The sequence below is a fragment of the Variovorax sp. CF313 genome (genome assembly GCF_000282635.1).
In the GTDB taxonomy this organism is placed as follows: Bacteria; Pseudomonadota; Gammaproteobacteria; order Burkholderiales; family Burkholderiaceae_C; genus Variovorax.
The window spans coordinates 1-111,463 of the sequence record NZ_AKIW01000068.1; the positions used below are offsets into that span (position 1 = coordinate 1).

General features: G+C 67.6%; 108 protein-coding genes and 2 riboswitches (1 of these 110 cut by a window edge). Of the genes, 55 read left to right on the top strand and 53 right to left on the bottom strand.

What is annotated here, in order from left to right; all coding sequences use genetic code 11:
• Positions 1-117: 117 nt before the first annotated feature.
• From PMI12_RS15975 to PMI12_RS15990, 4 genes are all read left to right on the top strand, one after another.
• Entirely contained in the window at positions 118-714 is a 597-nt protein-coding gene (locus PMI12_RS15975; protein ID WP_007834419.1) for a hypothetical protein, read from the top strand.
• Positions 715-856: 142 nt separating this feature from the next.
• Positions 857-1,678, top strand: coding sequence for a hypothetical protein (locus PMI12_RS15980; protein WP_237726101.1), 822 nt, complete (start codon positions 857-859; stop codon positions 1,676-1,678).
• An 81-nt stretch (positions 1,679-1,759) separates the two neighbouring features.
• The gene (locus tag PMI12_RS15985; RefSeq protein ID WP_007834422.1) at positions 1,760-2,329 is read left to right on the top strand and encodes an ankyrin repeat domain-containing protein; all 570 of its coding nucleotides are present in this window, start codon (positions 1,760-1,762) and stop codon (positions 2,327-2,329) included.
• A 368-nt stretch (positions 2,330-2,697) separates the two neighbouring features.
• Positions 2,698-3,204, top strand: a complete 507-nt coding sequence (locus tag PMI12_RS15990; protein ID WP_042673553.1) for an O-acetyl-ADP-ribose deacetylase — start codon at positions 2,698-2,700, stop codon at positions 3,202-3,204.
• Between the two features lie 65 nt (positions 3,205-3,269).
• Here PMI12_RS15990 and PMI12_RS15995 read toward each other — a convergent pair whose 3' ends face one another.
• From PMI12_RS15995 to PMI12_RS16005, 3 genes are all read right to left on the bottom strand, one after another.
• The gene (locus PMI12_RS15995; RefSeq protein ID WP_007834426.1) at positions 3,270-3,848 is read right to left on the bottom strand and encodes a dihydrofolate reductase family protein; all 579 of its coding nucleotides are present in this window, start codon (positions 3,846-3,848) and stop codon (positions 3,270-3,272) included.
• A gap of 88 nt (positions 3,849-3,936) precedes the next feature.
• Complete coding sequence (locus tag PMI12_RS16000; RefSeq protein WP_007834427.1) at positions 3,937-4,422, bottom strand: GFA family protein; 486 nt, start codon at positions 4,420-4,422, stop codon at positions 3,937-3,939.
• 95 nt (positions 4,423-4,517) lie between these two features.
• Positions 4,518-4,931, bottom strand: coding sequence for a GFA family protein (locus tag PMI12_RS16005; protein WP_007834428.1), 414 nt, complete (start codon positions 4,929-4,931; stop codon positions 4,518-4,520).
• Positions 4,932-5,189: 258 nt separating this feature from the next.
• Here PMI12_RS16005 and PMI12_RS16010 point away from each other — a divergent pair, with 258 nt between their 5' ends.
• From PMI12_RS16010 to PMI12_RS16030, 5 genes are all read left to right on the top strand, one after another.
• Positions 5,190-6,491 (top strand): UDP-N-acetylglucosamine 1-carboxyvinyltransferase, encoded by a 1,302-nt coding sequence (locus PMI12_RS16010; RefSeq protein WP_007834429.1) that lies wholly within the window; start codon positions 5,190-5,192, stop codon positions 6,489-6,491.
• A gap of 88 nt (positions 6,492-6,579) precedes the next feature.
• On the top strand, positions 6,580-7,632 hold the full coding sequence (locus PMI12_RS16015; RefSeq protein ID WP_007834432.1) for an NAD(P)H-dependent flavin oxidoreductase: 1,053 nt from the start codon (positions 6,580-6,582) through the stop codon (positions 7,630-7,632).
• Positions 7,633-7,642: 10 nt separating this feature from the next.
• Positions 7,643-8,320: an alpha/beta hydrolase gene (locus tag PMI12_RS16020; RefSeq protein WP_007834435.1), complete on the top strand. Its 678-nt coding sequence runs from the start codon at positions 7,643-7,645 to the stop codon at positions 8,318-8,320.
• 129 nt (positions 8,321-8,449) lie between these two features.
• Positions 8,450-9,370, top strand: a complete 921-nt coding sequence (locus PMI12_RS16025; protein WP_007834437.1) for a DUF3014 domain-containing protein — start codon at positions 8,450-8,452, stop codon at positions 9,368-9,370.
• Between the two features lie 95 nt (positions 9,371-9,465).
• Positions 9,466-9,747, top strand: a complete 282-nt coding sequence (locus PMI12_RS16030; protein ID WP_007834440.1) for a hypothetical protein — start codon at positions 9,466-9,468, stop codon at positions 9,745-9,747.
• A gap of 18 nt (positions 9,748-9,765) precedes the next feature.
• Here PMI12_RS16030 and gcvP read toward each other — a convergent pair whose 3' ends face one another.
• The 10 genes from gcvP to PMI12_RS16080 form a co-directional block, all read right to left on the bottom strand.
• Positions 9,766-12,675, bottom strand: a complete 2,910-nt coding sequence (gcvP, locus tag PMI12_RS16035) for an aminomethyl-transferring glycine dehydrogenase (protein WP_007834442.1) — start codon at positions 12,673-12,675, stop codon at positions 9,766-9,768.
• A gap of 54 nt (positions 12,676-12,729) precedes the next feature.
• Positions 12,730-13,101 (bottom strand): glycine cleavage system protein GcvH, encoded by a 372-nt coding sequence (gene gcvH / locus PMI12_RS16040; protein ID WP_007834443.1) that lies wholly within the window; start codon positions 13,099-13,101, stop codon positions 12,730-12,732.
• A gap of 44 nt (positions 13,102-13,145) precedes the next feature.
• The gene (gene gcvT, locus PMI12_RS16045; RefSeq protein WP_042673556.1) at positions 13,146-14,321 is read right to left on the bottom strand and encodes a glycine cleavage system aminomethyltransferase GcvT; all 1,176 of its coding nucleotides are present in this window, start codon (positions 14,319-14,321) and stop codon (positions 13,146-13,148) included.
• Positions 14,322-14,368: 47 nt separating this feature from the next.
• Positions 14,369-14,472, bottom strand: a riboswitch (glycine riboswitch).
• 12 nt (positions 14,473-14,484) lie between these two features.
• Positions 14,485-14,575, bottom strand: a riboswitch (glycine riboswitch).
• A 45-nt stretch (positions 14,576-14,620) separates the two neighbouring features.
• Positions 14,621-15,028, bottom strand: coding sequence for a YkvA family protein (locus PMI12_RS16050; protein WP_007834446.1), 408 nt, complete (start codon positions 15,026-15,028; stop codon positions 14,621-14,623).
• Between the two features lie 45 nt (positions 15,029-15,073).
• A complete protein-coding gene (locus PMI12_RS16055) occupies positions 15,074-15,610 on the bottom strand; it encodes a hypothetical protein (protein ID WP_007834449.1) in 537 nt (178 codons plus the stop codon).
• A gap of 97 nt (positions 15,611-15,707) precedes the next feature.
• Positions 15,708-17,000, bottom strand: coding sequence for a TRAP transporter large permease (locus PMI12_RS16060; RefSeq protein ID WP_007834451.1), 1,293 nt, complete (start codon positions 16,998-17,000; stop codon positions 15,708-15,710).
• Positions 17,001-17,012: 12 nt separating this feature from the next.
• Complete coding sequence (locus PMI12_RS16065; protein WP_007834453.1) at positions 17,013-17,525, bottom strand: TRAP transporter small permease; 513 nt, start codon at positions 17,523-17,525, stop codon at positions 17,013-17,015.
• Positions 17,526-17,622: 97 nt separating this feature from the next.
• Positions 17,623-18,600, bottom strand: coding sequence for a TRAP transporter substrate-binding protein (locus PMI12_RS16070; protein WP_007834455.1), 978 nt, complete (start codon positions 18,598-18,600; stop codon positions 17,623-17,625).
• Between the two features lie 44 nt (positions 18,601-18,644).
• Positions 18,645-19,664 carry a D-erythronate dehydrogenase gene (denD, locus tag PMI12_RS16075; RefSeq protein ID WP_007834457.1) on the bottom strand — a complete coding sequence of 340 codons (1,020 nt, stop codon included), beginning with the start codon at positions 19,662-19,664 and terminating at the stop codon, positions 18,645-18,647.
• A gap of 116 nt (positions 19,665-19,780) precedes the next feature.
• Positions 19,781-21,478, bottom strand: a complete 1,698-nt coding sequence (locus tag PMI12_RS16080; RefSeq protein ID WP_007834459.1) for an electron transfer flavoprotein-ubiquinone oxidoreductase — start codon at positions 21,476-21,478, stop codon at positions 19,781-19,783.
• A 122-nt stretch (positions 21,479-21,600) separates the two neighbouring features.
• Here PMI12_RS16080 and PMI12_RS16085 point away from each other — a divergent pair, with 122 nt between their 5' ends.
• From PMI12_RS16085 to PMI12_RS16095, 3 genes are all read left to right on the top strand, one after another.
• Positions 21,601-22,383, top strand: a complete 783-nt coding sequence (locus PMI12_RS16085) for an SDR family oxidoreductase (RefSeq protein WP_007834461.1) — start codon at positions 21,601-21,603, stop codon at positions 22,381-22,383.
• A 77-nt stretch (positions 22,384-22,460) separates the two neighbouring features.
• Positions 22,461-23,234: a DMT family transporter gene (locus PMI12_RS16090; protein WP_007834463.1), complete on the top strand. Its 774-nt coding sequence runs from the start codon at positions 22,461-22,463 to the stop codon at positions 23,232-23,234.
• Entirely contained in the window at positions 23,231-23,653 is a 423-nt protein-coding gene (locus PMI12_RS16095; RefSeq protein WP_007834465.1) for an acyl-CoA thioesterase, read from the top strand. The genes PMI12_RS16090 and PMI12_RS16095 overlap by 4 nt, the downstream gene beginning before the upstream one ends.
• 20 nt (positions 23,654-23,673) lie before the next feature.
• On the opposite strand, the gene PMI12_RS16100 is transcribed toward PMI12_RS16095, so the two are convergent.
• Together PMI12_RS16100 and PMI12_RS16105 are read right to left on the bottom strand one after the other, a co-directional pair.
• Positions 23,674-25,026, bottom strand: coding sequence for a sensor histidine kinase (locus tag PMI12_RS16100; protein WP_007834467.1), 1,353 nt, complete (start codon positions 25,024-25,026; stop codon positions 23,674-23,676).
• Entirely contained in the window at positions 25,023-25,697 is a 675-nt protein-coding gene (locus PMI12_RS16105) for a response regulator (RefSeq protein WP_007834469.1), read from the bottom strand. Before PMI12_RS16105 ends, PMI12_RS16100 begins: the two co-directional genes overlap by 4 nt.
• A gap of 142 nt (positions 25,698-25,839) precedes the next feature.
• Here PMI12_RS16105 and PMI12_RS16110 point away from each other — a divergent pair, with 142 nt between their 5' ends.
• From PMI12_RS16110 to PMI12_RS16120, 3 genes are read left to right on the top strand one after another with little or no spacing between them, the layout of a single operon-like run.
• A complete protein-coding gene (locus tag PMI12_RS16110) occupies positions 25,840-26,544 on the top strand; it encodes a phosphatase PAP2 family protein (RefSeq protein WP_007834471.1) in 705 nt (234 codons plus the stop codon).
• Positions 26,531-27,121: a phosphatase PAP2 family protein gene (locus tag PMI12_RS16115; protein WP_007834473.1), complete on the top strand. Its 591-nt coding sequence runs from the start codon at positions 26,531-26,533 to the stop codon at positions 27,119-27,121. The genes PMI12_RS16110 and PMI12_RS16115 overlap by 14 nt, the downstream gene beginning before the upstream one ends.
• Before the next feature lie 46 nt (positions 27,122-27,167).
• Positions 27,168-28,919 (top strand): phosphoethanolamine transferase, encoded by a 1,752-nt coding sequence (locus PMI12_RS16120; protein WP_007834475.1) that lies wholly within the window; start codon positions 27,168-27,170, stop codon positions 28,917-28,919.
• Between the two features lie 106 nt (positions 28,920-29,025).
• Here PMI12_RS16120 and PMI12_RS16125 read toward each other — a convergent pair whose 3' ends face one another.
• The 5 genes from PMI12_RS16125 to eat all read right to left on the bottom strand — a co-directional run bounded on the left by PMI12_RS16125 (position 29,026) and on the right by eat (position 34,750).
• Positions 29,026-29,607, bottom strand: coding sequence for a peroxidase-related enzyme (locus tag PMI12_RS16125; protein WP_007834477.1), 582 nt, complete (start codon positions 29,605-29,607; stop codon positions 29,026-29,028).
• A gap of 76 nt (positions 29,608-29,683) precedes the next feature.
• Positions 29,684-30,946, bottom strand: a complete 1,263-nt coding sequence (locus PMI12_RS16130; RefSeq protein WP_007834479.1) for an HAD family hydrolase — start codon at positions 30,944-30,946, stop codon at positions 29,684-29,686.
• 193 nt (positions 30,947-31,139) lie between these two features.
• Complete coding sequence (gene eutC / locus PMI12_RS16135; RefSeq protein WP_007834489.1) at positions 31,140-31,928, bottom strand: ethanolamine ammonia-lyase subunit EutC; 789 nt, start codon at positions 31,926-31,928, stop codon at positions 31,140-31,142.
• Positions 31,925-33,319 (bottom strand): ethanolamine ammonia-lyase subunit EutB, encoded by a 1,395-nt coding sequence (locus PMI12_RS16140; RefSeq protein WP_007834491.1) that lies wholly within the window; start codon positions 33,317-33,319, stop codon positions 31,925-31,927. The genes eutC and PMI12_RS16140 overlap by 4 nt, the downstream gene beginning before the upstream one ends.
• Before the next feature lie 3 nt (positions 33,320-33,322).
• Complete coding sequence (eat, locus tag PMI12_RS16145) at positions 33,323-34,750, bottom strand: ethanolamine permease (RefSeq protein ID WP_007834492.1); 1,428 nt, start codon at positions 34,748-34,750, stop codon at positions 33,323-33,325.
• Between the two features lie 145 nt (positions 34,751-34,895).
• Here eat and PMI12_RS16150 point away from each other — a divergent pair, with 145 nt between their 5' ends.
• Positions 34,896-35,306 carry an FKBP-type peptidyl-prolyl cis-trans isomerase gene (locus PMI12_RS16150; protein WP_007834494.1) on the top strand — a complete coding sequence of 137 codons (411 nt, stop codon included), beginning with the start codon at positions 34,896-34,898 and terminating at the stop codon, positions 35,304-35,306.
• Positions 35,307-35,331: 25 nt separating this feature from the next.
• On the opposite strand, the gene PMI12_RS16155 is transcribed toward PMI12_RS16150, so the two are convergent.
• The 3 genes from PMI12_RS16155 to PMI12_RS16165 form a co-directional block, all read right to left on the bottom strand.
• Positions 35,332-36,933: a glucan biosynthesis protein gene (locus tag PMI12_RS16155; RefSeq protein ID WP_007834496.1), complete on the bottom strand. Its 1,602-nt coding sequence runs from the start codon at positions 36,931-36,933 to the stop codon at positions 35,332-35,334.
• 174 nt (positions 36,934-37,107) lie between these two features.
• Positions 37,108-37,950, bottom strand: a complete 843-nt coding sequence (locus PMI12_RS16160) for a class I SAM-dependent methyltransferase (protein ID WP_086012109.1) — start codon at positions 37,948-37,950, stop codon at positions 37,108-37,110.
• Positions 37,951-38,047: 97 nt separating this feature from the next.
• Positions 38,048-39,919, bottom strand: coding sequence for a sigma-54-dependent Fis family transcriptional regulator (locus PMI12_RS16165; protein WP_007834503.1), 1,872 nt, complete (start codon positions 39,917-39,919; stop codon positions 38,048-38,050).
• Between the two features lie 215 nt (positions 39,920-40,134).
• On the opposite strand from PMI12_RS16165, the gene adh reads away from it, so the two are divergent.
• The 3 genes from adh to PMI12_RS16180 are packed head-to-tail and all read left to right on the top strand — an operon-like array spanning position 40,135 to position 42,277.
• Entirely contained in the window at positions 40,135-41,655 is a 1,521-nt protein-coding gene (gene adh, locus PMI12_RS16170) for an aldehyde dehydrogenase (RefSeq protein ID WP_007834504.1), read from the top strand.
• Positions 41,655-42,038 carry a DUF779 domain-containing protein gene (locus PMI12_RS16175; RefSeq protein ID WP_007834507.1) on the top strand — a complete coding sequence of 128 codons (384 nt, stop codon included), beginning with the start codon at positions 41,655-41,657 and terminating at the stop codon, positions 42,036-42,038. Before adh ends, PMI12_RS16175 begins: the two co-directional genes overlap by 1 nt.
• On the top strand, positions 42,005-42,277 hold the full coding sequence (locus PMI12_RS16180) for a tripartite tricarboxylate transporter substrate-binding protein (protein ID WP_007834509.1): 273 nt from the start codon (positions 42,005-42,007) through the stop codon (positions 42,275-42,277). Before PMI12_RS16175 ends, PMI12_RS16180 begins: the two co-directional genes overlap by 34 nt.
• Positions 42,278-42,338: 61 nt before the next feature.
• On the opposite strand, the gene PMI12_RS16185 is transcribed toward PMI12_RS16180, so the two are convergent.
• On the bottom strand, positions 42,339-42,722 hold the full coding sequence (locus PMI12_RS16185) for a hypothetical protein (protein ID WP_007834511.1): 384 nt from the start codon (positions 42,720-42,722) through the stop codon (positions 42,339-42,341).
• A gap of 110 nt (positions 42,723-42,832) precedes the next feature.
• Entirely contained in the window at positions 42,833-43,399 is a 567-nt protein-coding gene (locus PMI12_RS16190) for a LuxR C-terminal-related transcriptional regulator (RefSeq protein ID WP_007834514.1), read from the bottom strand.
• Between the two features lie 93 nt (positions 43,400-43,492).
• On the opposite strand from PMI12_RS16190, the gene PMI12_RS16195 reads away from it, so the two are divergent.
• The 3 genes from PMI12_RS16195 to PMI12_RS16205 all read left to right on the top strand — a co-directional run bounded on the left by PMI12_RS16195 (position 43,493) and on the right by PMI12_RS16205 (position 46,403).
• A complete protein-coding gene (locus PMI12_RS16195; protein ID WP_007834516.1) occupies positions 43,493-44,293 on the top strand; it encodes a CoA transferase subunit A in 801 nt (266 codons plus the stop codon).
• Position 44,294: 1 nt separating this feature from the next.
• Positions 44,295-44,933, top strand: coding sequence for a 3-oxoacid CoA-transferase subunit B (locus tag PMI12_RS16200; protein ID WP_007834518.1), 639 nt, complete (start codon positions 44,295-44,297; stop codon positions 44,931-44,933).
• 75 nt (positions 44,934-45,008) lie between these two features.
• Positions 45,009-46,403 carry a CoA transferase gene (locus PMI12_RS16205; protein WP_007834519.1) on the top strand — a complete coding sequence of 465 codons (1,395 nt, stop codon included), beginning with the start codon at positions 45,009-45,011 and terminating at the stop codon, positions 46,401-46,403.
• A 32-nt stretch (positions 46,404-46,435) separates the two neighbouring features.
• On the opposite strand, the gene PMI12_RS16210 is transcribed toward PMI12_RS16205, so the two are convergent.
• Positions 46,436-46,924, bottom strand: a complete 489-nt coding sequence (locus tag PMI12_RS16210; protein WP_007834520.1) for an Lrp/AsnC family transcriptional regulator — start codon at positions 46,922-46,924, stop codon at positions 46,436-46,438.
• Between the two features lie 194 nt (positions 46,925-47,118).
• Here PMI12_RS16210 and PMI12_RS16215 point away from each other — a divergent pair, with 194 nt between their 5' ends.
• Genes PMI12_RS16215 through PMI12_RS16225 form a run of 3 tightly spaced genes read left to right on the top strand, consistent with a single transcriptional unit; the run spans position 47,119 to position 50,160 of the window.
• Positions 47,119-48,318, top strand: a complete 1,200-nt coding sequence (locus tag PMI12_RS16215; RefSeq protein WP_193386559.1) for an amino acid aminotransferase — start codon at positions 47,119-47,121, stop codon at positions 48,316-48,318.
• Between the two features lie 20 nt (positions 48,319-48,338).
• Positions 48,339-48,731 (top strand): RidA family protein, encoded by a 393-nt coding sequence (locus PMI12_RS16220; RefSeq protein WP_007834522.1) that lies wholly within the window; start codon positions 48,339-48,341, stop codon positions 48,729-48,731.
• Between the two features lie 25 nt (positions 48,732-48,756).
• The gene (locus tag PMI12_RS16225) at positions 48,757-50,160 is read left to right on the top strand and encodes an amino acid permease (protein WP_007834523.1); all 1,404 of its coding nucleotides are present in this window, start codon (positions 48,757-48,759) and stop codon (positions 50,158-50,160) included.
• Here PMI12_RS16225 and PMI12_RS16230 read toward each other — a convergent pair.
• Complete coding sequence (locus tag PMI12_RS16230) at positions 50,157-51,323, bottom strand: pyridoxal phosphate-dependent aminotransferase (protein ID WP_007834525.1); 1,167 nt, start codon at positions 51,321-51,323, stop codon at positions 50,157-50,159. The two genes, PMI12_RS16225 and PMI12_RS16230, sit on opposite strands and share 4 nt — an antisense overlap.
• Positions 51,324-51,353: 30 nt before the next feature.
• Positions 51,354-52,307: a LysR family transcriptional regulator gene (locus tag PMI12_RS16235; RefSeq protein ID WP_007834527.1), complete on the bottom strand. Its 954-nt coding sequence runs from the start codon at positions 52,305-52,307 to the stop codon at positions 51,354-51,356.
• A gap of 178 nt (positions 52,308-52,485) precedes the next feature.
• Here PMI12_RS16235 and PMI12_RS16240 point away from each other — a divergent pair, with 178 nt between their 5' ends.
• The 4 genes from PMI12_RS16240 to mmsB are packed head-to-tail and all read left to right on the top strand — an operon-like array spanning position 52,486 to position 57,262.
• Positions 52,486-54,009, top strand: a complete 1,524-nt coding sequence (locus PMI12_RS16240) for a CoA-acylating methylmalonate-semialdehyde dehydrogenase (RefSeq protein ID WP_007834530.1) — start codon at positions 52,486-52,488, stop codon at positions 54,007-54,009.
• Between the two features lie 12 nt (positions 54,010-54,021).
• A complete protein-coding gene (locus tag PMI12_RS16245; protein ID WP_007834531.1) occupies positions 54,022-55,176 on the top strand; it encodes an acyl-CoA dehydrogenase family protein in 1,155 nt (384 codons plus the stop codon).
• A gap of 29 nt (positions 55,177-55,205) precedes the next feature.
• Positions 55,206-56,321, top strand: a complete 1,116-nt coding sequence (locus PMI12_RS16250) for an enoyl-CoA hydratase/isomerase family protein (RefSeq protein WP_007834532.1) — start codon at positions 55,206-55,208, stop codon at positions 56,319-56,321.
• 44 nt (positions 56,322-56,365) lie between these two features.
• Positions 56,366-57,262, top strand: a complete 897-nt coding sequence (gene mmsB / locus PMI12_RS16255) for a 3-hydroxyisobutyrate dehydrogenase (RefSeq protein ID WP_007834537.1) — start codon at positions 56,366-56,368, stop codon at positions 57,260-57,262.
• Between the two features lie 144 nt (positions 57,263-57,406).
• Here the strand turns inward: mmsB and PMI12_RS16260 are convergent, their stop codons facing one another.
• Positions 57,407-58,690: an MFS transporter gene (locus PMI12_RS16260; protein WP_007834540.1), complete on the bottom strand. Its 1,284-nt coding sequence runs from the start codon at positions 58,688-58,690 to the stop codon at positions 57,407-57,409.
• A 160-nt stretch (positions 58,691-58,850) separates the two neighbouring features.
• Here PMI12_RS16260 and gcvA point away from each other — a divergent pair, with 160 nt between their 5' ends.
• Complete coding sequence (gcvA, locus tag PMI12_RS16265) at positions 58,851-59,834, top strand: transcriptional regulator GcvA (RefSeq protein WP_007834541.1); 984 nt, start codon at positions 58,851-58,853, stop codon at positions 59,832-59,834.
• Here the strand turns inward: gcvA and PMI12_RS16270 are convergent.
• The gene (locus tag PMI12_RS16270; protein WP_007834542.1) at positions 59,735-60,175 is read right to left on the bottom strand and encodes a hypothetical protein; all 441 of its coding nucleotides are present in this window, start codon (positions 60,173-60,175) and stop codon (positions 59,735-59,737) included. The genes gcvA and PMI12_RS16270 overlap by 100 nt on opposite strands.
• Before the next feature lie 55 nt (positions 60,176-60,230).
• Entirely contained in the window at positions 60,231-61,157 is a 927-nt protein-coding gene (locus PMI12_RS16275; RefSeq protein ID WP_007834548.1) for a LysR family transcriptional regulator, read from the bottom strand.
• Between the two features lie 99 nt (positions 61,158-61,256).
• Between PMI12_RS16275 and metE the strand changes: the two genes are divergently transcribed.
• Together metE and PMI12_RS16285 are read left to right on the top strand one after the other, a co-directional pair.
• Positions 61,257-63,599, top strand: a complete 2,343-nt coding sequence (metE, locus tag PMI12_RS16280) for a 5-methyltetrahydropteroyltriglutamate--homocysteine S-methyltransferase (RefSeq protein ID WP_042673587.1) — start codon at positions 61,257-61,259, stop codon at positions 63,597-63,599.
• Between the two features lie 90 nt (positions 63,600-63,689).
• Positions 63,690-64,493 (top strand): hypothetical protein, encoded by an 804-nt coding sequence (locus PMI12_RS16285; protein ID WP_237726102.1) that lies wholly within the window; start codon positions 63,690-63,692, stop codon positions 64,491-64,493.
• Here PMI12_RS16285 and PMI12_RS16290 read toward each other — a convergent pair.
• The gene (locus PMI12_RS16290; protein ID WP_007834554.1) at positions 64,435-65,931 is read right to left on the bottom strand and encodes a short-chain fatty acyl-CoA regulator family protein; all 1,497 of its coding nucleotides are present in this window, start codon (positions 65,929-65,931) and stop codon (positions 64,435-64,437) included. The two genes, PMI12_RS16285 and PMI12_RS16290, sit on opposite strands and share 59 nt — an antisense overlap.
• A 109-nt stretch (positions 65,932-66,040) precedes the next feature.
• On the opposite strand from PMI12_RS16290, the gene PMI12_RS16295 reads away from it, so the two are divergent.
• The 5 genes from PMI12_RS16295 to PMI12_RS16315 all read left to right on the top strand — a co-directional run bounded on the left by PMI12_RS16295 (position 66,041) and on the right by PMI12_RS16315 (position 70,468).
• Positions 66,041-66,445 (top strand): acyl-CoA thioesterase, encoded by a 405-nt coding sequence (locus PMI12_RS16295; RefSeq protein WP_042673565.1) that lies wholly within the window; start codon positions 66,041-66,043, stop codon positions 66,443-66,445.
• On the top strand, positions 66,442-67,599 hold the full coding sequence (gene prpC / locus PMI12_RS16300; RefSeq protein WP_007834557.1) for a bifunctional 2-methylcitrate synthase/citrate synthase: 1,158 nt from the start codon (positions 66,442-66,444) through the stop codon (positions 67,597-67,599). Before PMI12_RS16295 ends, prpC begins: the two co-directional genes overlap by 4 nt.
• Positions 67,600-67,613: 14 nt before the next feature.
• Positions 67,614-69,068, top strand: coding sequence for a bifunctional 2-methylcitrate dehydratase/aconitate hydratase (locus PMI12_RS16305; RefSeq protein WP_007834558.1), 1,455 nt, complete (start codon positions 67,614-67,616; stop codon positions 69,066-69,068).
• 3 nt (positions 69,069-69,071) lie between these two features.
• Positions 69,072-69,950 carry an isocitrate lyase/PEP mutase family protein gene (locus PMI12_RS16310; RefSeq protein WP_007834559.1) on the top strand — a complete coding sequence of 293 codons (879 nt, stop codon included), beginning with the start codon at positions 69,072-69,074 and terminating at the stop codon, positions 69,948-69,950.
• Positions 69,951-70,114: 164 nt separating this feature from the next.
• A complete protein-coding gene (locus tag PMI12_RS16315) occupies positions 70,115-70,468 on the top strand; it encodes a hypothetical protein (RefSeq protein WP_007834560.1) in 354 nt (117 codons plus the stop codon).
• An 81-nt stretch (positions 70,469-70,549) separates the two neighbouring features.
• Here PMI12_RS16315 and PMI12_RS16320 read toward each other — a convergent pair whose 3' ends face one another.
• On the bottom strand, positions 70,550-71,122 hold the full coding sequence (locus PMI12_RS16320; protein ID WP_007834562.1) for a DNA-3-methyladenine glycosylase I: 573 nt from the start codon (positions 71,120-71,122) through the stop codon (positions 70,550-70,552).
• A 60-nt stretch (positions 71,123-71,182) separates the two neighbouring features.
• Between PMI12_RS16320 and PMI12_RS16325 the strand changes: the two genes are divergently transcribed.
• Complete coding sequence (locus PMI12_RS16325) at positions 71,183-72,916, top strand: dipeptidase (RefSeq protein WP_007834565.1); 1,734 nt, start codon at positions 71,183-71,185, stop codon at positions 72,914-72,916.
• A 2-nt stretch (positions 72,917-72,918) separates the two neighbouring features.
• On the opposite strand, the gene PMI12_RS16330 is transcribed toward PMI12_RS16325, so the two are convergent.
• The 7 genes from PMI12_RS16330 to PMI12_RS29440 form a co-directional block, all read right to left on the bottom strand.
• Positions 72,919-73,236 (bottom strand): chaperone modulator CbpM, encoded by a 318-nt coding sequence (locus tag PMI12_RS16330; RefSeq protein WP_007834567.1) that lies wholly within the window; start codon positions 73,234-73,236, stop codon positions 72,919-72,921.
• A gap of 2 nt (positions 73,237-73,238) precedes the next feature.
• Positions 73,239-74,201, bottom strand: a complete 963-nt coding sequence (locus PMI12_RS16335; RefSeq protein WP_007834568.1) for a DnaJ C-terminal domain-containing protein — start codon at positions 74,199-74,201, stop codon at positions 73,239-73,241.
• A 54-nt stretch (positions 74,202-74,255) separates the two neighbouring features.
• The gene (locus PMI12_RS16340; protein WP_007834569.1) at positions 74,256-74,897 is read right to left on the bottom strand and encodes a histidine phosphatase family protein; all 642 of its coding nucleotides are present in this window, start codon (positions 74,895-74,897) and stop codon (positions 74,256-74,258) included.
• Positions 74,898-74,912: 15 nt separating this feature from the next.
• The gene (locus PMI12_RS16345) at positions 74,913-75,494 is read right to left on the bottom strand and encodes a glutathione S-transferase family protein (protein WP_007834570.1); all 582 of its coding nucleotides are present in this window, start codon (positions 75,492-75,494) and stop codon (positions 74,913-74,915) included.
• A 26-nt stretch (positions 75,495-75,520) separates the two neighbouring features.
• Complete coding sequence (locus PMI12_RS16350; RefSeq protein ID WP_042673566.1) at positions 75,521-76,159, bottom strand: CDP-alcohol phosphatidyltransferase family protein; 639 nt, start codon at positions 76,157-76,159, stop codon at positions 75,521-75,523.
• A 107-nt stretch (positions 76,160-76,266) separates the two neighbouring features.
• The gene (locus PMI12_RS16355) at positions 76,267-76,815 is read right to left on the bottom strand and encodes a glutamine amidotransferase (RefSeq protein WP_237726103.1); all 549 of its coding nucleotides are present in this window, start codon (positions 76,813-76,815) and stop codon (positions 76,267-76,269) included.
• The gene (locus PMI12_RS29440) at positions 76,812-77,006 is read right to left on the bottom strand and encodes a hypothetical protein (protein WP_007834576.1); all 195 of its coding nucleotides are present in this window, start codon (positions 77,004-77,006) and stop codon (positions 76,812-76,814) included. The genes PMI12_RS16355 and PMI12_RS29440 overlap by 4 nt, the downstream gene beginning before the upstream one ends.
• 117 nt (positions 77,007-77,123) lie before the next feature.
• Between PMI12_RS29440 and PMI12_RS16360 the strand changes: the two genes are divergently transcribed.
• Genes PMI12_RS16360 through PMI12_RS16370 form a run of 3 tightly spaced genes read left to right on the top strand, consistent with a single transcriptional unit; the run spans position 77,124 to position 78,325 of the window.
• Positions 77,124-77,570 (top strand): DUF4124 domain-containing protein, encoded by a 447-nt coding sequence (locus tag PMI12_RS16360; protein WP_157632212.1) that lies wholly within the window; start codon positions 77,124-77,126, stop codon positions 77,568-77,570.
• Entirely contained in the window at positions 77,571-78,044 is a 474-nt protein-coding gene (locus PMI12_RS16365; RefSeq protein WP_007834580.1) for a ribonuclease HI family protein, read from the top strand. It abuts the gene before it with no gap.
• Between the two features lie 32 nt (positions 78,045-78,076).
• Positions 78,077-78,325, top strand: coding sequence for a DUF3297 family protein (locus PMI12_RS16370; RefSeq protein WP_007834582.1), 249 nt, complete (start codon positions 78,077-78,079; stop codon positions 78,323-78,325).
• A 6-nt stretch (positions 78,326-78,331) separates the two neighbouring features.
• Here the strand turns inward: PMI12_RS16370 and PMI12_RS16375 are convergent, their stop codons facing one another.
• The 3 genes from PMI12_RS16375 to PMI12_RS16385 form a co-directional block, all read right to left on the bottom strand.
• Positions 78,332-79,351, bottom strand: a complete 1,020-nt coding sequence (locus tag PMI12_RS16375; RefSeq protein ID WP_042673569.1) for a DUF2272 domain-containing protein — start codon at positions 79,349-79,351, stop codon at positions 78,332-78,334.
• 56 nt (positions 79,352-79,407) lie between these two features.
• Positions 79,408-82,428: a PAS domain-containing protein gene (locus PMI12_RS16380; protein WP_007834586.1), complete on the bottom strand. Its 3,021-nt coding sequence runs from the start codon at positions 82,426-82,428 to the stop codon at positions 79,408-79,410.
• A 61-nt stretch (positions 82,429-82,489) separates the two neighbouring features.
• The gene (locus tag PMI12_RS16385; RefSeq protein ID WP_007834588.1) at positions 82,490-83,386 is read right to left on the bottom strand and encodes a LysR family transcriptional regulator; all 897 of its coding nucleotides are present in this window, start codon (positions 83,384-83,386) and stop codon (positions 82,490-82,492) included.
• Positions 83,387-83,455: 69 nt separating this feature from the next.
• On the opposite strand from PMI12_RS16385, the gene PMI12_RS16390 reads away from it, so the two are divergent.
• The 4 genes from PMI12_RS16390 to bla all read left to right on the top strand — a co-directional run bounded on the left by PMI12_RS16390 (position 83,456) and on the right by bla (position 88,434).
• Positions 83,456-84,907, top strand: a complete 1,452-nt coding sequence (locus tag PMI12_RS16390) for an amidase (RefSeq protein WP_042673589.1) — start codon at positions 83,456-83,458, stop codon at positions 84,905-84,907.
• A 53-nt stretch (positions 84,908-84,960) separates the two neighbouring features.
• Positions 84,961-85,932: a tripartite tricarboxylate transporter substrate-binding protein gene (locus tag PMI12_RS16395; RefSeq protein WP_007834591.1), complete on the top strand. Its 972-nt coding sequence runs from the start codon at positions 84,961-84,963 to the stop codon at positions 85,930-85,932.
• Positions 85,933-85,936: 4 nt separating this feature from the next.
• The gene (locus PMI12_RS16400) at positions 85,937-87,418 is read left to right on the top strand and encodes an MFS transporter (RefSeq protein WP_237726104.1); all 1,482 of its coding nucleotides are present in this window, start codon (positions 85,937-85,939) and stop codon (positions 87,416-87,418) included.
• 128 nt (positions 87,419-87,546) lie between these two features.
• A complete protein-coding gene (gene bla, locus PMI12_RS16405; protein ID WP_007834596.1) occupies positions 87,547-88,434 on the top strand; it encodes a class A beta-lactamase in 888 nt (295 codons plus the stop codon).
• A 7-nt stretch (positions 88,435-88,441) separates the two neighbouring features.
• On the opposite strand, the gene PMI12_RS16410 is transcribed toward bla, so the two are convergent.
• A complete protein-coding gene (locus PMI12_RS16410) occupies positions 88,442-89,473 on the bottom strand; it encodes a LacI family DNA-binding transcriptional regulator (RefSeq protein ID WP_007834597.1) in 1,032 nt (343 codons plus the stop codon).
• Positions 89,474-89,656: 183 nt separating this feature from the next.
• On the opposite strand from PMI12_RS16410, the gene PMI12_RS16415 reads away from it, so the two are divergent.
• The 3 genes from PMI12_RS16415 to PMI12_RS16425 are packed head-to-tail and all read left to right on the top strand — an operon-like array spanning position 89,657 to position 93,524.
• The gene (locus PMI12_RS16415; protein WP_007834598.1) at positions 89,657-91,009 is read left to right on the top strand and encodes a GntP family permease; all 1,353 of its coding nucleotides are present in this window, start codon (positions 89,657-89,659) and stop codon (positions 91,007-91,009) included.
• Between the two features lie 10 nt (positions 91,010-91,019).
• Entirely contained in the window at positions 91,020-92,570 is a 1,551-nt protein-coding gene (gene gntK, locus PMI12_RS16420; RefSeq protein ID WP_007834599.1) for a gluconokinase, read from the top strand.
• A gap of 30 nt (positions 92,571-92,600) precedes the next feature.
• A complete protein-coding gene (locus tag PMI12_RS16425; protein ID WP_237726105.1) occupies positions 92,601-93,524 on the top strand; it encodes an AraC family transcriptional regulator in 924 nt (307 codons plus the stop codon).
• Positions 93,525-93,527: 3 nt separating this feature from the next.
• Here the strand turns inward: PMI12_RS16425 and trhA are convergent, their stop codons facing one another.
• Complete coding sequence (gene trhA / locus PMI12_RS16430) at positions 93,528-94,151, bottom strand: PAQR family membrane homeostasis protein TrhA (protein WP_007834601.1); 624 nt, start codon at positions 94,149-94,151, stop codon at positions 93,528-93,530.
• A gap of 16 nt (positions 94,152-94,167) precedes the next feature.
• Positions 94,168-95,610: a glycerophosphodiester phosphodiesterase family protein gene (locus PMI12_RS16435; RefSeq protein WP_007834603.1), complete on the bottom strand. Its 1,443-nt coding sequence runs from the start codon at positions 95,608-95,610 to the stop codon at positions 94,168-94,170.
• A 207-nt stretch (positions 95,611-95,817) separates the two neighbouring features.
• On the opposite strand from PMI12_RS16435, the gene PMI12_RS16440 reads away from it, so the two are divergent.
• The 3 genes from PMI12_RS16440 to PMI12_RS16450 are packed head-to-tail and all read left to right on the top strand — an operon-like array spanning position 95,818 to position 97,517.
• The gene (locus PMI12_RS16440) at positions 95,818-96,537 is read left to right on the top strand and encodes an RNA polymerase sigma factor (RefSeq protein ID WP_007834610.1); all 720 of its coding nucleotides are present in this window, start codon (positions 95,818-95,820) and stop codon (positions 96,535-96,537) included.
• Between the two features lie 24 nt (positions 96,538-96,561).
• The gene (locus PMI12_RS16445) at positions 96,562-97,131 is read left to right on the top strand and encodes a ferritin-like domain-containing protein (protein ID WP_007834612.1); all 570 of its coding nucleotides are present in this window, start codon (positions 96,562-96,564) and stop codon (positions 97,129-97,131) included.
• A gap of 41 nt (positions 97,132-97,172) precedes the next feature.
• A complete protein-coding gene (locus PMI12_RS16450) occupies positions 97,173-97,517 on the top strand; it encodes a c-type cytochrome (protein ID WP_007834613.1) in 345 nt (114 codons plus the stop codon).
• Between the two features lie 73 nt (positions 97,518-97,590).
• Here the strand turns inward: PMI12_RS16450 and PMI12_RS16455 are convergent, their stop codons facing one another.
• On the bottom strand, positions 97,591-99,354 hold the full coding sequence (locus PMI12_RS16455; protein ID WP_007834614.1) for an IlvD/Edd family dehydratase: 1,764 nt from the start codon (positions 99,352-99,354) through the stop codon (positions 97,591-97,593).
• A gap of 170 nt (positions 99,355-99,524) precedes the next feature.
• On the opposite strand from PMI12_RS16455, the gene PMI12_RS16460 reads away from it, so the two are divergent.
• Complete coding sequence (locus PMI12_RS16460) at positions 99,525-100,514, top strand: sialic acid TRAP transporter substrate-binding protein SiaP (protein ID WP_007834615.1); 990 nt, start codon at positions 99,525-99,527, stop codon at positions 100,512-100,514.
• A 10-nt stretch (positions 100,515-100,524) separates the two neighbouring features.
• Here the strand turns inward: PMI12_RS16460 and PMI12_RS16465 are convergent, their stop codons facing one another.
• The 4 genes from PMI12_RS16465 to PMI12_RS16480 form a co-directional block, all read right to left on the bottom strand.
• Positions 100,525-101,940, bottom strand: a complete 1,416-nt coding sequence (locus tag PMI12_RS16465; RefSeq protein ID WP_007834616.1) for a GTPase/DUF3482 domain-containing protein — start codon at positions 101,938-101,940, stop codon at positions 100,525-100,527.
• Positions 101,937-103,343, bottom strand: coding sequence for a DUF2868 domain-containing protein (locus tag PMI12_RS16470; RefSeq protein ID WP_007834622.1), 1,407 nt, complete (start codon positions 103,341-103,343; stop codon positions 101,937-101,939). The genes PMI12_RS16465 and PMI12_RS16470 overlap by 4 nt, the downstream gene beginning before the upstream one ends.
• Positions 103,344-103,746: 403 nt before the next feature.
• A complete protein-coding gene (locus tag PMI12_RS16475) occupies positions 103,747-105,603 on the bottom strand; it encodes an ABC transporter ATP-binding protein (RefSeq protein WP_007834625.1) in 1,857 nt (618 codons plus the stop codon).
• 21 nt (positions 105,604-105,624) lie between these two features.
• Entirely contained in the window at positions 105,625-106,569 is a 945-nt protein-coding gene (locus PMI12_RS16480) for a LysR family transcriptional regulator (protein ID WP_007834626.1), read from the bottom strand.
• A 101-nt stretch (positions 106,570-106,670) separates the two neighbouring features.
• On the opposite strand from PMI12_RS16480, the gene PMI12_RS16485 reads away from it, so the two are divergent.
• Complete coding sequence (locus PMI12_RS16485) at positions 106,671-107,498, top strand: DODA-type extradiol aromatic ring-opening family dioxygenase (RefSeq protein WP_007834628.1); 828 nt, start codon at positions 106,671-106,673, stop codon at positions 107,496-107,498.
• Between the two features lie 4 nt (positions 107,499-107,502).
• Here PMI12_RS16485 and PMI12_RS16490 read toward each other — a convergent pair whose 3' ends face one another.
• Positions 107,503-108,960, bottom strand: a complete 1,458-nt coding sequence (locus tag PMI12_RS16490; protein WP_007834630.1) for a glycosyltransferase family 2 protein — start codon at positions 108,958-108,960, stop codon at positions 107,503-107,505.
• A 136-nt stretch (positions 108,961-109,096) separates the two neighbouring features.
• On the opposite strand from PMI12_RS16490, the gene PMI12_RS16495 reads away from it, so the two are divergent.
• Both PMI12_RS16495 and PMI12_RS16500 read left to right on the top strand, forming a co-directional pair.
• Positions 109,097-109,657: a cytochrome b gene (locus tag PMI12_RS16495; RefSeq protein WP_007834631.1), complete on the top strand. Its 561-nt coding sequence runs from the start codon at positions 109,097-109,099 to the stop codon at positions 109,655-109,657.
• A complete protein-coding gene (locus PMI12_RS16500) occupies positions 109,654-110,511 on the top strand; it encodes an alpha/beta fold hydrolase (RefSeq protein WP_007834632.1) in 858 nt (285 codons plus the stop codon). The genes PMI12_RS16495 and PMI12_RS16500 overlap by 4 nt, the downstream gene beginning before the upstream one ends.
• A gap of 7 nt (positions 110,512-110,518) precedes the next feature.
• Here the strand turns inward: PMI12_RS16500 and PMI12_RS16505 are convergent, their stop codons facing one another.
• Positions 110,519-111,463 carry the 3' portion of a Bug family tripartite tricarboxylate transporter substrate binding protein gene (locus PMI12_RS16505; RefSeq protein WP_007834634.1) on the bottom strand. The gene runs 66 nt beyond the window's last position, so the window shows 945 of its 1,011 coding nt (coding positions 67-1,011); its start codon lies off the right edge, out of view; its stop codon occupies positions 110,519-110,521.

The window sequence follows — 111,463 nt, forward strand, 5'->3', positions numbered from 1 at the left end:
TATGTGTTGGGCGGACGCATACCCATATAGTGTGGGATCGAACCGATATCCGACTGGCAGAATTGCCGCTGACGACAGCCGAACACCGCCACTTTCTCGGAGCCAACGTTTTCAGCCATGCCCTACTACATTCGCGTGCTCAGCACGACCGAACGAACACTACCGGCAAGCGATGTCGCGCGCTCACTCAAGAGTTCAACGCTGACCGTCGAGGCAGGAACGGATGACCAATGGGACGAACTGCTGCTGGTACACAAGACTGGGCGAGAAATTGCCGTGATTGAACGAAACCCTGTGTCCGATGGCTCGATGGCTGCAGAGGAGCTTGAGGAGTTCATTGACGAGCTTCAGGATGCCGAACCAGCGACGGGGGCTAAGTGGCTTCGAGACTACCTGCCGAAGGTGAAGACCATCTACGCGATTCAAGTGTTGTCTGGCACAGATGAAGCTGAAGGTTGGTCCGAGCTTGGCTCCGTCAAGACTGCACTGTGGAACAAGCTCGGCGGAATTCTCCAGGCCGATGGCGAAGGCTTTTCCAACGAGGACGGCTATCACGTTGTCTGGCAATTTTCCGATACAGCGTCAGGCCCGTGGTGGATGGGGCTTCTCAAGGACGGTAAATGGGTGCACTTCGAGATGGAACTGAGCGACCAGCGTCAGCGCGAACAGTTTTTGCAAGGAGAACTGCCTGCCGGCGCGAAGCTCGCGACATAAACTGTGACGGCGGGCCGTTTCGCAGCACCCGCGAAGGGGTTCTGTGACGTGATACACGGGGACGCTGGACTCCGGTGGAGCGAGGCGCCACCATAGATGGCTACTGTCGGCCGCAAGCCGACATTCCCCCACACCTTCCAACGTGACCGATGAACTTATGAAGTCTTCCTTGCTCGCGAAATTTGCCTTGATAGGTTCAATGCTTGCGCCGTGGCTCGCCGTTGCGGCAGACGAAGTTGTCTTCAGGGACAAGGCAGGCCGTGTTCTCAAGAAGAGCGACCTAGTCGAGGCCAACGGCAACTTCTCCTGGGAACTCGCGTCCACCACTCCTGTCAGTGAGGCGGCGAAGAAAGAACATGCCCTTGGCCGAGCGGCGGGACAACGAGGCGACCATCGCACGGCGTTGGCGCATTTCGCTGCGGCATCGAAGGTAGCTCCGGCCTGGCCGTACCCGATATACGACGCAGCCTTCACCTTCCTGCTTCAGAAGGAATTCGACACTGCGTATGAATACTACCGACGCGTAGACCAGATGGCTCCGAGGGGGTTCTTCACGGCCAAAACGGCGGTTCACGCGCTTCGGATGGAACTGAACCGCGAACTCCCCAGTGGGACCTATCTCAGCTACGTTGCCCTTGAATGGGAAACCGACAAGCAGAAGGTGCGGCAGGTCGCGCAAGCGATGACTAGGGCGACGCCGGGATTTGCGCCGGCGTGGAAGACTGCTGCCATGTTGGAAGACGACCTCGGTAGACGCGCGGCGCTGCTAGAAAGTGGTTTAAAGGCCCGTCCGGACGAAGAAACTCGAGGCTTTCTCCTCCTGAACAAAGCCTTGGTACTTCACGAACAGAACAAAACCTCCGAAGCGAAGGCAATCCTAGGGGAGCTTGCGTTGGCTCCAACCTCCCCACGCGACGTCGAGGCGTTAGCGAAACGCACCCTTGCACAGTTGGCGCAGCGCTAGCTACGCCTGCACACGGCCAGCAGCGGACATAGGACGCGTGACCTTCTGCCTAACCTACTAACCAGCCGTAGCACATCACGAATGGAATTGATCCTCTATGTGCCGGGCGATCCGCCCGCGAATCGAATCGTCGCCGCCGGCGCTGCGGGAGAAGTCCCACTCATCGCTTCACTTCTGCAGCAAGGTGTCCCAATCGATGCGCAGCACACGCATTACAAACAGACCGCCTTGCACGCAGCCGCCGATGCCGGTTATCTACCTGCCGTCGGCTACCTGATCGACCAAGGGGCCGACCTCAATGCACTCGACAACATTGAAATGACGCCACTGATGCATGCCTGTTCTCGAGGCAGAAGCACGGTGGCGTTGAGACTTATGGCTGCAGGCGCGAATGTCGAGCATGAACGATCGGACGATCAGATGACCGCATTGAAGTTCGCGCTGTGGGGCAGGTGCTCGCGCACAGTGATCCGGCAACTTCTCGCCCAGGGTGCCAAGAGGCCGGAGGCTGGATTTCCCATCGTCCACCTGTCTTCCGAAGAGCCCCGTTTCAACCCTCCGATCCGCCTGCTGTTTCTCAGCCTGCTTTTGATCACTATCGTCGTCTCAGTGGTTTTCATCCTGAAGCATGTCGATGAAATGGGCTTGTGATGCCAAGCCTTGCCTCTCAGCAAACGCGGCTGCGACTGACTGCTTCGGAGCAAAGCGTAAGACGGCTCAGGGCCCTTTCGCGACGGTAGCGCGACCAGCTACAGTCGGCCAGGAGCCATAAACTGCCACGCCAAGGGAGGTCCGATGTCACAAGCAAACCAACTGCGCCCGTTTTCGTTCGTGCTGGCTGTGCCGGACCTTGGGCGAAACACCGCCTACTTCAGGGATGCCTGGGCTTTAAGGCTGAATACGCGCACCGACTTTTGCCGGAATTGCTTCATCCAGAGGGCTAACGCCAGCCCGATCGGGCGACCGCTCCGGCAGAATTCAGCCACAGTAGCGGACGGTCGGGCCTTCAAGCACATCTCATGAAAACAAGACTTCATGCTATTCGAGCCGACATCACTGGGCTGTCGGTCGATGCCATCGTCAATGCAGCCAATTCGTCATTGCTTGGCGGGGGCGGTGTCGATGGAGCAATCCACCGCGCCGCAGGTCCTGAGCTGGTACATGAGTGCCGCTTGCTGGGGGGATGCAAAACAGGTGATGCAAAGATCACAAAAGGCTATCGGCTACCGGCCCGTTTCATCATTCATACGGTCGGTCCGGTCTGGAGGGGAGGGGTAAACGGCGAGGCGGACCTGCTGGCGTCCTGCTACCGAAAATCGCTGATGCTCGCAAACGAATACGGGGCGCGAACGGTGGCGTTTCCGAGCATCAGTACGGGCATCTATGGCTACCCGATCGAACGGGCTGCGCAGGTGGCCGTTGATGCGGTCCGCGCTGCGTTGGAAGAAACTTCGGTCATTGCAGAGGTCACGTTCTGCTGTTTTTCAGACGAAGACTTGGCAATTTACAGGTCTGTTCTTGGATAAGGTGGGTGTAGGCCTCCTTCTCACCATGGCAGACACTGAGGCCCGCCGCCGCGCTGTCCAACGGCCTAAGCCGGCCTCAACGGCGCGGCGAACCTGTAGGTATTGAGGACAAGGCCGGACGGCGTCGTCTTCGTGCTGGCGAGCTCGAAGGAACACCCCGGGGTCCCCTCGGCGAAGAAGCGCTTGCCCGTGCCCACCAGCACCGGATAGAGGATCAGCATGACTTCGTCCGCAAGTCCGTGCTCCAGCAGCGTCGATGTCAGTGTGGAACTGCCCCACAGAACCAGGTCCAGGCCAGCCTTCGACTTGATGCGCCGCACGCCCTCGACCGGGTCCGGCCCGACGCCCTCGAACGGCCCCCACGCGAGGCTTTCCGGGCGATGGGTGACGACGAACTTGGTGGCCGCATTCAAGCCATCAGCCATCGGACTGGCCGGCACCTTCGGCCAGTAGTCCGACCACATGTCGTAGGTGCGCCGGCCCAGCAGCAGGTCGAAGCGCCCGCCGTGCGCGGCGAGCACCTCGTCCCGGCCGGCGGGAGTCCGGTAGGGCGCCGTCCAGTCGGCATACGGGAAGCCGTCTTCGCCGGAGGACTGGATCACGCCGTCCAGCGACACGTGCTCCATGATCTTGAGCTTTCTCATTCGGGTCTCCGTGTTTGGTTGTTGGGCTTGGAGGGGATGAGGATGCTGAACCGCTCTCGGTCTTCGCGCAACTCCGCCGGCCTAGGAGTCAGGCGTTGCTCGCGCGCGCCATCTGTGGCTCATCGAAGCGCTCGGGAGTCTGAGGCGAGCCGGCCAGGTCCGCGCGGGCGAGCTGGAAGCAGTCTGTTCCCGCAGGAAGCACCACGCCCGTCTGCGCCGAGCTGGTCCAGATGTGCGAACTGATCGAAACGGAGTTCGGGTCGTCGAAAGCTCCGCGAGAAATCGCGCGGTACTCGGGCCAGCGCTCGAAGGTGAGCGAGAGGGTGGTGCCGCACTTGGGGCAGAAATGAACATGCACCTGCTTCGAGCTGCCTTCCGATCTGTGCGAATACTGCGCCATCGGCTCGCCCGAGAACCGAACCGCGTCCACCGCATACATCGACTCCGCATACGAGGTCGAGCCCGTCATGCGCTGGCAGAACCTGCAGTGGCATTGCAGCGTGCGAATGGGCTCGCCCTGGGCGACAAAACGCACTGACCCGCAGAGGCATCCTCCAACGCGCTGAGTGGTCACGTTGATCTCCTTTGTGAATGCCGCGAGTATGGGCGAGCAATCCGCTTGCCTGTCTCCCGAACTTGACGCTGGCGGGGCAGGGCCTCGCCTTCCTTTCACAGCGGCGGCATCCTGTCGAACTTGGGCAATGCCGGGTCCAGAAAATCCCATCGATGTCCGCGCACGGCATACGTGACCGCCTGCGGCTTGTACCGGCCAGGGTCGTCGAGGCTCGCGGCGTGCACCGTGAAGATGTCGGGCATCGCCGCAAAGGTCATGTACACGGGCGAGCCGCAGTGCGGGCAGAACGCCCGGGTCTTGACGTTGCCGCTGTCGCCGACCATGTCCCACAGCGTGGCCTGGCCGCTGTGCTTCACGCCGCCACGCGGGAAGGTGAGGTACGAGCCATGGCCGGTGCCGCTCTTGCGTTGGCAGTCGCGGCACTGGCAGTCGTTCTGGAAGATGGGCTCGGCTGAAATCTCGTAGCGGACTGCGCCGCATGCGCAGCCGCCGGTGTAGGCGTGGGTCATTTCCTGGTTCCTTCGGGGTGTGCTTTCCGGCGGCTCTGGCCGGGTGCAGCCAATCTAGCGGGGGCACGCGTGTCGCGGGGAGTAACAAGTTCGTCGCGAGTCGCTTCGCCGAGCCGGCTGGATGCCAGGGCCGCCATTTGAAGTGCTTACAACTTCGGCGCCATCCAGGCTGCTGCCAGACGGTAAAGTTCCCGTCTCCGGTTTCGGATCGTCCGCGGCCCTTTTTTCCACCGCCTCCAGCTTTTCCGCTCGCCCCCCATGTCCAACCTCATCGTGCACGGCGGAACGCCGCTGCGTGGCCGCGTCACCCCCTCCGCCAACAAGAACGCCGTGCTGCCGGTGCTCTGTGCCACCTTGCTCACCTGGGAGCCGCTGCGCCTGTACGGTGTGCCCGACATCACCGACGTGCGCAAGATCCTCGACATCTTCCGCACCCTGGGCAGCGACGTGCGCATGGACCACGAGACCGGCACGCTCGAGCTGCACCATCGCGAGACTGCCTTCGACGCATCGCGCCACCGGCTGCCGGAGGAGATGCGCTCGTCGATCATGCTGGTGCCGCCGCTCTTGGCGCGCTTCGGCGTGGCGCGGCTCGAGGACAACGTGAAGGGCTGCACGCTCGGTGTGCGCGAGATCGATCCGCACGTGGAGGTGTTCCAGCGCTTCGGCGGCGAGGTGGAGCGCACCGAAGGCTCGCTGCTGGTGCGCAGCGCGGGCCGCCTCACGCCCACGGACCACTGGCTGGACTACGCCTCCGTCACGACCACCGAGAATTTCGTGCTGTGCGCAGCCGCAGCGGGCGGTACTTCGACGTTGACCAATGCGGCGTCGGAGCCGCACGTGCAGGAGTTCTGCCGCTTCATGGCGATGATCGGTGTGCGCATCGAAGGCATGGGTACCTCGCGGCTCACTGTGCACGGCGGCGGCACGCTCAAGGGCGGTGAGTTCCGCTTCGACGAAGACTTCCACGAGATCACGACCTTCCTGGCGCTGGGCGCCATCACCGGCGGCGACGTGGTCGTGCGCAACAGCGCACCCGAAAACTTTCCGCTGCTCGACCGCACGTTCGCGAAGTTCGGCGTGCAGATCGTGCATGAAGACGGCTGGTCGCGCGCCATCCGCAGCGGCCCGCTGAAGGTGCAGACGCCTTTCACGAGCAACGTGCTGACCAAGGTGGAGGCGGCGCCGTGGCCTTACTTTCCGGTCGACCTGCTGCCGATCTTCATCGCGCTGGGCGTGCGCGCGCAGGGCAATGCGATGTTCTGGAACAAGGTGTACGACGGGGCGCTGGGCTGGACGGGCGAGTTGTCGAAGTTCGGCGCGCACGTGTTCTCTTCGGACCCGCACCGGCTCATCACCTTCGGCGGCAATCCGCTGACGCCGGCCGTGGTCGAAAGCCCGTACATCATCCGCGTGGCGATCGCCTTGTTCATGGTGGCGGCGAGCATCGAAGGGCGTTCCGAGATCCGCAACGCCACGCCCATTCGCCGCGCCCATCCGCGCTTCGTCGAGAACCTGCGCAGCCTTGGCGTGCAGGTGGAGTGGACGAGCGAGGAGTGAGCTGGTCCACGGGCGATGGCCCTGTTGCGGGAGGCAACTCCGCCTTGGCGGGAGAATCGGCGGTATCCGACACAAAAGGAGCGCCTTCATGACCACGCTGCAGCAGATTCTCGGCACCGAACTCCCGTTGATCCAGGCCCCGATGGCCGGCATTCAGGGCAGCGCGATGGCCATCGCGGTGAGCAACGCAGGCGGCCTCGGTTCGCTGCCTTGCGCCATGTTGAGCCCCGAGGCCATGCGCAGCGAGCTCGCCGCGATCCGCGCGGGCACCGACAAGCCCTTCAACGTCAACTTCTTCTGCCATACGCCGCCCGTGCCGAGCGCCGAGCGCGAGGCGGCGTGGCGCGCCGCGCTGGCGCCTTACTACGCCGAGTTCGGCATCGATGCGGCCGGGATTCCGACCGGGCCGGGCCGCAACCCCTTCAGCGCCGAGGTGGCCGAGCTGCTGGCCGAATTCGCACCGCCGGTGGTGAGCTTTCATTTCGGACTGCCGTCCGAGGCGCTGCTGGCGCGGGTGCACGGCTGGGGCGCGAAGGTGCTGGCCTCGGCCACCACGGTGGAAGAGGCGCTGTGGCTCGAAGCGCGCGGCGCCGATGCCGTCATCGCCCAAGGACTGGAGGCCGGCGGGCATCGCGGCCATTTCCTGTCGCACGACCTGACGAGGCAGCTCGGCACTTTTGCGCTGGTGCCGCAGGTAGTGCATGCGGTGAAGGTGCCGGTGATCGCGGCCGGCGGCATCGCGGATGCGGGCGGCGTGGCCGCGGCCATGGCGCTGGGCGCTGCAGGCGTGCAGGTGGGCACGGCCTACATGCTGACGCCCGAGGCGACGACCAGCGCGCTGCACCGCGAGGCGCTCAAGGGCAGGGCCGCGCGGCACACGGCGCTGACCAATCTCTTTACCGGCCGACCGGCCCGCGGCATCGTGAACCGTGTGATGCGCGACCTGGGGCCCATCGGCGAGGCCGCGCCGGAGTTTCCGCTGGCCACCTCGGGCATTGCGCCGCTGCGGGCCAAGGCCGAGGCGCAGGGCAGCGGCGATTTCTCTCCGCTGTGGTCGGGGCAGAACGCAACCGGCTGCCGCGAGGTGCCGGCGGCCGAAGTTACCCGCGCGCTCGCGCAAGGCTTTCACGCAACCGTCTGAAGATCCATCGATGCCTCAACTTCACTTGCCCCTCAAATTCCTCGAACACGCGGCCCGGCCCGAGGCCCGCGAACCCTGGCTGCTGATGCTGATGCACGGCGTAGGCAGCAACGAGCAGGACCTGTTCGGCCTCGCGCGGCTGATGCCGCCGCAGTTCCACGTGCTGAGCCTGCGCGCGCCGTATGTGCTGTCGCCCGGTGCCTACGCGTGGTTCGAGTTCCAGGTGCTGCCGAACGGCGAGCGGCAGATCAACGAAGAGCAGGAGCGCGAAAGCCGCTTCCTCGTCGGCGAGATGATCGCCTCGGCCTCGCAGCAGCTCGGCGTGCCGGCCGAGCGGGTGGTGGTTGGCGGCTTCAGCCAGGGCGGCATCATGTCGCTGTCGCAGCTGCTTACCAAGCCGCAGAGCGTGCGTGCCGCGATGGTGTGGCACAGCCGGCTGCTCTCGCAGGTGGTGCCGCACATCGCGCCGCCGGAGGCCTTCGAGGGCAAGGCGCTATGGGTGAGCCATGGCAGCGCCGACAACGTGATTCCGCCGAGCGCCGCGCAGGCCACGCGCGAGCTGGCGCGCGGCTTGCCGCTGGCGCTGTCGGGCTCGGACTTTCCGGGCGCGCACGAGATCCGCCCGGCCGAGCTGCAGGGGTCGATTGCCTGGCTGCAATCGCTGAGCGGGCCCACCGACGCGGCCTGATTGCGCAGCTTGCGCGGCACGGGGCGACACAGGGCGTTACGCGGCCGTGGTGCCATGGAGCGCCCGATTGGTGCAACATGACCGGTCTCTCCGCATCACACACAGCCTTAGCAGAAGGAAAGTGCCGCCATGTCCGACCGAGATACCCCCGGCTCCGGGGACGATTCCCCCGAATTCCGGCCACGCCGCGAAATGCCCGTAGGCGCCATCGTCGCCTTCATGCTGGTGGTGCTCGGGACGGCCTTCGTCGGCTGGCGCTGGTATCAGCAGCAGCAACAACTACCCGAGGCTCCGCCGGTGGCCGCGGCGCCGAACGACGGGCTCGCGCCCGCACCGGCGCCCGTGCCCGCGCCCGAGTCCCTGGAGCCGCGCAACCCCATCGACGCGATTGCCGTGCCCGACACGGGGCTGCCTACCGTCACCGATTCCGATACGCGCGTGATGAAGGCGCTCGTCGACCTGCTCGGCAGCAAGAACGTGGCCGACTTCCTGAAGTTCGACGGTGTCGTGCGCCGCTTCGTGGCAACGGTCGACAACCTCGCGCGCGAGCAGGCGCCAGCGAGTGCGTGGCCGGTGCAGCCGGCCAGGCAGCGCTTCACCACCGCAGGGCAGGGCGAGAAACAGGTCATCGCGCCCAACAACGCCGCGCGCTACAACGCCATCGTGCTGTTTGCCGAATCGGTCGATCCTGCGAAGGCGGCCAAGACGTATGCCCGCCTCTACCCGCTGTTCCAGCAAGCCTATGAAGAACTCGGCTATCCGGGGCGCTACTTCAACGACCGGCTCATTGCCGTGATCGACCACCTGCTGCAGGCGCCGGAGCCCGCCGGACCGGTGCAGGTGCGGCTGGTCGAGGTGAAGGGCAATGTTCCTTCGCAGCGGCCCTGGGTGCGCTACGAATACGCCGATCCGCAGTTGGAGTCGCTTTCTTCCGGCCAGAAGATCATGGTGCGGGTGGGGCTCGAAAACGAACGCAGGCTGAAGGCCAGCCTGCGCGGCTTCCGCGAGCAGATCGCCACGGCCGGCTTGGCGAAGAAGAAACAGCCCTGACGCGCACGGTGCGCCGTGTAGGCGCGGACTGATTGCATGCCGCGCAGATGCCGCAGATGATTTGTTCCCAAGACCAAGATCTCGAGGACAAACGTATGAACCCGATGAGCGTCGACCTCTACCAGAGTGCCACCGATCCGGAGAAATTCCTCGCGCTTCCCGCGGGCGCCGATCCTGCCGAACTCATGGGTCCGATGACCTTCGACCAGGACTACGCGCAGGTCAAGCGATACCAGGAGGCATTCCAGTTCAACCCGTCCGAGGCCTATGCGGGCGTCAACGCGGCCAAGATCGCCGCGGACATCCTGACTGTGAAGTGGGCCATCTATCGCCGCGAATCCCCACCGAAGAAGGGCGCCGCGGCGCGGCGCGGCTGAGCCCGCCTGCGGGCCTTCTCAGGCCTCTTCGGTTTCCTGGTATTCGCCCACCGGCACGCAACTGCAGAACAGGTTGCGGTCGCCGTACACGTTGTCGACGCGGCCGATCGGCGGCCAGTACTTGGCCTGCTTGAGTTCGGCCAGCGGGAACGCGCCGAGTTCGCGCGAGTAGGGGTGCGGCCACTCGGTGCCGAGCAGGCTCGCGGCCGTGTGCGGCGCGTGCTTGAGCGGGTTGTCGTCCTTCGGCCAGACGCCTTCCTCCACGCGGCGGATCTCGCCGCGGATGGCGATCATCGCGTCGACGAAGCGGTCGAGCTCGGCCAGAGGCTCGCTCTCGGTCGGCTCGACCATCAGCGTACCCGGCACCGGGAAGCTCAGCGTGGGCGCGTGGAAGCCGTAGTCGATCAGGCGCTTGGCCACGTCCTCGGCGGTGACGCCGCTGGTGTCCTTGAGCGGGCGCAGGTCAAGGATGCACTCGTGCGCGACGTGGCCGTTCGGGCTTGCGTACAGCGTCGGGTAATGGTCCTTCAGGCGCGCGCTGATGTAGTTGGCGCTGAGGATGGCCGTTTCGGTCGCGGCCTGCAGGCCCTTGGCGCCCATCATGCGGCAGTACATCCAGCTGATCGGCAGCACGGCCGCATTGCCGAGCGGCGCCGCGGAAACCGCACCGACGCCGTTCGATGCGACGCCGGCCGTCGCATGGCCCGGCAGGTACGGCACGAGGTCTTCGACCACGCAGACCGGGCCCACGCCCGGGCCGCCGCCGCCGTGTGGAATGCAGAAGGTCTTGTGCAGGTTCAGGTGGCTCACGTCGCCGCCGAATTCGCCCGGCGCGGCCACGCCGACCAGCGCGTTCATGTTGGCGCCGTCGACGTACACGCGCCCGCCGTGCTCGTGCACGAGCTCGCACAGTTCCTTCACGCGCGTCTCGAACACGCCGTGCGTGCTCGGGTAGGTGATCATCACGGCGGCGAGGTGGGCGCTGTGCTTCTCGCAGGCGCGCTTGAGGTCGTCCATGTCGACGTTGCCCTGCGCGTCGCAGGCCGTCACCACCACCTGCAGGCCCACCATCTGCGCGCTGGCCGGGTTGGTGCCGTGCGCCGACGACGGAATCAGGCAGATGTTGCGGTGGCCCTGGCCCTTGGCCTCATGGAAGGACTTGATGGCCAGCAGGCCCGCGTACTCGCCCTGCGAGCCGGCGTTGGGCTGCAGGCTGATGCCGGCATAGCCGGTGGCCTCGCACAGCCATGCGCGCAGCTGCGCGTCGAGCTGCGCATAGCCCTGCTGCTGCTCGGCCGGTGCGAAGGGGTGGATGTTGGCGAACTCGGGCCAGGTGATGGGGATCATCTCGCTGGTCGCGTTGAGCTTCATGGTGCAGCTGCCCAGCGGGATCATGCTGCGGTCGAGCGCGAGGTCCTTGTCCGACAGGCTGCGGATGTAGCGCAGCATCGCGGTCTCGCTCTTGTGGGTGTTGAACACCGGGTGCGTGAGAAAGGCGCTGGTGCGGCGCAGGTCTTCGGGAATGAGCGGCGCGGTGTTGGCGGCCAGGTCGTCGAAGCGCGGCATCGGGGTGCCGGCGGGCACGAACAGCGCCCACAGCGTCTCGATGTCGGCGCGCGTGGTGGTCTCGTCGAGCGAGATGCCCAGGTGCTGCTGCAGGCGCTGGCGCAGGTTGACGCCGCCCGCCTGCGCGCGCTCGATGATCGCGGCCGTGTCGTCGCCGGTGCGGATCGTCAGCGAGTCGAAGGCCGTGGTGTTGACCGGCTCGCGGCCCATCTGCGACAGGCCCCGGGCGAGGATGGCGGTGAGCGCCGCCACGCGCTGCGCGATGCGCGTGAGCCCGTCGGGCCCGTGGTACACGGCGTACATGCTGGCGACCACGGCCGGCAGCACCTGTGCGGTGCAGATGTTGGAGGTGGCCTTCTCGCGGCGGATGTGCTGCTCGCGCGTCTGCAGCGCGAGTCGGTAGGCGGGCTGGCCGTGCGTGTCGACGCTCACACCCACCAGGCGGCCCGGCAGCGAACGCTTGAACGAATCGCGGCAGGCCAGGTAGGCGGCGTGCGGGCCGCCGTTGCACAGCGGCATGCCGAAGCGCTGCGTGGTGCCGCAGACGATGTCGGCATCGAACTCGCCGGGTGCGACCAGCAGCGTCAGCGCCAGCAGGTCGGCCGCGACGATGAGGGCGGCGTCGCACTGGTGCGCGTGGCCCGCGAGCGGGCGCAGGTCGTGCACGTGGCCGGTGGTGGCGGGGTATTGCGCAAGCACGCCGAAGAATTCGCCGCTCACCATCAGGTGCGGCAGCGTTTCCGACACGGTGCTCACCTTCACCTCGATGCCCAGCGGCGCAGCGCGCGTCCTGATGACTTCGATGGTCTGCGGATGGCAGTCGCCCGACACCAGGAACACGTTGCTCTTGCTCTTGACGCTGCGCTTGGCGAGCGTCATGGCTTCGGCCGCGGCCGTGGCTTCGTCGAGCATCGATGCGTTGGCGATGGCCATGCCCGTGAGGTCGCACACCATCGTCTGGAAGTTGAGCAGGGCTTCCATGCGGCCCTGCGAAATCTCGGCCTGGTAGGGCGTGTAGGCGGTGTACCAGGCGGGGTTCTCGAGCACGTTGCGCAAGATGACGCCCGGCGTGTGCGTGCCGTAGTAGCCCTGGCCGATGAAATTGCGGAACACCTTGTTCTTCGACGCCATCACCTTCAACTCGGCCAGCGCATCGGCTTCGGTCGCCGGTGCGGGCAGCCGCATCGGCTTCGCGCGGCGAATGGCCGCGGGCACGATGCCGTCGATGAGCTCAGCCCGCGTCTCCGAGCCGATCACGGGCAGCATGCGCGCCTCGTCCGCCGCATCGATGCCGATGTGGCGGGCGAGGAATTCTTCGGCGTTCTCTAGTTGTTGCAGGGAGGGGAGGGCGTGGCTTGACATGGCGGAGATGTAGGGCGGGAGGGGCGGGAGCGGTGGTCCGTGTTCAGCAGCGCATCAAGACTCGGCGGCGAACTTGTCGTACGAGGCCGCATCGAGCAGCGCGTCGAGCTGCGCCGGCTCACTCAGCTTGACCTTGAAGAACCAGCCGCCGGCCAGCGGGTCGCTGTTGGCGAGCGAGGGGTCGGCGCGCAGCGCTTCGTTCACTTCGGTGATCTCGCCCGACACGGGCATGAACACGTCGGCCGCGGCCTTGACCGATTCGACGACGCCGGCGACTTCACCCTGGGCAAAGGTCTTGCCGACTTCGGGCAGATCGACGAACACCACATCGCCCAGCGCGTCCTGCGCGTGCACGGTGATGCCGACGGTGGCCGCGCCGCCTTCGGCCGAGACCCATTCATGGTCCTTGGTGTACTTGATGCTCATGTAAAAAACTCCTCGTGGAAAAAATGATGATCGGGATGCGTAGCCTAGCCGCGGTAGTAGCGGGTGGGCACGAAAGGCATGGTCGAGACTTCCATCGGCACCGGCTTGCCGCGCACGATGGCCTGGATGCGCGTGCCCGGCTCGGCGAAGGCGGTGGCCACGTAGCCCATGGCGATGCAGCGGTCGGCGGTAGGGCCGAGCAGGCCGCTGGTGACGAGGCCGATGTCCTGGCCTTCGAAGGATTGCAGCACCGTGCCGTCGCGCACCGGAATGCGTTCGAGGGCAACGAGGCCCACGCGCTTGCGCTTCAGCGTGTCGTGGTCGGTGTGGCCTGCCGCGCCCACGGTGGATGCGGTGAGCTGCGCCAGGACCTTCGCTGCGCCCGGAAAGCCGCCAGCGCGCGCGCCGCCGGTGCGGCGCACCTTCTGCATCGCCCAGTTGAGCGAGGCCTCGACCGGCGTGGTGGTGGTGTCGATGTCGTTGCCGTACAGGCACAGGCCGGCTTCGAGCCGCAGCGAATTGCGCGCGCCCAGGCCGATGGGCTTGACCTCGGGCTGGGCCAGCAGCAGGCGGGCGAGGGCGTCGGCGTCCTTGGCGGCCACCGAGATCTCGAAGCCGTCCTCGCCGGTGTAGCCGCTGCGGGTGACGAAGGCGGGAATGCCGCCGATCTGCACTGCGCCGCCCGTCATGAACACGAAGCGCTCGACACCGGGCGACAGCCGCGCGAGTGTGGCGGCGGCCTGCGGGCCTTGCAGTGCGAGCAGGGCGTGGTCGGGCAGGGGCTGCACGTCGCAGCGGGCGCCGATCTTCTGCTGGATGTGCGCGATGTCGGCCACCTTGCAGGCCCCATTCACGATCACGAAGATCGAGCCGTGGCCTTCGTTGAAGAACATCAGGTCGTCGATGATGCCGCCCTCGTCGTTCAGCAGCAGGCCGTAGCGCTGCTTGCCGGCGGGCAGGTCGATCACGTCGACGGGCATCAGGGTTTCGAAGGCGGCTGCCGCATCGGGCCCGACGAGGCGCAGCTGTCCCATGTGGGAAATGTCGAACAGGCCGGCCGCATCGCGCGTGTGCTTGTGCTCGGCCATCAGGCCGGCGGGGTATTGCACGGGCATCGAATAGCCGGCGAAAGGCACCATGCGGGCGCCGAGCTCCAGATGGAGGTCGTACAGCGGCGTCTTGAGAAGAGGGGCGTCGGAGGGAGCGGAAGAAGCAGCCACGGGGCACTCCAAAGGGGCAGTCGAAATCCATGGCTGCAACGCCATGGGCCACCCCTGCTGTCCGCTTTACCTGAGAGATTCGCCCCACGATCGGGGTTTGCTCCTTCGGTGGGCCGTTACCTGGCAACGGCCTCTCTCCAGCAAGGAAACACCGGTGTCCACCAGTGCCTTGTCAGTCCTTTTGCCTGAGCGTTCGGGAATCCCCTGCGCCTTCGGCGGCCCCGGCGTGCGGGGCTCTCTCCTGACCCCGGCAAGTGTAGTGGATCGCGCAGCCCGCAGCCCCGGACTTGCCCTTCACCCTATCGCGACCACAGGCGCCACGCTGCGACGCCGACCGCGATCCACACGGCCACGACAAGCGCGGCGCCATACCGGCTGGTCGGCCTGGCGCCCGACTTCTGCATCCAGTCGTCGGCTTGCCGGCGGCACTCCGCGAGCACCGGCGGCGGAATCATCCGGATCGCAAGCCAGATCAGCCCCGGCAGCAGGAGAACGTCGTCGAGGTAGCCCAGGACCGGGATGAAGTCGGGAATGAGGTCGATCGGGCTGAGCGCGTAGGCGACCACGAGCATGCCCAGTGCCTTGGCATACCACGGGGTGGATGCATGCCTGCCGGCGAACCACAGCGTGACGCCGTCGCGCTTGACGCGCCGGGCCCAGGCGCGAAGCCGGTCGGACAGGGGCGGTTTTTCGGGGGCGGAGTTCACCTCGCGATGGTGTCACAGGCCGCGTTCGCGCCCGTGGTGCGCTCTTCAATGAACGATTTCGGCCGGCGGCAGCAGCCGGTCGATGCGCTCGCGCAGCGATTCGGCTCGCTCCACACCGGCGGTTTTCTCGATCTCGGTCAGCATCAGCGCGGCGATGGTCAGCATCGCCTCGCGGTCGCGCGCCTCGCGCAGCGCGTCGCGCATCTGCAGCGCGAACTTCGGGTCGCGCCGCACGAACATGCGCTCGCAGATGTCGAACAGGAACATGCGCGTGGTGGCCAGCGAGCGCTTGCCGTCGAAGGTATCGGCCGAGGTGGGGAGGCGGATCGGTTCGTTGGCGGGGATCGGCACGGGCTGGGCGGGTGCCGGTGCGTCCGCGGCTTGCGGGCTCTGCAGGTAGCCCCTCTGGATCAGCGCCCGGATCGCCAGCTCGGCTTCATGCCGGTCGGGGAACAGCGCGCTGAAGTCGGTCAGCGAGCGCCGGCCGTCGGCCATCAGCAGCAGGGCGCGCTCGCGCTGGCTGAGCGTGCGCTGTCCGCCCTGGAGTTCGTCGCGCGCCTTGTCGGTCTTGGTGGGAAACATGGCAGCCACAGCTTTGGGGAATCGATGGACACAGCATCGTTGCAAGCGGTGACATCTTTATTACCCGTTTTCCTCGCAGGGCCAATGGCCGCCGGCGCTACTTGAACCCGAGCGCGTGCGGCAGCCAGGTGCTCAGCGCCGGCACGAAGGTCAGTATCAGCAGCACCGCGCCGTGCGCCCAGAGGAAGGGCACCAGCTCCTTCACCAGCGCCGACATGGGTACCTTCGACACGTTGCACGTCACGAACAGCAGCCCACCCACCGGCGGCGTGATCATGCCCAGCGTGAGGTTGAAGATCACGATCATCGCGAAGTGCACCGGGTCCACGCCCAGCTTCACCGCCACTGGCGCGAGGATCGGCGCCAGCACCATCACGCCCGGCAGCGGCTCGATGAAGATGCCGAACAGCAGCAGGAAGATGTTGACGATGATCAGGAACATCCACGGCGAGAGGTTCATGCCGATGAGCCATTCGGCCATCTGCTGCGGAATGCCCTCGATGGTCAGGATCCACGCGAACGAGGCCGACAGGCCGATGATGATCAGCACCGAGGCCGACAGCAGGGCCGAGCGCGAAAGAATGTCGGGCAGCGCCTTCCATTCGAGCGTGCGGTAGATGAACTTGCCGCACACGAGCGCGTAGAACACCGCCACCACCGATGCCTCGGTGGGCGTGAACCAGCCCGCGCGCATGCCGCCGAGAATGACTACTGGCAGCAGGATCGCGGGAATCGCCTTCCACGTCGTCACCAGGATCTCGCGCAGCGGCGGCGTTTGCCCGTCGCCCTTGTAGTTGCGCTTCTTCGAGACGTGGAAGTTCACCAGGCACATCGCCACCGCGATCAGGATGCCCGGCAGGATGCCTGCTGCGAACAGCGTGCCGACCGAGACCGTCTCGTCCTGCAGCGCGTAGATGATCATGATGATCGAGGGCGGAATGATCGGCCCCACGATCGCGGTCGAGGCCGTGAGCGCCGCCGCGTAGGAGCGGTCGTAGCCGGCCTTGTCCATCATCTTGATGAGCATCGACCCCGGCCCCGCCGCGTCGGCCAGCGCCGAGCCCGAGATGCCCGAGAAGAAGGTCAGCGACACCACGTTGGTGTAGCCCAGACCGCCCCGGCGATGGCCCACGAACTGGCCCGCGAAGCGCAACAGCACCTCGGTGAGGGAGCCGCCGCTCATCAGCTCGGCCGCCAGGATGAAGAAGGGCACGGCCATCAGCGGAAAGCTGTCGATGCCGGTGAAGGTTTCCTTCAGCAGTACCATCAGCGGGTAGTTCTCCGCGAGGATCAGCGTGGTCACGGTGGAAAGGCCCAGCGCGAAAGCAACCGGCACGCCGATGGCCAGGAACACGCAGGCGGAAACGATCAGAACGAGGCTTGCATCCATGGTCGTTCCTCCTTACAGCGACGCGCTCGCGTTGGCGTCGAAGTGCGCGTCGGAGGCGAACTCGCGGTTCAGCACGTAGCCGCGCACCACCAGCAGCCAATGCACGACGAGCAGCACGCCGCCGAACAGCATCGCGCTGTAGATGTAGGCAAACGGAATCTGCGTGACGGCCGTGAGCTGGAACATCGTGCGCTGCATGTACAGCCAGCCGTACCACACCATGAAGCCGAAGAAAGCGAAGAGAAGCCCTGCCACCACGATGCGCAGCGCCACCGCGGCGGGGCGCGGCAGCGCGTCCTGCAGGTTCTCGACCGCGATGTGCCCGCCGTAGCGCAGCACCGGCCCGGCGCCCAGGAATGTGAGCCAGATCATCATGTGGCGCGACACCTCCTCTGCCCATTCGAGCGACTGGTTGGTGGTGTAGCGCAGCACGACGTTGGTGAAGATGATGACCGACATGGCGGCCAGCAGAAGAATCAGCGCCCAGCGGTTGGCGGCGAGAAAGTAGCGCTCGAAGGCTTGCACTTTGAGTTGTTCTCTGTTGTGTCGAGAGATGAAAAAACGAAGCGCCCGGCGCACTATCGCTAGCCGGGCGCGTTGCCGGAAGACCGGCGGGGCGGCGTTACTTGACGTCCGAAATCTTCTTGATGTTGTCCGCGCCGAATTCCTTGGCGTAGCTCACGTATGCCGGCTTCAGCGCCTCGCGGAAGGCCGCGCCGTCGACGGTGCGCGTGACCTTCATGCCGTCTTTCTCGAGCTGGGCGATGCCGTTGTTCTCGTCGTCGTTCACCTTCTTGCGCTGGGCGACGGAGGCCTTCTTCGCGGCTTCGACGAACACCTTCTTGTCGGCGTCCGAGAGCTTGTTCCACACCTTCGGCGACAGCAGCAGCAGCGCCGGCGAATACACGTGGCCCGTGAGCGAGAGGTGCTTCTGCACCTGCGAGAACTTCGATGCCAGGATCACCGGAATCGGGTTCTCCTGCCCGTCGACCGTGCCCTGCTGCAGCGCGCCGAAGAGTTCGGGGAAGGCCATCGGCGTGGGCAGGATGCCGAAGGTGCGGTAGCCGTCCATGTGCACCTTGTTTTCCATGGTGCGCATCTTCAGGCCCTTGGCGTCCTCGGGCTTGACGATGTCGCGTTTGCTGTTCGTCATGTGGCGGAAGCCGTTCTCCGTCCAGGCCAGCGCGACGATGCCCTTGCTCGGGAACTTGGTCAGGATGTCCTGGCCGATCGGGCCGTCCATCACCTTGCGCGCGTGGTCGTAGTCGCGGAACAGGAAGGGGATGTCGACGATCTTCACCTCGGGCACGAAGTTGCCCACCGGGCCGGTCGAGGTGTTGACCAGGTCCTGCGTGCCGAGCTGTATGGCCTCGATCTGCTCGCGCTCGCCGCCCAACGCCGAGTTGGCGAAGTGCTGGCACTTGTAGCGGCCTTGCGTGCCCTTCTCGATCTCTTCGCAGAACACCGTGGAGCCCACGCCGTAGTGCGACTCCTTGGAGGTCGCGTAGCCGATCTTCAGGACGGTCGGTTGTTGCGCATGGGCAGCGGAAGCGCCCAGGGCGAGCGAAAGGCAGGCGGCGGCGATGTGGCCGATTTTCATGATGTCTCCGGGGTTGAAGTCAGGTGCGCGTCAGGCGCCCCGGACTATGCAACACCGGAGAGCTTCACCGCGTCGGGATTTTCACGGACGTATTCGCGGATGACGGTCTCGAAGCTCTGGTCCGCCGACAGGCCCAGCGCCTTCGCACGCGCCGTTTCGATGCGCCCGGGCCAGGTCTTCACGATGCGCATGATCGTCGGATCGGGCGTGCGATCGAGCAGGGCGGTGGCGGCCTGGCCGGCCACGTGCTCCAGCGCGGCAGCCATCTCGCCCACCGTGGTGGCCAGCGAGGGCAGGTTCAGTGCGGTGCGCGGACCCCACTGCGCATCGCTCGCCTCGGCGGCGCGGATGATGCCCTCGATGGTGCGCGCCGGTGACGCGATGGCGACAGGCGTCGAATCGGGCACGGGGCAGGCCGCGCGCAGGCCGGCCAGCGGCTCGCGGATCATGCCGCTGAAGAAGCCCGAGGCCGCGCCGTTGGGTTTGCCCGGGCGTACGCTCACCGTCATGAGCCGCACGCTGCGCCCGCGCACGAAGCCCTTGCGCGTGAAATCGGCCACCAGCTGCTCGCCGATGAATTTCTGGATGCCGTAGCTGGTCTGCGGCGTGGGCAGCGTGTGGTCTTCGATGACCTTCGGCAGCGGCTGCTCGGGCGAATCGCCGAACACCGCGAGCGAGCTGGCGAACACCAGCACTGGCTTCGTGCCGAGCGCACGCACCCGTTCGAGCAACGCGTGCGTGGCTGCGAAATTGCTGCGCATGCCGAGGTCGAAGTCGGCCTCGCACTCGCCGCTCACGGCCGCGGCCAGGTGGAAGACGGCATCGGCTTCGCGCCAGACGGTCGCGTCTGCATCGGGCGAGAGTTGCGCGTTGAGGTCGCCCGTCACGGTGGCGATGCGCGCATCGGACGCGAGGTCGGCGGGCGCGCCCACGCGGTCGACCAGCGTGATGCGCTCGATCGGCCGGGCGGGTGCGCCGGCCAGCGAGAGGGGGCCTTGCTTCAACAGCGTGCGGGCGAGGCGAGCGCCCAGAAAACCGGCGCCGCCGGTGATGACGATGTGCATGGGTTTTGTCTCCTGTGAGCCGCCAGAATACGCGAGGCTCCGGCAACACGAAGCGCAGCGGAGAGCCGAAACGAAAAAGCCCTCCGAAGAGGGCTCGCCGACGAGGCAAGGAGGCCTTACATGCCCACGTAGTTCGGCCCGCCGCCGCCTTCGGGCGTGACCCACACGATGTTCTGCGTCGGGTCCTTGATGTCGCAGGTCTTGCAGTGCACGCAGTTCTGCGCATTGATCTGCAGGCGCTGCTTGCCGTCCTCGGTGCCCACGAACTCGTACACGCCGGCCGGGCAGTAGCGGCTTTCGGGGCCGGCGAACTTGGCGAGGTTGATGTTGACCGGCACCGTCGCGTCCTTCAGCGTCAGGTGGGCCGGCTGCTGCTCTTCATGGTTGGTGTTGCTGATGAACACGCTGGAGAGGCGGTCGAAGGTGAGCTTGCCGTCCGGCTTCGGATAGACGATGGGCTTGCACTCCGAAGCGGGCTTCAGGTAGAGGTGGTCGGGCTTGTTGCGGTGCAGTGTCCATGGAATGTGGCCCTTGAGCAGCCACTGCTCGATGCCGTTCATGAAGGTCGCGATACCCAGGCCCTTCTTGAACCAGGCCTTGAAGTTGCGCGCCTTGTTCAGCTCGGTGTAGAGCCAGCTCTTCTCGAACGCGGCCGGGTAGGCCGTGAGTTCGTCGTGCTGGCGGCCGGCCTGCACCGCCTCGAAGGCGGCTTCGGCGCACAGCATGCCGGTCTTGATGGCGGCGTGGCTGCCCTTGATGCGGCTCACGTTGAGGTAGCCGGCCTCGCAGCCGACCAGCGCGCCGCCCGGGAACACCGTCTTGGGCAGCGACATCAGGCCGCCGGCCGTGATGGCGCGCGCGCCGTAGCCGATGCGCTTGGCCGGCTTGATGCCCTGGGCCTCGTCGCCTTCGAGGTACCAGCGGATGTTGGGGTGCAGCTTCCAGCGCTGCATTTCCTCGAACGGGCTCAGGTAGGGGTTGCTGTAGTCCAGGCCGGTGATGAAGCCCATCGTGACCTTGTTGTCCTCCATGTGATAGAGGAAGGCGCCGCCATAGGTGTCGCTCTTCATGGGCCAGCCGGCCGTGTGCAGCACGAAGCCGGGCTGGTGGCGCTTGGGGTCGATCTCCCACACTTCCTTCACGCCGAGGCCGTAGGTCTGCGGGTCCTTGCCGGCGTCGAGCTTGTACTTCGCGATGAGCTGGCGGCCGAGGTGGCCGCGCGCGCCTTCGGCGAACACGGTGTACTTGCCCAGCAGCTCCATGCCGAGCTGGAAGTTCTCGGTCGGTTCGCCGTCCTTGCCCACGCCCATGTTGCCGGTGGCCACGCCGCGCACCGAACCGTCTTCGTTGTAGAGCACTTCCGCCGCGGGGAAGCCCGGGAAGATTTCGACGCCCATGTTCTCGGCCTGCTGCGCCAGCCACTTGGTGAAGGCGCCGAGGCTGATGATGTAGTTGCCGTGGTTCTGGAAGCAGGCCGGCAGGAACAGGTTGGGGGTGCGCAGGCCCGACTTCTCGCCGAGGAACACCATCGCGTCGTCGGTCACGGGCTGGTTGAGCGGCGCGCCGAGTTCCTCCCAGTCGGGCAGCAGCTCGTTGAGCGCGCGCGGGTCCATGATGGCGCCCGAGAGGATGTGCGCGCCGGGCTCCGAGCCCTTTTCGAGCACCACGACCGAGATCTCCTTCTCGTGCTGCGCGGCCAACTGCTTGAGCCGGATCGCGGTCGAGAGGCCGGCCGGGCCGCCGCCGACCACGACCACGTCGTATTCCATGGCTTCGCGAGGGCCGAACTGGGCGAGGATTTCGTCGTGGGTCATGTGGGTTGGGTCGATAATGATTTTTCGAGGCGCGGGGCATTTTATGCGGCGTCCACGGGCGGTCCGTGTCACTCGCGGACGGGCCTGTTTCGTCACCTGCGCGACTCCACAGGATCCAGTCCATGGCTTACAGCATCGATCTTTCCGGCCGCGTGGCCTTCGTCACCGGCGCCTCCAGCGGGCTCGGCGCCCAGTTCTCGAAAACCCTGGCGCGCGCCGGTGCCGCCGTGGTGCTGGCCAGCCGCCGCGTCGAGAAGCTCAAGGAGCTGCGCGCCCGCATCGAAGGCGAGGGCGGCGACGCCCACGTGGTCGAGCTCGACGTGACCGACATCGGCAGCATCAAGGCCGCGGTCGCGCGTGCGGAGACCGAGGTCGGCCCCATCGACATCCTGGTCAACAACTCGGGCGTGAGCACCACGCAGCGCCTGCAGGACGTGACGCCCGACGACTACGACTACATCTTCGACACCAACGTGAAGGGCTCCTTCTTCGTCGCGCAGGAAGTCGGCAAGCGCATGCTGGCGCGCGCCACGGGCACGGCACCGGGCACCTACATCGGCGGGCGGATCATCAACATCGCCTCGTCGGCGGCGCTCAAGGTCATGCCGCAGATCGGCACGTATTGCATGAGCAAGGCCGCGGTGGTGCAGATGACCAAGGCCATGGCGCTCGAGTGGGGCCGCTTCGGCATCAACGTGAACGCGCTGTGCCCGGGCTACATCGCGACCGAACTCAACGAGGAGCACTGGACCACCGAGGCAGGCGCCAGGCTGGTCAGCATGCTGCCGCGCAAGCGCGTGGGCAAGCCCGAGGACCTGGACGGCCTGATCGTGCTGCTGGCCAGCGGCGAGAGCCATTTCGTGAACGGTGCCGTCATTGCGGCCGACGACGGGTTCGCGCTCTGAGTCCGCGGGCCTGGACCGGCATTGCCGCCGGCCTGGGCGCGGGTGCGCTCTGGGGGCTGGTGTTCGTAGCGCCGCGCATGGTGGGCCAATTCGGCATGGTCGACATCACCGCCGCGCGCTGGCCGAACGGTCGGCAGGCGCTCGCGGCGCTGGGGCTCAGCGTGCTGGGCTTCAGCGGCTACTACCTGCTGCTCGCCTTCGGCATCGCGGCAGCCGGCACCGAGGTGCCGAGCCTCGTCATCGGCACGATCCCTGTCTGGATGATGCTGCTGGGCCGGCCCGCGGGCCTGCACATGCGGGCCTTGCTGCCCGGGCTGCTGCTCACGGGCGCGGGCATGGCACTCATGATCTGGGGCGCCTGGTCGGCGCACGGCGGCGCGGGCAGTGGTGCTGGCGCGCGCTTCGGCGGGGGCATTGCGCTGGCGCTGTGCTCGATGGTGAGCTGGACGGTCTACGGCTTGCTCAACGCCGCCTGGCTGCAGCGGCACCGCGAGGTGCACGCGGCCGACTGGGCCAACTGGCTCGGCATTGCCACCGGCCTCGGGGCCTTGCTGCTGTGGGCGGCGGCGGGCAGCGATGTCGCCACGCTGCGGTCGCAGCCCGACGGCATGCTGTTCATCTGGATCGCACTGGCGAGCGGTTTCGGTTCGTCGTGGCTTGCGACCATCCTGTGGAACGTCGCGAGCCAGCGGCTGTCTGCGAGCCTGTGCGGCCAGCTGATCGTCAGCGAGACGCTGTTCGCATTGCTCTATTCCTTCCTCTGGGACGGCCGCTGGCCGCTGGCCACCGAATGGCTGGCGGCCTTGCTGTTCGTCCTGGGCATCCTCGCATCCATCAAGGCCCACCGATGAGAATCGAAATCCCCGAAAAGAAGAAGCTCGTGTACGAAATGTCGATCCCCATCCGCTGGGGCGACATGGACGCCATGGGCCACCTGAACAACGGCACCTACTTTCGCTATCTCGAAACCGCGCGCATCGACTGGATCCGCTCGATCGGTGTCGAGCCCGCGCCGGGCGGCGAGGGCATGGTGATCGTCAATGCCTTCTGCAACTTCTACCGGCAGATCGAATACCCGGGCAACGTGCGGATCAAGATGTACGTGAGCGACCCGGGGCGCACCACCTTCGAAAGCTGGGCCACCATGGTCCGCGAAGACGCGCCCGACGTGGTCTGCGCGGCCGGCGGCGCAACCACCATCTGGGTCGATTTCCCGAAGCAGAAGGCGCTGGCGCTGCCCGACTGGCTGCGCACGCTGGTGAGCGACTGAGCAGGAGCCGCTGACGCAGCTCAGGCCGGCTGCAGCACGATGCGAGCCTCGAAGCCATGCGCCGCGGCCGCCGGCGGCGACGAGAGTTCGAGCCTCGCGCCGTGCTTCTCGACGATGGTGCCCACGATCGAGATGCCCAGGCCGTAGCCGGCGCGATCGGAGCTGTGGCGCACATGGCGCTCGCGCAGGGTTTCGAGCTGCGCGGGGTTCACGCCGGGGCCGAAGTCGCGCACGGCAAGGGTGCAGGGCGCCGTCACCTCGACGACGACGCGGCCACCCCCGTAGCGCAGCGCGTTCTCCACCAGGTTGCGCAGTGCGATCGCGAGTGCGTCGAAGTCGCCGAGGGCCAGGGGGGTGGCGCTGTCGGGCACCTTGAGCACGAGGCGCTCGGTGTTGCGCGGGTCTTGCCAGAAGTCCTGCGCCACGGCGCCGGCGAGCTGCACCAGGTCGACCCGCGTGCGTGTGAGCGAGGCGCCCGATTCCGCGCGCGACAGCTGCAGCAGCTTCTCGGTGCGGTGGCTGAGGGTGCGCAGCGCATCGAGCGCGGCCTGCACGTCGTTGCGCTGCAGGTCGTGTTCGAGCGCGGTCTGCAGCCGCAGGCGGGCGGCGGCAAGCGGTGTTCGCAGTTCGTGCGCGGCGTTGGCCGCCAGCGCGCGCTCCACGTCGAGCGAGTGCGACAGGCGCTCCAGCAGCCGGTTGACGTGGTCGCCGACGGTGCGCAGCTCCCTCGGCAGGCCGGGCAGGGCGATCGGGCTCAGGTCGGCGCCGCTGCGTTTCTCGATCTCACCGGCCAGCTCCTGCAGCGCCCGCAGCTCGGCACGCGCCACGTTGCGCAACACCAGCGCGAGCAGCGGCAGCACCGCGACGAGCGGAATGATCAGGCCGAAGAGCGTGCGGTTCAGGGCATGGCGGCGTTCGTCGAGCGGGTCCGCCACCTGGAAGAACAGGCCCAGCGTCGGATGGCGCACGGTGTAGATGCGCCAGCTCGGGTTGTTCGCGAAGCCGGCGGCCAGCGGCACATCGAAGGTGTCCGCGGGCGCTTCGGCGGAGCGCAGCAGTACGTGTTCGTGCAGGTCGACGATCTGGTAGATCACCGCGTCCTCGGAGAACAGCTGCTTGGGCGCGATCAGCGGTTCGCGCGGCGGCTCCTGTCTGGGGTGCTGCAGCTTTTCCAGTTCCTGCACGGCCATCGCGAACATGCGGTGCGAAACTTCGACCATTTCGTTGTCGAAGTTGTGGTTGATCTCGCGGTCCACATACCAGACCACGGCGAACACGCACAGCAGCCACACGCCGCCGACCCAGAGGATCAGCGTGCGGGTCAGCCGGCCCGCGAGCGTGTCGCGGCCGGCCACGAGCTTGTTCAGGCTCATTCGTCGTCGTCCGCCGAGAACGACAGGCGATAGCCGAGGCCGCGCAGCGTCTGGATGTGGTTGCGCCCTAGCTTGCGGCGCAGGCGGCTGATGAAGACCTCGAGCGTGTTGCTGTCGGCCTCGTCGCCGAAGCCGTAGAGCGCATCGGCAAGGTTCTCGCGCGTGTGGATGCGCTCGGGTCGCGTGGCCATGACGCGCAGCAGCGCCCATTCCTTCTGCGTCAGCGTGATCGGCGAGCCGTCCTTGCGCACCATGTCGTGCGCCAGGTCGATCTCGAGCGTGCCGAGCTGCAGCACCGGCGAGCTGCTCGCGCTGCGGCGGCGCTCGACCGCGCGCAGGCGCGCCAGCAGCTCGGCGGGGTCGTAGGGCTTGATGAGGTAGTCGTCGGCGCCGGCATCCAGGCCGCGGATGCGGTCGGTCACCTGGTCGCGTGCCGTCAGCACGATGACGATGGGGCGCTCGGGCAGGGCGCGCACCTGCGGCAGCAGCGAGAGGCCGTCGCCGTCGCCCAGGTGCAGGTCGAGCAGCACGGCCGCGTATTGCACCGAAAGCAGGGCGCCGCGGGCGTCGGCCAGGCTCGAAGCCACGTCGACCACGAAGGCCTTGGCCAGCAGGTAGCTGCAGACGGCATCTGCCAACGCAGTGTCATCTTCGACCAGCAATATGCGCACGCCATGTCCTTCCAACAAAAAATGGAGTCTAGCGCTGCCCGGTTGCACGGGGCCTGCCAGTCAGGTTCGGTTCATCTTGCTTCAGGCTGGGTTCATTCCGCGAACGTAGGCTCGCGTCTGTTTTTCAGTCCCGCCTTCGTTCATGACACGTTTCCCGCTATTTCGCCTGGGGGTCCTGACCCTTTTTGCACTGGTTGCACTGATGGCATGGGACGCGACGGGGGCAGACCTGGTGCTGGCGCGCATGGCAGGTTCGCACATGGGTTTTCCCTTGCGCGACAACCCTTTCATGGTTCACGTGATGCATGAGGGCGCCCGGAACCTGAGCTGGGCGCTCGTGATCGCATTGTTCGCCGCAATCCGGTGGCCGTTCGGCTTCCTGCGCCGCCTGAGCACCGGGGGCCGCGCCCAGCTGGCGCTCACGGTGCTGGCCTCGGTGATCGCCGTCAGCGTGCTCAAGCATGCCAGCCAGACCAGCTGCCCGTGGGACCTGCAGGAGTTCGGCGGCGTTGCACGGTATGTGTCGCACTGGTCGTGGGGCGTCAACGATGGCGGGCCGGGCGGGTGTTTTCCTGCCGGCCATGCGTCTGCGGCCTTTGCCTACGTGGGCGGGTACTTCGTGCTGCGCCGGGTGTCGTCCCGTGCGGCGGCGATCTGGCTGGGGGTGTCCGTGGTTGCGGGGTTCGTGCTGGGCGCGTCGCAGCAACTGCGCGGCGCCCATTACATGAGCCACACCCTCTGGACCGCTTGGGTCTGCTGGGTGGTGGGCTTCGTCATCGAGGCGGCGGTGACTCGCTTCAAATCGCGCATGCTGAAGCCGGCGATGCCCGCACATGCAGGATCTTGATTTCGCACTGTTCAGGCTGATCAACGCGGACCCTTCGGTGCCGGCGTGGAGCCTGCGTGTCGCCGAGTTCTCCTCCAACCTGCTGCCGGCCCTGCTGACGCTCGCCATCGGGGTCTGCGCGCTGTTCAGCCGGCGCTGGCGCCATGCGCTGTTCACGGTGCTGGTGAGCGTGCTGGCCGTGTGGTTGATCGTGAACATGATCCGCACGCTGATGCCGGTTCCCCGGCCTGCGTTCTATGGCCTTGGCATCCAGTGGGTGCCCCAGGGCGTGCGGCCCGGCTTTCCGAGCCTGCATGCGGCCGGAACCTTTGCCGCCGCCTTTTCGCTCTGGTGCCTGCCTTCCCGCGCAGCCATGCTGGCGGCGCTGCTGGTGGCTGTTGTGGTGGCATGGAGCCGGGTGTTCCTGGGCCTGCATTTTCCCTCCGATGTCGTCGTGGCGGCGGTGCTGGGCGCGGTGGTGTCGGTCATTGTGGAGCGCGGCGTCAGCCGGCCGCTGGGCCTGGCCGCTTCCGGCGTGCTCATGGCGCGCAGGCGCGCGAAGATGCGCCTGCGCCGGGCCAGCCTGAACACCGACTGAAGGGGCAATTCAGGCTCGCTTCAGGCGGACTCGCTACATTCGCCGCATGTCTGTTTCGCGAATCGAGCCCGCACCCCTGCAGCGGGCGAGCACTTCTGACCCCAAAACGCCGCACTCACCCGCCTCCGGTACGTCGTGGGAGCGCTTCAACCTGTGGTTGAAGCAGCCGCGTTCGGCCGCCGTGCTCGTTCTTTGGCTCAGCCTCTACCTCGTATTGACCACCAACTGGCCGCTGTGGAACGAGCTGGCCCGTATCGGCGGTGCGCCGAGCACCTACATGTCCACCATCGTGGCCATGAGCCTGCTCACGCTGTGCGGCTCGGCGGCCATGCTGTCGCTGACCGCCTGGTCGCGCTGGATGAAGCCGCTGTGGCTCGCCGTGGTCGTGCTGGCCGCGGTGGTCCAGCACTACATGCTCCAGTACCGCGTGGTGATGGACCCGACCATGATCGCCAACGCGCTGCAGACCGATCCGAACGAGGCGCGCGATCTGCTGAGCTGGCGCATGGCCTTCAACGTCGGCGTGGTGGTCCTGCCTGCGGCCTGGCTGCTGTGGCGGGTGCGCGTCACGCCGATGCGCTTTCTGTCGAAGCTCTGGCGCAACGCCGCGCTGTTGCTGCTGTCGGTGCTCGTCGCGCTGGGCGCGGCGGTGTCCATGAACCGCGAGCTGGCGCCGCTGATGCGCAACAACGTTCATCTGCGCTACATGATGAACCCCATCGCGACGCTCTATTCCACGGGCTCGCTGTTCATCAAGCCGCTGTTCAAGCGCAGCGGCAAGCTGATTCCGATCACTGCCGGCACGGCGCTGGGCGCCAGCTATGCGGCTCAGACCAAGCCACCGCTGTTCGTGGTGGTGGTGGGCGAGACGGCTCGCGCCGACCACTTCGCCTTGAATGGCTATGCGCGCGACACCACGCCCGAACTCGCCAGGCGCGGTGTGCTGAGTTACCGCGAGGTGCATTCCTGCGGCACCAACACGCTGGCCTCCGTGCCGTGCATGTTCTCGCCGCTGGGCAAGGAAGGCTACGAATCGCGCAAGGACGACTACGAGACACTGGTCGACGTGCTGCAGGCTGCGGGCCTGGCCGTTTTCTGGCTGGACAACCAGGCCGGCTGCAAGGGTGTGTGTGTCCGCGTGCCGAACGCCTCGGCCTTCGAAGGCCTCGATGCCGCCACCAAGAAGGCGCTGTGCGACGGCGACGAATGCCTCGACGACGTGATGCTCAAGGGCCTCGACGAGCGCATTGCCGCGCTACCGGCCGAGCGCCGCGCCAAGGGTGTCGTGCTGGTGATGCACCAGATGGGCAGCCACGGCCCGGCCTACTACAAGCGCTCGGCGCCCGACGTGAAGCGCTTCCTGCCCGAGTGCAAGACCAATGCGCTGGCCGAGTGCGGCCACGCCGAGCTCATGAACGTGTACGACAACTCGATCGTGCAGACCGACCGCTTCCTAGGCCAGACCATCGACTGGCTCAAGGCCCAATCGAAGCAGTACGACCCGGCGATGCTGTACGTGAGCGACCACGGCGAGTCGCTCGGCGAATACGGCCTGTTCCTGCACGGCGTGCCGTACAGCTTCGCGCCCGAGGCGCAGAAGCACGTGCCGATGGTCACGTGGTTCAGCGAAGGCATGAGCCAACGGCGCAAGCTTTCGCGTTCGTGCATGGAGGCGGGGCTCGACACGCCGCTCACCCACGACAACCTGTACCACACGGTGCTGGGCGTGATGGACGTCGCCACGCCCACCTACAAGCCGGCGCTGGATGCACTGGCTTCTTGTCGCGGTAAGGGCTGAGCTTCTATCGGAGCTTGCCTGCGGTTGATGGCCCAGGGACATTCGCGCAGGGGACTACCCGGTGCCCTGTGCACACGCCCTGAACGGACCCCGCATCAAATCAGGCTCACTTCTTCTCGCGCGGCAGCCGCCCCATCAGGAAGAACTCGTTGTTCGGCTGCATGCCGCTGAAGCTCGCCAGCCGGTTGCTCAGGCCGAAGAAGGCGGTGATGGCCGCGATATCCCAGATGTCCTCGTCGTCGAAGCCGTGCGCGTGCAGCGGCGGGAAGTCGCTGTCGTCGATCTCGTGCGAGCGCTCGCAGACCTTCATCGCAAAGTCGAGCATGGCGCGCTGGCGCGGCGTGATGTCGGCCTTGCGGTAGTTCACCGCCACCTGGTCGGCCACCAGCGGCTTCTTCTCGTAAATGCGCAGCAGCGCGCCATGCGCCACAACGCAGTACAGGCATTTGTTGGCCGCGCTGGTGGTGGTGACGATCATCTCGCGGTCGCCCTTGGTGAGCGAGCCTTCTTCCTTGAGCATCAGCGCATCGTGGTACGCGAAGAAGGCGCGCCACTCGGCCGGCCGGCGTGCGAGGGCGAGGAACACGTTGGGCACGAAGCCCGCCTTTTCCTGCACGGCGAGGATCGCGGTGCGGATGTCTTCGGGCAGGTCTTTCAGTTCGGCGAGGGGATAGCGTTCTGCGGCCATGTTGTCTCCGGTGCGGGTTGCTTTGATGGAGCCATCATAGGCAAGCCGCACCGCAGACGTGGAACCGCTCCTTCTCCTACTTGAGTGCCTTGCCCTGCGTCGCACCCAGCGGCGTGTGCAATTGCGACGGCACCCACTCGCCGGTGTTGTCGTTGCGCCCCTGCAGCAGATAGCGCGTGTCGGCCTTGCCGTAGTTCTGCACCGCCATCGCCGAGAACTTGCCGATGTCGGTCTTCGGGTCGCGCAGGCGGTTCACGATCAGCACCTTCTTCGTGTCGGCGAAGTCGGCCATCATGTTCTGGTCGCCTTCGCTGTCGCCGGCCACGAAGCTCGGGCCGTAGCCGTACTTGGCGACCAGGAAGCGCTGGATGTTCTTCGTCTTGCCCGGGCCCTGCGTCTGGTCGTAGCCGCGGCGGAACTCGGGCTGGATCACGCCATTGGCATCGCGCTCCAGTTCCATCGCGAGCACGCGCTCGGGCGGGTTGTTGTAGCCGAAGGCGGGGTTCGACGAGATTTCCTTGATGACATCGACGAACGAGGCCGAGCACACCCACACGTCGAAGCCCGCGTTGCGGAAGGCGGCGTACAGCGCCTGTATCTCGGGTTGCAGCCGCAGGCCGTTCTTCCAGCTCACCGACACCACACCGGCGCGGCCCGGCAGGGCTGCGGGCGACGTCCACTTGACCTTGACGATCGGCTCCTTCAGCTGCCATGCCACCGTGTCGGCCGTGAGCTTGCGCACCTGCGCCTCGGTCATGCCGGCGAAGAGGTAGGTCACCCACGGGTAGGCCGTGTCGTGGTCAAAGGTGTCGCCGATGGCTTCGTAGAGATAGCGCACCTTGGCGGTGAACGCGATGTAGTGCGGATTCAGCTTCACGGCCGCCAGCGGCTGGCTGCCCTTGAGGCCGGCATAGTTCTGATAGAGCCAGGTGTAGCTGGCCACGATGTCGGGCACCACCAGGTCGATGTTGACCGACCCGCCGGCCGCGTTGTTGAACGGCGGGAGGAAGTCTTTCTTCGGAATGTTCTTGCGCAATGCCACCTCGAGCTGCGCGGGCGTGGCGCCGAACACCAGGTTCTCGAGCTGGTAGATCAGCGAGGCTTCCTCGATGTCGAGGAAGACGCTGGTGTTGTCCCAGTCGAAGACGACGTAGGGCGGCCTGGCGGCGTTGTAGCCGGGGCTGTCCTTGCCGAGGCCGGCGATCAGGCCTTCGATCTGCGCGCGGTTGAAGGCGTCCCAGTGGCCGGGCGACAAGCCCTTGGCGGGCGAGAGGCTGGCGCAGCCGGTGGCGACGAGCGCGGTGGCGAGGGGGGTAAGGAGAATGAGGCGGCGTTGCATGCGTTCCCTGTTGTTGTGCGGTGTGGATGGGAAGCACCAAGCGTATGCGGCGCTGGTGACACTTCCGCGTCGACCTACGCATCAGCCGTGCCAGCCCACCGCATGAGCTCACGCTTGCCTCCTGCCGCCTCGACGCTCGCCGCGGCCCGCCGATCTCCACGCCAGCTTCGACACGCCGGGAATTGGAAGGCGTCTAGCCGGGCAGCCCCGGCCTCACCGCACCGGGTTGCTTCAGCACTGCGAGATCGCTCTCGTCCTTGAGCCCGACGCCGGTCAGCCCGCGGCGCAGGGATTCGCGCATCAGCCATGCCAGCTTGAACGCGGCGGTTTCATAGGACAGGCCTTCGGGCCGCACATTGGAGATGCAGTTGCGCTCGGCGTCGTGCCGGCCGCGCTTGGGCGAATGCGTGAGGTAGATGCCGAGGCTGTCGGGCGAGCTCAGGCCGGGGCGCTCGCCGATCAGCATGACGGAGAGCGCCGCGCCGAACAGCTCGCCCACCTCGTCGGCCAGCGCCACGCGTGCCTGCGTGGCGATGACCACCGGGGCGAAACTGGTGTCGGCCGGCAGGTGCGAGCGCAATGCGGCCAGCAGCGGCGCCGCATGGCGGGCGACAGCGAGCGAGGAGAGCCCGTCGCCGATCACGACGCAGACATCGCAGCCGTAGCGGCCGTCGACGAGCAGGCGCGTGGCGTCGTCCTCGTCGAGCTGCCGGCCGAGGTCGGGGCGGCGCAGGTATTCGGTGCGGTCCGCTGCACGGCTGCGTGCGCGCGCCACCTCCCAGTGCTGCGATCGCAATGCGGCTTCGAGCGCATCGACGTCGAGCGCGGCATGGATGGCATCGCGTGCCATCGCATGTGCCCAGCCGAAGCGCAGCGTCTCGTCGGTCGGCATGCCTGCGCCGGCGCGGCCCAGCGCCAGCCGCGCGGGCGTGGCCGAGCGCCATTGCGCCCAGGGGTTGGGTGTGACCGGTGAATCGCTCATGACGCGAGCGCGGACAGCCCGCTCATGTCGGCCAGCAGCCGGTTGGCAGCAGGCGGCGCCAGTTGCCCGGCCGCGTTGGTGATCTGCATGCGCTGCAGCCAGGCCTCGAATTCGGGCGCGCGCTTCAGGCCCAGCGTTTCGCGCAGGAAGAGCGCGTCGTGGAAGGAGGTGCTCTGGTAGTTGAGCATCACGTCGTCCGCGCCCGGGATGCCCATGATGAAGTTGATGCCCGCCGTGCCCAGCAGCACGAGCAGCGTGTCCATGTCGTCCTGGTCGGCCTCGGCGTGGTTGGTGTAGCAGATGTCGCAGCCGATGGGCAGGCCCAGCAGCTTGCCGCAGAAGTGGTCCTCGAGCCCGGCGCGGATGATCTGCTTGCCGTCGTACAGGTACTCCGGCCCGATGAAGCCGACTACCGTGTTGATGAGGAAGGGCTTGTAGCGCCGCGCCAGCGCATAGGCGCGCGCCTCGCAAGTCTGCTGGTCGACACCGAAGTTGGCATTGGCCGAGAGCGCGCTGCCCTGGCCGGTCTCGAAGTACATGACGTTGTCGCCGATGGTGCCGCGCTTGAGCGACAGCGCCGCGGCATAGGCCTCGTCGAGCAACTCGGGCGTCACGCCGAACGAGAGGTTGGCCTTCTCGGTGCCCGCGATCGACTGGAACACCAGGTCCACCGGCGCGCCGGCCTCGGCGAGCTTGAGCGTGTTGGTCACGTGCGTGAGCACGCAGCTTTGCGTGGGAATCTCGAAGCGCTGGATCACCTCGTCGAGCATGCGAAGCAACTGGCCCAGCACGGGCATGCTGTCGGAAGCGGGGTTGAGGCCGATCACCGCGTCGCCCGCGCCGTAGAGCAGCCCGTCGAGCGTGGAGGCCGCCACGCCGCGCAGGTCGTCGGTCGGGTGGTTGGGCTGCAGCCGCACGGCCAAGTGGCCGGGCAGCCCGATGGTGTCGCGAAAGCGCGTGACCACGCTGCATTTCTTCGCGACCGATACCAGGTCCTGGTTGCGCATGAGCTTGGACACGGCCGCGACCATCTCGGGCGTGAGGCCCGGTGCCAGCGCGGTGAGCGTGGCGGTGGTGGCCGCTTCGGACAGCAGCCAGTTGCGCAAGTCGCCGACCGTGAGATGCGCGACCGGCGCGAACGCCTGCGCGTCGTGGCCGTCGATGATGAGGCGCGTGATGTTGTCGCTCTCGTATGGAATCAATGCTTCGGTCAGGAACTGCCTGAGCGGCGTCTCGGCCAGCACGTGGCGCGCGGCCATGCGTTGCTGCGCGGTGGCCGCGCCGATGCCCGCGAGGTAGTCGCCCGAACGCGCCGGGCTCGCGAAGGCCATGACCTGCCGCAAGTCGTCGAAGGCGAAGACATGGCTGTCGATGGTGGTGCGGTACAGCATCTGTCAGGCGGCAGTCTTCGAGGAAGACAGCATCTCGTCGGGCGCGGCCGCCTTGCGCTGCGCCGAGGTCAGCAGGAAGTAGCCGTACGCCGCTGCCATCAGCACGATGAACAGCAGCGTGAGCATGCCGTTGAACCACACCATTGCGCCCAGGCACACGACGCCGAGCCCAAGCGCAATGGCCGGGAACACGGGGTAGAAGGGCGCGCGGTAGGTGCGCAGCAGGTTGGGCTCGGTGCGGCGCAGCTTGAACAGCGCTGCCATCGAGATCAGGTACATCACGATGGCGCCGAGCACGGCCATGGTCACGATGTTGGCGGTGAGCGTCTGGCCGCCGAACTGCACCCACTCGTCGCTGAAGATCGCGACCACGCCGATCACGCCGCCGGCCAGCAGCGCGCGGTGCGGCGTGTCGAAGCGCGGGCTCAGCCCGGCGAAGTAGCGCGGCAGGTACCCCGCGCGCGCCAGCGCGAAGATCTGGCGCGAGTAGCCCATGATGATTCCGTGGAACGAGGCGATCAGCCCGAACAGCCCGATCCACACCAGCATGTGCAGCCAGCCGCTGTTGTCGCCCACCACCGCCTTCATGGCCTGTGGCAGCGGATCGTTGATGTTGGCGAGCTTGCGCCAGTCGCCCACGCCGCCCGCGAAGATCATCACGCCGAAGGCCAGCACCACCAGCGTGACGATGCCCGTGGTGTACGCGATGGGAATGGTGCGGTGCGGATCGCGCGCCTCCTCGGCCGCCATGGCCGCGCCCTCGATGGCGAGGAAGAACCAGATCGCGAACGGAATGGAGGCGAAGATGCCCGAGATGGCCGCGCCGTTGAGCACGCTGCCGCCGGCCCAGCCGTTGGCCACGAAGTTGGCCATGGTCCAGCCCGGCGTGACCACGCCCATGAAGACCAGCAGCTCGACGATGGCCAGGATGGTGACGAACAGCTCGAAGGCCGCCGCGATGCCCACGCCGATCCAGTTGAGTCCGATGAAGATCACGTACGCGCCCAGCGCGAACCACTTCGGGTTGATGCCCGGAAACTGCACGTTGAGATACGCACCGATGGCCAGCGCGATGGCCGGCGGCGCGAAGACGAATTCGATCAGCGTGGCAAAGCCCGCGACGAAGCCACCGTTGGGACCGAAGGCACGCCGCGCATAGGCGAAGGGCCCGCCCGCATGCGGGATGGCAGTCGACAGTTCGGTGAAGCTGAAGATGAAGGTGGTGTACATCGTCGCGACCAGCACCGTGGCAACGAGAAAGCCGAGTGTGCCGGCCGTGTTCCAGCCGTAGCTCCAACCAAAGTACTCACCCGAGATGACGAGGCCCACCGCGATGCCCCAGAGCTGGACGGGACCGAGCACTTTCTTGAGATGACCGGTGCCTGAATGGTCGGGCGTCGTGCCCGTGCTGGCGGCTGCGGTGGAGTTCATGCGGCTTCCTCTCTTCGTGGATGTTGACAGTGCACATTCCGCAAAGCAAGGGCTGTTCCAACACGCGCATCGGTCCCGAATATCCCCTTACAGGCCTGGCCGGCCGCTGGCCATAATCGACGACTTTCAACCTCCGAGGTCTTTCGTGAAGTCTCTTCTCTGCGCCGCACTCGTGTCCGTTCTCGCCGCTCCCGCCGCCTTTGCGCAATCCGCGCCGGTGACCACGCCCAGCGGCCTGGTCTACCAGTCGCTCAAGGAAGGCACCGGTGCCTCGCCTGCCGCGACCGACACGGTCAAGGTGCACTACCGCGGCACCTTCCCCGATACCGGCAAGGAATTCGACAGCTCCTACAAGCGCGGTGAGCCCACCGAGTTTCCGCTCAACGGCGTGATCCCGTGCTGGACCGAAGGCGTGCAGAAGATGAAGCCGGGTGGCAAGGCCAAGCTGACCTGCCCGCCGTCGATTGCCTATGGTTCGCGCGGCGCGGGCGGCGTGATTCCGCCGAACGCCACGCTCAATTTCGAAGTGGAACTGGTGTCGGTTACCAAGCGCTGATTTCAGGCTGCAGCCCCGCCCGCAGTCAGACTCCCGGCTGGTACTGATACAGCCAGGTTTCCGTAAGCGTCTTGTCCCCCGTCTTCAGGTAGAGCCGCATGTCGACCGGCTCGTTGCCTTCGGGCGTGAAGTCGAACTGCGCGCGCCAGTGGCCCGGCACGCCGTTGGGCACGGCCTCGGCGAAGATGTACGAGAACTTGCCGCGCGCCGCCGTCAGCACCACCTCGGGCTTCACGCCGAAGGGCACGGTAGTCAACGGTTGGCCGACGAACTCGACCATGAACTTGCGCACGCCCTGCGGTCGCGGCTGGCCCGGCTGTCCGCCGCGGCCGATGCGCGTGGCCACGCAGCGCGCGAGCGGCGACGGAAACGGCTCCTGGTCAGTCCAGTGCAGCCGGTACTGCAGGCTGTAGCTCGCACCCGCCTTGGCATCGGCCTTCGGCACCCAGAAGGCGACGACGTTGTCGTGGATCTCGTCGTCGGTCGGAATCTCGATGAGCTGCACCGAGCCTTCGCCCCAGTCGCCCAGCGGCTCGATCCACAGGCTCGGGCGCTTCTCGTAGCCCACGCCGTCCTGGTAGTGGTCGAACGCGCGGTCGCGCTGCAGCAGGCCGAAGCCACGCGGCTTGGTGTCCGCGAACGCGGATGCGCGCGTCTGCGTCGGGTTGTTGAGCGGGCGCCAGATGCGCTCGCCCGCGCCGTTCCAGATCGCGAGGCCGTCGGAGTCGTGCACCTCGGGGCGCCAGTCGATGGCCGTGGGCTTGATGGTTTCCGAGTACCAGTACATGGACGTGAGCGGCACCAGGCCAAGGCGCGACACGTCGCGGCGCAGGAACATGCGCGCGTCGATGTCCATGATCACGGCCTTGGTGCGCTGCATGACGAACTTGAACACGCCCGTCACGCTCGGTCCTTCGAGCAGCGCGTAGACCGTCATCGAGGTGGTGTTGTTCGCGGCCGGCGTCTCGAAGTAGAAGCGCGTGAAGCTCGGGAATTCCTCGGGCTTGTCGGGCACCGCCACGTCGAGCGCAATGCCGCGCGCCGACAGCCCGTACTGGTAGAGCTCGCCGATGGCGCGGAAGTACGAGGCGCCGAGGAACGCGACCCAGTCGTTCTTCTGCCAGTCGAGCTTGGCCTGGTCGCCCAGCCGGCTCTCCTGCAGGCGAAAGCCCGCGAAGCCCGCGCCCGGCGGCAGCGCGCGCGCGGGGCTGTCGGGCGGCATTGAGAAGTAGGTGGGGCTGTAGAGCACCTCGCGGGCGAACGCATCGCCGTCGGTGTTCTCGAGCACGTGCATGCGCACCGGCGTCTGGAAGAAGCGGCCGAGGTGGAAGAAGGTGACCGGGAACGCGCCGGGCCCGTCGCGGAACAGGGCGTTGGCGACGTCGAACTTGATCTTGCCGTGCGCGTCGTAGTCGATGCGATCGAGCACCTCGGGGGCCAGCGGCGCCGCGGCCGCATAGGGCCTTGCGGCGAGCGACTTCGCTTGTGCGACCAGCGCGTCGAAGGAGAAGGGCGCGGGCTGGCTCAGTTGCAGTCCGTTGGCGGCCAGTGCCTCTTCGGGCAGTCCGAGGGCGGCGAGTGCGGCAGCGGCTCCGCCGGCGGCAAGGAAGGATCGGCGATCAAGCATGTGGTTCTTGAGGGTTGCGAATCTTTGGGGGAAAGAAGGGAAAGCGGCGGAAACGACAGCGCATTTTCCGCGAATGGGAACACCGGCGAGCTTGGCCCGGCGCGGGATCGAACCGCGTCAGCCATCCAGCGCAAGCCGGGCCGGACAAAGCCGGCAATTCACGAAATTGTGCGTTTATGTATCGGCCTCGTTCCCCGTCTTCAACGCGTAGAGCGCATACAGCGGTACGCCCAGGAACAGCATCACCATCGGCGCGAACAGCGTGTAGGGCAGGCCGGCGCCTTCCAGCACGCCGTAGGTGGCGGCCAGCCGCAGGCGCGGATGGGGTTGCGTCAGCTCGGCCGGCCGATGGATGCCCCAGTGGAACTCCGCGCCGGTCGCGCGCACCGAAGGGTGCTGCTTCGCGTGGCCCACCGCGAGCCAGCACAGGGCGTCGAAGACCAGCATCGAGCCCGCAGGCGCGCGTGCGCCGAAGGTGGCGAGCACCGCCTGCACTTGCTCGGGCTTCAGGTACATCAGCACGCCTTCGGTGAACAGGAACACCGGCCGCGCATTGCGTCTGCGCGGCAGGCCCAGTTGCTCCCACCAGCCGGGCGCGGTCAGGTCGAGTTCGCGCAGGTCGTGGCGTTCGTTGGCTTCGGGGATCAACTCGCGGCGCAGTTCGAGCACTTCGGGCAGGTCGGCGTCGGTCATGCGGGACTTGCCGTCGTCCAGCCACTGGAAGTAATGGCTCAGGCCGCAGCCCATGTTCACCACGCGTGCTCCGGGGTGCTCCTTGAGGAAGTCCTGGGCCAGGCTGCGGAAGCGCCGCGTGCGCCAGAGGATGCCGTAGATGGTCGCCCGGTCTTCCGGCAGCGCGCTGCCGTCGTCGCGGATCTGCTCCAGGATGCCGGCGGCGTAGGCGTCCCGCACGGCCATCTGCGGAAAGATGGCGTCGCCCGAGGCCCGCGCAGCGAGGGGAATCCGCAAGGTGGAAGGGACGGCCGAGAGGCGCTGTGCCTTTTTTCTGGTGGTCATGAATGCGAGGGCGAGGCCATGCGCAAAGTCTGGCCGCTGCGGCATGGCGGGGCAAGTCAGTCTTTGGTTGTGCGGGCGGCCTCCGCCGGCCGCCCTGTCAGTGCCCGGAAGGCTTGCCGCGCTGGCGTGCGAGATGGCGGTAGATGGTGCTGCGGTGAACGCCGAGGCGGCGCGCGGCCTTCGCCACGTCGTGCTCGCAGGCCTTCAACGCCTCGTCGATGGCGTGGCGTGTGATGGCCTGCAGCGGCTCGGCATGCGCAGGGGCGCACTCGAGCGGGTCGTCGGGCAAGACGGTAGGCTGCGCGCCCAGCAGGTGCGCGGGCAATGCGCTCGCCGTCACCGAGTCGCCCGTATCGGCCAGTGCCACGATGGCGCGCAGCGTGCTGCGCAGCTCGCGCACGTTGCCCGGCCAGCGGTAGGCGGCCAGCACTTCGAGTGCGTCGTTTTCCAGCTGCAAGTGCTTGGCCGCGCCGCCCGCTTCAAGAAACAGCCGCGCGATCAGCGCGTGCCGGTCGTCGCGCCGGCTCAAGGGAGGCAGGGTGACGGTGAACCCCGCCACGCGGTACATCAGGTCGGCGCGGAAGCGTCCGGCCTCCACCAGCGCCGGCAGGTGGCCGTGCGTGGCGCAGACCAGGTCGAAGTCCACCGCCACCCCCTGGCCGCCGCCCAGCGGCGTGACCACGCGCTCCTCCAGCACGCGCAGCAGGCGCGTCTGCAGGGCCAGCGGGATCTCCGCGATCTCGTCGAGGAACAGCACCCCGCCATGCGCTTCGCGGATGCGGCCCCCCATGCCCTTGCGCTTCGCGCCGGTGAAGGCGCCTTCCTCGTAGCCGAACAGTTCGGACTCGATCAGCGTCTCGGGCAGCGAGGCGCAGTCCACCGCCACGAAGGGGCCCGTGCTGCGGCGGCTCGCGGCGTGCAGCCGGCGCGAGAAAACCTCCTTGCCGCTGCCGGTCTCGCCGTTGACCAGCACGGAGACGCCTTCGTTCAGCACCCGCACGGCCTTGTGCAGCAGAGGCTGCACATCGTCGGTTTCGGGCTCGGCCACCGCGCGCCGCGTGGGCGTGCGCGAACCGCCGGCCGCATGCGAACGCTCCATCACGGTCGCGATCTGCCGGCCGCCCGGCAGCGTCAGCAGGCTGCGCCGGTGTTCCATGCGCGGCCAGTTCGCGCCGAGAAAGGCCTCGGCGTCCAGTTCGAGAAGACCGTCCCACGAGCGCCCGAACAGCTCGAGCGCCACCCGGTTCGCCGCGACGATGCGCCCGCCCTCGATCACCATCAGCCCTTCGCGCGCAGTGCCGATCAGCGCCGGGCGCGCATGGAAGCGCAGTACGTGGCCGTTGGCCTCGGCCAGCATCATGCGGTGCTCGACCTGCTGCGCCGCCATGCGCACCAGGCCGAGCGCATGCGTGTTCACGCGCACCGTCTCGCCCGAGATGTCGAGCGCGCCCGCCAGTTCGCCGCGCCCGGTGAAGATGGGCGCTGCCGCGCATCCGAGCGTTCCGTTCTGCGCCAGGTAGTGCTCGGCGCCCAGCACCATCAGCGCCTCGCGCTCCGCCAGCGCCGTGCCGATGGCGTTGGTGCCCCGGTTGCGTTCCGACCATTCCACGCCGGGCTGCAGCGCGATGCGCTCGGCCTTGGGCAGGAAGTCGGCGCTGCCGACCTCCTCGAGAATCAGGCCGCTGGCATCCGACAGGATCACCACGCAGCCGTTGCCGACCGCATGCTCGGCCAGGCCGTCGAGCTCGGGCTGCGCGCAGTTCAGCAGCCGCATGGCCTGCTCGCGCCGTTCGCGCAGCAGGGCCAGCGCCATCGGCTCGGGGTCCGTGGCCTGGTGGCCGACCGGCCGGCAGCGCTGCCAGGAGCGCGAGATGTGCGGGGCGATCCACGGCGCGGGATCGCAGCCTTGTCCAAAGAACAGTTCGCGGGCCTGCGCCACTTTGATCGACGGCAACTGCGCTGCGCTCATGCGTGTCTCCGAGAGGTTTTCGCCTTGTGCGACATCCTAGTCGCCATGTTCGCGCGGACATGTCGCATATTGCGAATGAAAACCCCCCCTGCGGCATGCGATGCCCAGGAGGAAGTACCCAGGGAATGTACCGATCCGGCCGGGTATGCGGCTTGCGATTGCTCAAGCAGGTCGCCGCATGTCGCGGCGCCGCCAGCAGCAAATGGAGACAAGTCATGGACATGCTCGAACCGGGCAAATTCGGCACCGCGGTGCCGTTCAAGAAGCGTTACGGCAACTACATCGGCGGCGAATGGGTCGCGCCGGCGGACAACCAGTATTTCGAGAACATCACGCCCGTCACCGGCAAGGTCTTCTGCGAAGTGCCGCGCTCTACCGCGGCCGACATTGAACGTGCGCTCGACGCCGCGCACAAGGCCAAGGGCCCCTGGGGCCGCACCTCGACCACCGAGCGCGCCAACATCCTCAACAGGATTGCCGACCGCATGCAGGAGAACCTGCCCATCCTGGCGGCAGCGGAGACCTGGGACAACGGCAAGCCCATCCGCGAAACCACCGCGGCCGACCTGCCGCTGGCCATCGACCACTTCCGCTACTTCGCCTCGTGTGTGCGCTCGCAGGAAGGCGGCATCAGCGAGATCGACTACGAAACCTTCGCCTACCACTTCCATGAGCCCATCGGCGTGGTCGGCCAGATCATTCCGTGGAACTTCCCGATCCTGATGGCCGTGTGGAAGCTGGCGCCCGCGCTGGCGGCCGGCAACTGCGTGGTGCTGAAGCCGGCCGAGCAGACGCCGGTGTCGATCCTCGTGCTGCTGGAGGTCATCGGCGACCTGCTGCCGCCGGGCGTGCTGAACGTGGTCAATGGCTTTGGCGTGGAGGCGGGCAAGCCGCTGGCGTCGAGCAACCGCATCGGCAAGATCGCCTTCACCGGCGAGACCACCACCGGCCGGCTGATCTCGCAGTACGCGAGCCAGAACCTGATTCCGGTCACGCTGGAGCTGGGCGGCAAGTCGCCCAACATCTTCTTCGCCGACGTGATGGACAAGGACGACGCCTTCTTCGACAAGGCGCTCGAGGGCTTCGCAATGTTCGCGCTGAACCAGGGCGAGGTCTGCACCTGCCCGTCGCGCGCGCTCATCCAGGAGTCGATCTACGACCGCTTCATGGAGCGTGCGCTGAAGCGAGTGGCAGCCATCAAGCAGGGCAGCCCGCTCGACATGGCCACCATGATCGGCGCGCAGGCCTCCGGCGAGCAGCTAGAGAAGATCCTGTCGTACCTCGACATCGGCAGGCAGGAGGGGGCGAAGGTGCTGATCGGCGGCGAGCGCCAGCGGTTCGAGGGCGACCTGGCCGACGGCTACTACGTGAAGCCGACCGTGTTCCGGGGCCACAACAAGATGCGCATCTTCCAGGAGGAGATCTTCGGCCCGGTGGTGTCGGTCACCACTTTCAAAGACGAGGAAGAGGCGCTTTCCATCGCCAACGACACGCTCTACGGCCTGGGCGCCGGCGTGTGGAGCCGCGACATGAACCGTGCCTTCCGCATGGGCCGCGGCATCCAGGCCGGCCGCGTGTGGACCAACTGCTACCACCACTACCCGGCGCACGCGGCCTTCGGCGGCTACAAGCAATCGGGCATCGGCCGAGAGAACCACAAGATGATGCTCGACCACTACCAGCAGACCAAGAACCTGCTGGTGAGCTACAGCGAGAACAAGCTGGGCTTCTTCTGATGAGCACCACCGGCGACGTCCTGCGTGTCACCGCGACTGATACCGCGCTCGCGCTGATCGACAGGCTCGCCAAAAAGCACGGCCCGCTGATGTTCCATCAGTCGGGCGGCTGCTGCGACGGCAGCGCGCCCATGTGCTATGCCCAGGGCGAGTTCATCGTGGGCGACTACGACCGGCTGCTGGGGCACATCGGCGGCATGCCGTTCTACATCAGCGGGCCGCAGTTCGAGTATTGGCAGCACACGCAACTCATCATCGACGTGGTGCCGGGGCGCGGCGGCATGTTCTCGCTGGAAGGCCCCGAGGGCGTGCGCTTCCTGACGCGCTCGCGGCTTTTCACCGACGCGGAATGGGCCGTGCTGGAAGCCGAGGAGGCGAAGTAGGGCTGCTGCAAAAGGCCTCGGCCGAGGCGGGGCTGCCGGGCTACGAGGTCGAATCGTGGTTCGCGGTGCTCGCGCCAGCGAAGACGCCGCCCGAGGTTGTCAACAGGCTCAGCGCGGAACTCCGGAAGATCGTGGAGAGCGAAGCCTTCCGCAAGAAGGTGGACGAACAGGGCGCCTTCGCGACCTGCATGGACCTGCCGACGCTCGCGAAATTCGTCGACCAGGAGCTGGCGGCGTAGTCGAAGGTGATCAAGTCGGCGGACATCAAGCCCGACTGATTCGAAATACGGGCACGACCGGCTACAGCTTGACGTTGATGATCGACAGGATGATCGCAGAGAGCGTCATCGCGACGGGCAGCTTCCGCACGGCGAGCGCATGAGCGCGGGCGACGGAGGCTTGCGTCTGCAGCAGAAGGCTGCGTTCGGAATGGATGGGTGTGGACATTTCGGACTCCTGTTTGGTTGTGGGCTTGTCGCCCTTGATGACCTCCACGATAGGCTTCGCAGGGCGCAGCGGCGCGGGCGTTTCGACGACACGGCGTTTCTGTTTTCGCAACGATGAGGCGGCAACTGGCCGGAACTTCGGGCGGCTCTTTTGGATCGGCGAGGCTTGCGTGCGGCGTGAGAATCCGGCGCCGGCGACCAATGACCGAACTAGAAAGCAGGCAGAAATCATGAACATTGCGGTGCGCGATGAACTGCGCGGCCATGGTGTGGGCACTGCGCTGTTGTGCAGAAGCAGGACGGCATCGTGTTGCGCGACATGCTCCGCATGCGCATCGAGCTCGCTGACTAGCCCGCGATCAGCTTCTGCACCAGTTCCGCGGTGGTCGCGGCCGCGTACTTGCGCATCAGCCGGGCCCGGTGCAGTTCCACCGTGCGGTGGCTGATGCCCAGCGCCTTGCCGATCTCCTTCGAGGTCAGCCCGCGCATCACCTGCGCCGCCACCTCGCGCTCGCGCGGCGTGAGTTCGGCCTTGACGGCGCGGCGCGAGCCCAGGTCCTCGAAGGTCCAGATGCCGGCCTCGTGCGGCGCGGCGCGGTTCATGGCGTGGCCGGTGACGTGGCACCAGAAGGTCTCGCCTGCGATGGCGCCGTGCAGTCCGCCCAGGCGCTTCATCATGCGGTTGTCGGCGTAGTGCCCGCTGGCATTCAGAAAGGGCTCCATGCGCTTGCCGATGCGCTCGAACTCGACCACGCTGGGGTACAGGATGCTGAACGAATGCCCGACCAATGCGGAGGGCGTTGCGCCAAAAATCTCGCACACGCGAACGTTGCAGGCCACGATGGTGCGGTTGCTCGACACCACCATGCCGACGGGCGCGTGTTCAAAGGCCAGCCGGTAATCGATCTCGGGCATCGGGGGTCACCATTACGAAATACTACGTATGCGAGTAGGTAGTATCGTTCAGGGCTTTCCCACCTCTCTCCATTCACCCATCAAGGAGCCCGAGTGAACAAGATTTATCCCACCGCGGACGCGGCACTCAAGGGGGTCGTCGCCGACGGGCAGATGCTCGCGGTCGGCGGCTTCGGCCTGTGCGGCATTCCCGAAGCGCTGATCGACGCGCTGAAGGACTCCGGCGTGCAGAACCTCACCGTCGTGTCGAACAACGCGGGCGTCGACGGCTTCGGCCTCGGCAAGCTGCTGGAGACGCGCCAGATCAAGAAAATGATTGCGTCCTACGTCGGCGAGAACAAGGAGTTCGAGCGCCAGTACCTCGCGGGCGAACTGGCCCTCGAATTCACGCCCCAGGGCACGCTGGCCGAGAAGCTGCGCGCCGGCGGCGCGGGCATCCCGGCCTTCTTCACCAAGACCGGCGTGGGCACGCAGGTGGCCGAGGGCAAGGAGCTGCGCGAGTTCGACGGCGAAACCTACGTGATGGAACGCTCGCTGGTGCCCGACGTGGCGCTGGTGAAGGCCCACGTGGCCGACAAGTCGGGCAACCTGCGCTTTCGCCTCACGGCGCGCAACTTCAACCCGGCCGCCGCCATGGCCGGCAAGATCTGCATCGTCGAGGTCGAGAAGATCGTCGAGGTGGGCGAACTGGCCCCCGACGACATCCACCTGCCGGGCATCTACGTGCACCGCATCGTGCTCAACGCCAAGCCCGAGAAGCGCATCGAGAAGCGCACCGTGAGCGCCTCGGTCGATGCCGTCGCCGCCAAGGTCGAGGCCCAGACCGCCATCGCCCAGGCCGCTGCCGGCAGTGAAGTGCCAGCCAAGGTCGTCAACAAGAAAGAAGGAGCCTGAGATGCCCTGGACCCAAGACCAGATGGCGGCCCGCGCCGCGCAAGAACTCGAAGACGGCTTCTACGTCAACCTCGGCATCGGCATTCCGACGCTGGTGGCCAACCACACCGGCACCAAGGAAGTGTGGCTGCAGAGCGAGAACGGCATGCTCGGCATCGGCCCGTTCCCGACCGAGGACAACGTCGACGCGGACCTCATCAACGCCGGCAAGCAGACCGTCACCACGCTGCCCGGCTCGGCCATCTTCGGCAGCCATGACAGCTTCGCGATGATCCGCGGCGGCAAGATCAACCTGTCGATCCTCGGTGCGATGCAGGTGAGCGTGAAGGGCGACCTCGCCAACTGGATGATCCCCGGCAAGATGGTCAAGGGCATGGGCGGCGCGATGGACCTCGTGGCCGGCGTGAAGCGCGTGATCGTGCTGATGGAGCATGTGGCCAAGAAGAAGGACGGCACCGAGGACCTGAAGATCCTCGAGCAGTGCACGCTTCCGCTGACCGGTGTGGCCGTGGTCGACCGCATCATCACCGACCTGGCCGTGATGGACGTGGTGCCCGAAGGCCTGAAGGTCGTCGAGCTGGCGCCGGGCGTGAGCTTCGATACGCTGCAGGCCAAGACGGGTGCGAAGCTGATCCAGTAACAAGGCTGCGAACGCAACGACGACAAAGGGCAGGGCCGCGCAAGCGGGCCCTGCCTTTTTTCCTGGAGAGACGGAATGAATGCAAGCGAAGTTCTGGGCGACATCTGGCAGCAGGCGGGCCTGCCCGCCGAAGCCTTGGTGTTCGCGCGATTGACGGGCGCCGACCCTGTGCTGCCGTCGTCCTTCGCGGTCGGCGCAGCGGCGCAGAGCACCATCGCGGCGGCCGCGCTCGCGGCCTGCGAACTGGGGCACCGGCGCGGCACGGCGCGGCAGCAGGTCGGCGTCGACATGCAGCATGCGGCACTCGACTGCACCGGCTGGTTCAGCCTCGACGGCCGCGTGCCCGACCCGTGGGACGCCTTCTCGGGGCTGTACCGCTGCGCGGACGGCTGGGTGCGCGTGCATGCGAACTTCGCGCACCACCGAGACGGTGCATTGCGCTTGATGAAGCTGGACCCGGCCACCGCCACCCGCGCCGACGCCGAGGCTGCGATGGCCGGCTGGCGCGCGCTCGATTTCGAAGAGGCGGCCTCGGCACTGGGATTGGTGGCGACCGCGCTGCGGCGCTTCGACGAGTGGGATGCGACGCCGCAAGGGCAGGCTATCGCGGCCCAACCGCTCTTCACGCTTGAGCGCATCGGCGATGCGCCACCGCTCGCACTGCCGCCGCTGCGCGAAGACCAGCGTCCGCTGAGCGGCCTGCGTGTGCTCGACCTCACGCGCATCCTCGCGGGACCGGTCGGCGGCCGCGCGCTCGCGGCCTATGGCGCCGACGTGATGCTGGTCAATTCGCCGCAACTGCCGAACATCGAAGCCATCGCCGACACCAGCCGCGGCAAGCTCTCGGCGCACGTGGACCTGCGCACCGACGAAGGTCGCGCCGTGCTGCACGGCCTCGTCGCCGACGCACACGTCTTCGTGCAGGGCTACCGTCCCGGCGGCATCAAGGCGCTGGGCTTCGGCCCCGAGGCGCTGGCGCGCGAGCGGCCGGGCATCGTCTGCGTCTCGCTCACGGCCTACGGCACGCAGGGGCCGTGGGCTGACCGGCGCGGCTTCGATTCGCTGGTGCAGACTGCCATGGGCTTCAACCATGCCGAGGGCGAGGCTGCAGGCGACGGCAAGCCGCGCCCGCTGCCCATGCAGATCCTCGACGAGGCCACCGGCTACCTGATCGCCTTCGGCGCCGCTGCGGCGCTCTGGCGCCAGCAGCGGGAAGGCGGCAGCTGGCATGTGCAGGTGTCGCTGGCACAGACGGGGCAGTGGCTGCGCGGGCTGGGGCGCGTGCCGAATGGGCTGTCGATCGCGAGGCCCGATATCAAGCCGTACGTCGAGACCTCGGCTTCCGGCTTTGGTGAGCTCGCGGCGTTGCGCCACAGTGCGCAGCTGCCGCGAACGCCTGCGGCATGGCCGCGGCCGTCGATGCCGCCGGGCAGCGATGCGCCGGTGTGGCCGGCCGTCACGACCGGGTAGGCGCTGCGCATCGCTGGGCGAGGGGCGCGCGTCTACTCCCCGGCCTGCGCTGGGGCGGGGATCGGCAGCCCCTCGAAGCCCTTGAATTCCTGGAGCGAGAAGCTCGTGCGCACCTGCCGCACGCCGGGCAGCCGATGCAGCCGGGTCTGCAGCAGCGTGGAGTAGTGGTCCAGGTCGCGTGCCACGACCACCAGCATGAAATCCTCGGGCCCGGAGATGCCGTGGAACATCACTACCTCGGGAATGGCCTGGACTGCCTCCTCGAACTCGGTGGAGCGGGCGTCGTTCTGGTGGTCGATGCCGATCATCACGAACGCCATGACCCCATACCCCAGCGCGCGACGGCTGAGCCGGGCCTGGTAGCCGGCGATCAGCCCGCTTTCTTCCATGCGTTTGATGCGGCGCCAGCAGGGCGATTGCGACAGCTGCGTCATCTGTGCGAGCTCGCCCGTGGTGAGCCGTGCGTTGTCTTGCAGCGCCTTCAACAGCTTTCGGTCGGTCAAATCGAGGTCGGTTTGCATAATTATTTCTTCAAATTGAAAAATTCGAATAAACATACCTCAAATTGATATATGTAGGGTTCAACACTACGTTATTTGTGGATTTGATGCATAGCATTGCGTGAAATTCAGAAGCAAGACCGGTCCCGGTTGCGCTTTTCCTGCCCCCTCCAGAAGCTCCAGCCCCCACGACCATGTCCATGTCACCGCCCCCCCTGTTCGCCCACGTTCCGTCCTATGCCGGCGACCCCATCCTGTCCTTGATGGAAGACTTCCAGAAAGATCCGCGGACGAACAAGGTCAGCCTCAGCATCGGCATCTACTTCGACGGCGCGGGCCGGCTGCCCGTCATGGAAGCCGTGCGCAAGGCCGAGACCGCATTGCTCGACGGCATCGGCCCGCGTCCGTACCTGCCGATCGAAGGCGTGGCGGACTACCGCCAGGCCGTGCAGCGCTTGCTCTTCGGTGCCGGGCACGAGGCCGTGGCCAGCGGCCGCATCGCCACGCTGCAGACCCTCGGCGGCTCGGGCGGGCTCAAGGTGGGCGCCGATTTCCTGCGCCGCTACTTCCCCGAGTCCCAGGTCTGGGTCAGCGACCCCACCTGGGAGAACCACCGCGCGCTGTTCGAAGGCGCGGGCCTGGCCGTCAACACCTACCCCTACTACGACCCGGCCACCGGAGGCCTGTGCTTCGACGAGATGCTGGCCAGGCTCGCGACCCTGCCGCGCCACGGCATCGTGCTGCTGCACGCGAGCTGTCACAACCCGACCGGCGTCGACCTCTCGCCGGCCCAGTGGCAGGCGCTGATTCCGGTGCTGCGCGACCGCGGCCTGATCCCGTTCGTCGACATCGCCTACCAGGGCTTCGGCGACGGGTTGGACGAAGACGCCTTCGCGCTGCGCGCGCTCGCCGACGCGGGTCTGCAATTCTTCGTGGCCAATTCCTTCTCCAAGAACTTCTCGCTGTACGGCGAACGCTGCGGCGGCCTCAGCGTGGTGTGCGCCGACAGCGCCACGGCGCAGACGGTGCTCGGACAGCTGAAAGCCACGGTGCGCGCCAACTACTCGACGCCGCCCACCCATGGGGCGCGCATCGTCGCCACGGTGCTGCGCAGCGCCGAGCTGTTCGCGCTGTGGACGCAGGAAACCGCGCAGATGCGCCAGCGCATCCGCGCCATGCGCGAGCGCCTGCACGCCGCGCTGGACGAAAGATTCCAGGGCCGGCGCAACTTCGACTACCTGCTCACGCAGCGCGGCATGTTCAGCTACACGGGCTTGAACGAAGCGCAGGTGACCCGCCTGCGCGACGAGCACGCGGTGTACCTGGTCCGCTCGGGCCGGATGTGCATCTCGGGCCTGACCGACGGCAACGTCGATCACGTGGCGGCGTCCATGGCCGCCGTGCTGGGCCGATGACACAGCCGGCGAGGAATACCATGAAAGAGATCATCGACGTCGGCCTGCCCGCGCTGAGCCAGCCGTTTTCCTGGGCCGTGAAATCGGCCGGCCTGCTGTTCACCGCGCACGGCCCCGTGCGCTCCGACGGCAGCATCGACACCGGCGCCGTCGACGATCAGGCTCGCCTGACCTTCGCCAACCTGCGCCGCGCGCTCCATGCTGCCGGCGGCACGCTGCACGACGTGACCCAGGTGCTGATCTACATGACCGACGTGCAGGACATGAAGGCCATCGACGCGGTCTATCGCGAGTTCTTCGAGGCGCCTTACCCCAACCGGTCGAGCATGGGCGTCAACGGCCTCGTGGTGCCCGGCATGAAGCTCGAGATCGTGGCCTACGCCGTGATCCCCGAGCCTCCTGCATCCGCATGACTTTCCAAAATACGAGGAGATGACGATGTCCAGCAGCTTTCAGGAAATATCGAACAGGGAAAAGGGCCTGCAGAAGGAGCTTTCCGCAGGCCAGATGGCGATGATCGCGATCGGCGGAGCCATCGGCACCGGCCTGTTCCTCGGCAGCGGCTTCGCCATCGGCCTGGCCGGCCCCAGCGTGCTTGTGAGCTACGCGATCGGCGGCCTCATCGCGCTGCTGCTGATGGGCTGCCTCGCCGAGATGACCGTGGCGCATCCCACCTCGGGCTCGTTCGGCGCCTACGCCGAGCACTACATCGGCCCGTGGGCCGGCTTCATCGTGCGCTACGTCTACTGGTCCTGCGTGGTGCTGGCAGTGGGCACCGAGGTCACGGCCATCGGCGTGTACATGGCGTACTGGTTTCCCGGCTCGCCGCAGTGGCTCTGGGTGGTGCTGTTCTCGGCACTGCTGATCATGGTCAACGCCATGAGTGTGAAGGCCTTCGGCTTCGTCGAGTACTGGTTCTCGATGGTCAAGATCGTGGCCATCGTGCTGTTCATCCTGATCGGCGCCTACGTGGTGTTCGGCTCGCGCCCCGCCGGCATCGGCCTGGACAACTACGCCGTGCAGGGAGGCTTCTTTCCCAAGGGCGTGTGGGGCACCTGGGTGGCGGTCGTGGTCGCCATCTTCAGCTACATGAGCGTCGAGACCATCGCCGTCGCCGCCGGCGAAGCCAAGGACCCGGAGCGCGCGGTGACCGGTGCCTTCCGCGCCACCATGCTGCGCCTGGCGGTGTTCTACCTCGCATCGATCGCGTTGATGCTGGCCATCGTGCCGTGGAACGCCACCAACGCCGACAAGAGCCCGTTCGTGAAGGTGATGGAAATCATCGGCATTCCCGGCGCCGCCGCGGTGATCAACTTCGTGGTGCTGATTGCCGCACTGTCGGCCATGAACAGCCTGCTCTACATCGCCACGCGCATGATGTTCAGCCTGTCGCGCGCCGGTCATGCGCCCAAGCGCTTCGGCCGCATCCGCGGCAACGGCGTGCCGGTCGACGCGCTGGCGATCTCCTGTGCTGGCATTGCCATCGCCACCGCGCTGAGCGTCGTCGCGCCCGAGCAGTCGTTCGCGCTGATGATGGCCATCGCCATGTTCGGCGGCCTGTTCACCTGGTTCATGATCTTCGCGACCCACTGGTTCTTTCGCCGCCGCTGGGTGAAGGAAGGGCGCCCCGGCCCAGGCTTCCGCATGTGGGGCTTTCCGTGGCTCACGCTGCTGGGCGCGGGGCTGGTGCTGGCGATCCTGGTCACCACATACTTCACGCCGATGTTCAGGTTGACGCTGCTGGTGGGCCTTCCGTTCCTGGCCGTCCTGGTGGTGGTGTACCTGGCCTGGTACCGCCCGCTTTCCGGCGGTGCGGCGCTGCCGGCCCGGGCACGCCGCTAGGCGTCCAGCGCGGCGCGCACCTTCTCGCCCAGTCCGCGCAGCCGTTCGACCGGCTCGTTGGAAAACACGAAGCGCAGGTACTGCGCGCCATGCGTCTCGCCCCAGCCCTTCATCGCGGTGGCACACACGCGATGCTTCAGCAGGCGCTCCGACAGCGTCTGCCCGTCGATGCCGAAGTCGCTCGCACGCAGCAGCAATGACCAGCCGCCTGCGGGCACGCCGACCGGCAGTCCCTTGAGTTCATCGAGCACCGTGTCGCGCCGCCGCTCCAGTTCGCCCACATACGGCGCGAGCGTGTGCGCCGATTGCGCCAGCGCCGTGGCCACCGCGTCCTGCGCAATCCCCACGGGCACCACCACGTTCGCGAGCGACACGGCCACGAGGTCCGGCATGTAGCTCTCGGGTGCCACGGTCCAGCCCACGCGCCAGCCGATCATGCGCAGCTCCTTGGCCGATGAACCCACCGTGATCGTGCGTTCGGCCATGCCGGGCAGGCCCGCGGGGTGGATGACCTCGCGGCCGTCGTACAGCAGGCGTTCCATGGCGGTGTCGAGGATCAGCGTCAGGTCGTGCTGCACGCACAGCGCGGCGATGGTGCGCCAGTCGTCCGCGTCGAAGTACCCGCCCGTCGGCATCGACGGCGACATCAGCAGCATCACGCGCACGCGGGGGCCGATGGCCGTTTGCAGCGCGGCGCGGTCCAGCTTCCATTCGCCGCCGGGGTTGAATGCAAAGGGCAGGTACTTCGGCGTGCCGCCGGCGAGCCGGATGCGGTTGAGCAGGCCGGCGTAGGTCGGATCGGTGACCAGCACTTCGTCGCCCACCTCGACGGTTGCGAGCAGCGCGTTGAGGATGCCCGAGAGCCCGCCGGCCGAGATCACGCAGTTGCGTGCGTCGTAGGCAACGCCCGAGAGCGCGGACACATGCCGCGCCGCGATCTCGCGCAATCGGGACTGGCCGACGAACGGGAGGTAGCTGTTGTCGGCGTCTTCCGAGGCGGCGCGCACGGTGCGCGCGATGGCATCGGGGTCGGGCGGGATGTCGACGTCGAGGTTTTCCAGCCGCAGGAACCGCGGGCCGTCCGCGTCGTCGGCGATCGCGCCCATGCGGTCGACGCCGATGCCTGCGATGTGTTCCAGGCGGGCGGGGCGGTGGCGTGGCATGGGGCGAATCTCCGTGTCGGGGTTGGCTTGCTACGGGGCCGGCCTGCGCGAACGGGCCGGCCGCTGCTGCGACGCGCCATTCTCATCGCCGGGCGGGGCCGGGAGCAACAGCGCCTGCCGGGCCTGCGCCGTCTCGCGCAGGAAGCTCCACACCGCCTGCATGCGCGCCAGGTGCTTGGTTTCCTCCGGCATCGACATCCAGAAGGTGCGCGTGAAGTTCGCCTGCCCCGGCAGCACGGGCCGCAGCGCGCTGTCGTTCTCGGCGATGAAGGCCGGCAGCACCGCGATGCCCGCGCCCGCCGCCACCGCACTGTGCTGCGCGAGCACGCTGGTGCTGCGCAGCGCGAAGCTGTCAGGGCGGTGCAGTTCGTCCAGGTACTGCAGCTCCTTGCTGAACAGCAGGTCGTCTACGTAGCTGATGAAGGTGTGGCCGCGCAGGTCTTCACGCGTCCTGATGGGCTTGTGCGCTGCCAGGTACTTCTTCGACGCATAGAGCCGCAGCGTGTAGTCGGTGAGCTTGGTGACGACCACCGGTCCGCGCGCCGGCCGTTCGAGCGAGATCACGATGTCGGCTTCGCGCCGCGACAGGTGCACGAGCCGCGGCATCGCGAGCAGGTCGATGGTGAGCTTCGGATGCTGCAGCGCGAACAGCGCGAGCTGCGGTGCGAGCACCACGGTGCCGAAGCCCTCGGTGGCGCCGATGCGCACCAGCCCCGACAGGCCCTCCTGCGAGGCCGGCGCGGTGCTCTCCACGGCCTGGAAGGCGCTCTCCATCGCCTCGACCTGCGGCTGCAGCCGCCGGCCGGCCTCGGTAAGGCGGTGGCCGCCCGCTTCGCGCGAGAACAGCGGGGCGCCGACCTCCTTCTCCAGCGCCTGGATGCGGCGCGCCACCGTGGTGTGGTCGACCTCGAGGCGGCGCGCGGCGCTCATCAGCGTGCCGGAGCGGGCGAGTTCGAGGAAGTAGCGCAGGTTGTCCCAGTCCATGTGTGTTCGGGTTCTCGATGGAGGTTTGCATCCTCTGCGTCTTGTTCCGCATTCTGCATTTATGCAAAACCAAGGTGCAGATTTGTCTATTGTCATGGCAAATATGCAAAGCTAGGATGCACGCTGTACCGGCCCCCGACCGGCATCGCCTTCCCGAGATTCACAGGAGACAAACCCCATGGACGCCACCACCACCCCCTCGACGCAAGTCGCCACCGTCAAGCTGCTGATCGGCGGCAAGCTCGTCGAGTCGAAGACCACCGAATGGCGCGATGTCGTCAACCCGGCCACGCAGCAGGTGCTGGCCCGTGTGCCCTTCGCCACGCAAGCCGAGCTCGACGCTGCCGTGGCCTCCGCCAAGGAGGCCTTCAAGACCTGGCGCAAGACCCCCATCGGCGCGCGCGCCCGCATCTTCCTGAAGTACCAGCAGCTCATCCGCGAGAACATGAGCGAGCTGGCTGCCATCCTCACGGCCGAGCAGGGCAAGACGCTGCCCGACGCCGAAGGCGACGTGTTCCGCGGGCTCGAAGTAGTGGAGCACGCATCGAACATCGGCAACCTGCAGCTGGGCGAGCTGGCCAACAACGTGGCCAACGGCGTCGACACCTACACGCTGCTGCAGCCGCTGGGCGTGTGCGCCGGCATCACGCCGTTCAACTTCCCGGCCATGATCCCGCTGTGGATGTTCCCGATGGCCATCGTCACCGGCAACACCTTCGTGCTGAAGCCTTCCGAGCAGGACCCGATGGTCACCATGCGCCTGTGCGAACTGGCACTCGAAGCCGGCATTCCGCCCGGCGTGCTCAACGTGGTGCATGGCGGCGAAGCGGTGGTCAACGGCATCTGCGACCACAAGGACATCAAGGCGATCAGCTTCGTCGGCTCGACCAAGGTCGGCACGCACGTCTACAACCGCGCCACGCTGGCCGGCAAGCGCGCCCAATGCATGATGGGTGCGAAGAACCACGCCATCGTGATGCCCGACGCGAACAAGGAGCAGACGCTCAACGCACTGGCCGGCGCCAGCTTCGGTGCAGCCGGCCAGCGCTGCATGGCCGTGTCGGTCGCGGTGCTGGTGGGCGAGGCACGCAACTGGGTGCCCGAACTCATCGAGAAGGCCAGGACGCTGAAGATCGGTGCGGGCACCGAGAAGGGCGTGGACGTGGGGCCGCTGGTGTCCTGCGCTGCCTACGACCGCGTGAACGGTCTCATCGAACGCGGCGAGGCCGATGGTGCCAAGCTCGTGCTCGACGGCCGCAAGCCCACGGTGCCCGGCTACGAGAAGGGCAACTTCGTCGGCCCGACGATCTTCACCGGCGTGAAGCCCGGCATGTCGATCTATGACCAGGAAGTGTTCGGCCCGGTGCTGTGCATCGCCGACGCCGAGACCATCGACGAAGCCATCGAGCTGATCAACAGCAACCCGAACGGCAACGGCACGGCGATCTTCACGCAGTCGGGCGCGGCCGCCCGCCGGTTCCAGGAAGACATCGACGTGGGCCAGGTCGGCATCAATGTGCCGATTCCGGTGCCGGTCCCGATGTTCTCGTTCACCGGCTCGCGCGCCTCGAAGCTCGGCGACCTGGGGCCGTACGGCAAGCAGGTCATCATGTTCTACACGCAGACCAAGACGGTGACGGCGCGCTGGTTCGACGACAGCACCGTCTCGCACGGCGTCAACACCACGATCAGCCTCAAGTAAGAAGTCCGCCGGATGGACTTCGAACTTTCCGAAGAGCAGCGCGCTTTCGCGCAAAGCGCGCGCGACTTTGCTCAGGCCGAGTTCGCGCCCCATGCGGCGCAGTGGGACGCGGAGGCCGTCTTCCCGAAGGAGGCCATCGCCAAGGCCGGCGAACTGGGCTTCTGCGGACTCTATGCGCCCGAGCGCATCGGCGGCCTCGGACTGCCGCGGCTCGATGCGGCGCTGGTGTTCGAGGAGATGGCCGCGGTCGACCCCTCGACCACGGCCTTCATCACGATCCACAACATGGCGACGTGGATGCTCGGCACCTGGGCCACCGATGCCGTGGCGCAGCAGTGGGGCGAAGAACTCACGAGCGGGCGCAAGCTCGCGTCGTACTGCCTGACGGAGCCGGGCGCGGGCTCCGATGCGGGTTCGCTGAAGACGCGCGCCGAGCTGCGGGGCGCCGAGTACGTCATCAACGGCGGCAAGGCCTTCATCTCGGGCGCGGGCTCGACCGACGTGCTGGTGCTGATGGCGCGCACCGGCGGCGCGGGCGCCAGCGGTATCTCGGCCTTCGCGGTGCCGGCCGACGCGCCCGGCGTCAGCTACGGCAAGAAGGAGCACAAGATGGGCTGGAACAGCCAGCCCACGCGAAGCATCAACTTCGACAACGTGCGCGTTCCCGCGCAGAACCTGCTGGGCAAGGAGGGCGAGGGCTTTCGCATTGCCATGAAGGGGCTCGACGGCGGTCGCATCAACATCGCGACCTGCTCGGTGGGCGCGGCGCAGGGGGCGCTCGACGCGGCCCGCCGCTACCTGCACGAGCGCCAGCAGTTCGGCAAGCCGCTCGCGAGCTTCCAGGCGCTGCAGTTCAAGCTGGCCGATATGGCGACCGAACTGGTGGCGGCGCGGCAGATGGTGCGGCTGGCGGCATCGAAGCTCGACGCCGGGCATGCCGACGCCAGCACCTATTGCGCGATGGCCAAGCGCTTTGCGACCGATGCGGGCTTCAACGTCTGCAACGACGCGCTGCAGCTGCATGGCGGCTATGGCTACCTGAGCGAATTTCCGCTGGAGCGGCTGGTGCGCGACGCGCGCGTGCACCAGATCCTCGAAGGCACCAACGAGATCATGCGTGTGATCGTTGCGCGAAAATTGCTGGAGGGCGACAGCGATATCCGCTGAAGTTTTCGCATCCAGAACCTCTCAAGACAATGACCGACTCCGTAGTTCTCTTCGACGAAATCAAGACCGCCGGCGGCCAGCGCTTCGGCGTTGCCACCCTCAACGCGCCGGCTTCGCTCAACGCGCTCTCCGTGGACATGGTTCGCCTGCTCACGCCCAAGCTGCGCGAATGGGCGAAGGACGCAGGCATCGTCGGCGTCCTGCTGCAGGCCGCGGGCGAGAAAGCCTTCTGCGCCGGCGGCGATTTGCGCCAGCTCTACCGGACGCTGCTCGACTGCGGCCCCGAGCGCAACACCTACGCCGAGGACTTCTTCCGCGAAGAGTACGAACTGGACCACCTGATCCACACCTTCCCCAAGCCCTTCCTGTGCTGGGGTCACGGCATCGTGATGGGCGGCGGCGTGGGCTTGCTGGCTGGCGCCTCGCACCGCGTGATGACGCTGCAAAGCCGCATTGCCATGCCCGAGATCAACATCGGCCTGTACCCCGACGTGGGCGGCAGCTGGTTCCTGCGCCGCACGCCGGGCCGCACGGGCCTGTTCCTCGCACTCACTGCCGCGAACATCAACGCGGCAGACACCATCTTCTGCGGGCTGGCCGACGTGCTGGTGCCGCAGGAGCGCAAGGGCGAGGTGCTGGAAGCCATCGCTTCGACGAAATGGACCGGCGAGAACAAGGCCGACCGCGCCACGCTGTCGCGCATCCTCGCCAAGGCGAGCGAGGGCACCGAGATGCCGCCATCGAAGGTGCGCGAGCACTACGACACCATCAACGCGCTGATGGCGGGCGACGACCTGCTCGACATCGCAAGGCGTTTGCGCGATCTGCAGAGCGACGACACATGGCTGCAGACCGCAGCCAAGACCTTCGCCAAAGGCGCACCCAGCTCGGCCGCGCTGAGCTTCGAGCTGTGGCAGCGAGTTCTGCGCATGTCGCTGGCCGAGGTGTTCCGTCTCGAATACTGGGCCTCGCTCGGCTTCTGCGCACACAAGGACTTCGCCGAAGGCATCCGCGCGGTGCTGGTCGACAAGGACCGCAATCCGCGCTGGAGCCCCGCGACGCTCGAAGAGATCACGCCAGCATTCATCGAAGATCATCTGCGCCCGCGCGGCGAGATGCCGGTCGAGCTGGCGTCGCTGGTCTGATCCACACGCATAGATTCCTGCACAGAACAACGGAGACAAGACATATGAAGATCGCATTCATCGGCCTCGGCAACATGGGCGGCCCGATGGCCATGAACCTGCTCAAGGCAGGCCATACGCTCAGCGCCTTCGACCTCTCGGCCGAGGCCTGCAAGAAATTCGGCGCCGAAGGCCTGCCCATTGCCAAATCGGCGGCCGAGACGGTGGCCGATGCCGAGGTGGTCATCAGCATGCTGCCGGCCAGCGCGCACGTCGAGGGGCTGTTCCTCGGCAGTGGAGGCAAACCCGGCCTGCTCGACAGCATCCGCGCCGGCACATTGGTGATCGACAGCAGCACCATCGCCGCAGCCACCTCGCGCAAGGTGGCCGAAGCCGCTGCCGCCAAGGGCGTTGCGATGATCGACGCGCCCGTATCGGGCGGCACCGGCGGTGCGATTGCCGGCACACTGACCTTCATGGTCGGCGGCGAGACGGGTGACCTGGAGCGCGCGCGCCCGGTGCTCGAAAAAATGGGCGCCAACATCTTCCACGCCGGCGCGGCCGGCGCGGGGCAGACCGCGAAGATCTGCAACAACATGCTGCTGGGCATCCTGATGATCGGCACCTCGGAGGCGCTGGCGCTGGGTGTGGCCAACGGGCTCGACCCCAAGGTGCTGTCGGAGATCATGCGCCGCAGCTCGGGCGGCAACTGGGCGCTGGAAAAGTACAACCCGATGCCGGGCGTGATGGAAACGTCGCCCGCCTCGAAGAACTACGCGGGGGGGTTCGGCACCGACCTGATGCTCAAGGATCTGGGCCTGGCGCAAGAGAACGCGACCGCCGTGCGCGCGGCCACGCCCCTGGGTGGGCTGGCGCGCAGCCTGTATGCCGCACACAGCCTCGCCGGCCACGGCGCGCTCGATTTCTCGAGCGTGCTGAAGCTGGTGCAGAAGGCTTCCTGAAGCGGGCTCTGTGATCAGCCGTAGTGGGAGTGCAGGGCCCACAACAGGCCGATCACCACCACGAAGAGCACCGCAAAAAGCGCCCAGGCACGCATGACTGCCTGGTTCTCCGTGATTTCGGCGGGAGCTGCCTCGGGAGGCTGGCTAGGAGCGGCGGGCGGCGGTTGGGTCATTCCCGACTGTACCCCGCGTCGAGGCGGCCGGGGCGAGCTTTGCAGAAGCGTCCATCCGCGACATCGCCCACATGATGCCGGCCGCCACGAGGTTGGCGCCCACGCTGGACAGGATCGGCAGCATGTAGCTGCGGCTGATGTCGAAGGCAAAGCCCGCGGCGGCGGGGCCGACCAGCGTGCCGAAGGCCACGCTGGTGTAGAGCACCCCGATGATCGCGCCGATGTTGCGGCCGCCGAAGTAGTCCATGACCAGCGCCGGCAGCAGCGCGACGAAACCGCCGTAGAACGCGCCGTAGAAGAACGCGAACACGGCCAGCCCCGGGAAGCCGCTGGACGCCGCCCACACGAGCAGCGACAGGGCCATGCCCGTCGACATCAGCAGCATGGTCTGCGCACGCCCCATGCGGTCGGCCAGCCCACCGAGAAAGAATCGCCCGGCCGTGCTGCCGACGCCGATGGCGCCCAGCAGCAGCACCGCGGAGGCGTTGGGCACGCCGTGGTCCAGGGCGTAGGGCACGAGGTGCACGAAGGGCACGAACAGGCCGAACGAGCTGATGAGGCAGGCCGCATACAGGCCGGCGAAGCGCCTTGAGCGCACTGCATCGCGCACCGTGAAGCCTTCGGGCCTGGCCGAAGCGGCCAGCGGCTGCGGCGGATCGCCGTCGGGGCCGAGCCCCCGGTCGCGCGGGTCGTTTTCTATCAGCAGTGCCATGCCCACGCCCACCACCACCGCCAGCCCGCCGAGTGCCAGGTAGGCGTGCCGCCAGCCCAGGGTTTGGATGAACAGCGACGCCAGCGGCGGCATCACCAGCGTGCCCACGCCGATGCCGCTCACCGCCAGCCCCGACGCGAAGCCGCGCCGCCTGACGAACCAGCGCTGCACCGCGCCCAGCACCGGCACATACGACGCGCCAACCCCGAGGCCGACGCCAAGCCCGTAGGCCAGGTAGATCTGCGCGAGGCTCTGCGCCTGCCCCGCAATGGCCAGCCCCAGCCCGACCAGCACCATGCCGGCGACGGCCAGCCGCCGCGAACCCCAGCGGTCGGCCAGCGGCCCGCTCAGCACGCCCAGGCCGAAGTAGAGAAAGCCCGCCAGCGAGAACACCAGCGACACCGAGCCGCGCGAGGCGCCGAAGTCTTTCTGCAGCGATTCGAGAAAGGCGCTGAAGGTGTAGGCGCTGCCGAAGCCGACCAAGGTCACGGCGAAGGCGCCCGCGACCACCAGCCAGCCTCGGAAGAGGCCCCTGTTGCTCAACGGATGGCCTCCATTGGATGGATCAGAATATTTGAATTCATAGTTGCGAGTGACGAATCAGATCGGTTTTCTTCTTTCCCTGCGTGTGCCAATATTCCTGCTTCGAGGATCGCTTCGCAAACCAGAATTTCTGACCGGTTCGGATCAGATTGGCTAAACCATGGAGCACCAACTCCCACCGCTCAACGCTCTGCGCGCCTTCGAGGCCGCAGCACGCCATCTCTCGGTGAAGAATGCCGCGGACGAACTGTGCGTGACCCCGGGTGCCGTGAGCCAGCTCGTCAAGACGCTGGAGCTGCACCTCGGCGTGGAGCTGTTTCGCCGCGTCAACCGCGGCATCTTCCTGACCGATGCGGGCCAGGCCTACCTGCCGCCGGTGCGCAATGCCTTCAGGCAGATCAGCGACGCCACGCAAAAGGTGGCCGTGCCTGCGGACACCGGCCTGCTCACCGTGAGCGCCACGCCGTTCTTCGCTGCCGCCTGGCTCGTGCCGCACCTCAAGTCATTCCAGAAGGCGCATCCCGGCATCGACCTGCAGGTGCGGGCCAGCAACACGCTCGCCGATTTCTCGCGCGACGGCATCGATGTGGCCATCCGCCACGGCATGGGCCGGTACCCCGGGCTTGCCAGCCAGCGCGTGCTCACGGTCGAGATGGTTGCCGTCGCCGCGCCCGCGCTGGTCGCCGAGCACGGCAAGCCGAAGAAGCCGGTCGACCTGCTGCAATGGCCGCGCGTGAACGACGCGGAACGCAAGGGCTGGCACACGTGGTTCGAGGCACAGGGCGTTGCTGACACCGGCCCGGCCCGTGGGCCGTCGTTCGACGATGCGGGGCTGCTGGTGGGCGCGGTGCAGGCGGGGCAGGGCGTCGGCCTGCTGCCCGCGGCCCTGGTGGCGAACGACGTCGCAGAAGGCCGGCTGGTGCGGCTCTTCAGGGCCGCATGGCTGGAAGACTTCGCCTATTACCTCGTGTACCCGCAGGCCAGCCACGATCGGCCGAAGGTGGCGGCCTTCCGCGCCTGGATCGGCGAGGCGATGCGCCGCGGTCAGACGGCGGCGAGAAAGTCGCCGGCGTCCCCGCCTTCGCATTTCCAGTCGGCAAAGACACCGACGAGGCTGCAATTGGTGCAGCGGCAGCCGAGGTAGTACCAGCGCACGTCGGTGCTGTCGGCATGGAGTGCTACGCCCGAGAGCAGCTCGAAGGCTTCGGCGCCGCAGACGCACTCGTGGTTCTCGAACTCGGCTTCGTCTGCGTATTCGGCGCTGTCGCCCATCAGGTGAACGTTGCCGCAGGCCGTGCAGGTGCGCCGCGCCGCGCCCGTGTCTTCGTCGGTCTCGAGCTTGAAGACGCGTCGACCGCAGCTGCATGCCGATGCCGCGAACCGCGTGGCCGGGTAGGCGTTGGCCTGGCTGTAGCGCTGCATTTCGGCCTGGATGTCTTCCGGACCATCGCCGTACCAGTAGCGGCCTTTTTTCTTCAGAGCCATCGGGTCTTCCTGTCCTCGAGTGTGGATGCGAAGTCGCGATTCTGCAGTGCCATTCCTACAGCAGCTCGATCCCCGGCAGGCTCTTGAAGCAACTCTCGCGCGTGATGCGCACGAAGTCCGCCAGCCATGGCTGCCCCGACGTGCCCCGCGTGCACGCCATGTAGAGCCGCCCCGTCAGCCCTTTGCTGCCCACGCGGCGAGCCGTGACGTAGCCGCGGTCGAGGTAGTTCTGCACCGCCCACAGCGGCAGCGTCGCCACGCCGCGCCCGCTCGCCACCAGTTGCAGCATCGCCACCGTGAGCTCGGTGGTGCGGCGGTGCGCAGGCTCCACGCCCGCCGGCGCCAGCACCTGCCGCACGATGTCGAGCATGTCGTCGGGCACGGGGTAGGTGATGAGCGTCTGGTTGGCGAAGTGGCGCGCCGTCAGATACGCCTTGGCTGTCAGCGGATGGTCGTTGGCCAGCAGCGCCATGATCTCGAAGCGAAACAGCGCGTGGTAGTCGACGGTTTCGTCGGGGTCTTCCTCGGACACGATCGCCACCTCGGCGCGGTTCTGCAGCACCAGCGCGATCGGGTCGGGGTGGAAGCCCGAGACGATGTCGAGCTCGATCTCGGGCCAGCGCTGGCGGAACGCGTCCATCGCCGGCATCAGCCAGTCGAAGCAGGTGTGGCACTCGACCACGATGCGCAGCTGCCCGCTGCGCCCCAGCGCGAGCCGGGCCACGTCGCGCTCGGCTTCCTCGATGAGCGGCAGGGCGGTGTCGGCCAGCTGCAGCAACCGCAGGCCGGTGGTGCTGAACTGCGGCGGCACCGACTTGCGTTCGAACAGCTGCGCGCCGTAGCGGTCCTCGAGCAGCTTGATCTGGTGCGACAGCGCCGATTGCGTGAGGTTGAGCAGCTGCGCTGCGCGCACCAGGCTGCCGGTGTCGCGCAGCGCGATGAGCGTGCGCAGGTGGCGTATTTCGAGGGTCGACTGCGACATGAAAATTATTCAATCGAATGGGCAAAAGGTTTCGTTTGAATCATATGCCCCAAACGCCGACCATTGCAGGCTCCCAAGATCAGCGATTACTACCTGCAAATGACCACCCGTATCCACACCCTCGGCTTTCCGCGCATGGGCGCCCACCGGGAACTCAAGTTCGCCCTCGAAAAGCACTGGCGCGGCGAGATCGATCGCGCCTCGCTCGAAGCGGTCGGCGAAGAACTGCGCGCGCGCCACTGGCAGGCCCAGCGCGATGCGGGACTCGACTTCGTGACGGTCGGCGACTTTGCATACTACGACCACGTGGCCAACCATATCCAGCTGCTCGGCTGCGAGCCGTCGCGCTTCGGCTTTCATGGCGGCGAACCCGAACTTTCGCGTTACTTCACGATGGCGCGCGGCGTGGAAAGCGAAGCCGGCCACGTACACGACGACAGCTGCAACCACGCCGAAGGCACTTTCGCGCTGGAAATGACCAAGTGGTTCGACACCAACTACCACTACCTCGTGCCCGAGTTCGATGCGGCCACGCAGTTCAAGCTCGTGTCGACGCGCCTGTTCGACGAAGTGGCGCAGGCGCAGCAGGCCGGGCACGCGGTCAAGGCCGTGCTGCTCGGGCCACTGAGCTTCCTGTACCTCGGCAAGGAAAAGGAAGCCGGCTTCGACCGCTTCTCGCTGCTCGACTCGCTGCTGCCCGTCTATGAACAGGTGCTTCGGCGGTTGAAGCAGCAGGGCGTGGAATGGGTGCAGGTCGACGAGCCCATCCTCGGCCTCGACCTGCCCGACGCGTGGCGCAACGCCTTCGAGCGCACCTACTGGCAACTGGCCCGCAGCGCGCCGAAGCTGCTGCTGGCCACGTACTTCTCGCCGCTGTCGGACAACCTGCGCCTGGCCTGCCAGCTGCCGGTGGCGGGCCTGCACGTGGACGCCGTGCGTTCGCCGCAGGAACTGACGGGCGTGGCCGACTGGCTGCCGGCGCACAAGGTGCTGTCTGTCGGCGTGGTCGATGGCCGCAACATCTGGCGTACCGACGTCGATGCCGCGCTGGCCAAGCTCAGGCCAGTGGCGGAGAAGCACAAGGGCGAGCTGTGGATCGCGCCTTCGTGTTCGCTGCTGCACGTGCCTTTCAACCTCGAGGCCGAGACGAAGCTCGACACCGAGCTCAAGTCGTGGCTCGCCTTCGCCATCGAGAAGCTCGACGAGCTGCGCGTGCTGCGCGCGGCCATCGACGGCGATGAAGCCTCGGTCGCGACCGAACTGGTGGCCGCCCGCGCGGCAGTGTCGGCACGCCGCGCCAGTCCGCGGGTGCACCGCGCCGACGTGGCCCTGCGCCTGGCGCGCAGCGTGGCCGGCGACGACAGCCGCGTGTCGGTCTTTGCGCTGCGCCAACTGGTGCAGCGCACGCGCTTCGCCTTGCCGGCGCTGCCGACCACCACCATCGGCTCGTTCCCGCAGACGCCGGACATCCGCGCCGCGCGCGCCGCCTTCAAGCGCGGCGAGCTCGACGCCGCCGGCTACCGCGAGAAGATGCGCGCAGAGATCGCACTCGCCGTGCGCAAGCAGGAGGAACTGGGCATCGACGTGCTGGTGCATGGCGAAGCCGAGCGCAATGACATGGTCGAGTACTTCGGCGAGCAGCTCGACGGCTTCGCCTTCAGCGCCAACGGCTGGGTGCAGTCGTACGGCTCGCGCTGCGTGAAGCCGCCGGTGATCTTCGGCGACGTGGCGCGCCCGGCGGCGATGACAGTGGAGTGGAGCGCCTATGCGCAGAGCCTGACGAAGCTGCCGATGAAGGGCATGCTGACCGGCCCCGTCACCATCCTGCAGTGGTCTTTCGTGCGCGACGACCAGCCGCGCGCCACCACCTGCGAGCAGATTGCCTGGGCGATCCGCGACGAGGTGGTCGACCTCGAAGGCGCGGGCATCGGCATCATCCAGATCGACGAACCCGCGATTCGCGAAGGACTGCCGCTGCGCCGCGCCGGCCGGCCCGCGTACCTGAAGTCGGCCACGCGCGCCTTCCGCATCAGCGCTTCAGGCGTGCGCGACGAGACGCAGATCCACACGCACATGTGCTATTCGGAGTTCAACGACATCCTGCCGGAGATCGCGGCAATGGACGCCGACGTGATCACCATCGAGACCAGCCGGTCCGACATGGAACTCTTGCGAGGTTTCGGCGGCGAGAACGATGCGGGTGGCTTCCGCTACCCGAACGAGATCGGCCCGGGCGTGTATGACATCCACTCGCCGCGCGTGCCCTCGGTCGACGAGATCGTGCGCCTGATGCGCAAGGCCGCGGGCGTGGTGCCGCACGAGAACCTCTGGATCAACCCCGACTGCGGCCTCAAGACCCGCGGCTGGCCCGAGACCGAGGCGGCGCTGTCGAACATGGTGGCCGCAGCGAAGCTGCTGCGAAAGGAACTGGTTCCCGCTTGAGGTGAGGAGGGGCAATGCGGGCGCGCCAATAATGGTGGCATGCTTTGCCCAGACCGTCTCTTCCCGTTCCGTTTCTCCCTGTTGCTCCTGTTGCTCCTGGCCCCCGTGATGGGCTGGGCGCAGAACCGCGCGGAAGCGCTGCTGCAGTTCGAAGGCGTGCAGGCGCGCTATGAAGCGTCCTATGCGCCCGGTGCCGTCGCGCGTGGTGCGAGGGAACTGCTGGAGCCCGATGACCAGGCCATTGCCGACAAGGCACTCAAGGCGCTGGACACCGCCGCCGGCCGTGCGTTCAACACCAGGGCCTCCGTGGCCGCGATCCAGCAGGAAGTAGCGTTGGCCGGCAACGGCGGTGCCGCTCCCGGCCCGCAGGTGCTGGCCGCCGTGGCGCATCTCGTGAAACTGCGCACCGACTACGCCGCCATGACCGAGGCCGGCAAGGCCGAGTTCTTCAGCCGCGAGCGCGCCAAGCCCGCCGATGCGGCCCGCACCGAACTGCTCGAACGCATGGCCGTGGCAGAGGTGCGCGAGATCGACTTCTCGAGCCAGTTGCTGATGAGCGCGGTGGTCAAGCAGCTCGCGCGCGGCAATGGCGGCCAGCTCAGCTCGCTGCCGGACCGCACCCTGGACATGGCACTCGACACGCTGTGGTCGCGCGGCGTAACGTCGACGCGCCCACGAAACCTGATGATCGTGGCGCGCGAATTCGAGAAGCAGGTGACGCAGGCACAGCTCGCCGCGCTGCCCGATGCGGACGTGGCCGCATTGCTGGCCTGGCGCAACGACCCCCAGGCTGCAGCCGAGCGCGAGGCCCTGGTGGGCACCTACCGCGCAGAGGTCAAGGGGAGCGGCGCGGTCGCGCTCCGGACGCTGGTGCGCGCCTGGCCGCGCTCCTGATCGCGCCTGCCGCCGGTGCTGCCGCATAGGGCATGAACCGGCTCTGGTTCTCGTCCACGGCCAGCGGCCGGCCCACGAACGGAAACGCGCGCTGCGGGCAGGTCTCGCGTTCGCACACCTTGCAGCCCGCGCCGATGGGCGTGGGCACGTCGGGGTCGCGCAGGTCCATACCCTTCGAATAGACCAGCTGCGTGGCATGGCTGATGTCGCAGCCCAGCCCGATCGAGAAGGTCTTGTTGGGCGAACCGTAGCCGCGGTAGCCGTGCGACACCGTGCGCGCGATCCAGAGGTAGGCGCGCCCGTCGGGCATGCGCGCGAGCTGCGTGAGTACGCGCCCGGGCTGCGCGAAGGCCTCGTACACGTTCCACAGCGGGCAGGTGCCGCCCGTCTTCGAGAAGTGGAAATGCGTGGCCGACTGCCGCTTCGAGATGTTGCCCGCGCGGTCGACGCGGATGAGGAAGAAGGGCACGCCACGCGCATCGGGCCGCTGCAGCGAGCTCAGGCGGTGGCAGATGGTCTCGAAGCCCACGCCGAAGCGGCGCGCCAGCTGGTCGATGTCGTAGCGCAGCAGCTCGGCGGTTTCGAGGAACTCGCTGTAGGGCAGCAGAAGCGCCGCGGCGAAGTAGTTGGCCAGGCCGATGCGCGCGAGCGAACGGGCCGTGTCGCTGGACAGCGGCGCGGTCGCCACCAGCTCTTCGAGCATGTCGCCGAGCTCGAAAAACGCAAGCTGCGTGGCGAGCTGGAATGCATGCTGCCCGGGCTCCAGGTGGGGTGAGAGCCGCAGCACGCGCGAGGCCGGGTCGTAGCGCCGCAGCGCACCTGCTTCGCCATCTTCGGCGGGCACCACCTGCACGCCATGCGCTTCGAGCAGCCGGCGCGCGAGGCGGTCGCCGGGGTTGCCTTCGCGCAGGCGCCATTGCGCGGCGAAGGCCTCGGCCGCGTCGTCGAGCGGTGCGATGTGGTTCTGGTGCGCGAAGAAGAAGTCGCGCACTTCCTCGAAGGGCATGGGCCGCGCCTGAGGCAAGCGTGCGAGATCGCCACGGCCGTCACCCAGTTCGCCCGCCAACGCTTCGAGCCGTTCCATCGCATCGCGGTGCCGCTGATGCAGGGCCACCAGCGCGCGGCCCACGGCCGGCATCTGCGTGGCCACCTCGCGCAGCTCGGCCAGCGCGACCGCGTCGCCGCCCGGGTTGTCGGCCAGCGCCTCGCGCAGGCTGGCGATGAGCCGCGCTTCCTCGTCTTCCGAGAAGGCCTGGATGTCGACGCCCAGCGTGGCATGCAGGCGCAGCAGCACCGGCACCGTGAGCGGCCGCTGGTTCTGCTCGATCTGGTTCAGGTAGCTGGGCGACAGGCCCAGCTGCTGTGCGAGCGCGAGCTGGCTCAGGCCGCGCTCCTCGCGCAGGCTTCGCAGCCGCACGCCCATGAAGGTCTTCTTCATCGTCTGTGTCCGTTGTTCGCAAGATTCGCAAATCTGACCGCGTTTCCTTCGCAATCATTCGCCAATTCAGGTCTTCATTATGGGCACGATCTTGCGTAAATTGCGAATCATGCAAGGCACTCGCGGCTCGGTCCGTCTCATCGAGGTGGTGTTCCCGGAACACACCAACCACTACGGCACGCTGTTTGGCGGCCAGGCGCTGCAGCTGATGTCGAAGGCTGCCTTCCTGGGCGGCCGGAGCTTCGTGCGCGGCGACGTGGTGATGGCGCGCTGCCGCGAGGTGATGTTCCATGCGCCGGTGCGCCTGGGCAGCACGCTGGTGCTCGAAACGCACGTCTCGCGCGCCGGCCGCAGCTCGCTCACCGTGCGTGTGCGCGGCTGCGTGCAGGACGTGGCTACCGAGGCGCTTGCATGCGTGCTCGAAGGCGAGTTCGAGATGGTGGCGGTCGACGCCGCCGGACGCCCGAGGCGCATGGCGCGCCTCGCCGAAGCAATTTCCGAGGAGATCGTATGACCACAGACACCGCAAGCCCCACCGGCTTCAAGCCAAAGAAATCCGTCGCGCTCTCGGGCGTGCCCGCGGGCAACACCGCGCTGTGCACCGTGGGGCGCACGGGCAACGACCTGCACTACCGCGGCTACGACATCCTCGACATTGCCGACGTCTGCGAGTTCGAGGAAATCGCGCACCTGCTGGTGCACGGCAAGCTGCCCAGCAGCGCCGAGCTGCGCGCCTACAAGGGCCGGCTGAAGGCGATGCGCGGCCTGCCCGCGAGCGTGAAGGAAGCGCTGGAGCGCCTGCCCGCCAGCGCGCATCCGATGGACGTGATGCGTACCGGCGTCTCTGCGCTCGGCTGCGTGCTGCCCGAGAAAGACGACCACTCGCTGCCCGGCGCGCGCGACATCGCCGACCGGCTGATGGCATCGCTCGGTTCGATGCTGCTGTACTGGTATCACTGGTCGACGCAGGGGCGGCGCATCGAGGTGGAGACCGACGACGACTCCATCGGTGCGCATTTCCTGCACCTGCTGCACGGCCGCGCACCCTCGGCGAGCTGGGAGCGCGCGATGCACACCTCGCTCAACCTCTATGCGGAGCACGAGTTCAACGCCTCGACCTTCACCGCGCGCGTGGTGGCGGGCACGGGCTCCGACGTGTACTCGGCCATCACCGGCGCCATCGGCGCGCTGCGCGGGCCCAAACATGGCGGCGCCAACGAGGTCGCCTTCGAGATCCAGAAGCGCTACGACACTCCCGATGAGGCCGAGGCCGACATCCGTCGCCGCGTCGAGGCGAAGGAAGTGATCATCGGCTTCGGCCACCCGGTCTACACCGTGTCGGACCCGCGCAACGTGGTCATCAAGTGCGTGGCGAAGCAGCTGTCGGAGGAGGCCGGTTCCACCCGCATGTACGACATTGCCGAGCGGCTCGAAAAGGTGATGTGGGACGCGAAGAAGATGTTCCCCAACCTCGACTGGTTCAGCGCCGTGAGTTATCACATGCTGGGCGTGCCGACCGCAATGTTCACGCCGCTGTTCGTCATTGCGCGCACCAGCGGCTGGGCCGCGCACATCATCGAGCAGCGGCAGGACAACAAGATCATCCGCCCGAGCGCCAACTACACCGGTCCCGAAGACCAGACCTTCGTTCCCATCGCCAACCGCTGAAAGCCTCTTTCTCCATGTCCGCACACATCAGCAACATCCGCCCCGAACCCGACCAGGTGCTGGTCGACATCGTCGACTACGTGCTTGCCCACCAGCAGATCACGAGCGCGCTGGCGTACGAAACCGCGCGCCACTGCCTGATCGACACGCTCGGCTGCGGCCTCGAGGCGCTCGAGTACCCGGCCTGCACCAAGCTGCTCGGCCCGATCGTGCCGGGCACGGTGGTGCCGAACGGCGCGAAGGTGCCGGGCACGCCGTACCAGCTCGATCCGGTGCAGGCCGCCTTCAACATCGGCACGATGATCCGCTGGCTCGACTTCAACGACACCTGGCTTGCGGCGGAGTGGGGCCACCCGAGCGACAACCTCGGCGGCATCCTCGCCACGGCCGACTGGCTCAGCCGCAACGCCGTGGCTGCCGGGCGCAAGCCGCTGACCATGCGCGACGTGCTCACCGGCATGATCCAGGCGCACGAGATCCAGGGCTGCCTCGCGCTGGAGAACTCGTTCAACAAGGTCGGGCTTGATCACGTGGTGCTGGTCAAGGTGGCATCGACGGCCGTGGTGGCGCGCCTGCTGGGGCTGACGCGCGACGAGATCGTCAACGCCGTGTCGCTCGCATGGGTCGATGGCCAGAGCCTGCGCACGTACCGCCATGCGCCCAATACCGGCAGCCGCAAGAGCTGGGCGGCGGGCGACGCGACCAGCCGCGCGGTGCGCCTCGCGCTGATCGCGAAGACGGGCGAGATGGGCTACCCGGGCGTGCTCAGCGCCAAGACCTGGGGCTTCTACGACGTGCTTTTCAAGGGGCAACCCTTCAAGTTTCAACGCCCGTACGGCAGCTACGTGATGGAGAACGTGCTCTTCAAGATCAGCTTCCCGGCCGAGTTCCACAGCCAGACGGCGGTGGAGGCTGGCATGGCGCTGCATGCGCAGTTGCACAAGATCGGCAAGACCGTGGACGACATCGAGCGGGTGACCATCCGCACGCACGAGGCCTGCATCCGCATCATCGACAAGCAGGGCCCGCTGAACAACCCGGCCGACCGCGACCACTGCATCCAGTACATGGTGGCGGTGCCGATGATCTTCGGCCGCCTCACTGCCGGCGACTACGAGGACAGCGTGGCAAATGACCCGCGCATCGACGCGCTGCGCGACAGGATCGTGTGCGTGGAAGACCCCCGCTTCACCGCCGACTACCACGACCCCGAAAAGCGCAGCATCGCGAACGCGCTGACGGTGGCGTTCAAGGACGGCACGAGCCTTGCCGAAGTGGTGGTCGAGTACCCCATCGGCCACAAGCGCCGCCGCAGCGACGGCATTCCGCTGCTCGAAGCCAAGTTCCGCACCAACCTTGCGCGCCGCTTCGCGCAGAAGCAGCAGCAGGCCATCCTCGATGTGTCGCTCGATGCGAAGAAGCTCGAGGCGATGCCGGTGCACGAGTACGTCGACCTGTACGCGGCCTGAACCATGCGGGCGAACAATGAATCCCCGAAGAAGGTATTGCGCCGCCTGGCCGAGGCGCGCCGCGGCGTGCTGGTGCCGGGTGCGTTCAATGCGATGTCGGCCCGCGTGATCGAAGACCTCGGCTTCGAGGCGATCTACGTCACCGGCGCGGGCGTCACCAACATGCACCTCGGCCTGCCCGACCAGGCCTTCATGGGCCTGCACGAGATCGCCGAGCACACGGCGCGCATCCGCGACGCGGTGAGCCTGCCGCTGCTGGTCGATGCCGACACCGGCTTCGGCAATGCGCTCAACGTGCGGCACACGGTGCGTGTGCTCGAGCGGGCAGGGGCCGACTGCATCCAGCTCGAAGACCAGGTGAGCCCCAAGCGCTGCGGCCATTTCGCGGGCAAGGCTGTGATCGAGACAGGCGAGATGCTCGGCAAGATCAAGGCCGCGGTCGATGCGCGGCAGGACGGCGATCTGCTCGTCATGGCCCGCACCGATGCGGCGGCAGTGCATGGCTTCGAGGCCGCCATCGAGCGCGCGCAGAAGTTCGGCGAAGCCGGCGCCGACATCCTCTTCGTCGAGGCCGTGACGCTGGCCGAAGAAGTGCGCACCATGCCGCAGCGCCTCGGCAAGCCGCAGCTCATGAACATGGTGATCGGCGGCAGGACGCCGACCTTCGGCGCGCAGGAACTGGGCGCGCTGGGCTATGGCTTCGTGCTCTACGCCAATGCCGCGTTGCAGGGCGCGGTGGCTGGCATGCAACGTGCGTTGACCGTTCTGCGCGATACCCGGCGGCTGGATGAAGACCCGGCACTGGTAGCACCTTTTGCTGAAAGGCAGCGCCTGGTCGGCAAGCCATTGCTTGATGAGCTAGAGAAAAAGTACGCGAATTAGCCGCGTTTTTGACGGCGGAGAGGGCGGTTGAGTTAGCTTCGTCAGAAAGTTCCTCGTCATTGTTTCGATTTCATGAACACTGCGATTCGGTTGTATAGGGGTTTGCCCTAGTAATCGTGATGCACACTTGAGGCACCCAAAGGCCCAATGAATAAGGAATTGAAATGAAGACCTCGAACATCCTCGCCGCCGCCGCCCTGTCCCTGCTCGCCGCCGCTGGCGCTCACGCAGAAAGCTACGAAGGCGTGCAGCCCCTGACTTCCGGCTACAGCCGCGCCGACGTGGCGCCCCAGGCAGTTGCCGCCGCCCGCGCCGGCAATGCATATGGCGACAACGACGGCGCTGCTTCGACCGCAACGCCCGCGCTGACCGCTTCGGCCGACCGCGCCGCCGTCCGCAATGAAGCTGTTGCCGCTGCACACGCACCGGGCCAGAACCTGCGCCCCGAAACCTTCGCCGGCAGCGTGATCCCCGCGCAAGCGAAGGGCCTGGCCTTAACGCGCCAAGCCGGCCTGTAAATTGTCGCGGCGCAAGCCGCTTCACTTAGCAGCCAGACAAAACCGGACCATGCGAAAGCGTGGCCCGGTTTTTTTATTGCGTCATTTCAGCTTGGCCGCGTGCCGGTGGCAGTCGTGCGCATGGTCGTCGACGATGCCCGTGGCCTGCATCCACGCGTAGACGATGACGGGGCCGACGAATTTGAAGCCGCGCTTCTTGAGCGCAGCCGAAATGTCTTCCGACAGCGGCGTCTTCACCGGCACGCTGCCCGTGCGGTTGACGATGGGCTTGCCACCAGCCATGCCCCAGATGAATTCCGAGAAGTCTTCGCCCGCCGCCTGCATCGCAAGGTAGGCGCGCGCATTGCCGATGGTGGCTTCGATCTTCGAGCGCGAGCGCACGATGCCGGCGTCCTGCATGAGCCGTTCGACATCGGCCTCGGTGAATTTGATGATCTTCTCCGGCACGAAGCCCTTGAAGGCCTTGCGGAACGCATCGCGCTTGCGCAGGATGGTGAGCCACGAGAGACCGGCCTGGAAGCCGTCGAGCATCAGCTTTTCCCACAGCGCACGGCTGTCGCGCTCGGGAACGCCCCATTCGGCGTCGTGGTAGGCGGCCAGCAGCGGGTTGGTCTGGGCCCATGCGCAGCGGATCTTGGCGTTGCTGTTGTTCATCGTTCGGTATTTCGCTCGGCTATCGTCGGGAATGTTTTTCAGAATGAGGAGGTCACCCTGATGCAGCATTTTCGATTTTCATTGTCGGCCCTGTCGATGGTCGTGCTCGGCCTTGGTGCGAGCGTGCACGCCGAAGCACTCAGGAAGCCCCAGCTCGATCAGCTCGCCGCCGCATGGCAAGCCGGCAAGGCCCCGGCCGATTTCAATGCCTTCCTCGCGCAGGCAGCCAGGAGCAACCCCGCGCTGCAAGCCAGCGTGGCCGCCTATCGCGCGAAGAAACCGCTGGCCGGGGACGACCTCGTCAACATCGCGCGCCTGCTCGGCTTGTACAACCGCCTGCAGAACCAGCAGGCCGTGATCGCGAGCATCGGCACCATGGTGGCGATTCCGACGGTACGCAACGTGCAGGTTCCGCCCCACGAGAGCGCACCGATCATCGAGTTCGGCAAGCTGGTCGAGAAGATGGCGGGCGACTTCGGCCTTGCCTACCGCAATGTCGACAACCGCATCTTCGAAGTCAGCCTCAAGGGCAAGGGTACGGAAGAATTCGGCATCCTCACGCATGCCGATGTGGTGCCTGCGGTGCTGTCCGAATGGGTGCTCGACGACGGCACGCGGCTCGACCCGTTCAAGATGACCCGCGTGGGCGACTTCCTCTATGGCCGCGGCACCATCGACGACAAGGGCTCCATCGCCGCCGTGCTCTACGCGATGAAGGCCGTGAAGGACAGCGGCCTGCCCATCGAGCGAAGCATCCGCCTGATGATCGAGACCACCGAGGAAACCGGTGGCGACGCCATGCAGTACTACCGCGCGAAGACGCAGCTGCCGGCCTACAACATCGTGCTCGACAGCAAGTACCCGGCCGTGGTGGCGGAGAAGGGCTCGGGCGCGCTGAAGGTGCTGTTCCCGGCGGAAACGGCCGATGGCGCATCGACGGCGATCACGGCCATGGCCGGCGCCGCATCGGCCAACGCGATCTCGCAGACGGCAACCGCCACGCTCAAAGGCGGCGACCTTGCAGGCGTGCTCGCAAAGCTCGAAGCAGCAAAGCCGGCCTTCCGACAGAAGTACGAAGCGCAGGGCGGCAAGTTCGCCATCGACATCGCACGCGGCGCCGACAGCATCGAACTCAAGGTGACAGGCGTCTCGGCCCACGGCTCGCGCCCGGAGGAAGGCGTCAACCCGCTGCCGCGCCTTGCACTGTTCCTGGAGGAGTCCGGCGTGCCGCTGGTGGCCAACCAGTACCTGAAGGCCGCGAAGTACATCGACGCGCTCTACGGCACCGGCTACCTCGGCGAGAAGATGGGCCTGGGCTACGCCGACGATTTCATGGGGCCGCTGACCTTGTCGCCGAACCTCGTGCGCATGGGCAACGATGGCAGGCTGGAGGTCACGGTCAACGTGCGCATGCCGCGCGGCCGCACGCCCGACGAACTGAAGGCGCAGGTCACCTCGAAGGTCAACGCCTGGGCGAGCGCGAACAACGTGAAGCTCGATGTGGTCTACGACCAGGGCAACTGGATGGCGCGCGACCCCAAGGGCGCATGGCTGTCGACGCTGCTCGACATCTACGGCGACACCACCGGCCTTGAAGCCAAGCCCGTGCCCACGGCCGGCAGCACCACTGCGAAGCTGATGCCCAACGCCATCAACTTCGGTCCCGCCATGCCGGGCAAGAAGTACACGGCGCACAACGCCAAGGAATACAAGGAAGTGCCCGACCTCGACGCCGACATGCAGATGTTCACCGAGATGCTGGTGCGCATCGGCAACCTGCAGCAGATGCAGTAGCGTCAGCGCAGGCCGTGTGCCTGCAGCACGGCCTTGAGCCGCCGCACTTCGTGCTCCAGGTCGAGGATCAGCGCGGCGGCATCGAGCCCCACGCCGAAGTCGCGCTCCAGCCGGCGCACTTCGAGCGCGTGCTGCAGGTCTGTGCTGGAAAATTGCCAGCGCTCGGGCTGGGTCTCGGCCGTTTCGATCTGCAGGATGCCGACCTCGACCAGTTGCACGACCCAGGCGGTGTCGGCGCCGACGGCGTGCGCCAGTTCGCTCGCCGCGAGCGGCTGCGAGGCGCTGATGGCGGTGGCGGTCGTAAGGGTGAAGTTCACCATGCTCAGACTCCCAGATGCTGGCGTGGGTGGAACGATGCCGTGGCTTGCGCCAGCTGCTCGTAGGCCTTGCGCGCATCGTCGCTGTCGGCGGGCGGCAGGGCGATGTCGAGCAGCAGGTACAGGTCGCCGGGCGTCTTGCCCGCGAGGCCCCGGCCCTTGAGTCGCAGCTTCAGGCCGTTGCGCGCATTGCGCGGCACGGTCACCTCGACCACGCCGCCGGTCGGCGTCGGCACCTGCACCTGCGTGCCCAGTGCCGCCTCGGTGGGCGTGACGGGCAGCGTCATGTACAGGTCGCGCTCTTCCACGCGGTACAGCTTGTGCGGCGCAATGCGCACTTCGAGATACAGGTCGCCCGGCGGCTCGCCGCCGTGGCCGGGCATGCCTTGCCCCGCGAGGCGGATGAACTGGCCCGGGTGCACCCCCGGCGGGATCTTCACGCTGAGCGTGCGGTTCTGCCACTGCGGGTGGCCCTGCGCGTCGACGGTCTGGGCGCGCAGCGTGATCTCGCGCTCGGCGCCGTTGAGCGCGTCTTCGAGTGCAATCTCGATGGCCGCATGGTGGTCTTCGCCGCGCGCCTTGTAGTTCCGCCGCGCCGCGTCGCGCCGCTCGGCCTCGCCGAACAGCGACGAGAAAAACTCGCTGAAGTCCGCGTGGTCGGCCGGGCCCTGGCGCGGGCCGCGGTGGAACTCGAAGCCCTGGTCCCAGCCCGGCGGCGGCTGGAAGCCGCCCTCGGGGTGGCCGCCGCGTGCGACACGGTCGGCCAGCGCGTCGTAGGCCGCGCGCTTTTCCTTGTCGCCCAGCACGTCCTTGGCCTCGTTGATGTCGCGCATGCGCTGCTCGGCGTCGGACTCCTTGCTGACGTCGGGGTGGTACTTGCGGGCGAGCTTGCGGTAGGCCTTGCGCACTTCGTCGTCGGACGCGGTGCGGTCGACGCCCAGTGCGCTGTAGTAGTCCTTGAATTCCATGGTGTGTGGCAGTTCGTTGTGTGGACGGCATCAGGGCCCGGGGCGCCGGGTTGGTTAAGCCAGGGCTGCGTTTCCGTCGGTTTGCCGCAGCAGCGGCGTTATGCCCCATGTGGGGCCTCTACGCTCGAAACGCAATGGCTGTGCGTTGCCGAGCAGGCCGAGGTCGATAGGTACACCCAGCAGTGCAGCCAGCGCATAGAGCGTGCCGCCGTGCGCCACCACCAGCACCGGGGCGGGCAGCTGCAGTGCCTCGTCGAGGGCGGCGCGCGTGCGTGCGACGAACTGCGTGAGCGTCTCGCCGCCCTCGGGCTCGCAGGCCCAGTCGATGTTGGCGGACGAGGTGCCGATCAGCGCGCCGAAGTTGCGCTCGCGCAGCGCGGCCTGCGCGGCCGGCACCAGTTTCAGCGCCGTGCCAACGGAGTGGGCGGTGTCGTTCGCGCGCCGCGCATCGCTGCACACGACGGTGCGGATGGGCTCGCCCGCCAGCAGCCCGGCAGCGCGCGCGGCCTGCTGCAGGCCGAGCTCGCTCAGGGGTTCGTCCACCGCCTGGAAGATGCGTTGCGCATTGCGCCCGGTCTGGCCATGGCGCAGGAAGTAGAAGTGATCGCAGGCGGGCGACAGCGGTTGCGTCTCGGCGATGTGGACGAGCTGATCGAGGCCGCCGGTGCCGATGTGAACGGAGGTGGTCTGTGACATGGCGTGTTGTCGTTTTCAGCCGAACTTCATGCCTTTGGGGCGGCCCTGCAGCCGGTTGACGTAGGCGTCGAGCTTGGGCCGGTTCAGGATGCCGCCGAACGCGCGGTGCCAGATGAGCATCGAGCCGATCATCACGTCGGCCGCGGTGAACTGCGCGCCGAACAGGTAGGGGCCATCGCCCAGTTCGCGCTCGACCGCGTCCTTGGCCGCCTCGAAGTCCGTCCAGCCGCGCGCTCTGTTGTTGCTGCGGATCTTCAGCAGGCTGTCGCCCATCGCGGGCTCCAGCTGCGAGGTCGAGTAGACCATCAGCGACAGGTAGCGGCCGCGCTCCGGCGAACCGATGAAAGGCGCGAGCCGCTTGCCGGGAAACTTCTCGGCGACGTACATGCAGATGGCCGCGTTCTCGAAGACGCGCGTGCGCCCGTCGACCAGCGCCGGTAGCTTGCCTGCCGGGTTGATCTTCAGGAACTCGGGTGTCTTGTGGGCCTTGTTCTTGATGAGCGTGGTCACGATCTCGTAGTCGACGCCGGCTTCGTCAAGCATCCATTTGGCAACCTGCGAGCGGCTCTGAGGGTCGAAATACAGCTTCATCGTCATCGGTGGGTCTCCTTCGTGTTGAACGGTCAGAACTTGGGGATGCGCAGCGTCTTGCTGATCATGAGCGTGCCCGACAAGGCGAACAGCAGCACCAGCGGATGCAGCTGCCACGGGCCGACGGCCCAGGCGGCGCCCCACAGGGCGTCGCCGATGCGGCCCTGCCAGGCCGCGTACGCCAGCACGCCCACCAGCACCACGCTGGTCGGGATGGGCGTGCCCTCGAAGTACTTCACCTTGTCGGCGCCGGCCGACAGGGCTTCGGCCGTGACGTTGTAGCGCGCGAGCCGGCTCACGCCGCAGCCCACGAAATAGATCAGGATCACGCAGTCCCAGCCGCCGTTCAGCCCGGCCGCGAAGCCGAGCGCGGCGGGCGCCACGCCGAACGAGATCACATCGGCGAGCGAGTCGAGCTCGCGCCCGAGGGCCGATTGGGTCTGGCGCCAGCGCGCGATGCGGCCGTCGAGCACGTCGAAGACGAAGGCGGCCGGAGCGAGCGCTGCAGCCCACAGGAACTGCGCGAGCGAATGGCTCGCCATGAAGGCCATCGCCAGGAACACCGCGCCCACTCCGCAGGCCGCATTGCCGAGCGTGAACGCATCGGCGAGGTGGAACCCTCGGATCATCGAAAAATGCTTGCGGGCTGGCGCGGTGGAAGGAGTGGTCATGAAAGAAGGGTTGGCAAACGGCGAATGGACCGCACCTTAACCGAAGCGCGCGGCGCTTCCTGTAGTCGCGGTCCGACGGACAGGCAGTGCTTTCGGGCCGCCGAAGCTCAGCTGCCGTGGTGCGCTTCGACAATCCGCGCGAAGCGCCCGAGCAGCCCGGCCGCCGTGTCGGTAGGGCCTACGCGCTCGCGCAGCGCGGCCGGATCGACGCCGGCGGAAGCCAGGTCGTCGGCCAGCAGGTCGATGTAGCCGCGCATGGCCTCGGCGTCGAACTCGGGGTGGAACTGCACGCCCCAGGCGTGCTTGCCGATGCGGAAGGCGTGCACCGGCTCGTGGTCGTTGCCGGCCAGCCGTACCGCGCCTTCGGGCAGGCGAAGCGCGCTCTGCCAGTGCACCACGTGCGCCGGAAACTGCGCGGGCAGGCCGCGCAACAGCGGATCGGTGGCGGCCGCCTCTTCGAGGGTGACCGTGACGGTACCGACCTCCACGCCCGCCGGATGATTGCCTGCTTCGCCGCCGAGCGCATGCGCGAGCAGCTGGTGGCCGTAGCAGATGCCGAGCACGGGCGTGTCGTGCGCCACCAGCTGCGCGAGCCACGCAGCGGTGGTTTCGCTCCAGGGCTCGCGGTGCGACACCATTGCGTGCGAGCCGGTCACCACCACACCCGACACCTGGGCCGGTCGGGCAGAGCGTCGCCGCGTCGCGGGTCGACCACCAGCAGGGGCAGCGTGCGCGTGCCGAGCCCGTCGGCGATCCAGTGCTCGAAGTCGCCGTGCTGTGCGCGCAGGGCCTCGAAGGTGTCCCCGAGCTTGACGATGACGAGTGGATGCGGGCGGTGGTTGTCCATGCTGCGATCATGCCGCAGGTGCGCGCCGGGGCTGCAACGGCTACAGTGGATAACCCGGGCGATTCCCGGGTGTTGGCCCGCCCGCAACCTCCGCTGAAAACCCATCCGATGCGCACCTTGGCTGTCTCTCTCGCGATCTTCGCTGCGGCGCTGGGGGCCCGCGCGGAGGTGGTGCGCTGCATCGACGCCGCCGGGGCCATTTCGTACACCAACGTGGCTTGCCCGCCGGGCAGCAAGGTGTCGCGCGAGGTGCCGATCCTCGAATCCCCGCCCGGCGAGGCGCGCCGGCCGGAGTACACGCCGGCGCCGAGCGCCGCGCCGCCGCCCAGCCAGGTGGCCGGCAATCCGCCGGCGGGGCCGGCCATCATTCCGCGCTACCCCGTCGATACGCAGCCGCCTGGGGTCTCCTCCGATCCTCCCGGCGTCGTCATCCTGAGCCCCGACCCGTACTACGACGGCGTGCGCCCCATCCGCCGGCCGCCGCCGCATGTGCGCGACCCCGGGCCGCCGCCGGGCCAGCGGCCCTGCCAGAACCTTGCGGGCATCAAGCGCAACAACTGCTGAATGAGCGCAGGGGAATCCAGCGGGCCCGACAGCCTTCTTCCGTGGACCGTCTATTGCGACGGCAGCGCCATGCCCAACCCGGGCCGCATGGGCATCGGCGCCGTCCTCACCGCGCCGGACGGAGCGCGCCACACGCTGTCGCAGGCCACGCACACCACCGGCTGCAACAACGAGGCCGAACTGCTCGCACTGACGCTGGCCCTGCAGGAGCTGCGCGCACGCGGCGCGACGGCGGTGCGGGCCTACAGCGACAACAGCATCCTCGTCGAGCAGCTGGCCGCGTCCGAAGCGAAGCCGATCGTGCGCATGGCCGCGTTGTTCGACGATGCCCGCGCCTTGCTCGCAAGCTTCGACGACGCGCGAGTTCAGTGGATCCCGCGCCACCGCAATGGCGAGGCCGACGCACTGGCCCGTGCCGCCCTGGGCTTCGCGCCAAAGCCCCCGGCGCGGCACGCGAAGAAGAAGCGGCGCTAGGGCAGGGCGCGGAGCCCCTATCATCACGCGCCATGACAGAAGCCACTCCCCGCCCACCCCTTCCCGATCACCTCTCCATCGATCCGCGCAGCCCGCATCACGTGGCCGCCGCCTTCGAACACGACATCGGCATCCGTTTCAACGGCAAGGACCGCCTCGACGTCGAGGAATACTGCATCAGCGAAGGCTGGGTCAAGGTGCCCGCCGGCAAGACCCTCGACCGCAAGGGCAAGCCCCTGCTGCTCAAGCTGAAGGGCAAGGTCGAGGCGTTCTACAAGTAAGCCGGTTCAGCGCCACTGCAGCAGCAGCGACCAGGGCTGGCGGCTCATGTGGCGATCGATGCAGCCCGGCGTGCCCGGCGTGCATCCCTCGGACTGGTAGCTCGGGTCCAGCCACCGAGTGCCCGGCGCAAAGTCGAGCCGGCGCCGCGTGACCGACTGCAGCACGTTGCCGCCCACCGTGTCGAAGCCCGTGGCATCCACGGCCACCACCACGTCGCAGTGCATGGGCAGCGACTCGCCGCCGGTGTCGCGCGTGGCCAGCACTCCACCGATCTTGTCGAAGGTGTCGAGTTCGGCGCCCGCGCCGCGCGCCTGGCAGACGATGTCGCCGATGCGCGGCGGCGTGTGCCTCAGGTCGCAGGCTCGCAGGGCGTAGCGCGTGGGCCGGCCCGCGGCCTCGTCGATGCCGGCTTGCCAGGCGGCGCCCGCATAGTCGACATGCGCTTCGGAGAAAACGAACTCGTCGTCCGCCAGACCGGCCTGCCGCGCCAGCCAGCTGATGAAGGCCGCGGACCAGGGCGTGTCGATCACCGCGACGCGGGCGAGGGCGACCTGCACCGCGCGCAGCTCTCCAGAATCAAGCCCCTCGTCGGGGCCTACGTCCATGCCCTGAAGCCGCCCGGCCGTCGCCTCGTTCAACGCCTGCATCAGCAGGTGCCGGTCGGCGGGGCGCAGGGCGCCGAAGCGCACGAGCGACGGCAGCCGCGGGTCGACCGCCTGCCAATAGCCGAGCACCCGCTGCCATGGCGCCAGGCCCGGCAGGGTGGGGCGCGTGTCTTCGGCCTCGGAGCTGCCGGCTTCGGTCATGCGGCCTTCGGCGTCCATGGCCTGGCCACCGAAGGCTTCGTGCTCCTGCAGCGCGAAGGTGGCCATGGCGAGCGCGCGCGATGGCGAAGGGGCTTGCGTAGCGGTGTCGAGGCAGCCTTGCGCGGCCGACGCGGGACTTGCGAAGGCCAGCCACAGGGCGCAGGCGAGCACGGCCAACGAGCGGCGAGGCGTGCGAGGAATCGTGACGGGTGGCGGCATGTGCCGGGAGCATAGCTGCGGGCAGGATGCTCTGGATCCGGAGGTCTATCGCCGCGTCATTTCCGCTTTCCCTCGACGGGCTGTGGCGCCACCTGGAAGTTGTTGCGGCCCGCCCCCTTGGCCTGGTAGAGCATCTCGTCGGCCTGCCTGATGAGCGCGGCAGCCGTTGCGGTGCCGCCTTGGTAGAACGCCACGCCGATGCTCGTGCTGATGGAGATCGTCCGCTGTTCGGTGGTGAACGGCACCTGCATGGCCTTGATCAACTTCGAGGCGGCGGAAACCGCGGCGTCCCCATTGGACAGGCCCTCCATGATTACCGTGAACTCGTCGCCGCCCAGGCGCGCGCGGACGTCGCTGGAGCGCAGCGCCTGCGACAACCTGCCCGCGAAGCCCCGCAGAAGCTCGTCTCCCGTCTGGTGGCCGAACCGATCGTTGATCTGCTTGAATCCATCGATGTCCAGGTACATCAGCGCCATCAATGCACCGGGGCCTCGCGCACGCTCCATCGCCTGCGCCAGGCGCACCTCGAATCCCGCGCGATTGGCAAGACCGGTGAGAGGATCGATCTGCGCCAGGTTCACCAGGCGCTTCTCCTCGAGCTTTTGCCGCGTGATGTCGGTGATCACGGCATGGAAGCCGACGATGGCCTCGTCGTTCACTGCAGGTTGCGGGATGTACTGGGCTTCGTAGCAGTAGTAGGCGTCGCTCTTGTCGATCTCGCTCTGGAAGGTGACGACCTCGCCGGCCAGGGCCGCGCGGATGTGCGGTTGCACGGCCTCGTAGGCGGGCTCGCCCAGGAGCTCTTTCACGGTGTGCCCCTCGATCTGGTCGCGGGAGAGTCCGAACCCGCGCTCGTAGGCCAGGTTGTTGAATCGATAGCGCTCCTCCGCATCGATGTAGGCGACACGCATCGGCAGTGCGTCGGCCACCGTGCGCAGGCGCGCCTCGCTTTCCTGGAGGGCTTCCTCCGCCTCGTGGTGCGCGGTGATGTCGCTGTCCAGCGTATAGAGGCCGATCACTTCGCCGCGTTCGTCGCGCTCGGGAACCAGCGTGGCCTGGATATCGCGGCGCCCGCCAGGCGTTGCCAGCCTGCGCTCGTAAGTGACCTGGCGCCCGGCCAGAGCGGCGCGCATGTGCGGCTCCATCTGTGCCCACGCTTCATTGCCGTAGAACTCGCGCAGGCTCAGGCCGAGCAGTTGTTCGGGCTGGACGCCGAACCAGTCCTGATAGGCCTTGTTGACGAAGCGCATCCGCAGGTCGCGGTCCAGGTAGGAGACCAGCGCCGGCAGGTGGTCCGTCACCATGCGCAGGCGATGCTCGCTCTCGCGCAGCGCCCGCTCCGCGGCCTTGGCCGCCGAAATGTCGCGCATCAGCCCCGAGAAATACTCCACCTTGCCATGCTTGTCGCGATGCGCGATCACCATGTGGCTGGCCGGAAACTCGTTGTGCTCGGCGTCCCACACCATCGATTCGCCCACCCAGACGCCGGTCTTGACCGCGGTGGGCACCACCTCCGACCGGAACCTTTCCATCGTCTCCGGCGGATTGAAGTCGGCCGCGCTGAACTGTTCGATGGGGGCGTCGAGGGCCAGCCCCGTGCGGCGGCGCGCGGCCGGGTTCATGTAGATGAGCCGCCCCGCCGCGTCGAGCTGGACGATGTAGTCGGTCGTCATGTCGAAGATGGCCGTCAACGTGCGAAGTGCCCGTTCGGCCCGCGTGCGCTCGGTGATGTCGGTCACCGTTCCCACGTGGCCGAGGACGCGGCCTTCGGCGAGCACAGGCCGGCTTCTCAATGCCACCAGCACCTGGGTTCCATCCCTGCGATGGAGCCGGCGTGTGGCGCTCAACGGCGCGGCCGTGCTGACGACACGAACCCAGTCCTGGCGAACCGTCTCTCGAATCTCCTCGCGCACGAGCGTGAGCCAGCCTTCTTCGGCGTCCTTCCGCTCGAGCCCGTGGATCGCCAGGTACTCGTCGTTCACGTAGGTCATGCGCCCGTCGCTGTCGCAACGGAACAATCCCACGGGTGATGCATCGGTGACCGCCGCCATCTCGAGCCGCTGCTCGCGCAGGTCGGCCATCAGTGCATCGAACTCGCGTGCCAGGTCCCCGCGCTCGTCGTTGGCGACGACGTCGAGTCTTACCTCGCTGTCCGGCGAACGGCGCAGGGTGCGGATCGCGCCGCTCAACGCCTCCAGGGGGCGCATGACCCACGCAGTCCCCAGCCAGACCAGGAGCGCGCAGCCCAGACCCAGCCCGATCAATTGCAGCAGCAGGTTGCGCCTTGCCTTTTCCAGTGGTGCGTAGGCGATGCGCGCAGGCACGATCAGGCGCAGTTCCCAGTCGGCACTGGGCACGGCGGCGCGCGTTGCCATGTCGCTTTCGGTACCGCCGTTGAAGGCGACTGCGACTGCGGTTGCGGGCTTGAGCAGCAGGTTCGCATCGGGGTGCATGACGATCTGCGGAGACTGGCCGCGCGTGACGATCATGTAGTGGCCGCCCCGGCCGATGGTGGCGCGGCTGAGATCGCCAAGCACGTTGGCGCGCTGCAGGTTCAGCGCCGCGCCGAGCACGCCGGCGAGGCGACCATCGGGGTCTTTGACGGGGACCGCCATGACGACCGCGGGCTGTTGGGTGCTCTTCGTGAGCAGGGGCGCAGAGATCGCGGGCTGGCCCATGTCGCGCACGCGCCGGAAGTAGTCGCGGTCGCCGACGTTCGAAGGCCGGCTGGTGGGCGGGTCGATGGCGACGATGGCGCCGTCCAGTGTCGCCAGCGCGGCGTTGTCGAACATCGTGCGCAGGTCCTCGTCGGCAAGGAAACGCTGCTGTGCCGCGGGGTCCGCGAAGCCATGCAGGCTGAGTTCCCGGGCCGCACGCGCCAAGGCTGCCAGATGGATTTCGAGCTTGTAGTCGAGATCCGCCGCTGCGCTGTCGGTCAGTGCCTGCTGCTGCTCGCGCATCAGGTTGAGGTACTCGCTGGACAGGCTCCGGTACTGCCACCAGCCAGCCACACCGACCAGCGTGAGTACGAGCGCTGTGATCAGCAGTGCTGTCTTTGTTCTTAGCTTGAGCCGCACTTGGTTTCCTCCGCCACCACGGTGCCGGCGGCCGCATGGTTCGATGATAGCAACGGCTTTTTCACGGCTGCCGCAACGCCGCGCGCGCGCACGCCAGAAACGGCTTGATGAGCGGACTGTCCCAATCGCTGCGCCAGCACGCGGCGATGTCCATCGTCGCGTCGATGCCGCGAAAGGGGCGGAACACCACGCCCGGGGGGCGGCCGATCTGGGCGCAGGCAGGCAGGATGGCCACGCCCTTGCCCGCCAGGACAAGCGCCAATGCGGACACCATGGTTTCGACCCGCAGCGCAATCGGCATGTTGACCTCGTGCCTGCGCAGCATCGACGTGACGACGGATTTGTCGATGTCGCCTTCCGGAACGGGAAGGCCGATCAGAGGCATGCCGGAGAGGCGCGCCAGTGGAATGCTGGACATCCGTGCCAACGGCGAATCCGATCGCACGGCAAGCAGCAGCGGCTGGGTGCCGATGCGTTCGATCGCAATGCCTGGCTGTGCAATCGGTGGGATGCAGATCGCGACCGAAACGTCCGAGTCGGTGATGGCCTCTACGTTGTTGACGGCGTTCAGCTCCACGTACTGGATCTCCACGTCCGGAAGCCTCAGCCGAAGCTCGTTTTCCAGCCGTGGCAGCACCAGGTAGGACAGCACGACCATGGTTCCGACCGCGAGTCGCCCTCTGCTGCCCGAGCCCACGGCGCGCGCGGCGTCGAATCCTTCGTTGGCGAGCAGCAACGCCTCCTTGGCGCGCTGGAAGAGGGCATTTCCCGCGTCGGTGATTTCCATGCCGCGCGCTGCCCTGCGGAACAAGGGCGCGCCGATGGCCGCTTCCAGGTTCTTGATGTGAACAGACAGCGGCGGCTGGGCCATGTTGAGCCGCCGCGCCGCCTTGCCGACGCTGCGCTCCTCTGCAACGGCCACGAAGTAGCGAAGCGATCTAAGGTCGGGTGTAGCCATACGCTGTGCATATGCCTTTTCTGGAAAACAGTATTGGACGCAATGTTGCCGCGTATCAATCATCTGCGCATGAAGAATTTTCCGCGCCTTCCAAGGTCCGAGATCTGCGAGATGTCCGCGTCGGCGATGCGCACGCTGGTCGCGCAGCGCGAACTCTCCCCGGTGGAGATCGTCGACGAGGTGCTGCGCCGCGCCGATGTGCTCCAGCCGCACTTGAACTGCTTCATCACTCTGTGCCACGACGAGGCGACGGAACAGGCCCGGAAGGCCGAGCAGGCGATCATGAGAGGCGACGCCGTGGGGGCACTGCACGGCTTGCCGTTCACCGTGAAGGACATCGTCGACACCGCGAACGTCAGGACTACCTACGGATCGCTGCTGCATCGCGATCACGTGCCCGCGCACGACGCCGTGGCCGTGGCGCGCATGCGCGAGGCGGGCGGCATCCTCATCGGCAAGACGACCTCGTCGGAGTTCGGTGCCAAGTGCATGACCGACGCGCCACTCTTCGGCAGCACGCGCAATGCATGGGATCCGACGCGCACCAGCGGCGGCTCCAGCGGCGGAGCCGCCGCGTCGATGGCGGCAGGCATCGCGCCGCTGGCCATCGCGACCGACGGGGGCGGCTCCACCCGCATTCCCGCGGCGTGCAACGGCGTGGTCGGGCTGAAGCAGAGCCTGGGCGTGGTTCCGCACAGCCAAGTGCAGGACGCGTTCGGCAATTACACCTACGTGACGCCCACCACGCGCAACGTCGGCGACACGGCGCTCATGCTGCAGGCAATGACCGGCGCCCACGGTTCGGACCCCTGGTCGCTGGGCGTGCCGGCCCGACGCTACTTCGACGACCTGCAGCCTGGCGGCGACCTGCGCGGCAAGCGCGTCCTTTTCAGTGCGACCCCGGCGGGGCGGCCGATTGCCGCCGACGTCGCCGCCGCATTCGAGGCCGCCCTTGCAACCCTGCGGTCGATGGGCGCGGACCTGGAGGAGATGACGGGCGAGGGCTATGACGTCGAGCCGGTGTGGCGCGTGATCAACCACACGAGCTGGCGAGGCCGGTTCGCTCCGCTGGCCGAGGCGCATGCCGACCGGTTGAGTCCGTCGCTGCTGCAGCAGCTGGCGCTGGCGGAGCACGTCGACGGGGTCGCCTTCCAACAGGCCATGTTCGCGAGGACCGCGCTCTTTCGCAAAGTCCAGGCGCAACTGGAGACGCACGACTTCATCTTCACGCCGACTCTTTCGCGCACGGCGCTGCCGATCGACCAGGACCTCTTCGGCAGCATCGAGATCGACGGCAGGGAATTTGCAGAGCTGCGGCCCAACTGGTTCCCCTGGACGATGCCGTTCAACCTTACCGGGCACCCCGCCATCAGCCTGCCGTGCGGCGCGGGCCGCGACGGATTGCCCATCGGCATGCAACTCGTCGGCGGCTTCCGCGAAGACCTGCAGTTGCTGCAGGCCGCGGCGGCTTTCGAGGCCAACCACCGGCCGGCCAATCCGCTGCCGGTCCTGGCCTTCTGAGCACGCCATTTCTCTTCCTGTTTTTCGTCAATCAACCTTGCGGGTACCTCACCATGACCTCGTTTCCAAAGACACTCGTGCTCAGTGCGCTGGTCGCCCTGGGCGGAAGCTTCGCGCATGCTGACAACAACGCGCCCATCAGGCTGATCGTGGGCTTTCCACCGGGTGGCGCGCTCGACAACCTGGCACGCTCGGTGGCCGAGGACTTGCGCACGGCGCTCAAGGAACCGGTGCTGGTGGAGAACCGGCCCGGCGCGTCGACCCGCATTTCCATCGAAGCGGTCAAGGCGTCGCGGCCTGACGGGCGCACCATCCTGATCGGCGCGACGCCGCCGTTCGTGTTCTTTCCGATGACTTATGCGCGGCTGAACTACGACGTCGACAAGGACTTCATTCCTGTTGCCCACCTCGCCAACGTGCCCAGCGTCATCTCCACCGGCGCGGGCCAGCCGTACAGGACGGTTCCCGAATACGTGGCGTGGATCAGGAAGAACCCCGGTCAGGCCAGCGTGGGCATGACCAACCTCGGGGGCGGGCTTCACTTCAGCGTGCTGCAGCTGTCCAAGGCCATCGGCGTGCCTCTGACGGCGGTCACCTACAGGGGCGGGGCGCCGCTGGCGACCGACATCATCGGCGACCACGTGCCGGTCGGCACCGACGCGCTGGCCAGCCAGCTCGAGCTGCACCGTTCCGGAAAGCTGCGCATCCTGGGCGTCGCAGGAACGAAGCGGCTGAGCTGGCTGCCCGACGTTCCGACGATCAAGGAAGCGGGCTACGACGCGTTCGACCGGGCCAACGCCGCCTATGCCGCGTTCGTGCCGGCGGGCACGCCGAAGGAAGTTGTGGCGAAGCTCGAAAGCGCGTTCCTGGCCGCGATTCGCAGCCCGCGGGTGCGCGGGCAACTCGATCACATGGGCCTCGAGCCGACGGGGCTTCCCGGCGCGGAAGTGACCCGGGTGATGAACGAAGACCGCGAGTACTGGCGCCCCATCGTCAAGGCCTCGGGATTCAAGAGCGAAGACTGAACCGGTGGCAGCCGCATTCATCGCCGGTTCTTCGCGTGCAGAGGCGGCTGCCGACGACGAGGACAGGGCCGGATGGGCCGTGCTCGCCGCGGCATGCCTCGGCGCGCTGCTGTGCTTCCTGAATCTCAGCGCGCTCAACGTGGTGCTGCCCGCGGTGGGGCGCAGCCTGCAGGCCTCGCCGGCGCAGGCGAGCTGGATCCTGCTGTCCTACATGCTCGTGAGCACCGTGTGCATCCTCAGCTTCGGAAGGCTCGCCGACCTGTGGGGGCGGCGGCACCTGTTCCTGGCGGGGCTGGGCCTCTTCGTGACCGCCTGTGCAGCCTGTGCCGTCGCGACGAGCGCGGAAACGATGCTTGTCTTCCGCATCTGCCAGGCCGTGGGCGCCGCGGGCGTCATGGCCAACACCAGCGCCCTGGTGGGCGATGCGTTCGGCCGCCGCAGGATGGGGCTCGCCCTGGGTGTGCTCGCGATGGTGGCCGCGCTGGCCCAGGTCGCCGGCCCGCTGGCGGGCGGCTTCATCATGTCGTGGTGGGGATGGCGGGTTCTCTTCATGCTCAATGTCCCGGTCGGCCTGTGCGTCCTGGCATGGTCGTGGCGGATCCTCCCGAAGACGGCGGCGGTCCGTGCCGAGCGCTTCGACATGGCCGGCGCCGCGTTGTCTCTGGCCGGGATCGGATGCGTCACCTATGCGCTCTCGCTGGCGGGGAGCCACGGCTGGGCCAGCATGTCGGTATGGGGCTTCCTGCTCGCGGGCGGCGCGGGAATCCTGTCGTTCGCCCGGCTTCAGCGGCGCGTGGCCAGTCCGCTGGTCGACCCCGAACTCTTCGGCGACCTGCGACGCCGCACCGCCTACATATGCATCCTGCTGCTGTCGATGACGCAGGCGGCGCCTCTTTTGCTGATAGCGCTGTATCTGCAGGCATGCACGGCCCTGTCTGCCTCGGATGTCGGGCTGCGCGTGGCGCCTGTGGCCCTCGGGATGCTGGTGGCCGCGCCCGTGGCCGGCGGCCTGCTGCAGCGCTTCAGGCCCGAATCGATCTGCATGGCTGCGATGCTGCTTGCCGCAGGCGCGCTGGCGCTGCTGGCCGCGCTGCTGCAGCCGGCGATCGGTGCCGGGCAGCTTGCCATGTGCCTGCTGATGCTCGGCTGCGGCATAGGGAGTTTCGTGACGCCCAACAACGCGTCGATCCTGCAGAGCGTGCGTCCCCAGCGCCGGGGCATCGCCAACGGCGTGCGCTCGACGCTCCAGAACGCGGGAATCATGGTAGGCACAGCGCTGACGCTGGGCGTGGCGATGGCGCAACTGCCCGAGGACTCGCAGCGAATGATCCTGGGACACAGCGGTACAGGCCTTTCGGCCTTGGACGTTGCGCTGCTCACCCGGGGCGCGAGGTACGCGCTGCTCATGCTCGCGTTGTGCTGCGTGTCGGGAGCAGTGCTGATCGCGAAGACATGCCTTCGGCCCGCGCCGCCGCCGCCGGCCTGAAGCCGCTCGGCGCCGTTACAGCAGATACACCCGGGACGCGGAACGTCGCCGGGCGGCTGGATCGCCGGGAGGGGCGCTCCTAGGATTCGCTTCGTCCCATCCACACGCCGAATGAAAGAGAAGACGAAATGAATCCTCCCATCCAGCGCCGCAGCCTGTTGCTCGCGGCCTCCGTCCTGCCGCTCGCCGGCGCATGCACCGCGTGGTCCCGAGCGGGATCGCCGTCTTCGGCCGAGGCGCAGCTCGCCGAGCTCGAACGCGCTTCGGGCGGCCGCCTGGGCGTGGCCGGCTTCCACACCGGCCGCGGTGCGCGCATCCAGCACCGGGCGCACGAGCGCTTTCCGCTGTGCAGCACCTTCAAGCTGATGCTGGCGGCGGCCGTGCTCGAACGCAGCGCGAAAGACGCCAGCCTGCTCGCGCGGCGCATCGGCTACGGCAAGGCCGACCTCGTCTCCTGGTCGCCCATCACCGAGAAGCACGTGGCCGACGGCATGACGGTCGCCGAGCTCTGCGCCGCCACCGTGCAGTACAGCGACAACGCCGCCGCCAACCTGCTGCTGAAGATGCTGGGCGGCCCGGCCACCGTCACCGCCTTTGCGCGCGGCATCGGCGACCAGGCCTTCAGGCTCGACCGCACGGAGCCCGAGCTCAACACCGCAATTCCCGGCGACCTGCGCGACACCACCACGCCCGCGGCGATGTCCGACAGCGTGCAGCGGCTGGCGCTGGGCGACGCGCTGGGCACGGCGCAGCGCGACCAGCTGACAACCTGGCTGCTGGGCAACACCACGAGCGCCGAGCGTTTCCTGGCGGGCGTGCCGGCCGGCTGGAAGGTGGGCGACAAGACCGGCTCGGGCTCCTACGGCAGCACCAACGACGTCGGCGTGCTGTGGCCGCCGGCCGGTGCCCCGGTGGTGCTGTCGGTGTACCTGACCTTTCCGCAGAAGGACGCGAAGGGACGCAGCGACGTCATTGCATCGGCAACGCGCATCGTGGTGGCTGCGCTGGCGGGCTGAGGCGCCCTCAGCTGCTTTGCCGCACCACCAGTTCGAACCCCATGTCCACCATCGGTTCGTTCACCGGCTCGCCGCGCATCAGTGCCAGCAGCATCGAGGCGGCGCGCATGCCGATCTCCTTGCGCGGCGTGCGCACGCTGGTCAATGGCGGCAGCATCTGGTCGCTGCCGTCGAGGTCGTTGAAGCCTGCGATCGCCACGCGCTGCGGTACCGCGACGCCGGTGCGCAGCGCGGCGAGCAGACCTCCCTGCGCAAGGTCGTCGTTGCAATAGAAGATCGCGTCGACGTCCGGGTGGCGGGCGAGCAGGTCTTCGAACTGCCGTCCGCCGAGCGCCATGGACGTCGGACCCGGCGTGAGCAGTTCGAGCTGCGGGTCGTGGCAGCCCGCCGCACGCAGCGATTGCCGATAGCCTTCGAGCCGCTGCATCACCCGCGGATCGAGCTGGCCCGCCGCATAGGCGATGCGCCGGCGGCCGCGCTGCAGCAGATGCTCGGTGAGCGCACGGGCCGCATCCTGCTGGGAGAGCCCCACGCTGTAGGTGCCCGGTGCCGGCGAGGTTTCCATGAGGTGCACGCAGGGCACGTCGCTTTCTTCCAGCATGCGCGAGGCGGCCGCGCTGCGGTCGAGGCCGGTCAGCAGCAGCCCGGCGGGGCGCTGCGAGAGATAGCTGCGCAGCAGCGCTTCTTCCTGCGCGAGGTCGTAGTGCGTCACACCGATCAGCGACTGGAAACCCGAAGGCGCCAGCGTGTCCTGCACTGCCTCGAGCAAATCGACGAACAGGGCGTTCGTCAGCGACGGGATCAGCACCGCGACATGGGAGCTGCGGGCCGAAGCCAGCGCGCGCGCGGCAACGTTGGGCACGTAGCCGAGTTCGTCCACCGCGGCCTGCACGCGGGCCTGCAGGTCCGGCGCCACGTTGCGTGCTCCACGCAGCGCGCGGGACACGGTGATCGGGCTGACGCCGGACACCCGGGCCACGTCGTCGAGCGTGACGCGGCTGGAAGAACGGGAGCGGGGGCGTTCGGAGGTGTCGGCCATTTTATTGGGGTTAATACCAGTATTTAATTGGACAGCGCAGTCCTAGGATAGCGCTATCCCAGCCCTGGGCCATCGGCACAAACCCGGTTCGATCGCCCTGCGGCTGATTTTTTCGATCTTTGAGGATAGCGCTATCCCAAAAATGCCTGGCCACCCCCTTGCAGCCAGGATCCTGGAGACAACATGTTCGGTTTAAGCAAAGAGGTGTTCCTGCTGGTCGATGCCCTGGCAGCGATCCTCGGGCTCATCCTTCTGATCACGCGCTGGCGCGTGCATCCCTTCATCGCGTTGACGCTGGCCGCAGGTTTCCTGGGCCTGACCTCGGGCATGCCCGTGGCGCTGGTGATGAAGTCCTTCCAGGACGGCTTCGGCGGCGTGCTGGGCTTCGTGGGCATCGTGCTGGGCCTGGGCACCATGCTCGGCAAGATGATGGCCGAGTCGGGCGGCGCCGACCGCATCGCGCGCACGCTGGTCGGCGCCTTCGGCCGCGAGCGGGTGCACTGGGCGATGATGTTCGCGGCCTTCCTGGTCGGCATTCCGCTGTTCTTCGAGATCGGCTTCGTGCTGCTGATCCCGCTGGTCTTCATCGTGGCGCGGCGCACCGGCGTATCGCTGATCCGCATCGGCATCCCGCTGCTGGCCGGCCTCTCGGTGGTGCACGGCCTCGTGCCGCCGCACCCAGGGCCGCTGCTGGCCATCGGCGTGTTCAACGCCGACATCGGCAAGACCATCTTCTACGGCCTGCTCGTCGGCCTGCCCACGGCGATGATCGCGGGCCCGATCTTCGGCAAGTTCATCTCGAAGTACGTGCCGGGCGAGGCTTCGCCCGAGCTGATGGCGCAGCTGGCGCACGAGCCCGAGGCGCGCGAGCTGCCGGGCTTCGGCATCACGCTGCTCACCGTGCTGCTGCCGGTGGTGCTGATGCTGCTCAAGACCTTCGCCGACGTGGCGCTCGACGAGAAGAACGTCGTGCGGCAGTGGCTGGACTTCATCGGCCATCCGATCACGGCCCTGCTCGCCGCGCTGCTGCTGTCGCTCTACACCTTCGGTACCGCGCGCGGCTTCACGTCGAAGCAGATCATGAAGTTCGTCGACGACAGCCTGGCGCCCACGGCGGCCATCGTGCTCATCATCGGCGCGGGCGGCGGCTTCAAGCAGATGCTGGTGGCCAGCGGCGTGGGCAACGCGATCGGGCAGATGGCGCTGCATGCGCAGATATCGCCGATCCTGCTGGCATGGCTTGTGGCGGGCCTGATCCGCATCGCGACCGGCTCGGCCACGGTGGCGACCATCACGGGCGCGGGCATCGTCGCGCCGCTCGCCACCATGGTGCCGGGCGTGAACCGCGAACTGCTGGTGCTTGCCACCGGCGCGGGCTCGCTGATTCTTTCGCACGTGAACGACGCGGGTTTCTGGCTGGTGAAGCAATACTTCAACATGAGCGTGGCCGAGACTTTCAAGACCTGGACCGTGATGGAAACGCTGATCTCGGTTGTCGCGATCATCTTCATCATGCTGCTCAGCATGGTCGTCTAGGAGAAAGCACATGAACCGCATCGCCATCGGGGTCGACATCGGAACCACCAGCACCAAGGCAGTCGCCTTTTCCACGGCGGGGCGCGTGCTGGCGAACGATGCGGTGGAGTACCCCCTGCTGCAGCCTGAACCCGCGGCCGCGGAGCAGGACCCGGAGCAGATCTACAGGGCCGTGCTGTCGACCATTGCCTCGTGCGTGCGGCAGTGCAAGGCGGCGCCGGGCGATGTGCTGTGCGTGTCGTTCAGCGCAGCCATGCACAGCCTCATCCTGGTGGACGAGCACGGCGCGCCGCTGACGCGCAGCATCACCTGGGCCGACCACCGCAGCGCGGCCTGGGCCGGGCGCATTCGCGCGGAGTGGGAGGGCGACGCGATCTACCACCGTACGGGCACGCCGATCCATCCCATGTCGCCGTTGGCCAAGCTGGTGTGGCTGCGCCACGAGCGCCCGGAGCTTTTCGCGCAGGCCCGGCGCTTCGTCGGCATCAAGGAGTACGTGTTCTTCCGGCTGTTCGGCCGCTGGCTGGTGGACCATTCGATCGCCTCGGCCACCGGGCTCTTCAACATCGGGCAACTCGACTGGGATGCCGGGGCGCTCGCGCTCGCGGGTGTGCGCGCCGAGCAGCTCTCGGATCTCGTGCCCACGACCTGGCACGTGGAGGGATTGGCGGGCGAGACGGCGGCGCAGCTCGGGCTGTCGAGCGACACGCCCTTCGTCGTCGGGGCCAACGACGGCGTGCTTTCCAACCTGGGCGTGAACGCGGTGGCGCCGGGCGAGGTGGCCGTGACCATCGGGACCAGCGGCGCGATGCGCACGGTGATCGACCGCCCGATGACCGACTCCGAAGGCCGCACCTTCTGCTATGCGCTGGCCGACCGGCGCTGGGTGGTCGGCGGGCCGGTGAACAACGGCGGCATCATCCTGCGCTGGGTGCGCGACGAGTTCGCCTCCGCCGAAGCCGAGACCGCCAAGCGACTGGGCATCGACACCTACGAGGTGCTCACGCGCATTGCCGAACGCGTCTCGGCCGGCTCCGAAGGGCTGGTGTTCCATCCCTTCCTGACCGGCGAACGTGCGCCGTACTGGAATGCGGATCTGCGCGGCTCCTTCTTCGGCCTGGGCATCCATCACCGCAAGGAGCACATGATCCGCGCCGTGCTCGAGGGCGTCATCTTCAATCTCTACAGCATCCTGCCCGCGGTCGAATCGATTGCGGGCACGAGCACCAGCATCAAGGCCACAGGCGGTTTTGCGCGCTCGGGTCTGTGGCGCCAGATGATGGCCGACGTGTTCGACCGCGAAGTGGTGGTTCCGGAGAGCTTCGAGAGCTCCTGCCTCGGCGCGGCCGTCCTCGGGCTTTATGCGCTGGGGCACGTCGATTCCCTGGACGTGGTGTCGGGCATGGTGGGCGCCACGCACCGCCACACGCCCAATCCGAAGAACGCGGCGCTCTATCGGCAATTGCTGCCCGTGTACCTCTCCCTGCCGCGCAAGCTCGGCGACGAATACCGCACCCTTGCGAAGTTCCAGCAGCAGGCGGTGCAGCGCACCGGTGACTGAGGCCATTCCTTTCTAGTTGGAGATTCGGTCTTGTTGAACACGATCCCGCCAGCCATCGCCGCCCGACCGCACATGCCCGACACCATGCGCCGCGCGATGCTCCAACGGCCCGGTGCCGACGTGTTCGACAAGAAGACCTCGATCCACTGCGCCGAGTACGCAGCCCGCGACCGGCAGGCCGGCCTGCACGACTACGAACTCCATCTCACGGGGGCCTTGCCAGGGCGCATCCGCGTGAGCGACGGCGTGGACAGGGAGGTGCCGCCGGAGGCGGTCGTTCTTCTGGGCCCCAGGCTGCCGCACAGGCTGGCCATCGAATACCGCACCAGCGGGGCGGCTGAGCAGCCGTGCGGCCTGGTGCTGCGCTTCGGCGACGAACCGCTGCGCCGAGGCATGGCGCTGTTTCCCGAACTCAATGACGCGGGCCCGCTGCTGGCCCGCGCACGGCATGGCGTGCAGTTTCTCGGCCTCGGCGAGGGCACGGTTGGGCGCTTCGGGCGCATTCACGCGCTGCAGGGGCTTGCACGCTTCTCGGAATTCACTGCGCTGTTGAGCGAGCTTGCGCAATGGAACGACTACCGTCTTCTTTGCACGCCGTCGCTGCAGGAAGACGCGCATGACGAGAACGGCCGCGCGACGCGCATCCACACGGCGCTCGACCACATCCGGGAAAACTACGCGGAAGAACTCTCGCTCGCCGAAGTCAGCGCCGTGGTCGGCATGCGCGAGCACACCTTCTCGCGCTGCTTTCGCCGTGCCACGGGACAGACCTTCACCGATGTGGTGATCGGCCTGCGCGTGGACAAGGCCTGCCGGCTGCTGCTGTCCACGCGCCAGCACGTCAGCAGCATCTGCTACGAGGTGGGGTTCAACAACATCTCGAATTTCAACCGGCACTTCCGCAGGCTCAAGGGCATGGCGCCGGGTGAATTCCGCGCCATTGCGCGGGAGTAGGACTTACAGCACGAACCACCCCACCGCCACATAGTGGCTCGCCGTCCCCGCCAGCACGAACAGGTGCCAGGCCCCGTGCGCATGCCGGAAGCCCTGGCGGTTGCGGTAGAACACCGTTCCCGCTGTGTAGAGCACGCCGCCGATCAGCAGCCATGCCAGCCCCGCGCCCTCGAGCCGCGCGGCCAGCGGCACGGCGGCCAGCACACCGAGCCAGCCCATGCCGATATACAGCGCCAGTGATGGCTTCTTCAACGCCTTGCCTCCGGCCGGCATCAGCTCGCGCCAGATGCCGAAAAGCGCCGCGCCCCAGATCGTCGCCAGCAGCAGCCAGCCCCACGGACCTTGCAGCGTGACCAGCGCGAAGGGCGTGTAGGTGCCCGCGATCAGCAGGTAGATCGCGCAATGGTCGGCGCGCTCCCACATGCGCTTGAGCCGGCCGCGCGTGCTGTGGAAGAGCGTGGAGGCCGCATACAGGGCCACGGCCGAGAGCGAGAACACCAGCGCTCCCGCGATGCGCGCGGGATCGCCGGTGGGCACGGTCTTGGCGAGCAGCAGGGCTGTCGCGGGCAATGCGAGCAGCAGGCCCAGCAGGTGGCTGTATCCGTTGAACCGTTCGCCGGGGTACATGCGCTCGCTGCAGGCCTCAGCGGCCCGTTTCCTTCAGGTAGCTCGCGCGCGCCGCGAACGCCGTGTTCGCGAAATCGGAGAACACGCCGTCGATGCCCGCGCGGAAGTACGCGAGGTACTCGGCCGTCGGGTCGCCCTTGTAGACGCCTGCCAGGTACTTGGCCTCGTTGCGGAAGGTGTAGCTGTGCACGAACAGGCCGGCCTTGTGCGCATCGGCGATCAGGCTGGTGGGCTTGATGGTGTTCACATCGGCAAGGCCCTTGCCTGCGACAAAGGGCACGATGGTGTGGGCCATGACCTGTGGCTTCCACGGGCCGATGCCGTCGGCATAGGTCTTCACGTCGGCCAGGCCCGCTGGCGTGAGCATCTCTGCGAACCACTTCGGGTTACCGGCCAGCGTCCAGCTGTAGGGGCGACCGTCGACGAAGGTGTAGACGTCCTTGGTGACGTAGATCATCTCGCCGGTCTGGTAGTTGACGTCGTTGCCGTCCACCAGTTGCACCGCACGGGCCTTCATGCCGGCCGAGCGCAGGTACTTCAGGCTCTCGGGTTCGAAGCTCTGCACGAAGATCGGCGCGTCCTTGCGGTTCAGGTCGTTGAAATTCATGATCTTCAGCAGCGCGTCTTCCAGCGGATGGCTGCCGGCCGGCCCGCAGCCGTTGGCGATGGCCTGGGCGTTGTTCCAGATCGGGTTCTTGGTCTCCGGGTACACGGTGAGCGTGCGGCCGGTGGCTGCGCTCTTGGCCTTGGCGATGTCGATGATTTCCTGGAAGCTCAGGATCGGCAGCTTGCCGTTGAGGTCGGTCGGACGCTGGTCCCTGGCGTCGTAGGTGGTGCCGCGGATCCACTGGCGCAGCTCGTCCATCGTGAAGTCGGTGATCGACCAGTCGTTGGTGTGGTCCTCGCCATCGACGACGAGCGACTTGAGCACCGACTTAGGATCGCTCGGGTCGGTCAGGTCGCTCAGGTACTGGGCCGGGCCGTTGGCCTCGACGGGCGGGTACGTCACGTTCACCAGCACGCCCGGCACGGTGCGCTTGCGGCCCGCGACGGTGGTGTTGGTCTTGGCCACGTCGGCGATGTTGGTGTTGTCGCTGAGCCAGGGGTTGTGCCGCGCGACGAGCACGCAGTCCTTGGTGAGGTGCAGGTCGGTCTCGAGCGAATCGGCACCGGCATCGGCCGCGGCTTCGTAGGCGACCTTGGTTTCCTCGGGGTACAGGCCCGGCAGGCCGCGGTGGCCGATGACCAGCGGGACCGAGCCGTCGAGCGTGCCCAGGGGCGCGGGAGCCGGGGCAGGGGCCGGCGGTGCGGGGGCAGGTGCCGGTGCCGGCGGGAGAACCGGGAACGCGATGCCCCCGCCGTTGCCGCCCCCGCAGGCTGCAATCACGAGGCAGCCGCCGATGGCTGCGATGGCGGCGCGAACCGGGCGTGGCGCGGGCACGGGGACGCTCTTTTTCATATGCGGTCTTCGGGTGTTCGTTGAAAGAGAAACAAAAGCCGCCGGATGCTAGGTCGGGTGCGTGACGCGGCAGTGACCGAGGCCGAAGGCCCAGGCCTCGGGACTGCGAGCGCGGCGCGAACGAATGGCAGACGATGTTCCGAGCGCATCGGAAATAACTGAAACGCAGCGCGAGCCCGCACCATCTAATGGGAAAAGCAGCACACCATGTCCCACACCGCCTCCACACCCGACGCCGCCCCCGAAACCGGGGGTGCATCCGATCGCGAGCTTGCGGCACGCTCCGCACAGGGCGACACGCGGGCTTTCGCGGCCATCATGCGGCGCCACAACCAGCTGCTGTTCCGCACGGCGCGCAGCGTGCTCAAGAGCGACTCCGAGACGGAGGACGCCGTGCAGGAGGCCTATTTGCGCGCGTGGCGGGCCATCGGCACCTTCCGGGACGACGCGCAGCTTTCGACCTGGCTGGTGCGCATCGTCATCAACGAGGCCCTGGGGCGCCTGCGGCGACGAGGGGCGCAGGTGATTCAGCTCGACGGGGCGCACGTTGCCGACGTGGACCCGGACCCGGCGTCGGCGGTGGCCGACGATCCCAACCTGCAACCCGAACATCTGGCCATGCGTGAAGAACTCCGCCTTCTGATGGAGCGCCGCATCGATCGGCTGCCCGATGCCTACCGCACCGTGTTCATGCTGCGGGCGGTCGAGGAAATGAGCGTGGCACAGACGGCGATTGCGCTCGCACTGCCCGAAGCGACCGTGCGCACGCGCTTCTTTCGCGCACGCAGCCTGCTGCGCGAGGGCCTGTCTCGCGACATGGACGTCGCTTTGGGCGACGCCTTCTCATTCGACGGCGCACGTTGCGATCGCATCGTGGCGGGTGTGCTGTCGAGCCTTGTCAACGGGCGGGAATCGCCCCGCTCGTGACGTTCACCCTGCGAGGAAAACAAAATGTCCTTCTTTCAGATGGCTTCCCCCATTGCCGCCCGGCGCATGTTCCTGGGCCGTTCGGGCCTGGCGCTGTCCGGCGCCGCGGTTGCGCTGCTGGCCGGCAAGGACGTGCTGGCCGCCAAGGCCGGCGGCGCGACCGGGAACGATGTGCAGATTCTCAATACCGCGCTGGGCGCGGAGCTGGAAGCCATTGCGGCGTACCAGCTCGGTGCCGAAAGCAAGCTGCTCGAGAAGCCGGTGCTCGACCTGGCGGTGACCTTCCAGGGGCACCACAAGGCGCACGCGGAGCTGCTGGCCCAGACGATCGCCAAGCTCGGCGGCAAGGCCGTTGCGGCAAAGCCGAAGTACGACTTTCCGGCGAACCAGCTGAAGTCGCAGGCGGACGTGCTGCGGTTCGCGGCCAAGCTCGAACAGGGCGCGGTGAGCGCCTACCTGGGGGCCGTGCCGCTGTTTGTGAACCGCGACCTGTCGAAGGCGGCGGCGAGCATCCTCGGCGACGAAGCCATGCATTGGGCCGTGCTGCGCCACGCGCTTGGCGAAGCACCGGTTCCTTCGGCCTTCGTGTCGTGACGCCGCTGCAGCTTCTGGCGGTTGCCGCGCTGTTCTCAAGCATGGCCGCATGGGGCGCCGCGCCCGATGCGGTGCGCGGCGAGCAGATCTACGCGCGCTGCCTGGCGTGCCATGCGCTGGCGACCGACCGGGTCGGGCCCAGGCACTGCGGCCTGTTCGGACGGCTGGCTGGCAGCGTGCCCGGTTTCAGCTATTCGCAGGCCATGAAGAATTCGAAGATCGTGTGGAACGACAAGACACTCGACCGCTTCCTGGCGAAGCCGCTGGCCATGGTGCCCGGAAGCGCCATGACCTATGACGGCGTGCCGGACCCCATGGAGCGGGCGGACCTGATTGCGTACCTGCGGCAGGCGAACGGCAAGCCTCCGTGCACGAACAGCCATTGAAGAAAAGCATCACGCGCGCGTACCCGCGAGCACCGGCTGGAAGAACGCGCCGTCGACGCGCCCCAATCGGCGCTCATGCCCGCGGCACCTTCCCCGCCGTATTCGGCGCACGGAGAAAGTCGAAGTCCACGCCCTTGTCGGCCTGCGTCACGGTCTGGAGGAACAGCTTTCTGTAGCCGCGCTCGGCGGTGGGTTCGACCACTGTCGTCTCCTGCGCGCGGCGCGCCAGTTCATCGTCCGTCACCAGCAGCGAAATCTCGCGCCTTGCCACGCTGAGGCGGATGCGGTCGCCGCTGCGTACGTAGGCCAGTGGGCCGCCGACGGCCGACTCGGGCGTCACGTGCAGCACGATGGTGCCAAAGGCGGTGCCGCTCATGCGGCCGTCGGAGATGCGCACCATGTCCTTCACGCCGGCACGCGCGAGCTTGCGGGGGATGGGGATGTAGCCCGCCTCGGGCATGCCCGGCGCGCCCTTGGGGCCGATGTTCTTGAGCACCAGCACGTCTCGCGGCGCGACGTCGAGCGTGTCGCTGTCGATGCGGGTCACCAGGTCTTCGGCGTTCTCGAACACCACCGCGCGGCCTTCGTGTTCCATCAGCGCCGGGTCGGCGGCCGATTGCTTGATGATCGCGCCGCCCGGCGCCAGGTTGCCCCAGAGCACCGCGATGCCGCCCTGCGGATAGATCGGCCGGGCAGCCGGCCGCACCACGTCCTGCCGAAAGCCGGGGCCCGCGCGCTCGAGCTCCTCACCCAGCGTGCGGCCGGTGACCGTGAGCGCGTCGAGGTGCAGCAGCGGCTTGAGTTCGCGCAGCAGCGTGGCCATGCCGCCCGCGGCGTGGAAGTCTTCCATGTAGTGCTGGCCCGAGGGCTTCAGGTCGAGCAGCACCGGCGTCTCGCGGCCCATGCGGTCGAGCGCGTGCAGGTCGATGTCCAGGCCCATGCGCCCCGCAATGGCCGCGAGGTGCACGATGCCATTGGTCGAGCCGCCGATGGCCAGCAGCACGCGCATCGCGTTCTCGAAGGCGGCGGGGGCCAGCACCTTGTCGATGGTGAGGCGATCGCGTGCCATCTGCACGGCCTGCGCGCCGGTCTGCTCGGCGATGCGGATGCGGTCGGCCGTCACAGCGGGCGGCGAGGCGCCGCCCGGCATCGTCATGCCCAGCGCCTCGGCGATGCAGGCCATGGTGCTGGCCGTGCCCATCACCGAGCAGGTGCCCACGCTCGCGACCAGCTGGTTGTTGACGTCGGCGGTTTCCTCGGCGTCGATCTCGCCCGCGCGGTACTTGCCCCAGTAGCGCCGGCAGTCGGTGCAGGCGCCCACGCGCTCGCCGCGGTGGCTGCCCGTGAGCATCGAGCCGGTGATGAGCTGGATCGACGGCAGGCCCGCCGAGGCCGCGCCCATGAGCTGCGCGGGCACGGTCTTGTCGCAGCCGCCGATCAGCACCACGGCGTCCATGGGCTGCGCGCGCACCATTTCCTCGGTGTCCATGGCCATCAGGTTGCGCAGGTACATGCTGGTGGGCGCGGCGAAGCTCTCGTGCACCGAGATCGTCGGAAAGTCCATCGGCAGTCCGCCCGCGAGCATCACGCCGCGCTTGACGGCCTCGACGAGTTGCGGCGCGTTGCCGTGGCAGGGGTTGTAGGCGCTGCCGGTGTTGGCGATGCCGACCACCGGACGATCAAGTGCGGCATCGGTATAGCCCGCGCCCTTGATGAAGGCCTTGCGCAGGAACAGCGAAAAGCCGCGGTCGCCGTAGCTGGTCAAGCCCTTGCGCATGCCTGCACGGTCCGGGTCCGTGCCGTTGTCGTCATCGGGTTCGAGGGGCAAGGGGGACATGGAAGGGCCTCTGTGTTGCTTGCGTGATCGTATGCCCGTGCCCGGGCAAACCCGATTACCACTTTTTGTTTCAAATCCTTACGATTGGAGCCGGGGATGTTTCCGTGGCATCCCCTTGCGCTGGCGCGCAATTTGCACTGGTTTTGCCTTTTCTCATCGAGGGAGAGTTCATGAAAAGCTTCTTGCCGTGGCACCGGGCGGGCGTGCTGCTGATGGCATTGGGTGGCGTCATCGCTGTCCACGCCCAGGCCCAGGTGCTGCAATTCAAGTGGGGCCATGTCTACGAGCCCGCGAGCATCTTCCACCAGCAGGCGGAGCTGGCGGCGCGCAAGATCGCCGAGCAGTCCGATGGCAAGATCAAGATCGAGGTCATTCCCTCCTCCAGGCTGGGGCAGGAGGGCGACTTTCCGCTGATGCTGGCGAACGACTCGGTGCAGATCGCCTACGTCGGGCAAGCCACGCTGGCCGAGGGCTATCCGCCGCTGAGCCTGGGAACCTACCCCTTCGCCTTCAAGGACCTCGACCACATGCGCAGGTACCTGGCGAGTCCGCTGTTGGCCGAGCTGATGAAGGGCTACAACGAGAAGAGCGGCAACCGCATGGTGGCCTCGGTGTACTACGGCGCGCGGCAGGTCACGTCGGCAAAGCCGCTGTCCAGGCCCGAGGACTTCCGCGACCTGCGCCTGTACGTGCCCGCCGCCGCGGCCTACCAGCTGTTCGCCACCGCGCTCGACGCCAAGCCGGTGACGCTGCCTTTCATGAGCCTCTACGGCTCGCTCAAGAAGAACGAGGTGGAGGCGCAGGAAAACCCGCTCGACATCGTCAAGTCGAAGAAGCTCTACGAAGTCCAGAAATACGTGCTGCTGACGGGGCACGTCTACGACACGCTGGGCATCGTCATCGGCAAGGCCGCCTGGGCGAAGCTCGCGCCGCCCCAGCAGGCGATGGTCGAGAAGGTGCTCGCGGAAACCGCGAAGTGGACCAATGTGGGCGTGATCGCCGGCGAGCTCGAGGACGAGAAGTTCCTGCGCGACAAGGGTATGACCGTGTCGCCGGCCAACCGGCAGCTGTTCCTGGAGCGGATCGCGAAGCGGTCGACGCCCGAGCAGATGGGCGCGCGGCCGGGCGACTACGCGCGCCTGCAGGCGCTGGTGAACTGACGAGGCGGTTTCAGGCGGCTTCGAAGGCACGCAGCAGCGCGTGCGAGAGGTCGGCCACGAGTGCTTCGCGCTGGGGAGAAGGGCGCCAGAACGCGCGGCTGGCCACGCCCGTGGCTTCCCATTCGGGATGGTTGCGCGCCGGCTGCACGCCGCGCACCGCGGCCGCGGCGGCACGCGTGGGGGCATCGCCGTTCTCGGGCGCATCGGCGGCGATGCGCTGCGTGGCCGCGTGGCCGCGCTGCTCGAGGGCCTGCGTGAGCTTGAGCTGCCATGCGGCCAGCGTGAACAGCACGCCGTCTTCCACCGTGAGTTCGTGCACGTCGCGCAGCTTGTTGGCCAGCTTGCGCCCGAGCGGCCCCAAGCCCTGCGACACCGCACCGCCGATGGCGCCGCCCAGCGCCGCACCCGCACCGAGCGAGATGCCGGCCACCGCCAGGTCGGCCACCACGCCCACGGCCGCGCCGATGACCGCGCCCTTGCCGAGCCGCAGGCCCGCGTCCTTCATGGCTTCGGGGCTGAAGAAGTCGAGCGTCCAGCGGCCTTCGATCATCGGCAGCGGTGCCTCGTCGGCGTCGCCCTGGCGGAAGCCGTAGAGCGCGAGCAGGTCGTCGGTGCAGCGCTGGGCCTTGTCGAATACCGCCTTCTGCAGCGCCTCGACGAGCGCCTGGCGGCGTGCCGCGTCGGCGAACTCGGTGGACGACACCGTGCGGCGCACCGCGGCCGCATCGACGAGCAGGCCGGCGATGCGCGTGCAGGCGGACTGGCGGCGCCGGGCCGCCTCGGCGTCCAGCGCATCGACCACGGCGCGCAGCAGGTCGCGGCGCTCGCGCAGCAGCGTGGCGAGGTCGTTGTACAGGTCTTGTTCGGCGCCGACGAAGGGGGCCGCCGCGTCGAAGCGCACCTGCACGTGCAGGCCATAGGCCGAGAGCAGTTCCTTCCACGCCGTTTCGCGGCTGGCGGCATCGCGCACGAAATTCAGCACCGGCAGCACGGGGCGCGCACAGGAGTTGAGCAGTTCGATCTCGTCGCGGAACTTGGGCAGCACCGGCTCGCGCACGTCGATGACCAGGAAGGCCGCGTCGATGTCGAGCATGGTGCGCAGCACCTTGGCCTCCTGCTCGAACACGCCATGGGCTTCGGGACCCTGCAGGAACCGGCGGATGCGCTCGGGGGGCGTGGCCTGCTGGTCGAATCCGGCCAGGTGCTCGCGCAGCGCGACCGCGTCTTCCAGGCCTGGCGTGTCGAAGAAGCGCACGGCGGCTGCGCCATCCACGTCGAGGTCGACCGATTCGACATGGCGCGTGGTGCCGGGGCGCTGCGACACCTCGCCGAAGCCGACGCGGCGCGTGAGCGTGCGCAGCAGCGAGGTCTTGCCCGCGTTGGTGTGGCCGACGACGGCGATGCGGATGGGCGGTTGCGGCGTCACGGTGCGGCGACCCCGTCCTGCAAGGAGACGTCCAGGCGGTCGGCGGCGGTTACGCGCTCCAGGCCGGTGTCGCGCAGCCAGTCGAGCCAGCGCTGCGTGGCGCCGGCATGCGGCGCATCGGCCAGCCAGATTCGGCACTCGCCGCAATGCGCGAGCAGCTCGCGCAGGAAGCGCTCGGTGCCGCGATCGGGGCTCGATGCGGCGTGGCAGACCAGCAGCACGGTACGCGGATGGACGTGGGCCAACTGGTCGAGCAGGGCGCGGCGCGCGGGGGCGCTGCCGTCGATGCGCTGCACCTGCGTCGCGATGCCGGCGGGCAGGGCGGCTGGGGGCCAGGGCATGTCGGGCGGCAGTTCGAAGCCGACGACGAAGAGCGCGTCATGCAGTTCCGAGGCCGGCAGGCCCGTGGGCAGCGCACCGCGCGTGCGGCCCGGGTCGGCATCGACGATGGCCGCCGGGGCCATCGCGGCGAAGCGGGCCAGCAGCTTGCGGTAGTAGGGCTCGCTCCAGTCGGGCTGCAGCGCCTTGCGGCGGCTGCGCCACACGGCCGCGCTCCACAGCACGAGCACCACGCGCGGCAGCAGCCCGTAGACCACGATGCAGCCGGTAAGCCACAGCGCCCAGGCGCGTTGGCCGCCGGCGTTTGCGGCACCGGGTGCCGCGGCCAGCACGGCGGTGGCATCGGGCACGGGAAAGCCGAGCCGCGCCGGCGCCCAGCCCAGCGCCTGCACGGCCCGCACGAAGAATGCCGGCTCGAGGATCGTCGTCTCCCAGCTCAGCGTGTAGCTGCGGAACGCGAGCGCGAACAGCATCGCGGCCAGTACCACGGCGAACGACAGCGACCAGATGCCGTGGCTCACGAGCCCGAAGGCCCATGGCAGCAACTTCGCGCGGGACAGCAGCCCGGTGGCCGCACGCACCAGCAGCGGCGCCTGGCCGCGCCTGCCGCCGGCCACGCGGGCGGTGAGCGACAGCCAGATCCAGCCGAGCGATGCGGTACTGAAGGAAACGAAGGGCACCCACAGGCCCACGAGCCAGAGCAGCAGCGTGAGCACATGCAGGCCCAGCAGGCTCGCGAGCGCGACGATCACGTTGATGTGGCGCTCGCCGCCGCCGACCACGTTGCCCGCCAGCCCGAGGCCGGCCGCAACGATCAGCGCCACCAGCGCGAGCAGCACCCAAGGGGCCCAATGGCGGGCGCGTGCGAGTTCAGCCTGCAGGCCGATGCGTTCGCCGAGCCGGAGTGCGCGTTCGACGATCTGCCCGTGGGCATCGGCTGTGTGCGAGGCTGCGGTGCGCAGGGCTTGCGCATCGTCGAGCGGACCGGCCTGCTCGGTCCATCGGATGGCCTCGGTGATCACCGCGTCCGGAAAAGCAGTTTCGCGCAGCGCGGTGTTGGTCAACAGGGTCCCTTCGCAGCCAATCGGTCATCGCCCCGCCGGGTGCGGGGGGCGCGCGAATTATGCCCGGCGCATCAGGGACGGCCACGAAGGAAACGGGGCCGCAAGCGGCCCCGTTCTGCATGTCGCGGGAGGCGATGGCGCGTGCCCGGTCTCAGCGAAGGCCGAAGAACGAAAGCACGGCTACGACCACCACGATCAGACCGACGATGTAAATGATGGAATTCACGCGAGGACTCCTCTGTGTTGAGACGGGTCCAGCATTGCGCCGCCTGCGTGGCACCACTGTCGGCAGGGGGCGGCGTGTGCTGTAGGCGCGGGTGAAGCACCGCCCGGAGGTTTCCCCGGGGGCTCGTGGCGGCTCGCCTCATTTGTGACGATTGTTTGCAGGCGCAACCGGTGCCGTTCAGGCGCGCATCGCCTCGTCTTCCTCGAGGTTGTCGCCCAGGAAGCCACCGCTCTGGTGCGCCCACAGCCGCGCATACAGCCCGCCCTGCGCCATCAGCGTGCGGTGGTCGCCTTCTTCCACCACGCGGCCCTCGTCGAGCACGATCAGGCGGTCCATGGCCGCGATGGTCGACAGCCGGTGCGCGATCGCGATCACGGTCTTGCCCTCCATCAGCGCGTAGAGGCTTTGCTGGATGGCGGCCTCGACTTCGGAGTCGAGCGCGCTGGTGGCTTCGTCGAGCAGAAGGATCGGCGCGTCCTTCAGCATCACGCGCGCAATGGCCACGCGCTGGCGCTGGCCGCCCGAGAGCTTCACGCCGCGCTCGCCGACGTGCGCCTCGTAGCCGCGCCGTCCGGTTGCGTCGCCGAGCGTCTGGATGAATTCGTGCGCCTCGGCCCGCTTCGCCGCCGCCTCGATCTGTGCGTGCGTGGCGTCGGGCCGCCCGTAGGCGATGTTGTCGGCCACCGAGCGGTGCATCAGCGAGGTGTCCTGCGTGACCATGCCGATGTGGCTGCGCAGCGAGTCCTGCGTGACGTGCGCGATGTCCTGCCCGTCGATCAGGATGCGGCCGCTCTCCAGGTCATGGAAGCGCAGCAGCAGGTTCACCAGCGTCGACTTGCCCGCGCCCGAACGGCCCACCAGGCCGATCTTCTCGCCGGGCTTCACCGTCAGATTCAGGTCGTCGATCACGCGGCGGCCTGCATCGGCATAGCGGAAGCTCGCGCGCTCGAAGCGCACCTCGCCGCGCGGGACTTCCAGGGTCTTGGCACCGGGCGCGTCGAGCACGGTGCGCGGGCGCGACAGCGTCTTCATGCCGTCCTGCACCGTGCCGATGTTCTCGAACAGGCTGGTCATCTCCCACATGATCCAGTGCGACATGCCCTGCAGCCGCAGCGCCATCGCCGTGGCCGCGGCCACCGCACCCACGCCCACCGCGCCGTGCGACCACAGCCACAGCGCCGTCCCTGCCATGCCGGCGGTGAGGCCCATGCTCAGCGTGTGGTTGACGATCTCGAAGGCGCTCACGAGGCGCATCTGGCCGTAGCCCGTGTGCATGAATTCGCGCATCGCGTCGCGCGCGAAGCCGGCCTCGCGCTGCGTGTGCGAGAACAGCTTGACGGTCGCGATGTTGGTGTAGGCGTCGGTCACGCGGCCTGTCATGAGCGCGCGGGCGTCGGCCTGCGCCTTGCCGATCTTGCCCAGGCGCGGCACGAAGTACACGAGCGAGCCGATGTAAAGCGCCAGCCAGATCAGGAAGGGCCATGCCAGTTGCGCGTCGAGCACGCCCACCAGCAGGATCATGGTGGCCACGTACACGCCCATGGCCACCAGCACGTCGGCCAGCACGAAGATGGTGTCGCGCACGGCCAGTGCGGTCTGCATCACCTTGGCCGTGATGCGGCCGGCGAACTCGTCCTGGTAGAAGGCCATGCTCTGGCCCAGCATCAGCCGGTGGAAGTTCCAGCGCAGGCGCATCGGCAGGTTCACCGCGAGCGTCTGGTGCTTCACGATGGTCTGCAGTGCGACCACGCCGATGCTGATCACCAGGAACGCGGCCAGCCACATGAGCGTGGTGCCGCGTTCTTCCCAGAGGCGCGAAGGCTCGAGCCCGCCGAGCCAGTCGACGATGCGCCCGAGGATCGCGAACAGCGCCGCCTCGAAGATCGACATGACGGCGGTGAGCGCGCCCATCGCGGCGATCTTGCCGCGCACGCCGTGCGTGCAGGCCCAGAGAAAGGCCACGAAGCCCTGCGGCGGCAACGCAGGTTCGGCTGCAGGGTAGGGGTGAAGGAGTTTTTCGAAGAGGCGGAACAAGGAAACAGTCTCCCGGAGAACTCAGGACTTTAGCCGCGCAGGCATGACCTTGCCCCGCAAAGGTGCGCTCCGCGGCGCATCCCTGCCGAGCCGCTCACCCAGGAAGTCGATGAAAGTACGCAGCTTGGGCGACATGTACTGCCGGCTCGTGTACACCGCGAACAGCGTGACGGGCGCGGCTTCGAACTCCGGCAGCAGCCGCACCAGCCGGCCCTGTGCGATGTCCTCGTCGATCAGCCACAGCGGCAAGAAGGCGACGCCCATGTCCGCGCGCACCGCGTGCAGCGTGAGCGTGGTGTCGTCGGAACGCATGGCCGGCGCCAGCCGCAGCGCAAACATCCGTCCGCCCGGCCCCTTGAGCGCGAGGTTCTCCAGGTTCACGTAGCTCGGCACGATGGCGCCGAGCTTCGCCAGGTCGGCCGGCAGCGCGGGAGCGCCGCCTATGCGCTCCAGGCAGGCCGGCGTGCCCGCGAGGTAGAAAGGCACGCGGCACAGCGGCCGGGCGATCAGCGCGGGCGAGGGCTCCTGCGTGGCGCGCAAGGCGAGGTCGTAGCCGTCGGCGGCGAGATCGACCTTGCGGTTCTCCAGATGCATGTCGACCAGCACCTCGGGGTATTTCTCGCGATAGTCGGCCAGCACCCGTGCGAAGCCCGGCGTGGCGCACCACACGGGCGCGCTCACCTTGAGCTGGCCGCGCGGCGCGTCGTGGGCCTGGCCGATGGCGGCTTCGGCCGCATCGAGCAGGTCGAGGGCGCGGTGGCTCTGCTCGTACCAGGCGGTGCCGGCCTCGGTCAGGCTCAGGTGACGGCTGGAGCGATGCAGCAGCCGCGCCCCGAGCGACTTCTCGAGCTGTGCCACGTGCTTGCTGGCCATCGGCGGCGACAGGCCCAGCCGCTCGGCCGCGGCCACGAAACTGCCGGCCTCGACGACTTCGCGGAACACACGCAGGCTGGTCATCCGGTCCATGGCAATCTTTCCTGTGGAGAACTGATTCGATGCATCGTAGCCTGTCGATTTCCTTGCAGGAAATGTCTACAGTCGATGCAAAGCCTTCAAGGAGCATCGACTTGACCCACGACAACGCCAGCGCTTCATCGCGCCTGCCCACCTACTTCATCTCGCACGGCGGCGGCCCCTGGCCCTGGATGAAAAAGGAAATGGGCCCGACCTACGACCAGCTCGCCGCCTCGCTGGCCGACATGCCGCGCCAGATAGGCCGCACGCCCAGCGCCATCCTGATGGTGTCGGCGCACTGGGAGGCGCCCGTCTTCACGGTGCAAGGCAACCCGAAGCCGCCGATGATCTACGACTACGGCGGCTTTCCGGCCCACACCTACGAAGTGCACTACGACTCGCCCGGTTCGCCCGAACTCGCGCAGCGCGTGCAGTCGCTGATCGCCGCGGCGGGCCTGCCGGTGCAGATCGACCCCGAGCGCGGCTACGACCACGGCATGTTCTCGCCGATGGCCGCGATGTACCCGAAGGCCGACGTGCCGGTGGTGCAGCTGTCGTTGCGCCGCGGGCTCGACCCTGCCGAGCACCTGGCGCTGGGCCGCGCGCTCGCGCCGCTGCGCGACGAGAACGTGCTGATCGTCGGCAGCGGCCTGAGCTATCACAACCTGCGCAACTTCGGGCCGCAGGCGCACGGCGTGTCGAAGGCTTTCGACGACTGGCTCGACGACGCGGTGGTGCAGGGCGCGCCGGCCGGGCGCAGCGCCCGACTGATCGACTGGGCTTCAGCCCCGGCGGCACGCATGGCGCATCCGCGCGAAGAGCACCTGATTCCACTCATGGTGGCCGTCGGTGCGGCAGAGGGCGAGGCCGGCGAGCGCGTGTACCACGAGGATGCCTTCATGGGCGGCCTGGTGGTGTCGAGCTTTCGTTTCGGCGCCTGAGGCTTCAGCCCCGCCGCACGCCCTCGGCATCCACCAGCCCGACGCGCGTCTGCCGGCCCCAGGTGCCGCGCCCGGTCAGGAACATCCACCAGCCCCAGGCCGCGCCCGTGTGGCGCAGTATCTGGAAGGTGAAGGGCTCGACCAGCGCGGCCAGGAAGGCCTGCACCATGTTGGCTTCGCTGACGTGGCCTATCCAGCGCCGGTACAGGAACACCGACCACAGGTGGAAGACGAGGTCGAGCACGATCTTCGCGCCGATCACGCCGGCCACCGGCGCGAGCACGCCGAAGTTGCCGCGCACCAGATACACCAGCAGCAGCCCGAAGGCCGCAAGGCCGTAGAGCGGCTGCAGCGTGTCGATGGCCTTCACCGGCAGCATCGCAACGCCGAGCCAGCCATAGCGCCGGTCGCCAACCATGGCGCGGTACCAGAACTGCGTCTGCAGGAAGCCGCCGAACCAGCGGCGGCGCTGTCGCAGGAAGGCGCCCGTGCTGCTGGGCGCGTCGGTGTGGGCCTGCGCGTCGCCCAGCACGCGCACCTTCCATGGCAGGCCGTGGGCCTGGGCGTGGCGATGAAGGCGGTGGATGAGCTCGTAGTCTTCCACCAGGCAGTCCGTGTCGAAGCCGCCCACGGCGCGCACAGCGCCGGTGCGAAAGCCGGCGAAGGCGCCCGAGATCAGCAGCAGCCCGTTGACGCGCATCCACGCGTAGCGCGAGAGGAAGTTGCGGATGTACTCGTAGGTCTGGAACCACTGGAAGCAGCGCCCGGCCAGCGTGCGGCTGCACACCGGAATGATGACGCCGGTGGCGGCCACGAGGTTGGGCTCTTCGGAGAACGCCCGGCGCACGGCGCCGATGGCCTGGCTGTCGAGCAGCGTGTCGCCATCGACCGTGAGCACGGTGTCGGTGTCGATACACAGGATGGCCGCGTTCAGCGCGACCGCCTTGCCGCCATGCGGCAGGCGCAACCAGAAAAGAGAAGGATGCGTCGTGCTGGGCGCGCTCAACTCGCCCGGGGCCGGCGCGACGAGCCCGTAGCGCGTGGTCAGCAGCTCGGCCGTGCCGTCGGTCGAACCATCGTCGGCGATCACGATGCGGTCGGGCAGGTCGGTCTGGCCGAGCAGGGCGGCCAGCGTCACAGGCAGCACGGCGGCCTCGTTGTGCGAGGCGACGATCACGCCCAGCGTGTCGCGCCGGGTCGCGCTTGCGACAGCGGGCAGGGGGCGCGGCCGCAGGATCGGCAGCGTCATCCACGCCACGAACAGCAGCAGTACCGTGTCGTACAGCACATAGGCCACGCCCACCGACCATGCGGCGACGTTGCCGAACTTGAAGGCCATGGCGAAGAGCAGCGCCCACAGCACGAGCACGCCGCCGTGTATGAGCCAGCTTCGCAGCGGAGTATTGGGGGGCGACAGGCGCGGCGATGCGGCCGCGAAGGCGCGTTGGAGAGAATCGTTCAAGTGAAGGTGCCCCGGGCGACAGTCGGTCGTTCGTCGATACGCAAAAACTCGGCCTGCGGTTTCGAAAATCCCGGGCAAAGCCGGGACAATCGCACGCGCCTTCGAATGAGTCGCCTCACGCCCGAAAATTCCCCGCATGCTCGCACAAACCCGCTACACCCGAACCGCCATCGTGCTGCACTGGCTGGTCGCGGTGCTCATGATCGCCAACATCGTCCTGATCCTGCTGGTCGACCATTACCCCGACGACTGGGTGCGCCCGGCCGTCGACACCCACAAGTCGATCGGCATCACCGTGCTGGGCCTCGTGATCCTGCGGCTCCTCTGGCGCGCCACGCATAAACCGCCACCCATGCCGGGCTCGTACGGTGCGCTCGAACGGTTCGCGGCGCATGCGGCCCATGGCGCGCTGTACCTGGTGATGGTTTTGCTGCCGCTGTCGGGCTGGATGCACGACTCGGCCTGGAAGGACGCGGCCACCCACCCGATGCAGCTCTTCGGCCTGTTCGAATGGCCGCGCATCGGCTGGATCATGGCCATCGAGCCGGCCGTGAAGGAAACCTGGCACACCGTGCTGGGCGGCGTGCACGCCTGGGCGGGCTATGTGCTGTACGTGCTCTTCGGGCTGCACGTGCTGGGTGCGCTCAAGCACCAGTTCCTCGATGGCGAGGCCGAACTCCAGCGGATGCTGCCATGACGACACCGCAGACCGGGGCACGCGACCTCATCACGCGCATCGACGCGCTCTCCACCCGCCACGACCCGGTGCACGAGGGCGTGCGCGTGCGCTGGCGCCGCTTCGGCACCGACGCGACGAAGCCCCCGCTGGTGCTGCTGCACGGCGGCCACGGTAGCTGGATGCATTGGCTGCGCAATGCCGAGGCGCTCTCGGCCGGCCGCACGCTCTGGCTGCCCGACATGCCGGGTTTCAACGAATCCGATGCGCCGCCCCGCGTGGCGCCGGGCGAAGACCCGCTGCAGCCGCTGCTGGCCGCGCTCGGCGGCACGCTCGACCAGCTCATCGGTGCGGGCACCGTCATCGACCTCGGCGGCTTCTCCTTCGGCGGGCTGACGGCCGCGCGCTTCGGCGCCGGGCGCGGCGCGGTCCGCCGGCTCGCGCTGATCGGCAGCGGCGGTCACGGCACGCTGCGGCGCATGACGGCGCAGATGATCAACTGGCGCGCCGCCCCCGATCGCGAGGCAGAACGCGCCGCGTTGCTGCACAACCTGGCGGCGCTGATGCTGCACGATGCCTCGGCCATCGACGAGCTGGCTTTTGCCATCCACGACATCTCCTGCCATGGCACGCGCTTTCGCAGCAAGGAGGTGTCGCAGTCGGGCGGGCTGCAGCAGGCGATCGGCACCATGAGCGTGCCGACGCTGCTGCTGTGGGGCGAGTTCGACGTCACGGCAGATCCGCGCCCGCTGGTGGCGCAATTGGCCTCGGAAGGGCCGGCGCGCGAAGGCGTGGTGATCGACGGCGCCGGGCACTGGGCGCAGTACGAGCGCGCCGACGAGGTCAACGCGCGGCTCGTGGAGTTCTTCCGCTGAGCCTGACTTACTGGGGCTGCTTCACCAGCCCCAGCTTGCGGATGATGTCGCCCCACTGGTCGTAGGTCGCGCGCGTCAGGTCGGCCAGCTGCTTCGGGCTCGACGACTCGGCCTCGTAGGCGCCCTGGCGGAAGAAGTCGCGCGTGGCCGGCATCGCCAGCACCTGCGCCAGCGCGGCGTTGAGCTTCTCGACCACCGGCGCCGGCATGCGCGCCGGCCCGTAGAAGCCCAGCCAGCTCGGCATGTCGACACCGCTCACGCCCTGTTCGCCCATGGTGGGCACGTCGGGCAGCATCGGGCTGCGCCTGGGCGCGGCCACCGCGAGCATGCGCACCTTGCCGGTGGCGGTGTTCTGGATGGCGTTGGGCGCGGCGTCGAAGTAGTACTGCACGCGGCCTGCTAGAAAGTCCTTGGCCGCGTCGGCGCCGCCCTTGTACGGCACATGCACCACGTCCAGCCCGGCCTGCCGCGCGAAGGCTTCGCCGTAGATGTGCGAGGAGGTGCCGGTGCCGAAGGAGGCATAGCTCATCTTCCCCGGGTTGGCCTTGATGTACGCCACCAGCTCCTGCACCGTGCGCGCCGGCACGCTCGCGTGCACGGTCAGCACCAGCGGGCCGCGCGCGCCGAGCGATATCGGCGTCAGGTCCTTGAACGGGTCGTAGCGCACCTGCGCCAGCGTCTGCGGGTTCTGCGCCACCACGGAGGAGGGCGCGTACATGAAGGTGTAGCCGTCGGGCGCGGCGCGGATCACTTCCTCGGTCGCGAGGATGAAACTCGCGCCCGGCCGGTTCTCCACGATCACCGGCGTCTGCAGCACCTCGCCGAGCTTGTTGGCGACGAAGCGCGCCTGCGCGTCCGAGGCGCCGCCGGCCGCCAGGCCCAGCACGATGCGGATGGTGCGGCCCTTGTCCGGAAAGGGCGCGGCGGCATGCGCAAGCAGCGGAGGCATGGC

Coding starts and splice junctions, on each gene's coding strand:
- PMI12_RS15975 (WP_007834419.1), top strand. CDS start 118: ATGCCCTACTACATTCGCGTGCTCAGCACGACCGAACGAACACTACCG.
- PMI12_RS15985 (WP_007834422.1), top strand. CDS start 1,760: ATGGAATTGATCCTCTATGTGCCGGGCGATCCGCCCGCGAATCGAATC.
- PMI12_RS15990 (WP_042673553.1), top strand. CDS start 2,698: ATGAAAACAAGACTTCATGCTATTCGAGCCGACATCACTGGGCTGTCG.
- PMI12_RS15995 (WP_007834426.1), bottom strand. CDS start 3,848: ATGAGAAAGCTCAAGATCATGGAGCACGTGTCGCTGGACGGCGTGATC.
- PMI12_RS16005 (WP_007834428.1), bottom strand. CDS start 4,931: ATGACCCACGCCTACACCGGCGGCTGCGCATGCGGCGCAGTCCGCTAC.
- PMI12_RS16010 (WP_007834429.1), top strand. CDS start 5,190: ATGTCCAACCTCATCGTGCACGGCGGAACGCCGCTGCGTGGCCGCGTC.
- PMI12_RS16015 (WP_007834432.1), top strand. CDS start 6,580: ATGACCACGCTGCAGCAGATTCTCGGCACCGAACTCCCGTTGATCCAG.
- PMI12_RS16020 (WP_007834435.1), top strand. CDS start 7,643: ATGCCTCAACTTCACTTGCCCCTCAAATTCCTCGAACACGCGGCCCGG.
- PMI12_RS16025 (WP_007834437.1), top strand. CDS start 8,450: ATGTCCGACCGAGATACCCCCGGCTCCGGGGACGATTCCCCCGAATTC.
- PMI12_RS16030 (WP_007834440.1), top strand. CDS start 9,466: ATGAACCCGATGAGCGTCGACCTCTACCAGAGTGCCACCGATCCGGAG.
- gcvP (WP_007834442.1), bottom strand. CDS start 12,675: ATGTCAAGCCACGCCCTCCCCTCCCTGCAACAACTAGAGAACGCCGAA.
- gcvH (WP_007834443.1), bottom strand. CDS start 13,101: ATGAGCATCAAGTACACCAAGGACCATGAATGGGTCTCGGCCGAAGGC.
- PMI12_RS16055 (WP_007834449.1), bottom strand. CDS start 15,610: ATGTTTCCCACCAAGACCGACAAGGCGCGCGACGAACTCCAGGGCGGA.
- PMI12_RS16060 (WP_007834451.1), bottom strand. CDS start 17,000: ATGGATGCAAGCCTCGTTCTGATCGTTTCCGCCTGCGTGTTCCTGGCC.
- PMI12_RS16070 (WP_007834455.1), bottom strand. CDS start 18,600: ATGAAAATCGGCCACATCGCCGCCGCCTGCCTTTCGCTCGCCCTGGGC.
- denD (WP_007834457.1), bottom strand. CDS start 19,664: ATGCACATCGTCATCACCGGCGGCGCCGGTTTTCTGGGCGCTCGCCTC.
- PMI12_RS16080 (WP_007834459.1), bottom strand. CDS start 21,478: ATGACCCACGACGAAATCCTCGCCCAGTTCGGCCCTCGCGAAGCCATG.
- PMI12_RS16085 (WP_007834461.1), top strand. CDS start 21,601: ATGGCTTACAGCATCGATCTTTCCGGCCGCGTGGCCTTCGTCACCGGC.
- PMI12_RS16090 (WP_007834463.1), top strand. CDS start 22,461: ATGGTGGGCCAATTCGGCATGGTCGACATCACCGCCGCGCGCTGGCCG.
- PMI12_RS16095 (WP_007834465.1), top strand. CDS start 23,231: ATGAGAATCGAAATCCCCGAAAAGAAGAAGCTCGTGTACGAAATGTCG.
- PMI12_RS16100 (WP_007834467.1), bottom strand. CDS start 25,026: ATGAGCCTGAACAAGCTCGTGGCCGGCCGCGACACGCTCGCGGGCCGG.
- PMI12_RS16110 (WP_007834471.1), top strand. CDS start 25,840: ATGACACGTTTCCCGCTATTTCGCCTGGGGGTCCTGACCCTTTTTGCA.
- PMI12_RS16115 (WP_007834473.1), top strand. CDS start 26,531: ATGCAGGATCTTGATTTCGCACTGTTCAGGCTGATCAACGCGGACCCT.
- PMI12_RS16120 (WP_007834475.1), top strand. CDS start 27,168: ATGTCTGTTTCGCGAATCGAGCCCGCACCCCTGCAGCGGGCGAGCACT.
- PMI12_RS16125 (WP_007834477.1), bottom strand. CDS start 29,607: ATGGCCGCAGAACGCTATCCCCTCGCCGAACTGAAAGACCTGCCCGAA.
- PMI12_RS16130 (WP_007834479.1), bottom strand. CDS start 30,946: ATGCAACGCCGCCTCATTCTCCTTACCCCCCTCGCCACCGCGCTCGTC.
- eutC (WP_007834489.1), bottom strand. CDS start 31,928: ATGAGCGATTCACCGGTCACACCCAACCCCTGGGCGCAATGGCGCTCG.
- PMI12_RS16140 (WP_007834491.1), bottom strand. CDS start 33,319: ATGCTGTACCGCACCACCATCGACAGCCATGTCTTCGCCTTCGACGAC.
- eat (WP_007834492.1), bottom strand. CDS start 34,750: ATGAACTCCACCGCAGCCGCCAGCACGGGCACGACGCCCGACCATTCA.
- PMI12_RS16155 (WP_007834496.1), bottom strand. CDS start 36,933: ATGCTTGATCGCCGATCCTTCCTTGCCGCCGGCGGAGCCGCTGCCGCA.
- PMI12_RS16160 (WP_086012109.1), bottom strand. CDS start 37,950: ATGACCACCAGAAAAAAGGCACAGCGCCTCTCGGCCGTCCCTTCCACC.
- PMI12_RS16165 (WP_007834503.1), bottom strand. CDS start 39,919: ATGAGCGCAGCGCAGTTGCCGTCGATCAAAGTGGCGCAGGCCCGCGAA.
- adh (WP_007834504.1), top strand. CDS start 40,135: ATGGACATGCTCGAACCGGGCAAATTCGGCACCGCGGTGCCGTTCAAG.
- PMI12_RS16175 (WP_007834507.1), top strand. CDS start 41,655: ATGAGCACCACCGGCGACGTCCTGCGTGTCACCGCGACTGATACCGCG.
- PMI12_RS16180 (WP_007834509.1), top strand. CDS start 42,005: ATGGGCCGTGCTGGAAGCCGAGGAGGCGAAGTAGGGCTGCTGCAAAAG.
- PMI12_RS16185 (WP_007834511.1), bottom strand. CDS start 42,722: ATGTTCATGATTTCTGCCTGCTTTCTAGTTCGGTCATTGGTCGCCGGC.
- PMI12_RS16190 (WP_007834514.1), bottom strand. CDS start 43,399: ATGCCCGAGATCGATTACCGGCTGGCCTTTGAACACGCGCCCGTCGGC.
- PMI12_RS16200 (WP_007834518.1), top strand. CDS start 44,295: ATGCCCTGGACCCAAGACCAGATGGCGGCCCGCGCCGCGCAAGAACTC.
- PMI12_RS16205 (WP_007834519.1), top strand. CDS start 45,009: ATGAATGCAAGCGAAGTTCTGGGCGACATCTGGCAGCAGGCGGGCCTG.
- PMI12_RS16210 (WP_007834520.1), bottom strand. CDS start 46,924: ATGCAAACCGACCTCGATTTGACCGACCGAAAGCTGTTGAAGGCGCTG.
- PMI12_RS16220 (WP_007834522.1), top strand. CDS start 48,339: ATGAAAGAGATCATCGACGTCGGCCTGCCCGCGCTGAGCCAGCCGTTT.
- PMI12_RS16225 (WP_007834523.1), top strand. CDS start 48,757: ATGTCCAGCAGCTTTCAGGAAATATCGAACAGGGAAAAGGGCCTGCAG.
- PMI12_RS16230 (WP_007834525.1), bottom strand. CDS start 51,323: ATGCCACGCCACCGCCCCGCCCGCCTGGAACACATCGCAGGCATCGGC.
- PMI12_RS16235 (WP_007834527.1), bottom strand. CDS start 52,307: ATGGACTGGGACAACCTGCGCTACTTCCTCGAACTCGCCCGCTCCGGC.
- PMI12_RS16240 (WP_007834530.1), top strand. CDS start 52,486: ATGGACGCCACCACCACCCCCTCGACGCAAGTCGCCACCGTCAAGCTG.
- PMI12_RS16245 (WP_007834531.1), top strand. CDS start 54,022: ATGGACTTCGAACTTTCCGAAGAGCAGCGCGCTTTCGCGCAAAGCGCG.
- PMI12_RS16250 (WP_007834532.1), top strand. CDS start 55,206: ATGACCGACTCCGTAGTTCTCTTCGACGAAATCAAGACCGCCGGCGGC.
- mmsB (WP_007834537.1), top strand. CDS start 56,366: ATGAAGATCGCATTCATCGGCCTCGGCAACATGGGCGGCCCGATGGCC.
- gcvA (WP_007834541.1), top strand. CDS start 58,851: ATGGAGCACCAACTCCCACCGCTCAACGCTCTGCGCGCCTTCGAGGCC.
- PMI12_RS16270 (WP_007834542.1), bottom strand. CDS start 60,175: ATGGCTCTGAAGAAAAAAGGCCGCTACTGGTACGGCGATGGTCCGGAA.
- PMI12_RS16275 (WP_007834548.1), bottom strand. CDS start 61,157: ATGTCGCAGTCGACCCTCGAAATACGCCACCTGCGCACGCTCATCGCG.
- metE (WP_042673587.1), top strand. CDS start 61,257: ATGACCACCCGTATCCACACCCTCGGCTTTCCGCGCATGGGCGCCCAC.
- PMI12_RS16290 (WP_007834554.1), bottom strand. CDS start 65,931: ATGAAGAAGACCTTCATGGGCGTGCGGCTGCGAAGCCTGCGCGAGGAG.
- PMI12_RS16295 (WP_042673565.1), top strand. CDS start 66,041: ATGCAAGGCACTCGCGGCTCGGTCCGTCTCATCGAGGTGGTGTTCCCG.
- prpC (WP_007834557.1), top strand. CDS start 66,442: ATGACCACAGACACCGCAAGCCCCACCGGCTTCAAGCCAAAGAAATCC.
- PMI12_RS16305 (WP_007834558.1), top strand. CDS start 67,614: ATGTCCGCACACATCAGCAACATCCGCCCCGAACCCGACCAGGTGCTG.
- PMI12_RS16310 (WP_007834559.1), top strand. CDS start 69,072: ATGCGGGCGAACAATGAATCCCCGAAGAAGGTATTGCGCCGCCTGGCC.
- PMI12_RS16315 (WP_007834560.1), top strand. CDS start 70,115: ATGAAGACCTCGAACATCCTCGCCGCCGCCGCCCTGTCCCTGCTCGCC.
- PMI12_RS16320 (WP_007834562.1), bottom strand. CDS start 71,122: ATGAACAACAGCAACGCCAAGATCCGCTGCGCATGGGCCCAGACCAAC.
- PMI12_RS16325 (WP_007834565.1), top strand. CDS start 71,183: ATGCAGCATTTTCGATTTTCATTGTCGGCCCTGTCGATGGTCGTGCTC.
- PMI12_RS16330 (WP_007834567.1), bottom strand. CDS start 73,236: ATGGTGAACTTCACCCTTACGACCGCCACCGCCATCAGCGCCTCGCAG.
- PMI12_RS16335 (WP_007834568.1), bottom strand. CDS start 74,201: ATGGAATTCAAGGACTACTACAGCGCACTGGGCGTCGACCGCACCGCG.
- PMI12_RS16340 (WP_007834569.1), bottom strand. CDS start 74,897: ATGTCACAGACCACCTCCGTTCACATCGGCACCGGCGGCCTCGATCAG.
- PMI12_RS16345 (WP_007834570.1), bottom strand. CDS start 75,494: ATGACGATGAAGCTGTATTTCGACCCTCAGAGCCGCTCGCAGGTTGCC.
- PMI12_RS16350 (WP_042673566.1), bottom strand. CDS start 76,159: ATGACCACTCCTTCCACCGCGCCAGCCCGCAAGCATTTTTCGATGATC.
- PMI12_RS29440 (WP_007834576.1), bottom strand. CDS start 77,006: ATGGACAACCACCGCCCGCATCCACTCGTCATCGTCAAGCTCGGGGAC.
- PMI12_RS16365 (WP_007834580.1), top strand. CDS start 77,571: ATGAGCGCAGGGGAATCCAGCGGGCCCGACAGCCTTCTTCCGTGGACC.
- PMI12_RS16370 (WP_007834582.1), top strand. CDS start 78,077: ATGACAGAAGCCACTCCCCGCCCACCCCTTCCCGATCACCTCTCCATC.
- PMI12_RS16375 (WP_042673569.1), bottom strand. CDS start 79,351: ATGCCGCCACCCGTCACGATTCCTCGCACGCCTCGCCGCTCGTTGGCC.
- PMI12_RS16385 (WP_007834588.1), bottom strand. CDS start 83,386: ATGGCTACACCCGACCTTAGATCGCTTCGCTACTTCGTGGCCGTTGCA.
- PMI12_RS16390 (WP_042673589.1), top strand. CDS start 83,456: ATGAAGAATTTTCCGCGCCTTCCAAGGTCCGAGATCTGCGAGATGTCC.
- PMI12_RS16395 (WP_007834591.1), top strand. CDS start 84,961: ATGACCTCGTTTCCAAAGACACTCGTGCTCAGTGCGCTGGTCGCCCTG.
- bla (WP_007834596.1), top strand. CDS start 87,547: ATGAATCCTCCCATCCAGCGCCGCAGCCTGTTGCTCGCGGCCTCCGTC.
- PMI12_RS16410 (WP_007834597.1), bottom strand. CDS start 89,473: ATGGCCGACACCTCCGAACGCCCCCGCTCCCGTTCTTCCAGCCGCGTC.
- PMI12_RS16415 (WP_007834598.1), top strand. CDS start 89,657: ATGTTCGGTTTAAGCAAAGAGGTGTTCCTGCTGGTCGATGCCCTGGCA.
- gntK (WP_007834599.1), top strand. CDS start 91,020: ATGAACCGCATCGCCATCGGGGTCGACATCGGAACCACCAGCACCAAG.
- trhA (WP_007834601.1), bottom strand. CDS start 94,151: ATGTACCCCGGCGAACGGTTCAACGGATACAGCCACCTGCTGGGCCTG.
- PMI12_RS16435 (WP_007834603.1), bottom strand. CDS start 95,610: ATGAAAAAGAGCGTCCCCGTGCCCGCGCCACGCCCGGTTCGCGCCGCC.
- PMI12_RS16440 (WP_007834610.1), top strand. CDS start 95,818: ATGTCCCACACCGCCTCCACACCCGACGCCGCCCCCGAAACCGGGGGT.
- PMI12_RS16445 (WP_007834612.1), top strand. CDS start 96,562: ATGTCCTTCTTTCAGATGGCTTCCCCCATTGCCGCCCGGCGCATGTTC.
- PMI12_RS16450 (WP_007834613.1), top strand. CDS start 97,173: ATGGCCGCATGGGGCGCCGCGCCCGATGCGGTGCGCGGCGAGCAGATC.
- PMI12_RS16455 (WP_007834614.1), bottom strand. CDS start 99,354: ATGTCCCCCTTGCCCCTCGAACCCGATGACGACAACGGCACGGACCCG.
- PMI12_RS16460 (WP_007834615.1), top strand. CDS start 99,525: ATGAAAAGCTTCTTGCCGTGGCACCGGGCGGGCGTGCTGCTGATGGCA.
- PMI12_RS16480 (WP_007834626.1), bottom strand. CDS start 106,569: ATGGACCGGATGACCAGCCTGCGTGTGTTCCGCGAAGTCGTCGAGGCC.
- PMI12_RS16495 (WP_007834631.1), top strand. CDS start 109,097: ATGCTCGCACAAACCCGCTACACCCGAACCGCCATCGTGCTGCACTGG.
- PMI12_RS16500 (WP_007834632.1), top strand. CDS start 109,654: ATGACGACACCGCAGACCGGGGCACGCGACCTCATCACGCGCATCGAC.